This window comes from Rathayibacter sp. VKM Ac-2928 (assembly GCF_022815545.1).
In the GTDB taxonomy this organism is placed as follows: domain Bacteria; phylum Actinomycetota; class Actinomycetes; order Actinomycetales; family Microbacteriaceae; genus Rathayibacter; species Rathayibacter festucae.
The window spans coordinates 453724-569066 of sequence record NZ_JALGRU010000003.1; the positions used below are offsets into that span (position 1 = coordinate 453724).

The window sequence follows — 115343 nt, forward strand, 5'->3', positions numbered from 1 at the left end:
GCCGTGGCAGAGCATCGAGTTCGCGCTCCTCGAGCACGTGAACCGCGTCCTGAGGAGCCGCCTCCGCAGCGAGCGCGCCGGTGGGAGCGACCCCGGCGAGCTCCTCGGCCCCGCGATGGACCTCGGCGTCGAGCACGGCGTCCCGCTCCTCCTCGACGGGCGGTGGGTCCCCGGCATCCGGATCGACACCGACCCGCACGTCCTCGGCGTCGGCGCCCACCTCGGCGACCGCTTCCTGACGGCCGTCGTCGAGCGCGACCGCCTCCCCCTCCTCGACTTCACCTTCGTCACCCGCCACGCCCGCGCCTGAGCCCCTTTGCTGGTCGACCAGCCCGCTCCGCGGACCCCCCCTCATGCTGGTCGAGCACCCCGCTCCGCGGACCCCCCCTCATGCTGGTCGAGTAGCCCGCGCAGCGGGCGTATCGAGACCCGCCATCGCCGGACCTCCGCTCGCCGGCCCCCGCCCGCCGCCGCTTCGCGCCGGGTCACCGCCCGCCGTTGCGCCCGCCGCGCCGCCGCGGCACCCTCGGAGGATGTTCGCCGACGAGAGCGCCCGCCTCGAGGACGTCCCGGTCCCTCCGACCCTCGACGAGGTGGCGCGCACCTTCCCGGGCCCGCTGTACGGCTTCGTTCCTCAGCCGTCGCTCGAGCCGTGGACGTCCGGCACGTCGTCGAGCTCCTCCGGCGGACGCGTCGAGATCGAGTCCGTGGCGATCGGCTACACGCTCTGGCTGAACCCGGACGACCACGACGACCCCGCCGACCTCGCGGAGCTCGACGACGAGCAGCGCGCCTCGCTCGACGCCCCGCCGGTGCGCCCGCTGCCCGACTGGATGACCGCGATCAAGGCCCGGATGCGCTACCCGTGGCTGTGGGAGGCGGTGCGGACGACCGTCGCGCACGAGCCCGCCCCGCCGTGGCACTCGGCCGAGAGTGTGCTCGTCGAGCACGTGAACCACATCCTGAGGAACCGGTTCCACGCCGAGCGCGTCCGCGGCCGGCTCCCCGGCGAGCTGCTCGGCCCCGCGACCGAGAAGTGCGTCGAGCACGACGTCCCGCTCCTCCTCGACGGCCGCCCGGTCCCCGGACTCCGGATCGACACCGACGCGCACGTCCTCGGCGTCGGCGCCGACCTCGGCGACCGCGTCCTGACGGCCGTCGTCGAGCGCGACCGCCTCCCCTTCCTCGACCTCGCCTTCGCCACCCACCGCGCGCCCGCCTGAGCGCCCCTCTTCTGCTGGTCGAGCGACCCGCTTCGCGCCGGTCGAGCAGCCCGCTCCGCGGGTGCATCGAGCGGGGAAACCGCTTCGCGTCTCGGTGGTGAGCGAAAGGACGCGGCTGCGCCCCGTCATGGTGGTCGAGTAGCCCCGAAGGGGCGTATCGAGACCCGCCGTCATCAGCAGGGCGGATCTGCAGACTCGTCCTTCTGGCCCTGGTGGATCTCGATGCGCCCGCTCCGCGGGCTACTCGATCAGCACGGCTTCCCCTCACCAGGAGCCGTCTCCGCGGAACGCACGTGCCTGCGAGTTCGGGTCTCGATGCGCCCCCGCGGGCCCGCTCAGCCACCGGGCAAGCGCATACCCGCCCCCTCCCCGCGCTCGGCGGCCGGAACCGCCCCCGCGCGGGAGTACCGTGACGCCATGACAGCGCAGGACGACATCGGTGCGGAGCAGGCGCCCGCCAAGGACTTCTCGCACGAGCAGGAGGGCTACCAGCACGGTCTGAAGCCCCGCCAGCTCCAGATGATCGCGATCGGCGGAGCGATCGGAACCGGGCTCTTCCTCGGCGCCGGCGGCCGCCTCAACTCCGCCGGCCCGGCCCTCGCGATCGCCTACCTCGTCGCCGGCGTCTTCGCCTTCTTCATCCTCCGCGCCCTCGGCGAGCTGGTCCTGCACCGCCCGTCGTCGGGGTCGTTCATCTCCTACGCCCGCGAGTTCTACGGCGAGAAGTTCGCCTACGCGGCCGGCTGGATGTACTTCCTCAACTGGGCGATGACCTCGATCGTCGACACCACCGCCGTCGCCGTCTACCTCAAGTACTGGTCGGCCTTCACCGCGGCGCCGCAGTGGCTCCTCGCCCTCATCGCGCTGCTCGTCGTCCTCGCCGCGAACATGGTCGCGGTCAAGGTCTTCGGCGAGCTCGAGTTCTGGTTCGCGCTGATCAAGGTGACGGCGCTGGTCGCCTTCCTCGTCGTCGCGCTGATCTGGCTCGTCTTCGCCTTCCCGGTGCAGGCCGGCGGCGAGACCGTGCAGACCGGCGTCTCGATCCTCTCGGACAACGGCGGCATCCTCCCCAACGGCCTGCTCCCCGCGGTCCTGGTGATGCAGGGCGTCGTCTTCGCCTACGCCGCGATCGAGCTGGTCGGCACCGCCTCCGGCGAGACGCAGGACACCGAGAAGGTCATCCCGCGCGCGATCAACTCGGTGATCTTCCGGATCGCGATCTTCTACGTCGGCTCGATCGTCCTGCTCTCGCTGCTGCTCCCCTACACCGCCTACAAGGAGGGCGAGAGCCCCTTCGTCACCTTCTTCTCCTCGATCGGCGGGCCCGAGGTCGGCACCATCGCGGGCTCGATCATGAACTTCGTGGTGCTCACCGCGGCCCTCTCCTCCCTCAACGCCGGCCTCTACTCCACCGGTCGCGCGCTGCACTCGATGGGCATGAACGGCTCCGCCCCGAAGTGGACGACGCGGATGTCGAAGGGCGGCGTCCCCTACGCGGGCATCCTGCTCACCGCGACCTTCACGGTGGCGGGCGTGGTGCTCAACTACTTCGTGCCGAGCCAGGCGTTCGAGATCGCGTTGAACATCGCGAGCCTGGGCATCATCACGGCGTGGGGCACGATCATCCTCTGCCAGATGCGGCTGCGGCAGTGGGCGAAGAAGGGCCTCGCGAAGGAGCCGTCCTTCAAGCTCCCCGGCGCTCCGGTCACCTCCTGGCTGACCCTCGTCTTCCTGGCCGTGGTGCTGGTGCTGATGGCGATCGACTTCCCGGTCGGCACGCTCACCATCGCCTCGCTGGTGATCATCGTCCCGCTGCTGGTGGCGGGCTGGTTCCTGCAGCGCGGCCGCATCCTGCGGATCGCGGAGCTGCGCGACGGAGTGACGGGGCCGTTCCCGGTGACCGGTCGCGACCCGTCCGCCCAGGTGCGGCGCGACCGCGACGGCGAGAGCTGAGGCCCGCCGGACCGGCGCCCCGCCCGCGCGCCCACCGTTACTCTCGATCGCGCGGGCGCCCACGCGCCGGCGGAACGGGAGCGGCATGGCCACGGTGGACTCCGCGGAGCGGCGCGCGCGCCTGATCGAGCTGCTCGAGCGCGACGGCGCGATCCGCCTCGACGACGCGGCGGCCGAGCTCGACGTGTCGACGATGACCGTGCGCCGCGATCTGGCCGACCTCGAGGCGGAGGGCCGGCTCAGCCGGGTCCGCGGCGGCGCGGTCGCCGCGCTCCGCCCCCGCCCCTTCGCCGAGCGCCTGGCCGCGGGCGCCGCCGCCAAGCGCGAGATCGCGCGCAAAGCCGTCGCGCTGCTGCCCGACTCCGGCGCGATCGCGGTCGACGCCTCCTCGACGGCCGGAACCCTGCTCGCCGCCGCCCCGGAGTCGCCGCGGCTGCTGATCGCGACCAACTCACTGGAGAACCACGCCTCGGCCCGCGCCACCCGCGCCCGGGTCGTCCTGATCGGCGGCGAGCTCCAGGCCGAGACCGACAGCTTCGTCGGCCCGCTCGCCTGCGCCGGCGCGGCCGAGCTGCACTACGACCGCTTCTTCACCTCCGCCTCGGCCGTCACCCGCGCGGGCACGAGCGAGGTGACGCTCGAGGAGGCGCAGGTGAAGCGCGTGCTCGTCGCCGCCTCGGCCGAGACGGTGCTGCTGGTCGACTCGTCCAAGCTCGAGCGCACGGCCCTCGCCCGCGCGCTCGACTGGGACGCGATCGCGGTGCTCGTGACCGAGCTCGACCCCGCGGACGAGCGACTCGACCCGTTCCGCGGCCTCGCCGACGTGCGCTGACGAGCATTGACCGGAACGAGTCGGCCTGTTAGCTTCTGTGATAGTTAACACACTCGTTCAATCAGACGGAGAAGTCATGGCAGCCTCGACCGCCGCAGAGCTCATCGCCCGCTCGAACCGCCTCGGGGCCGACCCGCGCAACACGAACTACGCGGGCGGCAACACCTCCGCGAAGGGCGTCGAGACCGATCCGGTCACCGGCGAGCCCGTCGAGCTGCTCTGGGTCAAGGGCTCCGGCGGCGATCTCGGCACGCTGAAGGAGTCGGGCCTCGCGGTCCTCCGCATGGACCGCCTCCGCGCGCTCGTGAACGTCTACCCCGGCGTCGACCGCGAGGACGAGATGGTCGCCGCGTTCGACTACACGCTGCACGGCAAGGGCGGCGCCGCCCCCTCGATCGACACCGCGATGCACGGCCTCGTCGACGCCGCGCACGTCGACCACCTGCACCCCGACTCCGGCATCGCCTTCGCGACCGCCGCCGACGGCGAGCGCCTCACCGCGGAGGCCTTCGGCGGCACCGTCGCCTGGGTCCCGTGGCGCCGCCCCGGCTTCCAGCTCGGCCTCGACATCGCCGCGATCAAGGAGGCGAACCCCGAGGTCATCGGCGCGATCCTCGGCGGCCACGGCATCACCGCCTGGGGCGACACCAGCGAGGAGGCGGAGGCGAACTCGCTCCGCATCATCGAGACCGCGAGCGCCTACATCGCCGAGCACGGCCGCCCCGAGCCCTTCGGCCCCGCCCTCGACGGCTACGCCGCCCTCCCCGAGGAGGAGCGCCGCGCCAAGGCCGCCGCCCTCGCCGCCCACCTGCGCTCGATCGCCTCGCACGACCGCCCCCAGGTCGGCCACTTCACCGACTCCGCCGAGGTCCTCGACTTCCTCGCGAGCACCGAGCACCCGCGCCTGGCCGCGCTCGGCACCTCCTGCCCCGACCACTTCCTCCGCACCAAGGTGAAGCCGCTGCTCGTCGACCTGCCGGCCACGGCCACCGTCGAGGAGATCGTCGAGCGCCTCCCCGCGCTGCACGAGGCCTACCGCGCCGACTACCAGGCCTACTACGACGCACACGCCACGCCCGAGAGCCCCGCGATCCGCGGCGCCGACCCGCTGATCGTGCTCGTGCCCGGCGTGGGCATGTTCTCCTACGGCGCGAACAAGCAGACCGCCCGCGTCGCCGGCGAGTTCTACGTCAACGCGATCAACGTGATGCGCGGCGCCGAGGCGATCTCCACCTACGCGCCGATCGACGAGGCCGAGAAGTTCCGCATCGAGTACTGGGCGCTCGAGGAGGCGAAGCTGCAGCGCATGCCGAAGCCCAAGCCCCTCGCCTCCCGCATCGCGCTGGTGACCGGCGCCGCCTCCGGCATCGGCAAGGCCATCGCCACCCGCCTCGCCGCCGAGGGCGCCTGCGTCGTCGTCGCCGACCTCGACCTCGCCAAGGCGCAGGCCGGGGCCGCCGAGCTCGGCTCGACCGACGTCGCGGTGGGAGTGGCGGCGAACGTCTCCGACGCCGCCGCCGTGAAGGCCGCGATCGACGCCACCGTGCTCGCCTTCGGCGGTCTCGACCTGGTGGTCAACAACGCCGGCCTCTCGCTCTCCAAATCGCTCTTCGACACCACCGAGGCCGACTGGGACCTCCAGCACGACGTGATGGCGAAGGGCTCGTTCCTCGTCTCGCAGGCCGCGGCCCGCGTGCTCGTCGACCAGAAGCTCGGCGGCGACATCGTCTACATCTCCTCGAAGAACTCGGTCTTCGCCGGCCCGAACAACATCGCCTACTCCGCGACCAAGGCCGACCAGGCCCACCAGGTGCGCCTGCTGGCCGCCGAGCTCGGCGAGCACGGCATCAAGGTCAACGGCATCAACCCCGACGGCGTCGTCCGCGGCTCCGGCATCTTCGCCTCCGGCTGGGGCGCGAACCGCGCCAAGACCTACGGCATCGACGAGGAGGACCTGGGCGCGTTCTACGCCAAGCGCACCATCCTCAAGCGCGAGGTCGTCCCCGAGAACGTCGCCAACGCGGTGTTCGCGCTCTGCACTTCCGACTTCTCGCACACGACCGGACTCCACGTGCCGGTTGACGCGGGCGTGGCTGCGGCCTTCCTGCGATGACATCGTCATCGCGGGAACGCCGCAGCATCGCCCGAAAGGCGGCAGCCCTCGGCCCGGAAGACCGTGGAACGCGACGGCGACCCTCAATGGGTCGCATCCCGCCGAAGGCGTCCATCGAAGGAGTCCTCCGATGAAGGCCGTCGCGGCGGTCGACCTCGGCGCCACCAGCGGGCGCGTCATCCTCGGCTACGTCGGCCACGACGAGCTGCGGATGCGGCACGTCGCGCGCTTCCCGAACCAGCCCGTCCGCGTGCAGGAGGGCGGCGAGTCCGCGCTGCACTGGAACATCCTCGAGCTGCACCGCTCGCTGACCACCGGGCTGACCAACGCGCTCCGCGACGAGCCCGAGGTCGTCTCGATCGGCGTCGACTCCTGGGCCGTCGACTACGCCCTGCTGCGCCGGGGCCGGATGCTCGGCGCGCCGTACCACTACCGCGACGAGCGGACCGCGCGCGGCGTCGCCGACGTGCACGCACGGATCGGCGCCGAGGAGCTCTACGCGCGCAACGGACTGCAGCACCTGCCGTTCAACACGCTGTTCCAGCTCGCCGCCGAGCGCGACGTGCTCGCCCTCGCCGACCAGGCGCTGCTCGTCCCCGACCTGATCGGCTACTGGCTGACCGGTGTCGCCGCGACCGAGATCACCAACGCCTCCACCACGGGTCTGCTCGACCCGCACACCCGCGCGTGGGACCACGAGCTCCTCACGCGCCTCGATCTGCCGCTCGGGATCCTCGCGCCCCTGATCGAGCCGGGCTCCCGGCTCGGCTCGCTCCTGCCCGCCGTCGCCGCGGAGCTCGGCGCCCCGGTCGGGCTCGGCGTCGTCGCCGTCGGCTCGCACGACACGGCCTCGGCCGTCGTCGCCGTGCCGGCCGCTGGCGAGGACTTCGCGTACATCTCCAGTGGCACCTGGTCGCTCGTCGGCGTCGAACTCGAGGAGCCGGTGGTCTCGCTGGAGGGTCGGGCCGCCAACTTCACCAACGAGGGCGGCGTCGACGGGCGAGTCCGATTCCTGAAGAACGTCTCCGGGCTCTGGCTGCTCTCCGAGTCGATCCGCACCTGGGAGCGCAGCACCGGCGAGCAGATCGACCTCGCCGAGCTGCTGCGCCAGGCCGCGGCGATCCGCGGACCGATCACCACCTTCGACCCGGCCGACGAGCGCTTCCTCGCGCCGGGCAACATGCCCGGCCGGATCGTCGAGTGGTGCGTCGAGCGCGGTCTCGCGCAGCCGCGCACCCGCCCCGAGTTCGTCCGCTCGATCCTGGAGTCGCTCGCCGAGGCCTACGCGAGCACCCTCGCCGATGCCGTCCGGCTGAGCGGCAAGCACGTCCGCACGATCCACGTCGTCGGCGGCGGCTCGCAGAACGAGCTGCTCTGCCAGCTGACCGCCGACCGCACCGGGCTCCCGGTCGAGGCCGGTCCCAGCGAGGCCACGGCGATCGGGAACATCATCGTCCAGGCCCGCGCGCAGGGTCTCGTCTCCGGCTCGCTCGAGTCGCTGCGCGCCCTCGTGCGCCGGGCGTTCCCGCCGACGCGCTACGAACCCCGTCCCTCCTCCCCCGAGAAAGGCTGACCAGCATGGTCCAGCGCCAATTCCCGAAGCCCGTCGAGCTGCTCGAGTACCTCAGCTTCAAGAAGCCCGAGCTCGACGGCCGCAAGCGCCGCCTCGACGCCGCTCTCACCATCGAGGACCTCCGCTCGATCGCGAAGCGCCGCACCCCGAAGGCCGCGTTCGACTACACCGACGGCTCCGCGGAGGGCGAGATCTCGATCGCCCGCGCCCGCCAGGCCTTCGAGGACGTCGAGTTCCACCCGCAGGTGCTCCGCGACGTCGCCGCCGTCGACACCACCGCGACCGTTCTCGGCGCACCCTCCGCCATGCCGTTCGGCATCGCCCCGACCGGCTTCACCCGCCTGATGCAGACCGAGGGCGAGACCGCCGGAGCCGGAGCGGCTGCCGCCGCAGGCATCCCGTTCACCCTCTCCACCCTCGGCACCACTTCGATCGAGAACGTGAAGAAGGCCAACCCGCACGGCCGGAACTGGTTCCAGCTGTACGTGATGCGCGACCGCGAGATCTCCTACGGCCTCGTCGAGCGCGCCGCCGCCGCCGGCTACGAGACCCTGTTCTTCACCGTGGACACCCCCGTCGCCGGCGCGCGCCTGCGCGACAAGCGCAACGGCTTCTCCATCCCGCCGCAGCTCACCGTCGGCACCGTCCTCGACGCCCTGCCCCGCCCGTGGTGGTGGTTCGACTTCCTCACCACCCAGAAGCTCGAGTTCGCCTCGCTCAGCGCGACCGGCGGCACCGTCGGCGACCTGCTCGACCTCGCCATGGACCCCACCATCAGCTACGAAGACCTCAAGGTCATCCGCGAGATGTGGCCCGGCAAGCTCGTGATCAAGGGCGTCCAGAGCGTCGAAGACGCCCACAAGTTCGCCGACTTCGGCGTCGACGGCATCGTCCTCTCCAACCACGGCGGCCGCCAGCTCGACCGCGCCCCCATCCCCTTCCACCTCCTCCCCGAGGTCGTCCGCGAGGTCGGCACCGACACCGAGGTCATGGTCGACACCGGCATCATGAACGGCGCCGACATCGTCTCCTCCATCGCCCTGGGAGCGAAGTTCACTCTCATCGGCCGCGCCTACCTCTACGGCCTCATGGCCGGCGGCCGCCAGGGCGTCGACCGCACCATCGCGATCCTCTCCGACCAGATCGTCCGCACCATGAAGCTCCTCGGCGCCCACTCCCTCGAGGAGCTCACCCCGGCCCACGTCACCCAGCTCGAGCGCCTGCAGCCCCGCCCCCGCGCCTGACCCGGGAAGCATGCTGGTCGAGTAGCCACGGAACGCGGCGTATCGAGATCCGCCGTCGCCAGCAGAGCGGGTCTGCGGACCTGTCTTCTGACGGTGGTGGATCTCGATACGGCCGCAGTGCGGCCTACTCGATCAGCATGCAAGGACTGACACCTTCGGCGCTGCATGCCCTCTCTTGCTGGTCGAGTAGCCGCCGCAGGCGGCGTATCGAGACCCACGCGGTCAGCACGGAGGATCTCGATACGCCCGCTCCGCGGCCTACTCGATCAGCAGAAGGGGCCGACCCGCACTCAGCCTCTTGCCAGGTACACCCGCAGCCCGCTACGGTCGACGAACGCCACCACGAAAGGAGCCGACCATGACGAACGCGCCGCACTTCACCACCGCCGGCTTCTTCGGCGCCCTCTCCGACTGACCGGTCGAGCCTCCCGCTCGTCATCGCTCAGACGGTGACGGCGCAGAAGAAGCTCCCGGTCCCGCGGCACCGCCGCACGGACCGTCGTCCCGTCCCCGACCCGATCCCGGGTCCTGCGCGCCGCCCCTCCGGCGGCCGCTCCGCGCGCTCCGAGCGCGCTCCTCGCCGCGCCCACCAGGCGCTCTCCGGCGCGCCCGCGCGCCAGCCGCCCGGCACCGACCGGGCCCCGCACGAAGGACACCATCGTGAACACCGCAGCGACACTCGTCGCCCGCCTCCCCCGACCCCGACTCGCCCGCCTCCTCGACCGCCTCGCGCTCCGCGCGGGCATCGCCCTCGTGGCGTGGAGCACCCGGGAGCGCCGCCTCCCGCCCACCCACGCGGAGGTCGCCGCCCTCCGCCACGAGCGCGCCGCCCTCGAGGACCGCGAGCGCCGCACCGCACTCCTGCGCACCCCGCGCTGACCCCGCCACAACGCTGAATTCGCGGTGGTCGAACGCGACCACCGCGACTTCAGCGTCATGAGCCGGGTGGCCTAGAGCTGCTGGTCGAACACCTTCGCCTTCCGAAGCGCGTCGTCGAAGCCGAAGCCCAGCACGCCCTCGTACTCCCAGACCTCCAGCCGATCGCCGGGATCCACACCATCGATGAAGAAGGTCGTCTCCGCGTCCTCGGTCGACTTCGAGACACCGGCGACGCCGCGGGCATCGTTCTCCCGGATCTCGGCGACGGGCTTCCCGCCGACCACGACCACGAAGCGCCGATCCGACTCGACGATCGCGTCCGGCAGGGTGACCAGAGCACGACCGTCCGAGATCGACGCCTTCACGAACGTCGGCTCCACCGGGGCGGGCGCGGGAGGCGCAGGCGGCGTGGCCGTCAGAACCTGGTCGAGCAGCTTCTCCTTGCGGTGGGCCGGATCGCGCGAGTCGTACCACGTGCCCTCGTACTCCCAGACCTCCAGGTGCTGACCGGGCGACACCGTGCTGAACTCGAACAGCTTGGCGTCACCCTCGCGCCACACCTTCACGGGCCCGTACGCCGCGTCGCCCTGGATCTCACCGAGGTCCCTTCCGCCGGTGGAGACCACCAGCCGCTTGTTCGTCCGGAGGACCTCATCGGGCACGGACAGCACGGCGTTCCCGTTCACCAGGGACACCGCCATGCCCGGCTTCTCGCCCACCTGCTGGTCGAACAGCTTCGCGATCCGCTTGACGTCCTCCACCCCGAAGTCGAACCCGGCTCCCTCGTACTCCGAGACCTCCACCCGGCTGCCGGGCTTCACACCGAGGAGCTGGATCCTCGTCCGGTCGCCGTCGATCCGCTTGCTGCCGAGGAACGCGGTCCGCCCGTCCTGGCCGCCGCCGATGAACGTCTTCCCGCCGTAGCTCTGACCGACCTCCACCCCGTCGGCCCGGAACACGAGCCTCCTCTCCGCCGCGATGACGGCGGTGGGCACGCTCACCACCGCGAAGCCGTCCACGAACGACGCCGTCAGTCCCGACTCGACCGGAGCGTCCGACGCTCGGAAGTCGGCCAGCTTCTTGATCCAGTGGGCGTCGTCGACGTCATCGCCCAGCGATCCCTCGAGCTGGAAGACCTCCAGCCGCTCACCCGCCTGCGCGGCACCGAACTCGATCTTCATCCGGCCGTCCAACGCGTAGTACGACGTCCCGCCGAGGACGACGCCGTTCTGGATCTGACCGAGGACCCTCTCCCCGGCGCGGACCATGAGCCACGTGTCCGACGAGGAGATCTCGCCGGGGAGGCTCACGATCACGTGACCGTTCACGAGGGACGCCGTCACAGCCGAGCTCGGCGCAGGAGCGGGCACGGCCGGCGCGGCCGCGGACCGGGAGGCCCCGACCCCGGCCGGGTCGGCCGGTGCCGCCGTCGCGGGCGTCGCCGACAGCAGCCCGACCAGTGCGGTCGCGGCGACGCAGGCCGCCAGGGTGCGCGTGCTTCTCATGGAATTCCTCTCTCACTGCGACCGGCGACGACGAAGCGGCGCCTTCTGGAGCGGCCCCGGCCGGTCACGAGGAGCCATTGTGTTCGAGGCGCACCGCACCCCTTCTCCCCCTGTCGCGCAGTGCGGGATGCCTGTCCCGACCCGCGAGCGCCGCGCCGCGCTCCGCTCCAGCGCGGCCCGCGCCGATCCCGCCCCCATCACCACGCAGAAGTTGCGGTAGTCGCACTCGACTACCGCAACTTCTGCGTACAGAACCACTTCTCGAGAGAGAGCAGCGCCGGCTACAGCGTCCCCTCGAACAGGACACGCTCCGGAGCGTCTTCATCGACACCGGACCCGTTGCCACCCTCCAGAGTGACCTTCACCTGGTCACCCGGATGCGCATCAGCCGCGAAGTACAGCCGGTGCCCCGAGTAGTAGGCGCCCGAGAGACCGGTGAGCTCGTCGTTCCAGACCGATCCGATCTTCACGCCGTTCACCGAGATCAACACCCGCGCCGTACTGGTAGCGACGTCCTCCGCCAAGGAGAAGACCGCTCGGCGGTCCTCGTACGACACCGTCACCACCGGAGCATCCTTCGCAGTACCGGGCCCCGCGACAGGACCGGGAGTCGGTGCCGCGGTCGAGACCGGAGCCGGCTGCCCGCCCGTCGGAGCCGCATCGCCGAGCTGCGCCGTGTACAGCCTCGTCCGGCGGAGGGTGTCATCGAACCCGTCGTCCAGCGACCCCGCGTACTCCGTGACCGCCATGCGATCGCCCGGCTTCACCCCGGGGATGTAGAGGACCGTCCGACCATCGACGACATCGGGGACCACCCTCACCACACCGCGAGTCCGCTTGCTCTGGATCTGAGCGACGGGCTTCCCCTCGACGATCACCACGAACCGCTTGTCCGTGCGGTAGAGGTCATCGGACACCGACACCAGCACCCCCTCGTCCGAGAGCGTCGCGATCACGAACGGCTGCTGCGCGATCGGCACCGCTCCGGGAGCGGCCTCGGTCGACGCGGGAGCGGCATCGCTGAGCTGCCCCGCGAAGAGCCTCGTCCGGCGGAGCGTGTCGTCGAACCCGTCGTCCAGCGACCCCACGTACTCCGTGACCGCCATGCGATCGCCGGGCTTCACCCCGGGGATGTGCAGGACCGTCCGACCATCGACGACATCAGGGACCACCCTCGTCACACCGCGCGTCTGCTTGCTCTGGATCTGAGCGACGGGCTTCCCCTCGACGATCACCACGATCCGCTTCTCCGACCGGTACAGGTCGTCGGACAGCGACACCAGCACCCCCTCGTCCGAGAGCGTCGCGATCACCGGCGTCGGCTGCGCGGACGGCGCCGCTCCCGGAGCGGGCTCGGCCGTCGGCGTGGGCGCGATGGTCGTCGGAGTCGGGGCCGGCTGACGCGGAACGGCCGTCGGCGTGGGCGCGATGGTCGTCGGAGTCGGGGTCGGCTCGGCCTGCGCCGGCGTCGCCGCCAGCAGGCCGAACAGGGTGGTCGCGGCGAGACAGGCCGCGGCAGCGCGCGTGTTCCTCATGGGTATCCCTTCGATGAAGGCGACCAGAGACGAAGGAGCGGAGCGCTTCGGGACGCCCGCGGCTGGTCGCGACGAGACATCCTCATCCGGCGGGACTCGCGGTCGCTCGGCCGTGGCGCGAGACACCTGTGCGGTCGACCGCGCCTGCTGCGGGCGTCAGGAGCGACCGGGATGCACGCCTCATCCGGCAGTCGCTCACAGTCGCCGCACATATCGCTGAGTATCGTTCGGAGCGACACGGTCGTTCGGAACGGCACACTCGGAAGACACTCGGAGGTCATCATGAAATACCAGTCCTCGACCGGCGCGTTCGGCGCCGGCAACCCCATCGACGGCATCTGGCAGGCGATGGAGCAGGCCCGCGCCGGCTTCGAGAAGCGGACAGGCAGCCGGGTCGGCCGCGGCGACGTCCGCGCCGCCGTCCTCGCGCTCCTCGCCGAGCAGCCGATGCACGGCTACCAGATCATCCACGAGATCGAGGAGCGCAGCGGCGGCAGCTGGAAGCCGAGCCCCGGCTCCGTCTACCCGACCCTCCAGCTGCTCGCCGACGAGGGCCTGATCGCCGCTGACGAGTCGAACGGCCGCAAGACCTACAGCCTCACCGACTCCGGCCGCGCGCAGGTCGCCGCGTCCGGCACCGATGCCCCGTGGTCCGAGTCCGACCAGGTCGACTTCGGCGCGCTGCCGAAGGCCGGCGTCGCACTCGCTCAGGCCGCCGCGCAGGTCGGCCGCTCGGGCACCCCGGCGCAGATCCGGCAGGCCGTCACCGAACTCGAGGACGTGCGCCGGCGCCTGTACGCGATCCTCGCGCAGGACTGACCCGGGTGGCGCCGGTCCGCCCGGGTCCCACGGACCCGGGCCGCCGAGCCCGCAGCGACCAGCGTCGCTACCGCCGCATCCTGCGGTTCGCCTCCTGGCACCTCGCGGTGACCTGGTTCTTCGATCTGCTGCTGCCCCGCATCGGGCTGACGGCGATCGCGTTGCGCACCCGCCCGCAGCGGATGCGGCGCTTCGCGCGCAGCTTCCACGTCCTGGCCGTCGATCTCGGCGGTCTGATGATCAAGGTGGGCCAGTTCATGTCGTCGCGCCTGGACGTCCTCCCGCCCGAGATCACCCGGGAGCTGGAGGGCCTCCAGGACGAGGTGCCGCCAGTCCCCTTCCCGCGGATCCGGGCCCTCGCCGAGGCCGAGCTGGGCATGACGCTCGCGCGCGCCTACGCGGACGTCGACGAGACACCGGTGGCCGCGGCCTCGCTCGGGCAGGCGCACCGCGCGCGGCTGTCGCCGGTGGACGCCGCCGACTCCGGGCACGAGAACGCCATCGTCAAGGTCCAGCGCCCCGGCATCGACGAGATCGTCGAGGTCGACCTCGCGGCGCTCCGGCGCATCGGCGGCTGGCTGACCCACGTGCGGCTCGTCTCCGACCGCGTCGACGCGCCCGCGCTCGTCGAGGAGTTCGCCGTCACGAGCCTCGAGGAGATCGACTACCTGCGCGAGGCGGCCAACTCGGTGCGCTTCGCCGCCGACTTCGCCGGCGACCCCCGCGTCGGCGTCCCGGACGTGATCTGGGAGCGCTCGACCCGCAAGGTGCTGACGCTGCAGGACGTCACCGCGATCAAGATCACCGACGCGGAGGGCCTGGCCGCCGCCGGGATCGACCCGCGCGACGTCGCCCCGGTGTTCGCCGCGGTCATGTTCGATCAGCTCTTCACCAACGGCTGGTTCCACGCCGACCCGCACCCGGGCAACGTCTTCGTCACACCCACCCCCGGCGGCGAGCTGCCCTGGCGGCTCACCTTCATCGACTTCGGGATGATGGGCGAGGTGCCGCCGACGACGCGGGCCGGGCTGCGCGCGATGCTGATCGCCGCCGCCTCGCGCGACGGCAAGGGGCTCGTCGACGCCGCGCGCAACGTCGGCGTGCTGCTCCCCTCCGCCGACTCCCGCGAGCTCGAGCGCGCGATGACCCAGCTCTTCGCGCGCTTCGGCGGCATGGGCTTCGCGGAGCTGCGCGAGGTCGATCCGCGCGAGTTCCGCGACTTCGCGATCCAGTTCGGCGACGTGGTCCGCTCGCTGCCCTTCCAGCTGCCCGAGAACTTCCTGCTCATCATCCGGGCCATGTCGCTGACCTCCGGCGTCTGCAGCGCGCTCGACCCGGCGTTCAACCTCTGGGACTCCGTCGAGCCCTACGCGCAGCAGCTGATCCGGGAGGAGCGCGGCAACGTCGCGCAGGACGTGGGCCGGCAGGCGCTCGACACGCTCGGGCTGCTCGTCCGGCTGCCGCGACGCCTGGACGAGCTGGCGACCACCCTCGAGGACGGGACCCTCGCGGTCACCGTTCCCACGGTCGAGCGCCGGCTCAACCGGCTCGAGGGAACCGTCCGGCGGATCGTCTCGGCGGTGCTCTTCGCCGGGCTGCTCATCGCGGGCGCGGTCGTCCGGGCGGACGACACCGTGTTCGGCACGGTCCTGATGGCGGTGTCGGCACTGCCGCTGCTGCACGCTCTGCTCTCGCGCTCCCGCTTGCTCTGACCCGGTCGGCGACCGACCGATTCCCGCCAGGTCATCGGTCTCCGCCGATCAGTGGAGAGTCGGGCGATCGAGGTCCACGGTGGAACCACGGTCACCCACCACCGGGCGCCCGATCAGGTCCGAGGAAGGGAGCCGTCATGATCTTCGCGTTGATCGCCTATCTCATCTCGATCTTCGACTAGTCCCGCCGCATCGGCCGCGGCCACCCGCACACTCAGGGGTGACCGCGACCACGACGGGGCACGTGGATCTCACCACCGTGGATCCCGCCACCGCGGACCGGAGCACCACGGACTGGAGCACCACGGGCCGAGTCCCGGGATCGTCGACCGTCAGCGCTCCGACCCGGGCGTGCTCAGCCGCTCCTCCAGCAGGCTGTACTGGCCGAAGCGGGAGCCGATCGGCTCGCCCGGACGGCCTCCGATCACCGCGACCCGCACCTCGTCGCCGGGCTTCGCGGGCCCCATCCTCATGAAGACCCGATCGCCCGCGGACCAGCGGTGCGCGTAATAGGCGGTGCCGCAGTAGGTCTCGCCGATGTACTCGTCGTTCACCAGGACGACGATCCGGGTGCGCGTCCGGAAGAGCCCGGCCGACACGTCGATCACGACGTCGGTACCGTCCAGGTGGGCCTTGACGGTGGTATCCGCCTTGTAGACGGAGTGGTTCGTGGTGCAGAGGGTCGAGTCCGTCGCCGTCCCGCCCGTGTCGTCCGCTGCTGTCGCCGGGGGCGCGGACGCGAGGCCGAGGAGTACTGCGGCGATCACGCCGATGGTCGTGGTGCGGATGAGCTTCATCGTGTTCCTTTCGCTCGGACTCTCGACCGACCGAGGAGGACGGCGGTCTCCCCTCGGCCGTGACGAGGGAGGGTCGTCCGATCCTCGTGGAGTGAGCGGTGAAGGACGTCATCGCTGTCGCGGACTGAGGCGGATGGCACGGAGCCTGCCGTCGGCGGCCTCTCGACAAGGAGCGATTCCGCCACCCAGGACGACGAGCGCCATCGAGTTGAACCCGCGCCCGAGCATCGGTGACAGTGGGCGCCGGTCCCCGTGACCGATCCGTCCGTCCGACACCACGACAGGAGACAGCCGTGTTGCTCAACGCCCTCGTCGCCATCGTCATCGCCTTCTTCGGCTCGCTCTAGCGAGTCGACGGCGGGGACGAGCCGCCCCCGCGCGAGCGGGCCGCTCCTCGCCACCGAGAGGCAGGTCCCCGCCGTCCCGGCGACCCGTCCCGTCCGACCCGATGAGAGGAGCCGACGTGGCCTTCTTCCTGCTGATGTTCAGCTGACTGTTCCCCAGCTGACGTGGCGCTCCCCTGACCGCAGGGTTCAGGGACGACGACCACGACACGACGGGCAGGGGGAGGCGGTTCTCCATTCCCGCCTCCTCCTGCCTCCTTCCGGCCCTCGACTGCGCTTCGGCTCGTCGGGCGCGGACTCACGCGAGGACGATCACCTTGCCGGTGATGCGACCCCCGGCCGACTCGGCGTGGATCGCCGGCAGCTCGGCCAGCGGTACCCGGCGGGTGACCTCCACGGTCAGCTCCCCCGCATCGACGAGGGCGACGAGCTGCGCGAGGCGCTCGCGGTCCGGGAGCACGAACACCGTCGCCGCTCGGACGCCGCGGCTGTCGTCGCCGGGCGTGGTCAGGAACGCCGTCGTGCTGACGACGGCCCCGCCGTCGCGCACCGCGGCGACCGAGGCGGCGAACCGCTCCCGCTCGAGCGGAGCCAGGTTGAGCAGCACGTCCACCTGCTCGCCGAGAGCCGCGAGGACGTCGGTCGCCGTGTGATCGATGATCTCGTCGGCGCCCGCCGACCGGACGGCGTCGATGCTGCGCGGACTCGCCGTCGCGATCACGTGCACGCCGACGCGCTTCGCGAGCTGCACGGCGTACTTCCCGACCACTCCGCCCGCGCCGATGATGAGGACCCGCTGACCGGCGACGAGCCGGCCGTCGTCGAACAGCGCCTGCCAGGCGGTGAGCGCCACCGAGGGCAGCGCAGCCGCGTCGGCGAGCGGGAGGCTCGTCGGAGCGGCGACCACGGCCTCGGCCGGCGCCAGCACGAACTCGGCGGCGCCGCCGTCGCGCTCCATCGGCAGGAACGCGAGGACCGCATCGCCGACCGCGACTCCCTCGACCCCGTCGCCGACCGCGTCGACGGTGCCCGACACGTCGTACCCGGGGACGTGCGGGAGCTCGACCGGGATCGGCAGGAAGCCGGCCCGCATGCCGGCGTCGGCCGCGTTGAAGGCCGACGCCGCCACGCGGAGCCGCACCTGCCCGGTGCCGGGAGTCGGGACCGGGATCTCCTCCTGGACGAGGACCTCGGGTCCGCCCACCTCGTGGAATCGCACTGCCTGCATGATCGTCTCCCTCACCTCATTGCTTCCAATTCGAAGCACTGGGGAGACGGTAACACTGCTTTGAATTCGAAGCAATAGTAGGATCGAGAACATGACGGACGCCCTCACCCCGACCCAGCTCTCGGCCTACCTGGCCTTCACCGAGGTCGGCAGCCTGCTGCGGCCGGCGGTCGAGCAGCAGCTGCGCGAGGCGGGCGATCTGAGCTACCTCCAGTTCCAGCTGCTGGCGCGCTTGGGCGACGCTCCGGACGGCCGGCAGCGGATGACCGACCTCGCCGACGGCGTCGTGCACAGCCGCAGCGGCCTCACCTACCAGGCGCAGTTGCTCGAGCAGCGGGGGCTCGTCACCCGCTCGCCGTCGCCGGACGACGAGCGCAGCACCGTCGTCGCGCTGACCGCCGCGGGGCGGGAGGTCCTCCGGGCCGTGTTCCCCGGGCATATCGAGACCGTGCACGGGCTGCTGTTCGCCCCCCTCACCGACGCCGACGCCGGCGAGCTCGCGCGCATCCTCGGGCGGGTCGGCGAGCACCTGCGGGCGGCGCCGCCGAGGTCGGCGCGACGACGACGGACGAAGCCCGCCGACGGCTCCGCACCGACCGGACCCCGAGAGGCCTAGAGCAGGCCGGTGAGCACGCCGCCGTCCGCACGCAGGGCTGCGCCGTTGGTGGCGGAGGCGCGCGGGCTGGCCAGGTAGGTCACGAGCGAGGCGATCTCGTCCGGCTCGAGGAAGCGCTCGACGAGCGAGGTCGTGTTGCCGCCGATGATCGCGGCCCGGAGGGCGTCCACCGGCACGCCCTGGGCGGCGGCGATGCCCTCGACGCCGCTCGCGACGCCGTCGGACCAGGTCGGGCCGCCGAGGACCGAGTTGACCGTGACTCCGGTGCCGCGGGTCAGCTTGGCCAGGCCGTTGCCGAGCGCGAGCATCCCCGCCTTGGTCACTCCGTAGTGCGTCATGTCGCCCGGCACGTTCACGCCGGACTCGCTGCTGACGAAGACGATGCGGCCCCAGCCCGCCTCGAGCATCGGGTCGAGGACGTGCCGGGACAGGCGGACGCCGCTCATCACGTTGACCGTGAAGTAGCGCAGCCACTGCTCGTCGGTGATCGCCGCGAAGGGCGCGACCTCGAAGAGCCCGACGTTGTTGACCAGGACGTCCACCCGGCCGAGGCGCTTCAGAAGGCGGTCCACGGACTCCGCATCGGCGAAGTCGGCGGCGAGGCCGGAGACGACGGCGCCGGGGACCTGCGCGTCGAGACCCTCGACCGCCGCTCGGACACCGGCGTCGGTGCGGCCGTTCACGACGACCTCGACGCCCTCCCGCAGCAGTGCGAGAGCGATGGCGCGGCCGATGCCCTGCGTCGAACCGCTCACGAACGCGCGCTTCCCTGTCAGTTCCAGATCCATCCCGGTCGTCTCCCTCGTCTGCCGCAGGCGATTGCTTGCCTGGGAAACTGTAGCCGGTTCACTTTCCTGGTCAAGTGAATCGGCGGTAGGCTCGAGAGGTGACCGGCCCTGATCCCGCCCCGCTGAGCGGCGACGACCTCGCCGCCTGGAGCGCGCTCGCGACCGTGCTCGAGTGGCTCCCGGCGACGCTCGACGCGCAGCTGCTGCAGGACTCCGGCCTGAGTCACTTCGAGTACGGCGTCCTCTACGCCCTCGCGACCGCGCCGGAGCGGACCCTGCGGATGAGCGCGCTGGCGGGCTTCGCGAACAGCTCGCTGTCGCGGCTGTCGCGCGCGGTCTCGCGGCTGGAGGCGCGCGGCTGGGTGGAGCGGCGACCCGATCCCGGGGACGGGCGCACGACCCTCGCGACACTCACCGCTACCGGTGCCGCCCAGCAGGACCAGGCGGCGCCCGGCCACGAGGCCCTGGTCCGCGCCGTCGTCCTCGATCCGCTCAGTGCACGGCAGCGCCGGGAGCTGCAGGCGATCGCGGCGACCATCGCGGGGGCCATCCGCCCGGACGACTCCTGGGCGGCGCCGCCGGAGGACCGCGCCGCGCGGTGACCCGGCGCGGCGCGGCCCTCCTCAGGCGCTACCGGACCACGCGAAGGTGTAGCCGGGGAGGCGGAAGTAGCTCGACCGCTCCCAGTAGACGTGAGGATCCCCTGCGGGTATCTCACCGGGGTAGCTCCTCTCGGCGACGATCGCGCCGGACGCGTCGTGCACCTGGAAGTCGACGTCCCGCGCATCACCCGGAATCACGGCCCTCCAGGACGGGCCTCCGGGCTGCACGAGAGGAGAGACCTCTTCGACGAACTCGCCCGAGCCCGCCTGGTAGCGGATCTCGAGGGAGGCGGCGAGCGGTGCGCCGTCGTTGTTCGAGAAGGTGAGGTCCCGCGCGGGGGCGGGAGTCTCGGATCCCTCGACGATTCGGTAGGAGACCGTCCTGTCCTCGGTCTGGACGAGCTCGTAGCCGGGCACGGAGAGGGGCTGCGCCGTCCGCGCTCCGGGGGAGGAGATCTCCTGTGCGATCGAGGCAGCGGCGGCGACGGCCGTCGCGTCGGCGTTCCCGGACGCGAGAGACGCCGCGGCGGCGACGGCCGCGGCGTCAGCGTTCCCGACCGGCGCCGCCATCGCCGGCGACACCGCCGCCACACCCACGAGCACCGCCGCAGCCGCACCGATCGTCATCGTCTTCCAGAGTTCCATCATGATCCCTTCCGTCGCCGCGAGCAGTGGCGGAAGGGCCCGGGTCGCCGGGTCACCGCTCGCGGACCGTGAAGAGGTCATTGTTCCCGTCCAGGCGCGAAATCCGGGGCTTCCCGTCAGAGAACGATCGCGCTGGCACGGGACGTGCAGAACGGCGTCGATCAGGGACGACGGAGGGGGCCCGGCCGGGGCCGCTCCGAGCGCCGGATCAGCTCACGACGATGCGGGTGAAGACGGTCGCCTCGCCGTCGGAGGCGTTCGCGTAGGCGTAGTGCCGGGCGGTCGAGAAGGCGATGTGCTGGCCGAGGGCGAGCCGGACGTCCGGCTCGCCCTCGCGCTCGAGCAGGAGCGCGCCCGCGGTGACGAGGAGGATCTCGTGCCAGCCGTCGGGGTCGGGTTGCGCCCGGTAGCGGTCGCCGGGGCCGAGGGTCCAGGTCCAGAGCTGCGCCTCGGCGCGGGCGGGGACGGAGGCGAGCAGGACGGCGACGCTCGCCGCATCCTCGCCGCGCCAGGCCACCTCGTCGATCGCGGTGGGGACGGAGCCCGGTGCGGCGACGAGGGCGGTGAAGCTGGAGCCGAGCGCGACGGCGAGGCGGTCGACGCCGGTGAGGCTGATGTTCGCCTCGCCCGCCTCGACGTTGACGATCGTGCGCCGGCTGATGCCGGAGAGCTCGGCGAGCGCCGCCTGACTCAGCCCGGCCTCCAGCCGCGCCCGGCGGAGGTTGCTGCCGACGTGAGCGAGGACGGCGGAGGGCTCTGGCGTGCGCATCGTTCTGCACTCTATAGTGTGCAGAATGCTGCGCACCTCCCCTCTCTCAGCCGTCCGGTTCTCGCGACCCGAGTGGGCGCTGATCGGCATCACGGCGCTCTGGGGCGGCACCTTCCTGGCGGTGCACGTGGCGATGCAGCACAGCGGTCCGCTCTTCTTCGTCGGGGTGCGGTTCCTGGCGGCGGGAGTGATCAGCGCGGTGGTCTTCCACCGGTCGCTGCGCGGGATGCGGCGGATCGACCTCGGGGCGGGGGCGGCGATCGGGGTGATGATCGTCCTCGGCTACGGGCTGCAGACGTACGGACTGCAGACGATCCCGAGCAGCACCTCGGCCTTCCTCACCGCGCTGTACGTGCCGCTGGTGCCGCTGCTGCAGTGGGTCGTGCTGCGGAAGCGGCCCGGCGTCTTCACCCTGGTCGGCGTCGGTCTGGCGTTCGCCGGACTGCTGCTGATCGCGGGGCCGCAGACGGGAGTGGGGCTGGGCCCGGGCGAGCTGGCGACACTGATCAGCACCCTTCCGATCGCCGCCGAGATCATCCTGATCAGCGCGTTCGCCGGCCGGGTCGACCTGGGGCGGGTGACGGTCGTGCAGCTCCTGGTCGCCGGGCTGCTCTCCTTCGCCGGCATGCCCTTCGCGGGAGAGGCGATCCCCGCGTTCTCCTGGGTCTGGCTGATCGCCGCGCTCGCCCTGGGCGCCAGCAGCTGCCTCATCCAGCTGACGATGAACTGGGCCCAGCGCTCCGTCTCGCCGACCCGCGCGACGATCATCTACTCCGCCGAGCCGGTCTGGGGCGGGGTGATCGGGCGGCTCGCGGGCGACCGACTGCCGGCGCTCGCGCTGGTGGGGGCCGCGCTGATCGTGGCGGGGACGCTGGTGAGCGAGCTGCGGCCGCGGCGGGCGAGCGGGGACGCGGCGGAGGTGGAGGCGCGAGGACCGGAGGAGGCTCTCGAGGCGACCACCCCCTCGTCGGAGCCGCTCGACCGCACCGCCGGCTCGTGAGCGCTCGCCCGGGACTGGCCCACGGCCAGGAAGTTAGGTTAGGTTAACCTTCGCAACCCCGTCACCCCCTCCGAAGGATCGCCGTGCCCGTCTCCCGCACCCCCCTCCGCCGCACGCCTCTGCGCGTCTCCGCCGTCGCCGCGCTCGGCCTCTCCGCCCTGCTGCTGACCGGCTGCTCCGCGGGGGCCGACGCCGCCGGCACCGACGGCGGCACCGATGCCGCCGCGACCGGCGCGGGCTTCCCCGTCACCGTCGAGCACGCCTTCGGCGAGACGACCGTCGAGTCGGCGGACCGCGTGGTCGCGACCAGCTGGACCAACCAGGACGTGGCGCTCGCCCTCGGCGTGACCCCGGTCGGCTTCGCGAAGGCCTCCTACGGCGACGAGGACGGCGACGGCCTGCTCGCCTGGACCAAGGAGGCGCTCGACGCGAGCGGCGCCGAGACGCCGACCCTCTTCGACGAGACCGACGGCGTGCCGTTCGAGGCGATCTCGGAACTCACCCCCGACGTGATCCTCTCCGCCTACTCCGGCATCACGCAGCAGGACTACGACACCCTCAGCCAGATCGCCCCGACCGTCGCCTACCCGGGACTGCCCTGGGCGACCACCTGGCAGGACTCCGCGAAGCTCGACGGCGAGGCGCTCGGACTGGGCGACGAGGCCGAGGCGAAGGTCGCCGAGGTCGAGGACGAGATCGACGCCGCCGTCGCCGCGAAGCCCTCGCTGGCCGGCAAGACCTTCACCTACGGCTGGTACGACCCGACCGACGCCAGCACCTTCACCTACTACACCGGCAACGACGCGCGGGTGAAGTTCGTCGAGGACCTCGGCCTCGAGCTCGCCCCGAGCGTCGTCTCGCTCACCGGCGACTCCGAGCTGTTCAGCGGCACCGTCAGCTCCGAGAACGCCGACCAGCTCGACGCCGACGTCCTCATCGTCTACGGCGACGACACCACCCTCGCGGCGCTGCAGGCGGACCCGCTGCTCTCCAAGATCCCCGCGGTCGCCCGCGGCTCGGTCTACGTCCTCACCGACGACTCCTCCGAGGCGATGGCGACCTCGTCGCCGAACCTGCTGAGCATCCCGTGGGTGCTCGACGAGTACACGACCGGCCTCGCGACCGCCGCCGACAAGGTGTCGTGACCGCCGAGGCCACGGCACCCCACCGGCGCCCCGGACGCGACGACACTCGCCTCCGGGGCGCCGGTGCGCGCTGGCGCGTCCCGGCGCTGATCGCCGTGCTCGCCGCGCTGGTCGTCGCGTCGGTGCTCTCGCTGGTCTACGGCTCGCGCGAGATCCCGCTCGGCGAGATCTGGCCGGCGCTCACCGCGCCCGACCCGGACTCGATCGTCGACGCGGCGGTGCAGGGGCGCGTCCCGCGCACGGTCCTGGCGCTGCTCGTCGGTGCCGCGCTCGGGCTCGCCGGCGCGGTGATGCAGGGGATGACCCGCAACCCGCTCGCGGATCCGGGGATCCTGGGGCTGAACGCGGGCGCGTCCCTCGCGGTCGTGCTCGGGATCTCGACGGTCGGAGCGACGACGCTCCCCCAGTTCATCTGGCTCGCCTTCCTCGGCGCGGCGGCGGCCGGGGCCTTCGTCTACGCGGTCGCCTCGCTCGGACGGGAGGGCGCGACACCGCTCAAGCTCGCGCTCGCCGGCGCCGCGACCGCCGCGGCCCTCGCCTCGCTGATCAGCGCGGTGCTGCTCACCCAGGACGCGACGCTCAACCGCTTCCGGTTCTGGCAGGTCGGCGGGGTCGGCGGCGCCGAGTTCACGAGCATCGTCCAGGTCCTGCCGTTCCTCGCGGTCGGCGGCGCGCTCGCGATCGGCAGCGCCCGCGGGCTCGACGCCCTCGCGCTCGGCGACGATCTCGCCAAGGGACTCGGCCGCCGCGTCGGCCGGACGCGCCTCGTGGCCGGGCTCGCCGCGGTGCTGCTCTGCGGGGCGGCGACCGCCATCGCGGGGCCGATCGGCTTCATCGGGCTCACCGTGCCGCATCTCGCGCGGCGGTTCACCGGTCCGTCGCACTCCTGGCTGCTCCCCTCCTCCGCACTGCTCGGCGCGCTGCTGCTGCTGGTCGCCGACGTGATCGGGCGGGTCGTCGCACGGCCGAGCGACGTGGAGGTCGGCATCGTCACCGCCCTGATCGGGGCGCCGGTGCTGATCGCGATCGTGCGCCGCTCGAAGGTGCGGGCCCTGTGAGCGCCGCCCCGTCACTCCGTTCTCCTGCGGGTGCTCCGCCGCTCGGCGTCGCCGCGGGTCGTCGCCGCCGCGCCCGCCGCACCGCGCTGGGCTGCGGGGTGCTCGCGCTGGTCGCCCTCGCGCTCGTCGTCGTGTCACTCACCGTCGGCAGCACCGTCTACTCGCCGCTCGAGGTGCTGCGGGTGATGCTGGGCGAGACGGTGCCCGGCGCCTCCTTCACCGTCGGCACGCTGCGGCTGCCGCGCACGCTCACCGCCGTGCTGGTCGGCCTCGGCTTCGGGATGGGCGGCGTCATCTTCCAGACGATGCTGCGGAACGCGCTCGCCAGCCCCGACATCATCGGCATCACCTCGGGTGCGAGCGCGGCGGCCGTCGTCGCGATCGCGTTCTTCGGACTCTCGGGGGGCGCGGTCTCGGTGATCGCGGTCGCGGCCGCCCTCGTCACGGCGCTGCTGATCGCCTGGCTCGCCGACGGCAGCGGAGTGATCGGCGCCCGGCTGATCCTGATCGGCATCGGGATCGCGGCGATGCTGCAGAGCGTGATCGCCTACGTGCAGACGCGCGCGCAGTTCGAGGACGTGCAGGAGTCGCTGCGCTGGCTGACCGGGAGCCTCAACTCCGCGTCCTGGGCGGGGGTGCCGGCGCTTGCGCTGTCGATGCTGGTGCTCGTGCCGCTCGCGCTGCTGCTGGCCGGGCGGCTCTCGATGCTGCAGCTCGGCGACGAGTCGGCGACCGCGCTGGGCGTCGACGTGCGGCGCAGCCGCCTGGGGCTGCTCGCGGTGGCGGTGTGCCTCGTCGCGGTCGCGACCGCGGCCACCGGTCCGATCGCGTTCGTCGCCTTCGTCTCCGGGCCGATCGCGCGGCGGCTCGTGCCGGACGCGCGCGTCCCGCTGATCCCGTCCGCGCTGGTCGGGATCGTCGTCGTGCTCGCAGCGGACCTGGTCGCGCAGCACGTCGCCGGGCTCGCCTTCTCGGGCGCCCGCTTCCCCGTCGGAGTGGTGACCGGTGCGCTCGGCGCGCCGTTCCTGCTCTGGCTCCTCGCCCGCCGCAACCGCACCGGAGGATCCCTGTGACCGCCCCGACCTCCCCCGTGGCCGCCGGTCACTCCACGCTGTCGGTCGAGGGAGTGACGCTCGCCTACGACGAGCGCATGGTCGTCGACGGGTTGTCGCTGACGGTGCCGACGGGCGCGATCAGCGTCATCGTCGGGGCGAACGCCTGCGGCAAGTCGACGCTGCTGCGCGCGATGGCGCGGCTGATCACGCCGAGCGCGGGGGCCGTGCTGCTGGACGGCGAGGCGATCCACCGGCTCCCGACGCGGCAGGTCGCGCAGCGGGTGGGGCTGCTGCCGCAGACGCCGATCGCGCCCGAGGGGATCGCCGTGGCGGATCTGGTGGCGCGCGGGCGGTACCCGCACCGCGGCTGGTTCGGGCGGGGCGCGTCCGCGGACGACGACGCGATCGTCGAGGACGCCCTGCGCGCGACCGGGACGCTGGAGATCGCGGACCGGCCGGTGGACGAGCTGTCCGGCGGGCAGCGGCAGCGGGTGTGGATCGCGCTGGCGCTCGCCCAGCGGACGGACGTGCTGCTGCTCGACGAGCCGACGACCTACCTCGACGTGTCGCACCAGATCGAGGTGCTCGACCTGCTGACCGACCTCAACCGCGAGCGCGGCACGACGATCGTGATCGTGCTGCACGACCTCAACCTCGCGGCGCGCTACGCGGACCACCTCTTCGCAGTGCGGGCCGGCGCGCTCTACGCCTCGGGCACACCGGCCGAGGTGGTGACCGCGGAGACGGTGCGCGCGGTCTTCGGCATGGAGTCGCGCGTGATCGCGGACCCGGTGTCGGGGACGCCGCTGGTGCTGCCGATCGGGCGGCACCACTCGGGGTGACGGGTCTCGAGACGCCCCCGCGGGGCCACTCGACCAGCATGAGGGCGGCGAGACGTCCTCGGACTGTCGAGGCGTCCCGGTGCTGCTGGACGCCTCGACCGTTGCAGGACGTCTCGGCGGGTGCGCTTCGTGCTGATCGAGTAGGCCGCGCAGCGAGCGTATCGAGATCCACCAGTGCCGAACGGGCGGTCTGCAGACGCCCCTCCGAGGCCGCTCGACCAGCATGCGGGGGCGGTGGGAGCGGTTTCCTGGGGCCGGTGTCGGAGGCGTGTGGCACCCTCCTCCGAGGAGTCCGCAGGCGGCGGACGGAGCGGAGCGGCATGATCGAGCTGGACCTGAGCGGACGGACGGCCCTGGTGACGGGGTCAGGCCAGGGCATCGGACTCGCGATCGCTATCGGGCTGGCACACGCCGGCGCCGAGGTTGTCGTCAACGCGCGATCGGAGCGGTCGGTGCGCCGAGCGATCAAGGACGTGCGCGGGGCCGTGCCCGACGCCTCCGTCCGCGGTGTGGCGGCCGACGTCTCGAGCGAGGCCGGGACGGCGAAGCTGCTCGAGTCGGTCCCGCGGGTCGACGTGCTGGTGAACAACCTCGGCATCTTCGGCAGCACCGAGCCGCTCGACATCACCGACGACGAGTGGCGCCGCTACTTCGAGGTCAACGTGCTCACCGGCGTGCGCCTCACCCGCGCGTACCTGCCCGCGATGACGGAGGCGGGCTGGGGCCGCGTCCTCTACATCGGCAGCGACTCCGCCGTCGTCACGCCGGCCGAGATGATCCACTACGGCGTCTCGAAGACCGCGCTGCTCGGCGTCTCCCGCGGCTTCGCGAAGGCCGCCGCCGGCACCGGCGTCACCGTCAACAGCGTGCTCGCCGGGCCGACCCACACCGGCGGCGTCGAGGACTTCGTCTACGAGCTCGTCGACCACTCCCTCCCCTGGGAGGAGGCGCAGCGCGAGTTCATGCGGCTGCACCGCCCGCAGTCGCTGCTCCAGCGCCTGATCGAGCCGGAGGAGATCGCCAACATGGTCGTCTACCTGGCGTCGCCGCTCGCCTCGGCGACCACGGGCGCCGCGGTGCGGGTGGACGGCGGGTACATCGACGCGATCGTGCCGTGAGCGGTCGCGGTGCAGGAGGCGCGGGCCGGGGCAGTCCATGGGTCCTGCCGGTACGCGACGGCGGGGCGGGGCCGTCGACGCGGGCGGCGCTCTGCCATCTCCACGGTGCTTGAATGAGTCGATGACCTCCCGCGCCGACCACCTCGCCGACTTCGCCGAGTTCCTCACCGCCTCGCCCTCCTCCTTCCACGCCGCGGCGGAGACCGCGCGGCGACTGGCGGCGGCGGGGTTCGAGTCCGTCGATGAGACCGCCGCGTGGCCGTCGGAGCCCGGGCGCTACTTCGTCCTCCGCGACGGGGCGGTCATCGCCTGGCACGTCCCGGCCGGGGCCACCGCGGTGACGCCGTTCCGCATCCTCGGCGCGCACACCGACTCCCCCGGCTTCAAGCTGAAGCCGCGGCCGACGGTCGGGTCGAAGGGCTGGCTGCAGGCCGGCGTCGAGGTCTACGGCGGACCGCTGCTCAACTCCTGGCTCGACCGAGAGCTCGAGCTGGCCGGCCGCATCGTCACCCGCGACGGCGCCGAGGTGCTCGTGCGCACCGGCCCGTTCCTGCGCATCCCGCAGCTCGCGATCCACCTCGACCGCGAGGCGAACGACGGCCTGAAGCTCGACCGGCAGAAGCACACCGTCCCCGTCTACGGCCTGGGCGACGCGGACGGGAACGACCTGCTCGAGATCCTCGCCGCGAAGGCCGGGCTCGACACCGCCGCCGACATCGCCGGCTACGACCTCATCACCGCGGACACCCAGCCGCCCGCGCGCTTCGGCCTCGACGACGCGCTCTTCGCGGCCGGGCGGATGGACGACCTCAGCTCGGTGCACGCGGGACTCGTGGCGCTGCTCGCGGCGAGCGCCGGGGACACGGACGCGGAGCCGCGGCACATCAGCATGCTCGCCGCCTTCGACCACGAGGAGCTCGGCTCGGCCAGCCGCTCCGGAGCGAGCGGCCCCTTCCTCGAGGACGTGCTCACCCGCATCGGCGCCGCACTCGGCGCGGGCGTCGACGAGCGCGCCCGCGCGATGGCGCGGTCCTGGTGCCTCTCCGCCGACGCCGGCCACTCCGTGCACCCGAACTACCCGGAGAAGCACGACCCGGTGAACCAGCCGGTCGCCGGCCAGGGCCCGCTGCTCAAGATCAACGCCTCGCAGCGCTACGCGACCGACGCGCGCGGCGCGGCGCTCTGGGCCGGAGTGTGCGCGCGGGCCGGAGTGGAGTTCCAGGAGTTCGTCTCGAACAACACGGTCCCCTGCGGCTCCACGATCGGGCCGCTCACCGCCACCCGGCTCGGGATCTCGACGGTCGACGTCGGGGTGCCGCTGCTGTCGATGCACTCCGCGCGCGAACTCGCCCACGTCGACGACCTCGTCGCCCTGACCCGCGCGATCGAGGCGTTCTTCACCGCCGCCGACTGACGCCGGCGGGCCTGCAGGCCGCCGTCTCGACGGGGGCGGATCTCGATACGCGCGCTGCGCGCGCTACTCGATCAGCATGAAAGGGGCGCGCTGCGCGCTCTGCTCGCTCAGCACGGAGGGGCGCTGCTCGACCTGCATGGCGGGGCACTGCGCGCACTGCCCGATCAGCACGGCGGGGCGCTGCGCGCACTGCCCGATCACAAGGTGCCTCTGCAGCACCATGCTGGTCGAGCAGCCCCGCAGGGGCGTCTCGAGACCCACCCTCTCCGGCAGTGCCGGTCCGGAGACGCGGTCCTCCGACGTGGGCGGAACGGCCCCTCCCGGATCGCAACCCCCTTGCCGCGCCACCCGAGCACGCGGTGCCCTGGGGCATGCGCGAAGTGAAGCTCGTCCGTCTCGTCAGCCGTCTCGAGAACGTGGCCGCCCTCGATCCGCTCGTCGACCGGGTCAAGAAGGTGGTCGACGCGGTCATCCGGCCGCAGCCCGTGCGGGACGTGCTGCACGGCGTCCCGATCGGGCACCCGGTGCATCCGCTGCTCGTGCTCGTGCCGACCGGCGCGTGGGTGTCGGCGGCGGTCCTCGATCTGCTGCCCGGCAACGAGCGCGCGGCGCGCACCCTCATCGGCCTGGGGATCGTCAGCGTGCTGCCCACCGCCGCCGCCGGCTACACCGACTGGTCCGAGCTGCACGAGCAGCAGAAGCGCGTCGGGCTCGTCCACGCGGCCGCCAACGTCGCCGGGACCGTCCTCTACACCGCGTCCTTCGTCCAGCGCGTGCGCGGGCGGCGCGCCAGCGGGAAGGTGCTCAGCGCGCTCGGCCTCGCCGTCGTCTCCGGCGGCGGCTACCTCGGCGGCCACCTCAGCTACCGCCAGGCGGCCGGTGCGAACCACACCGAGGACGTGCCGCACCGCTTCCCGACCGGCTGGCACCCCCTCGGCCCGCTCGCCGAGCTGCCGCAGAACTCCCCCGTGAAGAAGACCGTCGCCGAGACCCCGCTGCTCGCCGTCCGCCGCGGCGACCGCGTCGACGTCCTCTCGAACGTCTGCAGCCACCTCTCCGGCCCCCTCGACGAGGGCGAGCTCCGCGGCACCGGCGCCGACGCCTGCATCACCTGCCCCTGGCACGCGAGCGCCTTCTCGCTCGAGACCGGCGAGGTCGTCCGCGGCCCCGCCACCTCACCCCAGCCGCGTTTCGAGACGCGCGTCACCGACGGCCTGGTGGAGGTTCTGCTGCCGCACGCGGGGTGAGCGGGACCCCTGCGGCGCGCCTCAGTCCACTCGCGGCCAGTCGCTCGTCAGCGACGCCTCGATCGCCCGGTGCCGGAACCCGTACAGCTTCCCTCGGTCGATGATCCCGCGGACGGTGTCGAGACGCTGCGCCGTCGTCCCCACCTCCGACGGCTTCGACAGACCGAGCGCGCGGGCGATCCGGGTCAGCGACCGATCGCGGGCCGGCAGAACCGCCATCGCTTCGAGGAAGGCGCGCTCTCGCGCGGGCAGCCGGCCGAGGATCCGCTCGACATGCGCGGCCGCCTCCCGCTGCACGCCTCGCCAGCCCGCAAGCACCTGCCGGCGCGTGATCGTGGCGTCGGTGCCCGCGTACCAAGCGCTCTCCCCGGCCAGCTGGAACAGGAACGGCTCACCCCGGCAGAGGTCGACGATCGCCGCGACGGCGTCGGCCTCCATCCGGATGCGGCCCGTCCCACCCGCGCCGTCCGCGACCTCCCAGCCGGGCAGCACGAAATCCTGCAGCGCCGCGACGATGTCGTCGTCGTCGATGGCCGTCAGCACGGTCGTCTTGAAGCGGCGAGCGAAGGTGGCGCCCTTCTGGCCGCCGGCGCGGTCCTCGAAGTCGGGCAAGCCGGTGAGGTAGACCGCGATGGGCAGGAAGCGGGTCACCTGTACGCCGCCCGGCAGCGCGACCGTCTCCTCGTGGGTGATGGCATCGCCGAGCGCGATCAGCAGCTGCGAGAGGCCGCTCTCGTCGGCGATGTTCTGCACCTCGTCGAGGTGCACGAGCACGACGACGTCCTGCGCGATCGCGGCCCGGCCCACCTCGACGAGCAGCTCGGTCAGCGCGGTGTGCGCCTCCGGGCCGTCCTGTCCGCGGAGGGTGAGCGACAGCCCGGATGCAGCGACCGCCTGCACGCGCTCGAGGAGGGCCGCGATCCGCTTCTCCCGGGCCGTCGGCAGACCAGCGGCCTCGGCGAGAGCGAGCAGGGCGGCGGCCACGAGCTTCAGCGGGTCGGCGCCCGACGGGATGCGCAGCTGCGGAGTCACCCAGTCGCCGTCCGCTGCGGCGTCGCGGGCGATCCGCCGCACCAGGGCGGACTTGCCGAGTCCGGGCTCGCCGAGGATCGTGCGGCCGCGCTCAGGGAGGCCTCGCGCGAGGCGGGGACGGAGCACGTCACGCCAATCGCTCAGCTGCGTCGTCCGCCCCGCCCAGATCTCGGGCACCGCGTCGGAGCCGGGACTGAACGGGTTGTCGAGAGAGTTGCGCATGTTGATAATGTTACCAACTCGACCATCGGCGATAATGTTATCGCCGCGGTGATCGCCTGCTCACCCGCTCCGCCGCTCCTCCGCCAGTGCCGCGAGCTGCTCGCGGCAGCGCGCCAGCAGCGCGTCCTTCTGCTGCTGCGGCTCCGGCGGGAACAGCTCGCCGAGGCGGGACCAGTCGGCCGTGGCCGGGATCGCGGCCTCCTCGTCGATCCACTCCGAGAAGGCCGTCGTCAGGCGGTCGGCCTCGGCGCGGCGCCCGAGCGCCAGGAGCGCGCGGATCGCGGAGACCGTCTGCTCGTCGTAGTGCGGCGCTGTCACCGCGTCGCCGGTCAGCCCGGCCGCCGCCTCCCAGTCGTCGGCGGCGCCCGCGTCGTCGCCGAGGCGCGCCCGCGCGGTACCGCGGCGCAGCAGCAGCCCGGCGGGGACGGCCGACGGCGGGCGCTCCTCGCCGAGGCAGGCGGGCGGCGCGAGGGCGGCGCAGAGGAAGGTCAGCGCATCGGTGGGCGACGACGCGTCGGCGAGCGCGATCATCGTCGCGTCCCAGACCTCGAGCACGCGCCCCTCGGGCACCCGGCTCCCCGGGCCCTCCCCCTGCCCGAGCACCCGGCCCAGCAGCAGGCCCTGAGCGCGACCCGCTCGGCCGTCCGCGATCAGCAGCGCCGCGTACTCGAGGGTCAGATCGTCGCGCTCGAGGACGAGCGCCTCGTTCTCCTCGAGGAGGGCGAGCCGCTCCTCGTGCCCGAGGAGCACCCGGAGCTGGTCGTACTCGACGAGGAGCCCTGCGTCGCCGGGGGCGAGGTGCCGAGCGCGCTCGAGGTAGGCGAGCCCCGCCTCGGCGTCGCCGTAGGCGGTGCAGGAGGCCGCCCCCAGCGCGCGCAGCGCGGCCACCCGCACCCACGCCCTCGGGTCGTGCGCGGCGGCGGACCACGTAGCAGCGAAGGCGTCCTCGACGCGGCCCACCGCGGAGTACCAGCCGCCGAGGAGGAAGCGGGCGGTGGTGTCCTCGGCGTCGGCCGCCTCCAGCGCCTCGACGTCCTCGAGGCGGACCGGGCGGCAGCCCTCGAGCGGCGCCTGCTGCGCGATCCGCCGGGCGGACCGTGCCTGGTCGGGCCGACCCTGCCGCTCGTGCAGCAGTGCGGCGTGATAGTGCACCAGCGGCACCACCCCGGTCCGCTCGCCGGGGGTGCGCCGCGCGGCATCGGCCGCGAGCGCGAGGGCGAGCAGTCGCAGTGCGTCGTCCGGCAGCCCCGCGTCGCGGTACTCCAGCGCGACGTCGAGCAGCGCGTCGGCGTCGGCGTCGAGCGGCCGGCCGGCGAGGTCGCGCGCCCAGTGGTCGAGCGGATCGCGCGCGAGCACGCTCTCGAGCAGCGCCCTCGACTGCTGCGCCCGCCGGCCGCGCCGGAGCACGACGGCGAGCAGGACCGCCGCCCGCGCGTGCTGCCCGTCGACCACGCGCACCTCGCGCAGCACCGCCTCGGCCTCCTCGAGGCGGTCCGTCGCCAGGAGGAGCCGCCCGAGCGCGACACCGGACGGGACGCGCCAGGCCGGTGTCCTCCGCGCCGTGCTCAGAGCCTCGAGCGCCTCCTCCGGCCGTCCCTGCCGGGCGAGGAGCTCGCCCAGCCGGTGGTGCGCCTCGCCGTCGGCCGGCACCACGCCCCGTGAGGTCAGCCGCTCGATCGCGGAGCGGAGGTGGCCCTCCGCCTCGTCGAAGCGGCCCGCGGCGGCGAGCGACCGCGCCAGCGCGACGCGGCAGCGGGCGTCGCCGGGGTCCCGCCAGACCGCCTCCTCCCAGTAGTGCTCGGGCGCGCCTCCGGAGTGCGGGCGCTCCTCGAGGTGCAGACCGAGGAGGAACAGCTCGTCGTTGGACGCGACGTCCTCCGGAGCGGGCGGAGGGGGCGGCGGCGCAGCGCTTCCCCTGGACGTTCCACTGGTACTGTCGGCGGAAATGGCAGCGTTGTCATCGAGCACGCCGCCCAGTCAAGATCAGATCCGGTGCCGAGATGGAGGACGGAACCCGTGGAACTTCTGGACGGAACGCTGATGAGGTGCGCACGGACGCCCACGATCCTCGGGGCGGGCTTCCCGGGCGAGACGATGCACGTCCTGCCGCGTCCCCGCGTCCGGGAGGCGCTGACGCAGCCGGGGACGTCGCACCTCCTGGTCACCGACTGCGGCCACTTCCCCGAGGCGCGCGGGCACGGACGAGTGCGCACCAGCCCGATCGCGGACGCCGTCGTCCTGGTCTGCACCCGGGGTTCCGGCTGGTGCACGACGGCGGCGGGCACCTTCGCCGTGACCGCGGGGCAGATCGTCCTGCTGCCGCCCGGCGAGCCGCACGGCTACGGGGCCGACGCCGCCGACCCGTGGACGCTGTGGTGGCTGCACCTCGCCGGCAGCGACCTGCCCGAGTTCCTGCAGGCCGCGCGCGCCACGGTCGACGCTCCGGTGCGCACCCTGTCAGACGTCTACGCCGCGGTCGCGCTGATCTCGGCGGCGATCACGCACCTGGGCTGCGACTCGACGATGAACAGCCTGCTCGCCGCATCGGGCGCCGCCTGGCACCTGCTGGCGATCCTCGCCTCGGACCGCCCGCCCGGCGACGCGCGCAGCACCGCCCTCGACCGGGCCGCGCAGTTCCTCCACGACCACCCCGCCGAGCGGATCGAGGTGGCGGAGCTCGCCTCGATGGCGTGCCTGAGCCCGTCGCACTTCGCGGCCCTCTTCCGGCGCCGCTTCGGGATGCCGGTGCTGCAGTACCGGACCGAGCTGCGGATGGCGCGGGCCCGCGAGCTGCTCGACATGACGGAGCGGCCGATCGCCGAGGTGGCCGCCGCGGCCGGCTACGAGGACTCCTTCTACTTCGCCCGGCAGTTCAAGCGGATCCACGGCCTGACTCCGCACGCGTACCGGACGCGGAACTGAGCGGAGCGGAACCGAGCGGCACGGAACCGAGCGGCGCGGAGGACAGCGGCGCGGGCCCGGTCTCCCCGGTCTTCCCGGACGCCAGGACGAGGCCGTTCAGCCGCCGCTGCAGCTCGACGTTCGACCAGCCCGGGTGCTGCGGTGCGGAGTTGGAGCCGACGAGCGTTCCCCAGTAGCCGAGGTCGATGCAGCGCTGGACGGCGTAGCCGGCGAGGACCCGGCCGGCCGGCCCGTCCTCGAACTCCGCCTCCAGCGGCGTGTAGCCGATCCAGCCCTCGCCGACCACGGCGGGGATTCCGCGGCGGCGGGCCCAGGTCGCCACCGCGCGCAGCCGGACGTCGATCGCCTCCCTCATCGCGACCTCGTAGCGGCCGTAGTGCGAGTACAGCCAGGCGTCCCAGGCGACCGGATCGACCTGGTCGTAGGCGTAGAACATGCTCGGGCTGATGCCGGTCGCCGCGAGCCGCCACGGTTCGACGGTGTGCGCCAGGGCGTCGAACTCGGGCGCCCCCTCGCGCAGGAGCGATCTCAGCTCGGCGCTCGGGAACACCGGCGGCTCGGCCCGCACTCCCGCCCACTCCTCCAGCGCCGCGAGGACCCCGTAGACGTAGAAGTGCACGTGCGCGACCTGCGCGTTCTCCGGCACGGAGTCGAGGTCGAGGTACGGCGGGATCCCGTAGCAGACGGTCGACAGGACATCCGGATGATCCGCCTGCAGGATCTCCAGCGCGGCGGTCAGGTACGGCTTCTGCGCCCAGAAGGTGTCGAGCCCCTCCGCCGGCACCTCGCCGAGGCGGGAGAGGTCGACCTCGTTGTGCACCTCGACGTAGGCGATCCGGTCGGCCAGCCCCTCGACCTCGAGGAAGGCGATCAGCCGCGATTCGGCGCGGGCGAGAGCCTCGTGGCGCTCAGTCGGCGGGATCGCCGTCAGCAGGTCATGCCAGGACGCGTCGCTGAGGAACGCGGGGCTCTGCTGGTACTCCCAGGAGGAGACGATGACGAACACGTCGTGCGCGGCGGCCTGGCGGAACAGCTCGACCAGGCGCGCCCGCAGGTCGAGCACGGCGCCGCCGACGGCGTCGTACCAGCGCGTGCCCCGGCCGACGTCACCGCCCATGTTCGAGAAGCGCAGCTGCGAGGTGTCGATCGAGTGGTCGCCGAACAGCAGGAGCGGAGCCGCGCAGATCCGGACCGTGTTGCAGCCGCGCTCCACCGCCTCGTCGAACGCGCGCCCGAGGTCGTGGAAGGGCTCGCCCGGCATCGTCCGCGTGTACCAGGAGAAGTCCCAGAGCGAGAGGGTCAGCCGCGGCGGCAGGTGAGCGGGCGGGCGGGGTGAGCGGGTCGCGCGGGTCATGCCGGGTGCTCCTTCAGGCCGGAACGGTGCTCCCACGCTAGGCCTCGTGCCGCCCGATCCGCACGGGCGATCCTCCGGAGAAGACTGGAGGATTCGCTGATCACCCAGGAACTGCCACAGATGCCCTGTCTGCACCACCTGGACGATGGGACGGTCGACCGACCGGTGCGGTGCGAACGCGCCGAGGGTCAGCCGCGCGGTGCCGCGACGGACCCGCCCGGGCGCCACGGCCCGCCGATGCGCTCCTGCAGCAGCGGCGCGGCCGGGTCGGCGAGGCGGGCGAGCAGCGCCTCCACCCCGCGGCGGCCGAGGGCGTGGCCCGGCGCGACGAGCAGATCGAGCGCGGGGTCGGCGAGGTCCGCGACGTCGGGGTCGGAGGCGAGCAGCACGATCGAGAGGTCCTCGGGCACCCGCACGCCGCGGTGGCGCAGCTCGTGCGCGAAGCCGACCGCCGCGCCGCCGTTGATCACCAGCACCGCCGTGGCCGTCTCCGGGTCGAGCGAGCGGGCCAGCGCGCGCCCGCCGGCGGGCGTCTCCTCGCAGTGCAGGAGCGCGTCGGTCAGGCCGCGGGCCGCGGCCGCCCGCTCGAACGCCTCCCGGGTCCGCGCGTAGGGGCCGAAGCCGGCGCCACCCTCCGGCCCGAGCACGAGCGCGACCCGGCGGTGCCCCAGGGCGGTCAAGCGCTCGAGCGCCTCCTCGACCATGCCCTCGAAGTCGATGTCCACCCAGTCGAGCGCCGAGGGGTCGCGGGTGCGGCCGAGCAGGGCGAACGGGGTACCGGAGTCGCGCAGGACCGCCACCCGCTCGTCGTCCGACGTCACCTGCATCAGCACGACGCCGTCGAGCAGGCCGTCGGCGCGCAGATCGGCGAGCTTCTCCGCGCCGCCGACCGTGGGCCAGAGCACGATCGAGTAGCCGCTCTCGGCGGCCGCCTCGGCGGCGCCGGCGAGGAACGTCGTCGCGGTGTTCAGCGGACGCGAGGGGACCAGCGGGTAGACGATCGCGATCATCATCGAGCGCCGGCGGGCCAGCGCGCGGGCCAGGGCGTGCGGGCGGTAGCCGAGCTCGCGCATCGCCTCCCGGACCCGCTCGGCCGTCTCCGGCGAGACCGGCTTGCTGGCGTTGACGACGAAGGAGACGGTCGCGATCGACACGCCCGCGCGGCGCGCGACGTCCTGCATGGTCGCCATCGCGCCTCCCTCCGCTCGACGCGCCCCGCCGCGGTTGACGCGGGGGCGCGGTGTCCCGCAGTCTAGGAGCACTCGCCGGTAAAGCGCTTAACCGCTGCACCGGCGCACTCGACACCTCCGACGAAGAAGGACCCTCCGTGACCACACCCGCCGCTCCCCTCCGCGTCCTCGTCTGGGGCGAGAACCGCCACGAGCAGATCGAGGAGAAGGTCCGCGCGATCTACCCCGACGGCATGCACACGACGATCGCCGCCGGCATCACCGAGAACCTCGGCGAGCGCGCGACCGTCTCGACCACCACGCTCGACGAGCCCGAGCACGGCCTCACCGAGGAGGTCCTCGCCGGCACCGACGTGCTGGTCTGGTGGGGCCACATGGCGCACGACGCCGTCGCCGACGAGATCGTCGAGCGCGTGCAGCGCCACGTCCTCTCCGGCATGGGGCTCGTCGTCCTGCACTCCGGCCACTGGTCGAAGATCTTCGGGAAGCTGATGGGCACCACCTGCACGCTGCGCTGGCGCTCGGCCGAGGACCGCGAGATCGTCTGGACCGTCGACCCGACCCACCCCATCGCGCAGGGCGTGCCGCACCCCTTCACGATCCCGCAGCAGGAGATGTACGGCGAGTTCTTCGACGTCCCCGCGCCCGACGAGCTGGTCTTCCTCTCCACCTTCTCCGGCGGCGAGGTGTTCCGCTCCGGGATGACCTGGAAGCGCGGCCACGGGAGGATCTTCTTCTTCTCGCCCGGCGACCAGGACTTCCCCGTCTACCACCACGCCGACGTCCGCCGCGTGATCGCGAACGGCGTCGAGTGGGCGCACTCCGACCGCCCCGAGCGCCGCCTGCCCGTGCTGCAGCGCTACGAGTCCGGCGAGTTCTTCGCCGGCGAGGACTACCAGGGGGCGCTCGTCCGATGACCGTCCGTCTCGTCCAGGTCGGAGCGGGCGCCATGGGGCGCGCGTGGATCCGCACCATCCGCGACCACCCCGACGCCGAGCTGGTCGGCCTCGTCGACCTCGACGTCGCGCTCGCCGAGCGGGCCGCCGAGGAGGAGGGGGTCGGGCCGATCGCGGTCGGCAGCTCCGTCGCCGAGGTCGCCGCGCGCTCCGGCGCCGATGCGGTCGTCAACGTCACCGTGCCGCGCGCGCACCTGCCGGTCAGCAGCGAGGCGCTCTTCGCCGGGCTGCCGGTGCTGTCGGAGAAGCCGATCGCGCCGACGATCGCCGAGTCGCTGATCCTCGCCGCGACGAGCGAGGTCGCCGGGCAGCTGCTGATGACCAGCCAGTCGCGGCGGTACTACCCCGCGATCGCCGCGTTCCGCGAGCAGGTCGCCGGGCTCGGGGAGCTCGGAACGGCGTCGGTCCTCTTCGCGAAGGCGCCGCACTTCGGCGGCTTCCGCGAGGAGATGCCGCACGTGCTGCTGGTCGACATGGCGATCCACGCCTTCGACGCGGCGCGCTACGTCCTGGACCGCGACCCGGTCGCCGTCTACTGCGAGGAGTACAACCCAGGCTGGAGCTGGTACGCCGACGGTGCCGCGGCGAGCGCCGTCTTCGAGTTCGCTGGCGGCGTCCGCTTCAGCTACACCGGCAGCTGGTGCGCCGACGGGCTCGAGACGTCCTGGAACGGCGACTGGCGCGTCACCGGCGCGGGCGGCACCGCGCACTGGGACGGCGACGGCGCGCCCTCCTGGCAGGCACGGGAGTCGGAGGCGGTGCGGACCGCGACGCTCGAGCCCGGCCCGCAGGAGATCGCGGGCTCGCTCGCCGAGTTCGTGCGCGTGCTGGGCTCCGGCGCCGTGCCCTCCGGCGAGGTGCACGCGAACGTGCGGAGCCTCGCGATGGTCGAGGCGGCGGTGCGCTCCTCCGAGACGGGCGCGCGCGTCCGCATCGACGACGTCCTCGAGGAGGGCTACGCGGAGGCCCTCGGCCTCGCGCGCGACGAGCGCGTGCGCGCCGTCCTGGCCGGCTGGGGCTCGGCGGCGGCGGGCCTCGCGGCCCGCTGAGCCGACGGAATCTCTGCATGCTGGTCGAGTAACCCCGCAGGGGCGTATCGAGACCTACCGTCCTCAGCAGGGCAGGCCGGCAGACCCCTCTTCTGACGCAGGTGGATCTCGATACGGCCGCTCCGCGGCCTCCTCGATCAGCATGCATCCGCCAACGGACCCGCGACGGGGCCAGAGCTCCGAGCAGGCCCCCGTACGCGTCCACTCGCAAGCGCCGACCCACGCGAGTGGACGCACATCGGGCCCTGCCCTCCGGCCGAACCCCGTTCCGAGTCCACCCGCTCGCTCTCGCCCATGCTGGTCGAGTACCCGCGGCACGCGGCCCCTTTCATGCTGGTCGAGTAGCCGCGGCACGCGGCGTATCGAGACCCACCGGCCCCAGCAGGGCGGGTCTGCAGACCACTCTCCTGACGCAGGTGGATCTCGATACGGCCGCTCCGCGGCCTCCTCGATCAGCATGGGGGCGCCCGCGTCGGCAAGATCGGCACGCCCCCGCTTTCATGCTGGTCGAGTAGCCGCGGCACGCGGCGTATCGAGACCCCCGGCCCCAGCAGGGCGGTTCGCAGACTTCTCCTCCCGACCCCGCCCCCGGGCGTTCGCCCGCCGGACACCTGGGCGCGCCGTCGCGTTCACCCGGGAAGGCCAGCGTGGGCGGGTTCCTTCGAAACCGCTCAGGAGACCCGTGCCCCGTCACTTCGCCCCCCGCCGCACCGCCGGCGCCGCGCTCACCCTCGTCCTCGCGAGCTGCACCGTCGGCGCCGCGCTGCCCGCCACCGCCGCCGGCGACTCCTTCTTCACGCGCATCGCCACGGTGCCCGCGTACCTCAACGCCGCCGACCCGGCGGTCGACTCCGCCGTCGCCGAGATCTCCAGCGCCTCGCCCGACGGCCGCCTCGTCTACTCCACCGACTCCGCCGGCCAGCGGATCAACGTCCTCGACATCAGCGACCCCGACGCGCCGAAGCCCCTCGGCGGCGTCGGCGTCGGCGGCGAGCCCACCTCGGTCTACGCGACCGGCGAGTACGTGCTCGCGGTCGTCGACACCTCCGACGGCGACTTCGCGAGCCCCTCCGGCCACGTCAGCGTGCTGCACGCGAGCGACCTCGCCCCGGTCGCGACGATCGAGCTCGGCGGCCAGCCCGACTCCATCGACGTCACCACCGCCGGCGACCTCGCCGTCATCGCGATCGAGAACCAGCGCGACGAGGAGTTCACGCCCGAGGGCGCCGAGGAGGGCGACCTCCCGCAGGCGCCCGCGGGCGAGCTCGTCGTGATGGACCTCACCGCCGACCCGTCCGCCTGGGTCGCCGAGCACATCGCGCTCACCGGCCTCGCGGGCCTGAACACCCCGAGCGACCCGGAGCCCGAGTACGTCTCGATCAACCCCGCCGACACCGCCGTCGCCGTGACCCTGCAGGAGAACAACGCCGTCGCGATCCTCGACCTGGCCACCCGCACCGTCACCGCGTCCTACTCGGCCGGCACCGCCTCCGTCTCCGGGATCGACACCCTCGACGACGACCGCATCGCGCTGACCGACTCGATCACCGACGTCCCGCGCGAGCCCGACGCGATCGGCTGGGTCGGCGACGACCACGTCGCGATTGCGAACGAGGGCGACTGGAAGGGCGGCACCCGCGGCTGGTCGATCCTCGACGCGGCCTCCGGCGCCGTGGTCTGGGACGCCGGCAACTCCTTCGACCACCTCGCCGTCAGCCTCGGCCTCTACCCCGACCAGCGCTCCGACGCGAAGGGCTCCGAGCCGGAGGGCCTGCTCTCGGCGACCTTCGACGGCGTGCCGTACGTCTTCGTCGGCGCCGAGCGCGCCAACTTCGTCGCGGTCTACGACGTCTCCGACCCGGCCGCGCCGCGTCTCGTGCAGGCGCTGCCGTCCACGCCCGGGCCGGAGGGGCTGCTCGCCCTGCCCGAGCGCGACCTGCTGGTCGTCTCGAGCGAGACCGACGACGCCGAGGCGGCGGTGCGCGCGAGCGTGCAGCTCTACGCGCTCGGCGCCTCCGCCCCGGCCTTCCCGACCATCGCGTCGGCCGACGTCGACGACTCACCGCTGCCGTGGGGCGCGCTCTCGGGCCTCTCGGGCGACCCGGCCTCCGCGGATCGTCTCTACGCCGTGAGCGACAGCGCGTACGCGCCGAGCACGATCCACTCGGTCGACACGTCGGTCGTCCCGGCGCTGATCGACTCGACGCTCACCGTGACGGAGGCGGGTGAGCCGGCCGCCCTCGACCTCGAGGGCATCGCCGCGCGCGAGGACGGCGGCTTCTGGGCGGTGACCGAGGGCGCGACCGGACCGGAGAACGCGCTGCTGCGCCTGGACGCCTCCGCCGCCGTGCTCGAGCGGATCGCGCTCCCCGCCGAGCTGGGCGACGCGCTCGGCTCGCAGGGCTTCGAGGGCGTCACGATCGAGGCGGGTGCGGACGGCGAGATCGTCTGGACCGCACTGCAGCGCGAGGCGTCAACCGACGCCGACGGGATGGTGCGAATCGGGCGCTACGACGTCGCGGCCGGCAGCTGGAGCTTCTTCGGCTACCCGCTGGAGACCCCGTCCGGTGCCGAGGGCGACTGGAACGGCCTCTCCGAGATCACGCTGACGCCCGCCGGGACCCTCGCGGTCATCGAGCGCGACAAGCGCAACGGACCGGACGCGGCGCTCAAGGCCGTGTACACCGTGCCGCTGCCGACGGGGCCGGGCGCCATGATCGGCGAGGAGCTCCCCGTGCTGGAGAAGACGCTCGCCGTCGACGTCCTGCCCGCGCTCGAGGCCGGCAACGGCTGGACCCAGGAGAAGCTCGAGGGCCTGGGCATCACCGGCGCCGGCGAGGTCTTCGCGGTCACTGACAACGACGGCGTCGACGACGCGAACGGCGAGACGGTGCTCGCGTCGCTCGGCTCCGCGGCCGACGTGTTCGGAGCGGCGGTGACGCCGACCCCGGTGCCGACGACCGAGCCGACCGCTGTGCCGACCGCCGCGCCGACTGCCGTGCCCACGGCCGAGCCGACCGCTGCGCCCACTGCGCAGCCCACGGCCGGACCCACGGCCGAGCCCACCATTGCGCCGACCGCGCAGCCTACGGTCGCGCCGACGCACCCCGCCGGTGCCGTGCCGCCGCGGACGGGCTCCGGCTCCGGCTCGCTCGCCTCGACCGGTGTCGAGACCGGCTGGCTCTCGGCCGCCGCGCTGTCCCTCCTCGCCGGCGGAGCCCTCGTGCTCGGCCTCGCCCGGAGGCGCCGCACGGCGCGCTGACGCCGCGAGATCTCGAGACGTCCGCTGCACATGCTGGTCGAGTAGCCGCGGCACGCGGCCCCGCATGCTGGTCGAGTAGCCGCGGCACGCGGCGCATCGAGACCCGCCGTCACCAGCAGGGCAGGTCTGCAGACTCCACTCCTGGCGGGGGTGGATCTCGATACGCCCGCTGCGCGGGCTACTCGATCAGCATGGAGGACCCGCTCCGCGGGCTGCTCACTCAGCAGAGAAGTGCGCACCAACGCGGCCCCATGCTGGTCGAGTAGCCGCGGCACGCGGCCCCGCATGCTGGTCGAGTAGCCGCGGCACGCGGCGTATCGAGACCCGCCGTCGTCAGCAGGGCTGGCCTGCAGACCCCACTTCTGGCGCCGGTGGATCTCGATACGCCCGCTCCGCAAGAGGGGGCGCCTTCGTCGATGTGTCCGGACCTCCGGCACGCGGAAACACCTCCGGCTCGTCGAATCCGTGGATTCCGACGAGCCGGAGGTCGTTCCGCGTGCCGGAGGTGCAGCCCGGGGGTCAGCTGCCGGAGGGGGCGTCCGACTCCTCGGGGGTGGCGGTGTCGCTCGGGGCGGAGGGGGTCGCACCGGCGTCGGGAGCGTCACCGGCGGCGGGGCCGGTGCCGGGGCGCGCGGGACCGGCGGGCGCCTCACCGGCGGCCGGGGGCGCGGGCGGGGTCGGAGCGGAGCCGTCCGCCGGGGGCGTCGGGAGCTCGCAGTCGCCCGAGGGCGCGGCCGGCGGGGTCGGCGGGGTCACGGCGTCGCCGTCCGCGGGCGCGGCGGGCGGGGTCGGGAGCACTCCGTCGGCGGGCGGGGTCGCCGTCGCGCCGTCGGTGGGCGCGGCGGGAGGCGTGGGCGCCTCGCCGTCAGCGGGAGCCGCCGGCGGGGTCGGCATCGAGCCGTCGGCGGGAGCGGCCGGCGGCGTGAGCGCCTCGCCGTCGGCAGGGGCCGCGGGAGGCGTCGGGGTCTCGCCGTCAGCGGGGGCAGCGGGAGGCGTCGGCGCCTCGCCATCAGCGGGAGCCGCCGGCGGGGTCGGCATCGAGCCGTCCACGGGGGGCGTGGGCGCCTCGCCGTCAGCGGGAGCCGCGGGCGGGGTCGGCGCCTCGCCGTCGGCGGGCGCGGCCGGCGGGGTCGGCATCGACCCGTCCGCACCGGGCGCCGGGGGCTTCGGCAGTCCGGCGCCCGCGGGTCCGCAGGCGGCCGGGCCGGTCGAGGCCGGGCCGGTGAGGGTCGGCGCGTCGCTGGAGTCCGGGGTCGGCGTCGCACTGGCCGTCGCGCTCGGCGTCGTCTCGATCGTGCTCGAGCTCGTCGAGCCGGAGGTGGGCGCGGAATCGGCGAAGGCGGCGGTCGATCCGATCGCGGCGAAGCCGAGGGCGCCGGCGGCGATGCAGAGGGCGATCGCACGGGTCCGGGGGCGGCGCGGGCCGAAGCCCTGGCCCTCAGTACCCGAGCCCTGGGTTCCGGGGGTGCGGCTGTCGGGGGTCTTGCTCATGGGAGTCTCCTCGGTCCGGCCCGGTGCCGTTCCCGTTCGGGAGCGGTTGCGGCCGGTTCCATTTCAGATTCCGAGCCGAATCTGAAGCGGTCCTTAAGAACAGAGGCTCCCCAGCCGAGTGGCGGTCGACGCCGATCCGCGCCCCCTACGGTCGGAGCATGCTCCCCTCCGCCCGCGTGCTCCTCGTCGAGGACGACGACGCCATCCGCTCCTCCGTCGAGGCCGCCCTCCGCGGCGAGCGCTACACCGTGCGCGCCCTGCCGACCGGCGAGGACCTCGCCCGCGAGCTCGCCGACTTCGCGCCCGACCTGGTCGTGCTCGACTGGATGCTGCCTGGCCCGAGCGGCATCGTGCTCGCCGAGCGGATCCGGCGCACCAGCGACGCGGCCGTGATCATGCTGACCGCGCGCGACGCCGTCGACGACCGGCTCCGCGGCTTCGACGAGGGCGTCGACGACTACGTGGTGAAGCCGTTCGTCCTCGCCGAGCTGGTCGCCCGAGTCACCGCGGTGCTCCGCCGGCGCGGTCGCGTCCCCTCGATCATCGAGATCGGCGACCTGGTCGTCGACCCCGACGCCGGACGCGCCCGCCGCGGCGGCGAGCCCCTCGACCTCACCGCCACCGAGTTCCGGCTGCTCGCGTTCCTCGCGGGAAGCCGCGGCCGCACGCTGACCAAGACGCAGATCCTCACCCAGGTCTGGGGCTACGACCACGTCGACCCCAACCTCGTCGAGGTGCACCTCAGCTCGCTCCGCAAGAAGATGGAGGCGCACGGCGACCGCCTCATCCACACCGTCCGCGGGCTCGGCTACCGGGTGGAGGCATGAGCACCCCCGCAAGCATCCCCGCCGCGCGCTCCGCCTCCGCCCCGCTGCGCACCGGATCCCTGCGCCTGCGCACCGTGCTCGCCGTGCTCGCCCTGCTGGCGGTGCTGCTGCTGGCGCTGTCCGCGACGGTGCAGGTCGTGCTCGGCGAACGCCTCCGCGACCAGATCGAGGAGCGGCTGGCCGATCGCGCCTCCGCCGCCGCCGCCCTGGTCGGCACGATCGCCGACGACGAGCTCGCCTCGCGGCTCTCGGCGCAGGGTGTCGCGGTGCGGATCCAGAGCCCCGACGGCGAGGAGGTGGTCGCCGGCCCGAGCCCCGAGCAGCTGCGCCAGGGACCGGGAGCGGCGGACCAGCTGGGCGAGCCGCCGAGCCCGCCCGGGAGCACCAGTGCCGCCGTGCCCACGCCCCGCGACGCCACCGTCACCGTCGCCTCGAGCAGCGTCTCCGGCGACGACGGCCTGATCACCCTGCAGTCCGTCCTCAGCGACGGCACGGTGCTGACCCTCAGTAGCGAGGCGGGCTCGGTCGGCTCGACCCTCGCGTCGCTGAACGGGATCCTGCTCGGCGCCTCGGCCGTGTTCCTCCTGCTCGCCGCCGGCGCCCTCGTCCTGGTGGTCCGCGCGACCCTGCGCCCGCTCGAGCGGATGACGACCGTCGCCCGCTCGATCGCTCACGGCGATCGCGGCCGGCGCCTGCGCCCCTCGCGGCCCGGCACCGAGCTCGGCCGCACGGCCACGGCGTTCGACGAGATGCTCGACGACCTCGAGCAGGCCGAGCAGTCGGCACTGGCCGCCGAGCGCCGGATGCGCGCCTTCGTCTCGGACGCCGCGCACGAGCTGCGCACCCCGGTCGCCGGCATCCAGGCCGCGGCCGACGCGCTGGTCCGCGCCGACGGCACCGAGGAGGAGCGCGAGCGGCTGTCGGTGCACGTGGTCCGCGAATCGCTGCGGGCCGGGCGGCTCATCCAGGACATGCTGCTGATGGCGCGGCTCGACGAGGGGCTCGCCCTCGACGCCCGGCCGCTGGACGCCAGCGCGGTGGCGGCCGCCGCGATCGAGCGGCAGCTGCTGCGCGACTCCGGCCCCGAGATCGTCCTGCACCGCGACCCCGCGGCGCCGCCCGTGCACGCCGACGCCGACCGGCTCGGCCAGATCGTCGGCAACCTGCTCGAGAACGCCGCCCGCTTCGCCCGCTCCCGGATCGACGTCACGCTCGCGCACGCCGACGGCCGCGTCACGGTGACGGTCGACGACGACGGCCCCGGCGTCCCCGAGGCCGACCGCGACCGCGTCTTCGACCGGCTCGTCCGCCTCGACGACGCCCGCAATCGCGCGGACGGCGGCTCGGGCCTCGGTCTGCCCATCGCCCGCGGCCTCGCGCGCGCCCTCGGCGGCGACCTCGTCTGCCTGCCCGGCGCCGCCGGAGCGCGCTTCCGCGTGATCCTGCCCGCCGGCTGAGAAGATCCCCCTGCGGCGTGGGACCCCCCTGCTGATCGAGTAGCCCGCGCAGCGGGCGTATCGAGATCCACCACCGCCAAAAGTCGAGTCTGCAGACCCGCCCTGCTGGCCACCGAGGGTCTCGATACGCCCCTGCGGGGCTACTCGACCAGCATGAAGCGCCCGCGCGTGAGAACTCGCACAGCACATCCGGCGAATGCGCAAGTACGTGTTCAGGGGACGCCTCCCGCGCGACGATGGGCGGGATGGACACGATCGACGAGCGCAGCGCCTGGGCGCGGACCGTCGTCGAGCGCGACTTCGGCGTCCGCCTGGTCGACTTCCTGCCGATCATCGGCGGCCTCGACCACGGCGCTCAGGTCTGGTTCGCAACCGACGACGCCGGCGCCCCGTGGAGCGTCAAGGCCTCCCGCCGCGACGGCCGCTTCGGCCTCGCCCTCGCCTCCGCCCTCGGCGACGCGCGGGCGCCCGGCATCGCCGCGCCCACCCGCGCCCGCGACGGCCGCCCCTGGACCGAGGACTCCGGCCTCCTCGTCTCGCTCGCCCCCTGGATCGTCGGCGACGACGCGGTCGACTCCGGCGAGGACGCGCTGCCCTGGGAGGAGTTCGGCGCGGTGCTGCGCGGCGTGCACGACTCCGCCCCGCCCGCCGGCACCGTCCCGCCGCGCCGCGGGATCCGCCGCGCCCAGCGTCCGCCGGCCGCGCTGCTCGCCGAGGTCGACGAGCACCTGACCCCCGAGCTCCGCGGCCGCCTGCACGCCCTCGCCCGCGCCGAGCGGCGCCTCAAGCGCTCGCGCACGCCGGCCGCCCGCGTCCCCGTGCACGGCGACCCGCACCCCGGCAACGTCGTGATCGACGCGCACGGCAGCCCCTGGCTGATCGACTTCGACGAGGCCACCGTCGCCCCGCGCGAGGTCGACCTGCTCCTGGTCGAGCTGGGCGTGATCTTCGCCCGTCCGATCACCGACGTCCAGCGGCGCGCCTTCCGCGCCGGCTACGGCGAGACCCTGATCGACGACGAGCGGATCGCCCGCTTCGGCTGCGTCCGCGCGGTCGAGGACGTCGCGACCACTGTCCTCCTCTCGCTCGCTCCGGCCCGGACGCCGGCCGAGGAGGAGGAGCGGCGAGCGCTCCTCGAGGGCCAGCTCGGCCCGCACGGCCTGGTCTCGCTCGTCGAGACCGCCCTCGACCGGCTCGGGCAACCGGCCGCCTAGACCCACCCCGCAGCACCGCACCCCGCAGCACCGCACACCTCCCTCCGCACTCCTCCCACCGCACCCACGCAGCACGCACAGAAGAAGGAACCGCCCCTCATGCGCAGACGACTCCTCCCCCTCGCCGCCCTCGCGGTCTCCACCCTCGCCCTCACCGCCTGCAGCGGCTTCGGCGGCGGCGGCGGCTCCTCGGCCGACGGCGACTCCATCACCTTCACCACCTGGGCCAGCGAGTCGGAGCAGGCGGCCTTCGAGTCGCTGATCACCGACTTCGAGGCCGCGAACGACGGCGCGAGCGTCGAGCTCAACGTCGTCCCCTACGACCAGATGTTCAGCAACATCGACGCGCAGCTCAGCTCGGGCGAGGCGCCCGACGTCTTCCGCGTCGACTACGGGAACCTCGGCGTCTACTCCAGCCAGGGCCAGCTGCTCGACCTGACCGACCGCATCGACGAGTTCGACTCCTTCACCCCCGCCTTCCAGGAGGCCGTGTCGTTCGAGGGCACCCCCTACGGCGTCCCGCACCAGACCGACGTCTCGGCCCTGCTCGTCAACACCGAGCTGCTCGCGGCCGCCGGCGTCACCGACATCCCGACCACGGCCGCCGACGCCTGGACCTGGGAGGAGTTCGCCGACGTCTCGACCAAGCTGCGCGCCTCGCTCCCCGCCGAGCAGTACCCGTTCGCCGCCAACTGGCAGCTCGGCGGCACCCCGCGCTGGCTGAGCTGGCTCTTCGAGGCCGACGGCGCCCTGCTCGAGGAGGACGGCACCACGCCCGCCATCGACTCCGAGGCCGGGGCCAAGGCCCTCGACTTCACCAAGAGCTTCTTCGAGAACGACTGGGTCCCGCCGACCAGCTCGGTCAAGTCCGCCACCTACGCCGACTCCTTCTTCACCGAGCAGAGCGTCGCGATGTCCTTCGTCGGCTCCTTCCTCGTGCCGGACGTCGACAACCTCGCCGACTTCGAGTGGACCGCCACCCCGATGCCCGTCGACGCCCGCGGCGCGACCGACCTCGGCGGCAACGCCCTCGTCGCCACCGCCGAGACCGACAACCCCGACATCGCGGCCGAGTTCCTCTCCTTCATGACCGAGGCCGAGAACATGGCCGAGTTCTGCGCCGCCACCAACGAGCTGCCGACCCGCACCGACATCGACCCCGCCTCGATCGACTTCGCGGTGCGCGCCGACGTGATGCCCGTCTTCGTCGAGCAGGCCGCCACGATCACCCCGCGCGACGTCCAGCAGCTCACCTCCCCCTTCCTCGCCCAGATCTCGGTCGCGATGCAGGACCAGCTCGAGGAGGCGTTCGTCGGCGGACGCAGCACCGAGGAGACGCTGACCGGCCTGAGCGACGCGATCGCGCAGGCCACGAGCTGATGACGGCCGTCCCCCTCCGCGGGTCGCCGCCGCGTCGGCGCCGCACCGCCCGCACCCGCGAGGCGCTCGCGGGCTTCGGCTTCGTGGGCCCGAACCTGCTGCTGATGGCGCTGTTCCTGTTCGTGCCGATCCTCTGGGCGATCCAGCTGTCGTTCCAGGAGTCGCGCGGCTTCGGCACCCCGGAGTGGGTCGGCCTCGCCAACTACGCCCGGATGGGCGCGGACCCGGTGTTCTGGCAGAGCCTCGGCAACACGCTGATCTTCACCGCGGTGACGGTCCCGCTGGAGCTGCTCGGCGGACTCGGGCTGGCGGTGCTGCTCAACTCGGTGCTGCCGGCCCGCGGGATCTTCCGCACGATCATCGTGCTGCCGCTGGTCATCTCCGGAGTCGCCTCCGGCATGATCGCGGTCACGATCTTCAGCGAGTCCTCCGGCATCGTCAACAAGGTGCTCTCCTCGCTCGGGGCGTCGCCGGTCTCCTGGCAGTCCGACGGCACCGCGGCGATGATCTCGGTGATGCTCACCGCGGTCTGGCTGCGGATCGGCTTCAACATGGTGATCTACATCGCCGGCCTGCAGGGCGTCTCGCCCGAGCTCTACGAGGCGGCGCGGATCGACGGCGCCACCCGCTGGCAGCAGTTCCGCTCGCTGACGGTACCGCTGGTCGGCCCGTCGACGTTCTTCCTGCTGATCATGAACGTGATCGCCTCGTTCCAGGTCTTCGACATCGTCTTCGTGATGACCGGCGGCGGGCCCGGCTTCTCCACCTCCGTGCTCGGCACCTACGCCTACCGCAACGGCTTCCAGGTGCGCGAGCAGGGCTACGGCGCCGCGCTCGGCGTCGTCATCCTGCTCGTCTCCCTCGCCTTCACCTACCTGCAGTGGCGCACGAGCCGCACCCGCGACCTCGTCGAATAGGAGCCTCCTGTGACGTCCTCCACCCTCACCACACCCGCCGCCGTCGCGGCCGCGACCGTCCGCGACGCGCCCAGGCGCCGCCGCTCCACCCGCGACGGCTCGCGCACCGGACTCGTCGTCCGCATCGTCGTCGCGGTGATCGCCTCGGCGATCGTCTTCTTCCCGCTCTACTGGATGCTCGTCATCGCGTTCTCCCCGCGCGGCGAGGTCTTCTCGCCGGGCCCGCCGCAGTTCTGGCCGAGCGAGATCTCGCTGGAGAACTTCGCGACCGTCTTCGCCCGCTTCCCGGTCGGCGAGTGGTTCGTGAACTCCGTCGTGATCGGCGCGTTCGTCACCGCCTTCACCGTGGTGCTCAACCTGCTGGCCGGCTGGGGCTTCGCGCGGCTGCGCTTCCCGGGCCGCAACCTGCTGTTCCTGCTGGCGCTCGCGACGATGATGATCCCGGTGCAGGCGATCATGGTCGCCCAGTTCAAGCTCGTCACCGGGCTGCAGATCTACGGCACCTACTGGTCGGTGATCCTGCCGGGAGCGGCGGCCGCCTTCGGGATCTTCCTCGCCCGGCAGTTCTTCCTCTCCATCCCGGAGGAGCTGATCGAGGCCGCGCGGATCGACGGGGCCGGCCACCTGCGGGTGTTCCTGCAGATCGTCCTGCCGCTGAGCAAGCCGCTCGTCGCGGTGCTGATCCTGCTCACGCTGCTGGGCAGCTGGAACGACTTCGCCTGGCCGCTGATCGCGCTGAAGGACAACGAGCTGTTCACCCTGCCGATCGGCCTGCTCTACCTCAAGGGCCAGTCGACGCCGGACTACTCGGCGAGCATGGCGCTCGCGCTGGTGTCGGTCCTGCCGATGGTGCTGCTGTTCCTCGCCTTCCAGCGCTACTTCGTCCAGGGCTTCGCCCGCAGCGGCATCCGCTGAGCCGGGTCTCGATACGCCCCTCCGGGGCTACTCGACCACCAGAGTGGTCGCCCACCCCATGCTGATCCACAAGGTGGTCGCCCACCCATGCTGATCCAGCAAAGGAGTCGCCCACCCATGCTGATCGAGTAGCCCGCGCAGCGGGCGTATCGAGATCCCCCACCCCCAGAAGTCGAGGCCGCAGACCTGCCCGGCGGCACCGGCGGATCGTCGCCGGGCTCTCGGCCCGCCGCCTAGTCTGAGAGCGTCCGCCGCACGAACGAGGAGACCTGGGTGAACGTCCGCGAGCTGCTCGGCCACCCGGAGCTGCAGCTCACCCTCGTCGGCGGCGACGACGTGCAGCTGGCCCGCGCGATCTCGGGCACCTACACGATCGATCTGCCGGATCCCGGCCGCTTCCTCTCCCCCGGCGACGTGGTGCTGACCAGCGCGCTCTGGACCTCCGGCCGGGAGAGCGTCGAGCGCTTCGTCGGCGGCGTCGCCGATCGCGGTGTCGTAGCGATCGTCGTCGGCCTGATCGCGGTCGGCTCGCTGCCGGCCGGTATGCTCGAGGTCTGCCGTCGGCACGGCGTCGCCCTGCTGACGGTCGCGCCGGACGTGTCGTTCAAGACCATCGCGCAGACGGTCGCCGGAGTGATCGCGCAGGCCGACCTGCCCACGCTCGGCCGCGAGGCCCGGTTCGCGCGCCGCCTGCTCGCCGATCCCGCCTCGGGCGAGGGCGTCCAGGTCGCGCTGCGGGCCTTCTTCGAGGAGTTCGCGCACGGCAGCTGGGCCGTCGACCGGGCCGGCACCCTGGTCGCCTCCGCCGGCGGACTGCCCACGGCCGCCGACTACGGCGCCGCCTGGGAGGCCTCGCTGTCCTCCCCCGACAGCCGCTGGGAAGTCACCGAGCACGGCCGCTCGCTCTCCCGCCGCGCCCTCTTCTCCGCCGCCGGCGAGCGGCTCGGGGTGCTGGTCGTCACCGGCGATCAGCGCGGCTGGTCGGAGGAGACCGCGGACGGCGTCGAGCTCCTCGCGGGCGCGGTCGCCGGCCGGCTCGACCTGGCTCGCCAGCGCGAGCGCGCGTCGGCCGCGCCGCTGCTCGACCTGCTCCGGGCGCTCCTGCACGACGAGCTGCCCGAGTCCGAGACCGCGGTCCGGCTGCGGCTGCTCGGCTCCCGCCTGGGCGCGCCGCTCCGGGTGGTCGTCGCGCGAACCGACGATCCGTCGCTGCCCCCGGAGGCGCTGCTGGAGCCGCTGCGCGCGGCCGCCGAGCGCGAGCACATGCTGGCACTGGGCGCGGTACTCGACGGGGCCGCGGTCCTGCTGCTCGGCGATCCCGCGGACGGCACGGCCTCGCCCGGCCCCGCGCTGCGCTCCGCCGTGGAGGCGGCGCCGTGGCTGCTGCACGAGCGCCGGATCGCGATCGGCGTGGGCGACGCCTCCCGTGAGGTTGCGCAGCTGGGGGTCTCGCTGCTCGCCGCCCGCGAGCGCGCGCGCGGCGCCTCGTCGGACGAGCCCGTCTCGATCGTCGAGCACACCGTCCCCGTCTCGAGTGACGCCCTGCTCGAGCTGGTCGCGCCGCGCACCCGTGCAGCCTTCGCGCTCGCTGTCCTCGGGCCGCTCGTCCGCTACGACGACGAGCACCGCAGCGACATGGTCGAGACCCTGCGCGTCTTCCTCGAGAGCGGCGGCTCCTGGCGCCAGGCCGCCGACCGCCTGCACCTGCACGCGAGCACCCTCCGCTACCGGATGCAGCGGATCGAGGCGCTGACCGGCCGCGACCTCTCCGCGATGGCCGACCGCGTCGACCTGCACCTGGCGCTCCGCTTCCTCTGACGCGCCGAGCGCCGCCGGACGACAGGACCCGCGCCAATCGACCGTCCCGCGTCAGCGTGCGCCGTGGGCGCCAGACCGCCTTTCGCGTGCCAGATGTTCGACGGTCGATGGAGCTGGATGCGAGCATTCGTCGTCCCCGCCGTCCATCCATCCCAGAGGAGCCCCCGTGCATCGTCGTCCCGACTCCCTCCGCCCGCGCCGCTGCGCCGGCACCCCGTTCACCGTCGCCGCCTCCCTCGCCCTGACCGTCGGCCTCCTCGGCTCCGCCACGGCCGCCCACGCCGCCGAGGCGCCTCCGGCCTCCCCGACCCCCACCGCCAGCGCGACCGTCAACGCCGCCGCCTTGACGGCCACCGCCCGCGGCGAGCTCGTCCTCAAGCCCGGCGAGAAGCCGGCCTCCGGCACCCCGCTCAGGTGGACCATCACGGTCACCAACACCGGCGCCGTCCCCCTCGACGATGTCACCACCGACCTCAGCGAAGGAGTGATCACCCTCAAGCCCGGCGAGAAGCACGACTTCATCGAGCAGGACCTCCTCACCAGGAGCATACTCAGCGACGGCTACGCCCTCATGACCACCCACGCCACCGCACTCACCCCCACCGGCACCGAGATCACCACTCTCGTCACGGCCCGCTTCGACCTCCCCACACCCACACCCGCGCCGACTCCGACCACGCCGGCACCCACTCCGACGACGCCGGCACCCACTCCGACCACGCCGGCACCGGCCCCGACACCCGCGCGGGGCGCCTCCCTGAGCGCGACCGCGCGCGGCGAGCTCGTTCTCAAGCCCGGCGAGACGCCGACGGTCGGCACCCCGGTGAGGTGGACCGTCACCCTCACCAACACCGGCGACGTCCCCCTCGACGAAGTCGGCGATAATCTCGTCCAACCCGGCCTCCATCTGGAACCCGGCCAGGCCCGCGAGGTGACCTGGTCGACCACCCTTGATGAGTGGGAACTCTCGGACGGCTTCGCCCACATCGCGAAGTTCGTCGCCGGACTAGCACCTGACGGCACCGTGGCCCGCACACGCGTCGACGGCCGAATCGCCCTCCCTAGCCCGATACCGACCCCCGCACCGACTCCGCCCACTCCGTCACCGACCCCGACGACGCCGGCTCCCACCCCGACCACGCCGGCTCCTTCGCCGGCGCCGACCCCGGCCGAGGACCCGTCGCTGAGGGCGACGGCGGACGGTGAAGTCGTCCTCAAGCGGGGCGAGACCCCGAAGGTCGGCACCCCGGTGCGGTGGACCATCACGGTCACCAACACCAGTGACGTCCGCGTCCAGGACATCACCGCCGACGACACCGGCGACCTCATCGACCTCGACCCCGGCCAGACCGGAGACCTGAAACTGACGACCACGCTCAGCCAGGAGGACCTCACGAACGGCTACACCCTCCTCGACGCCCTCATCACCGGCAAGACACCCGCCGGCACCGAAGCCGTCACCCTCCTCGAGAGCAAGCTCACCTTCGCCGCCCCGATGCCGCCGACACCGACCCCTACGCCTCCCACTCCTACGCCCACGCCTCCGGCGCCCACCCCGACCCCTCCGGCCCCCACCCCCACTCCGCCCGCGCCGGCACCCGTCCCGGTCATCCCGACACCCGGCCCCTCTTCCAGCACGCCGGCCGCCGTCGTGCCCGTCACCCCGGGCTCTACCGGCTCGACCGGCTCGACCGGCTCGACCGCGAAGGTCTCGTCCGTGGCGGACACGGCCCAGCGCCGCCTCGCCTCGACCGGGTACGACGCGACGAACGCTCTGCCCGCCGCCGGGATCCTCACCGCCCTCGGCGCGCTCGGCGTGCTCCTCGGCCGCCACCGCCGACGCCACCGCACGGCCGACTGACCGATCGCCGGCGGAGTCGACGCCCCTCGACACCGCCGGCGGTCCACGACGGCCCGAGCCCGCCCTCCCGGCGAGCTCGGGCCGTTTCCTCGTTTCTGAGTGATCGCTCCCTCCGCCGTGCCCGACTGCATCGACCTGCACCTGGCGCTGCGCTTCCTGATGCCGGACGCCCCGCCGATGAACACGACCTGCGCCAGACGGTCGCCCCGCGTCAGCCTGCGCTCCGGACGCCAGATGTTCTCTCGTCTGCCAGATGTTCGACGACCGATGCGGCGCGATGCGAGCATTCGTCGTCCCGCCTTCCACCCCACCTCTGAGGAGCCTCCGTGCAACGACGTCCCGACTCCCTCCGCCCGCGCCGCTGCGCCGGCACCCCGCTCACCGTCGCCGCCTCCCTCGCCCTGACCGTCGGACTCCTCGGCACCGCCTCGGCCGCCCACGCCGCCGTGGTGCCGACAGCCTCCCCGACGCCCACCGCGAGCGTGACCGCGAAGGGCGCCGCTTTCAGCGCGACCGCGCGCGGCGAGCTCGTCCTCAAGCCCGGCGAGAAGCCGGCGGTCGGCACCCAGGTGAAGTGGACCATCACGGTCACCAACACCGGTGACGTCCCCCTCGACGACGTCGCCCGAACGATCGTCGGACCCGGCCGCCATCTGGAACCCGGCGAGGCCCTCGAGCTGACCTCGTCGACCACCCTCAACCAGAAGCAACTCGCTGAAGGCTCCGCCGTCTTCGACGAGTTCACCGGCGCGAGGACACCTGACGGCGTCTCGGTCTACGCGCGCGTCCGCGGCCGACTCGCTCTCCCCAGCCCGACTCCGACTCCGACTCCGACTCCGACCATCCCTGCACCCACTCCGGCTCCGATCACGCCGGTACCGACTCCGACCACGCCGGCACCCACTCCGACCCCACCGGCACCCACCCCGACGACACCGGCACCCACTCCGACACCGGAGCAGCACCCCTCACTGAAAGCGACCGCCCGCGGCGAGCTCGTCTTCGAGCCCGGCGAGAAGCCCGCCATAGGCACCGAGGTGAAGTGGACCATCACGGTCACCGACACCGGCGACGTCGCCCTCTACGACGTCTCCGTCGGGGAGACGAGCGACGAGGTCGATCTCGCGCCCGGCCAGACCAGGGAACTGACGCTGAGCACGACCCTCGGGCAGAAGGACCTCGACGACCGCGCCGCCGTGCTCACGACGTCCGCGGGCGGCGACACCGAGTACGGCGAGTTCATCAGCGTCGACGTGACCGGCAGACTCGCCCTGCCGACCCCGACCCCACCGGCACCGACTCCCACTCCGACGCCCACTCCCACCCCGCCGGGGCCCATCCCGACTCCGATCCCGACCCCTCCGACGCCCACCCCAGCCCCACCGGCACCGACCCCCACTCCCACCCCGACGCCCACTGCGGCGCCGCCGGCGCCCACGCTCACCCCGCCGGCGCCCACCCCGGCACCGGAGCACTCGCCGGACATCCCGACCCCCGTCGCGCCCGCAGCCTCCGGGACGACGGGCTCCACCACGACGAGCTCGAAGGCCGCAGGGGCGTCGAAGAACCGCCTCGCGGAGACCGGGTCCGACGCGGCCGGCGCGCTCTCCGCCGCTGGGATCCTCACCGCCCTCGGCGCGCTCGGCGTGCTCGTCGGGCGTCGTCGCCGGAGCAGCCGCTCGACCCACTGACCGCTCGCCGGCGGAGTCGACGCCCTTCGACTCCGCCGACGAGCCACGACGGCCCGAATCCGCCCACCTGGTCGGGTTCGGGTCGTTCTCACTCGCCGGGTCATCGCTCCCTGCGGAACACCGAACAATCGATCCCGCGACCGGCCCACTCTCGTCGCCGACCTGCCCGTTCGACACAACGCCCGCCACGACTGCGCGTCAGTGCCATCACTCTCATCGGGCGCCTGATTGCCTACTTCACGCCATAAAGGTGGCAACCCCTCATCGCCGATGTGACTGTTTCCGAGCTTAACTCGATATTCGAATCACCAATGCCTAGGAGTTCCCATGACCCCCCGCCGCCCCGACGCCCAGGGACCCCGCCGGTCCCTCGGAGCACCGCTCAGCATCGCCGCCTCGCTCACCCTGAGCGCCTGCCTGCTCGGCTCCACCGCTCTCGTCGCCCACGCCGACGAGGCCGCCCTGCCCGTCGTCTCCGAGACCACCGCTCAGGCCGTCGTCGTCGACCCCACCGCGCAGGCCGTCGCCTCGGCGCCCACCGCACTCGAGGCCGCGCCCGCTCCGGCCGCGCAGACGTCCGCCCCGACGGTCACCCCGGCGCCCGTCTCCCCGGAACCCGTCTCACCGGCAGCCTCAGCGGCACCCGCTGCGACCGCGTCCGGCGAAGCGACGGTGCATGCCGCAGCCGCTCCCGCCACCCCGGCGCCGACCGCGCCCGCGGCCGAGGCCGAGGCGCCGATCGTGCCGGCCCCTGCGCTCCAGGATGCGCCGGCCGACGCGCCCGCGGCGGCGACCGAGACGCCGGTCTCGGCGCCTCAGCAGCAGCCCACTCCGGCCGCATCGGCATCGATGTCGGACGGCGTGACCGCGACGGTGAAGGGCGTCCTCGACCTCAAGCCCGGCGAGAAGCCGACGGTCGGCACCCCCGTCAAGTGGACCATCACCCTCCACAACACCACCGCCCACCCCGTCGACGTCCTCAAAGCGCTCCTGCACCTCGAGCCCGGCGAGAGCGGCGACGTCGAGGACAACCTCGCACCGACCACCCTCACCCAGGCCGACCTCGACGCCGGCCGCGTCACCTACGCCAGCCGCTACGACATCGTCTCCAGCAACGGCCCCCAGATCATCCGCGCACGGGGCGCACTCGAGCTGCCGAAGACCGCACCGACCCCGGCTCCGGCCACGGGCCCGACCACGACTCCTGCGCCGACCACGCCCGCCCCCACCCCGACGAGCACCGCGTCCGACCAGGTGACCGCCTCCGTCCGCGGTGCCCTCGACCTCAAGCCCGGCGAGAAGCCGACGGTCGGCACCCCCGTCAAGTGGACCATCACCCTCCACAACACCACCGCCCACCCCGTCGACGTCCTCAAAGCGCTCCTGCACCTCGAGCCCGGCGAGAGCGGCGACGTCGAGGACAACCTCGCACCGACCACCCTCACCCAGGCCGACCTCGACGCCGGCCGCGTCACCTACGCCAGCCGCTACGACATCGTCTCCAGCAACGGCCCCCAGATCATCCGCGCACGGGGCGCACTCGAGCTGGCCAGCACGACCACCCCGGCCACGCCGACCGCCCCCACCACGCCGACCGCCCCCACCACGCCGACCGCCACGGCCTCGCAGGCACCCGACGCGCCCGCGCACGCAGCGCAGTCGTCCTCGATCCGAGGCGAGCTGCTCCTCACGCCCGGCGAGAAGGTGACCGCGGACACCCGCGTGAAGTGGACGGTCACGATCACCAACACCGGCGAAGTCCCCCTCTACAACGTCGACAACGGCCACACCGGAGAACGCGTCGACCTCGCCGTCGGCCAGTCCAAAGACCTCACCGTCACCCTTCCCCTCGGACAGAGCGCACTCGCCAGCGGCACCGCCACCCTCAACGCCCGCACCTCCGGCACCAGCGACACGGGCGTCCTCGTCCACAGCCGAGCCACCGGCACCCTCACCCTCCCCACCACCAGCACGACCACCCCGACCACCCCGGCCACGCCGACCGTCACGACCACGCCGACCGCCACGACAACAACCAACCCGGCCACCGCCCCGACCACCGGCACCGAGACGGGCACGACGACCACCGCCCCGACCACCGGCACCGAGACGGGCACGACGACCACCGCCCCGACCACCGGCACCGAGACGGGCACGACGACCGGCGGCACGGAGACGACCGCGGGAACCACCATGACTCCCGCCGCCGGTGCTCCCGCCGGTGCCGTCGCCGGCAGCGAGAACGTCGCCGACGGCGCGGGCTCGCTGAAGCGGGCCGTCGACGCCGCCGCCCAGAGCGGCGCTGGAGCCGGATCGGCCTCCGCCTCGGCACCGACCATCGCTGACAAAGCCTCCGGCAGCACGAGCGCGAAGAGCTCGGCCACGAAGAGCGCCTCCGCCGCCCACCTCGCTCAGACCGGCGTGGACACGGCGGCCGCACTGCCCGCCGCCGGGATCCTCGGCCTGCTCGGCATGGTCGGCCTGCTCCTCGGCGCCCGTCGCCGTCGCAACCGCACCGCCGACTGACACAGCACCGTCCCCTTGAAGCGCCGGTGGCGTCGACCCGACTCGACGCCACCGGCGCTTCGCCGTGTCATCCCCTGCCACGGATGCGCACGCGCGACGTCGATCCACGCTCCGCGCACCCTCGTCCTCGAGCGCTTCACTGCCCCCGAGGGACAGCGGCCTCGACTCGAGTCGGAGCCACCGACCCTCGGTCGTCGCGCCCTGCCACCGACGTCAGTGACTGCCGCGAGCCCGCTTCCGCGCCAGGAATGCGCCGCTCCGGAAACACCCGTGTGATCATTCCCGAACCGTCTCGACCCCTTGCCGATCCCTGCCCAGGAGCCCCATGACCCCCTCACGTCCCGACCTACGACGACCGCGCCGATCGCCCGCCACTCCCCTCAGCATCGCCGCGTCCGTCGCGTTGAGCGCGTGCCTGCTCGGATCCAGCTCCCTCGTCGCGCACGCCGAAGGACACCCCGACGTCGCGACCGCGACGCCGGAGCAGGACGCCGCTGCAGCGGTCGCCCTGTCGACGCCCACGCCCTCTCCCGCACCGGACGATGCCGCGCCGCCGGCCGGCCCCGCCGCCCCGGACGCCGCCCCGGCGACCGCACCCGCCGCGCCGAGCAGCGCACCCGCCGCGCAGGACGCCGCCCCCTCCCCCGCTCCCCCGGCGCCGACCCCCGCGACCGCCCCGCCTATGGCCGATCCCGCCCCGGCACCGGCCACGACCGACGTCACGGCGACGCCGACCGACGCGGCCGCACCGGAGACGCCGGTCCCCTCTCTCGCACCGGCCGCACCCGACGCGATGCCGACACCGGCGGCCGAGGCGCCGGCCGCCGCGTCGGAGACGCCGGTCGCCGCCGCCCAGCAGCAGCCCGCTCCACCGCCGACCGTGCCCATGACCGGGGACTCCCTCGTGAGCGCGACGGTGAGGGGGACGTTCGAGGTGAAGCCGGGCGAGAAGCCGGTGGTCGGCACGAAGGTGAAGTGGACCGTCACCTTCCGCAACAACGGAACGACCGCCGCCGCCGTCTACGGGACCGAGTTCTCCGTCCCGGCGGGGCAGAGCCGCGACGGTCGGGACGACGCGAAAGAGCAGACGGTCACTCAGGCCGACCTCGATGCCGGGGTGATGAGGTACGCGAACAGCTGGGGCGTCGTCACGCCCGCGGGCGTGCACTGGATCCCCGTGCGAGGCGAGCTGCCCATCCCGGCGGAGAACCCCGCCCTCGAGGTCGTCTACACCCCGAGGTTCGAGCTGGCACCCGGCCAGCCGGTCGTCGTCGGCACCGTGGTGGACCCGACCGTCACGGTGACCAACCGCGGGGAGGTGACCCTGCACGACATCACCTTCACCGGCACCCCGCCGTTCAGCCTCGCACCGGGTCAGCGCGCCGTCCTCTCCTCAAAGGGCACGGTCGACGAGCTGGACGTGTTCGCGGGCGAGTACCACCGCGACGGCGGCTACGTCTACGCGCGCACCCCGAGGGGCGCCGTCTACAAGACCATCGCCTCCGTGCGGCTCCCGTTCCCGAAGCCGGACGCCCCCGCCGCGACGAGCACCGCCACACCGGCCCCTGCGCCGAGTGCCGGGACGGGAGGGTCCCCAGCGGGCGGCACGACCGACGAGTCCTGGAGGTTCCGCGGCGAGTTCGTGCTGCAGCCCGGCGAGCAGGTGAAGGCCGGCACGAAGGTCCGCTGGACCTCGACGTTGACCAACACCGGCCCCGACGACCTCCGCGACCTCGTCGCCGTGCGGGTGGGGGCCGCCCCCGGCAGCCCCGGCAGCACCAGCGAGAAGCTGGCCGTCCTCGCCAAGGGCCGGACCGCGCAGCTGCACCTCGAGTCCACCGTCACGGAGGACGACCTGGTGAGCGGCATCACCCACATCGTCGTCGACGCGACCGCCGTGACGGGCGGACGGACGAACACGGTGCGCAGCGGTGCGACGCTCGCGATTCCCGTCGAGCACCCGCTCCTCGACGTGACCACCACGACGAGGCCGAGGCTCGGGCCGGGAGCACCCCTCGTCGCCGGCACCGTCCTCGACACCACCTTCACGATCGTCAACCGCGGGGACGTCACGCTCACCGACGTCCGGTTGAACAGCTTGGCCCCGTTCACCCTCGCACCGGGCGAGAGCGCTGACCGGGTCCTCTCGGGCCCGCTCACAGCGCGGGACGTGGAAGCCGGCGAATACCGTCTCACGGCCAAGGTGACCGTTCGCACCCCCCGCGGTGTCCAGTACAAATCCAACGACATAGTCGTCGCGCTGCCGATCCCCACGAGCAGCTCCCCCGGCGCCGCGCCGGCTCCCGCACCCACCGGCGCCCCGTCGACCCCCGCACCCACCGGGACCGCACCCACCGGCACGCCCTCGGCCCCCGCGCCCACCGGCACGCCGTCGGCCCCCGGGACCGCGCCCATCGGCACACCGTCCACTCCGGCACCGACCGCCACGCCGCCGATCCCCGCACCCACCGGCACCCCGTCGACCCACACACCCGGCACGCCGTCGGCACCCGCGCCGACCGGCACGCCCGCCCCCGGTCCCAGCACCACCCCGCAGATCCCCGCTCCGGCACCCGCCGGCGTGACCGGGACCGTGAGCGGATCGCTCGATCTCAAGCCGGGTGAGAAGCCGGTCGTCGGCACCCGGATCAACTGGGTCGTCACGTTCCGGAATCAGAGCTCCGCCCCGGTCTCCTTCTACAACACCCCCGTCGTCCTCGGCCCCGGCGAGAGCCGCGACGCCCGGGACACCACGAAGACGTGGGCAGTGACCCAGGCCGATCTCGACGCCGGCCGAGTGTCGTACGCGACCTCCTGGGGAGTGAAGACCGCGAGCGGTGACGGCTTCGTCACCGTGCGAGGCGAGCTTCCCCTGCCCAAGGACGCCCCGATCGCCGCGGAGCATCCTCTCCTGGAGGTGACGCACGCTTCCGCCCTCGACATCGCACCGGGCACACCCGTCACCGCCGGCACCGTCGTCCGGGCGACCATCACGGTGACCAATCGCGGCGATGTCGCCCTCCGCGACATCCGCCTCGGCAGCACTCCGCCGTTCACCCTCGCACCCGGCGAGCAGCACACGGAGCCCTTCACGGACTCGATCACCGAGCAGGATCTGCTCAACGGCCGGTACCTCCGCGAGGACGGCGTCCTCGTCGCGCTCACACCCAGCGGCGCCCAGTACCGTCTGGACTTCACCCCCGCCACCTTCCCGATCCCGAAGGCCGCCACCACCGGCACGACGCCCGCCCCCTCGCCCGCGCCGACCGTCGCGCCGGCACCGACCGCGACGCCCACACCGACCGCGACGCCTGCGGCCACCGGGACGCCCGCCACGGGGACCGCGACTCCCTCGCCCACCGGCACCGGCACCGGCACTGGCACCGGCACTGGCACTGGCACTGGCACTGGCAGTACCCCCGCCCCGGGCACGGACACACCGACCACGGGCACGCCCTCGACCGGCGCCGGCGGGTCGGGTACCACTGGCTCCGGCACCTCAGACCCGAGCAAGCCCGGGACCGGAACCACCGGGTCCGGTACCACCGGATCCGGCACGGGCACCACTGGCTCCGGCGCCACAGGCTCCGAAACCGGCCCGACCGGCACCGGCACCACCGGTTCAGGCACCGCAGGCACGGGTACCGCAGGCACGGGCACCGCAGGCACGGGCACCGCAGGCACGGGCACCGCGGGCACGGGTACCCCCGGCATCACCGGCACGACCACCACCGACCCGGGCACCGACGGCGCCGGTACCGGCACGACGGTCACCGGGACCCGCCCGACGATCACCGCCTCCACCGAGACGGGCAGCGGGGGTACCACCGGCTCGTACGCTAACGGCGTCGGCACGACGGTGGCGGGCACCGGCCCGACCGGCGCACGCAGCACAGCGACGGGTACGACCGCCTCGGGCACGACCGGCACGACCACGGGCGGCACGACCGGCTCCGGAGTCACGGGCACGCGGGCGGCGAGGGACGCGTCCGCTCCCCGCCTCGCCGAGACAGGCGTCGATCCGGCGCCCGCGCTGGCCGCCGGGGGTGTCCTCGCGCTGCTCGGCGCGCTCGGCACCCTTCTCGGCGCCCGACGCCGACGGCGCAACCGCACGGCCGACTGACCGGCCCGCCGACCGCGGGAACGACGGAGGGCGCGGGGCATCACGCCCCGCGCCCTCCGTCGTCCGTCCGTCAGCTCGCGGCGACCGCGATCTCGTTCGGCGTGACCTCCAGCTCGGCGCTGGACAGCACCTTCCCGGTGGTCAGATCGAGCGCGTGGACGCTCTTCGCGGCCGGGTCGGTGACGTAGGCGATGTCACCGGCGACCGTGATGGCAGGGTGCGGGTCCTGCCACTCGACGGGGCTCTCCCAGGCGTCGACGACGGGGTACGAGTCGGTGATCTCCCCGGTCTCCGGCTCGATCACCTGGACCGCTCCGTCCGAGCCGATCAGGTAGGCGAGGTCGCCCGGGCCGCGCGCGACGCCGCGGAAGGTGTACTCGACACCCTCGGGCAGGTCGACGACGTCGAGGGTCTTCGCCTCGGTGTCGATCAGCGCGAGGCGGTGCAGGAGGTAGCCCTCGGCGTCCTGGTCGTCCTTGTAGTCGCCGACGACGATCGGGCTGGTCTCGCTGACCCAGGCGTTGCCCATCCGGCCGTAGGGCTGGTCGGGCGCCTCGAGCTTGGTGATCTCGCCGCCGTCGTAGACGAGGGCGCCGTTCTCGCAGCCGAAGACCACGACCTCGTTCTCGGCCGTGCCCTCGCCGTGCACACCCGGGCACTGGTCGTTCGTGGCGACCACCGCGCCGGCGGCGTCGCGCACCTCGATGCCGGTGCGGCCGTCGGCGTTCCCGACGGTGGTGAGGAAGGTGCCGTCCTCGAGGACGATCGACACCCCGTGGTGCGCCTCGACGCCCGGGATGGTCTCGACCTCGGGCACGCCCTCGGCGTCGGCCAGGTCCGCGGTCTCGACGACCGTCGTGTCGCTGGTGCCGTCGGCGTAGAGGATCGTCTTCCCGCCGTGGCGGACGACGTGCCCGGGGGTGTCCGCGGGGAAGACGATGTCGGTGAGCTCGGGCTCGCCGTCGGTGCCGGCGGCGGTGTCGAGGAGCTGGAAGCCCACGCTCATCGTGACCATGACGTGCCGGCCGTCGCCCGCCGGGTTCAGGCGGGTGAACTCCTCGGAGTCCAGGTCGGCCACGGTCTCGAGGGTCTCGCCGTCCAGGACGAGGATGCCGCCCTCGTAGGCGACGGCGAGCCGGGTGCCGGCTGCGGCCGGGGTGGCGGCGGCGGACGGATCGGCCGCGGGGGCGCCGCTCGAGGAGCAGGCCGCGAGGGTCGCGATCGTGCCGAGGGCGAGGAGGCCGAGGCCCGCTCGGCGGAGAGGTGCTCGCCGGAGCGGCGCTCGGCGGAAGGGGCTGGTGCGCATGGGGATGTGGTTCTCCTGGTGCTGGTCGTGGGCGCTCACGGTGAGAGCCCGGTGGCGATGCGCTGCGTGTTCACGCGCATCATGCTGAGGTAGTCGGGGGCGCCGCCCTCGGGCCCCGTGAGGGACTCCGTGAACAGCTCGACCACCTCGACGCGGATGTCGGCCTCGCTCGCGAACGCCTGGACCAGGCGGTCGGGAGACGAGGACTCCGCGAAGATCGTGGGGACGCCGGTCTCCTCGACCGCCTCGACGAGGTCGGCGAGGTCGGAGGCGGACGGCGCCGCGAGGGTCGTGCCGCCGGGGATCACCGCGCCGACGACGTCGAAGTCGAAGCGGTCGGCGAGGTAGCCGAAGACGTGGTGATTGGTGACGAGGGCGCGGCGCTCCTCCGGGATCGCGGCGAAGGCGGCCGTCATCTCGGCGTCGAGCGCCTCGAGCTCGGCGCGGTACTCGGCGGCGCTCCGCTCCAGGGCCGCGGGGTCCGCGCCGTCGAGGTCCGCCAGCACCGGCGCGAGCGCGTCGACGACGGCGATCATGCGGGCCGGGTCGGTCCAGAAGTGCGAGTCGGGGCTGCCCTCGGCGTCGCCCTCGCGGTAGTCGAGCACCTCGATCGCGTCGCCGGCGACGAAGGCCGGCACGTCCTCGGCGGCGGCCGCGTCGAGGTGCTGCTGCAGCCCCTCCTCGAGGCCCAGGCCGTTGGAGACGACCAGGTCGGCCGAGCGGAGTCGCGCGGCCTCCTGCGCGGAGATCTCGAAGGAGTGCGGGTCGGCGTTCGGCTTCATCAGCGTCACGACCTCGACCTCGTCGCCGACCAGCCGCTCGACGACGTCGCCGAGGATGTTGGTCGAGACGATCACCAGCGGGCGGTCGTCCGCGGCGGCGGAGCAGCCGGTGAGCGCGAGCAGCGCGACGGCAGCCGCCGCGAGAGGCGCGCGGCGTCGGAGGTGGCGGGGGCGTCCCATGCTCAGCGCCCCGTCTCAGCGGTGAACGCCGGCTCGGTCGCCGTCTCGAAGCTGCGCGCGAGGCGGGCGTCGTCGGCGTAGTCGATCTCGTGCACCCGCCGCTCGGCAGGTGCGCTGAGGTAGGCGCGCTGCTGGTCGGCGACGAGGGTCGGGGCGAGGCCGGCGGCGAGCGACTCGGCCGCGAGCGGCTCGGTCTGGGCGAGCAGCGCGCCGTCCGCGCCGTCGAGCACGAGCACCCGGCCGTCCTGCGCGAGCGCGAGCAGGTGGTCGTCCTCGTCGTCGACGGCGGTCACCTGCGCGAGGGGCGCGGGAGTGGGGAGCAGCGACCAGGAGCGGGCGCGGGTGTCGAGCAGCCAGATCCCGGTGCCGCCGGCGAGCCCGGCGACGGTCGGCCGGCCCTCGCGGTTCGCGAAGCTCGTCGCGGCGGGCGCGGTGGCGTCGGCCGGGTAGGTGATCCGCTCGACGGTCAGCTCCTCGCCGTCGACGGTCGCGAGCAGCGCGCCGTCCGCGCAGCCGATCACCGCACCGACGCGGGTGGTGATCGTCCCCGCAGGCTGCGGGCACTCCTCGACCAGGCCCGTTCGCTCGCCGTCGGCCGTGTAGCCGGCGACCGAGGCCGACTCCCCCGCGCCCTCGGTGACGAGCGCGAACGAGCCGACCGGGACGACCATCCCGGGCCCCGGCTCGCCGTCGAGGCGGAACGACTCGGTGATCTCGCCCTTCGACAGCGCCTCGGTGTCGAGGAGCACGGCCTCGCCCGAGTCGGGGAAGTACAGCCCGGTGCCGCCGGACGTCGACAGGTTCGTGGTGGCGACGACCGCCTCCCCCTCGCCCGCGACGGTGCCGAGCAGCCTCGGCTCGGCGCGGTAGTAGTGGAAGTGGTCGACGTGGTCCCAGGTCCAGGCGCCGCTGTCGACGATCTCGACGCCGGCGGCGGTCTGCGCGAAGAGGTAGCGGCCGTCGGTCGTCAGCGCCGAGGGCGCGCCGATCGTGCCGAGCTCGACGACGCTCTCGTCGAGGAGGTCGAGGTGCGAGACGGCGCCGGCCGGGTCGATCCAGGTGACTCCGAGGGCGGGCTCGGCGAGCTCCGCGGCTCCGGAGATCGCGCCGTGGCCCTCGCCGGTCGCGTCGTCGGCGGCGGGTGCGACGGGGTCGGCGGAGCAGGCCGCGAGGCCGAGAGCGAGGGCGCCCAGGAGGAGCGCCGGGGCGGTGCGGAGGGAGCGGGTGGAGCGGGAGAGCACGGGATCCTTTCGAAGGGGGACGGTCAGGCGGGGACGGCGGCGAAGACCCGGCGCGGACGACGTGACGCGGTGGCCGCCCGCAGCGCCCAGGACAATCCGGAGACGGCGAGGGCTGTGGCGGCGACGGAGGCACCCGCGGCGGTCGCCGCGTACCAGGAGACGAGCAGCCCGACGAGCACGGAGAGCACGCCGAGCACGGCGGCGAGCGCCATCCGAGTCGGGATCCGCGTCGTCCAGTGGCCCGCGGCGACGGCGGGCGCGAGGAGCAGCCCGACGACCAGGAGCGAGCCGACGGCCTGGTACGAGGCGACGACCGCGAGGGTCACCAGCCCGACCAGCGCGGCCTGCGCCGAGCGCGGCCCGAGCCCGAGCACCGCGGCGATCCGGTGGTCGAGCGCGAGCGCCACCAGCGACCGGTGGAACACTACCGCCACCGCGAGCCCGACTCCGGCAGCGACGGCCAGCAGCACGAGATCGACCGGGGCGATGGCGAGGATGTCGCCGAACAGGATCGAGGTCGCGTCGGTCGCGAAGCTGCCGGAGTGGCTGATGATGATCACGCCGAGCGCGAGCATCGAGACGAAGAGCATGCCGATGCTCGTGTCGTAGGACAGGCGGCCCCGACGCTGCAGCGCGGCGATGCCGAGGCTCATCGCGACGGCGCTCGCCGCCCCGCCGACCAGCACGGGCGCGCCGAGCACGGTCGCCAGCGCGACGCCGGGGAGCATCCCGTGGGCGAGCGCCTCGCCGAGGAACGCCATGCCGCGGATCACGACCCAGGTCCCGACGACTCCGCACAGGACGGCGACGAGTGCGCCGCCGACGAGGGCGCGCTGGAGGAAGTCGAGCGCGAACGGCTCGAGGATCCCGGAGAGGAGGGCAGGCATGGTGCCCGACCGTAACGGATAATGAGAACGATTATCAAACTGCTACGCTCGGGGCCGTGTCCAGCAGCCAGCAGCCCTCCGCCCGCGTCGGCCTCCGCGGGGTCGGCGTCGACTTCGGCGAGCGGACCGCGCTGGACGGCGTCGATCTCGACGTGCCGGAGGGCACGCTGACCGTCGTCGCGGGGCCGAACGGCGCGGGCAAGTCGACGCTGCTCGAGGTGATCGCCGGCACCCGGCGGCCCTCCCGGGGAGTGCGCACGGTCTCGTCCGCGATCGCCTTCGTCCCGCAGCGCACCGCCGTCTCGGACCGCCTCCCCGTCACCGTCCGCGACGTCGTGACGGTCGGCGTCTGGGGGCGCACCGGCCGCTGGCGCCGGGTCGGACCGGACCTGCGCGCGGTGGTCGCCGCCGCGATGGACCGCCTCGAGATCTCCGCGCTCGCGGCCGAGCCGTTCGCCGTGCTGTCCGGCGGGCAGCGGCAGCGGACACTGCTCGCGCAGGGACTGGCGCGCGGCGCCGACCTGCTCCTCCTGGACGAACCCACGACCGGACTCGATGCGGCGAGCGCCGAGCGCATCCGGGAGATCCTGCGCGCCGAGGCGGAGCGCGGCGTCGCGGTCGTCTGCGTCTCGCACGACCCGGCGGTGATAGCGCTCGCCGACCGCGTCGTGCAACTGGCCGACGGTCGCCTGCGGGGCGAGGCCTTCCTCGCCCGCTGAGGCGGCTTCGGGGACGGCGGGTCTCGATACGCCCCTCCGGGGCTACTCGACCACCATGGAGGACGCCCCACCGGGGCTGCTCGACCACCATGGAGGACGCCGCACCGGGGCTGCTCGGCCGGCAGGCCGCGCGATGCATGCACGTCTGCTTGGATGAGCAGATGACCTGGAGGTGCCGATGACCGAGGATCTCGAGCCCGCGGCCGAGCTCTTCAAGGTGCTCTCCTCCTCCTCACGGCTGCGCCTGCTCCGCGCCCTGGCGAGCGAGCGGTCGACCGTCGGGCACCTCGCGGAGACCACCGGGCTCTCGCAGCCACTCGTCTCGCAGCACCTGCGCACCCTCCGCGCGGCCGGCCTGGTCGCCGTCGAGCGGATCGGGCGCGAGGCGCACTACTCCGTCGCCGACACCCACGTCAGCCACATCGTCGACGACGCGGTCCGGCACGCCCTCGAGGGCTGACCGCGGTCGGCACACCCGAGGGCAGCCAGTGCCTCAGCCCTGGCGCGCCTTGAACCGCGGGTTGAGCTTGTTGATGACGAAGACCCGGCCGCGGCGGCGCACCACCTGCGACCCCGGCATCGACTTCATGGACTTCAGCGAGTTGCGGACCTTCACGACTGCTCCTTCTAGTTGATAACGATTATCGTTTAGAGTAGCTCGTCATGGAGACTCCGAGCCCACTCCCCCGACCACCCGTCCTCGCCGTCACGCTGGTGAGCGCGACCGACGCGGACGAGAGCGCCCGGATCGCGCGGCAGCTCTCCGGCGGCATCACGGCCATCGAGAGCTTCGCCGTCGACCTCCCGGACTCGGACAGCGCGGAGTTCGCGGCGGAGCTGGCCGCCGAGCTGGCCCGCCAGGCGGACGACGGCGAGAGCGGCATCACCGTGATCTCGCTCGATCCGGTCGCCGACCCGATGGAGGTCGCCCTCGTCCTCGAGCACCTCTGCGTCCGGCGGCACCCCGGCGACACCCGGATCGGCGTCCTCGACGTCGTCGCCGTCACCTCGGTCGACGAGGTGACCCGGGTGCTGCTCGGCGAGGCCGCGGAGCAGGGGTGGGAGCAGGAGCCGCCGCAATGGGACCGCGCCGAGCGGCTCGCGGCGCGCCTCGAGTTCGCCGGCCTGATCGTCCTGACCGACGGCGACGGCGCGGGAGCCTCGCCCGCCGTCGACCTGCTGCGGGTGCTCTCGCCCGGGGCGGAGATCCTCACCGAGCGCGACCTCGAGCGCTACCGGCAGCGCCGCGCCGTCCTCGTCCCGCAGCGCGCGCACCGCCTCGCCTCGGACCTCGGCTGGCAGCGGGCCCTCCGCGGAATCCCGACCGGCGCGGGATCGGTGACCACGTTCGTCTTCCGGGATCCCCTGCCGTTCCACCCCGGCCGCCTGAATGCAGCGGTCGCCGCGGACTTCGTCGCGCACCGCGTCGGCCGGATCCTCCGCTCGCGCGGCCTGGTCCGCCTCGCCAGCCGCGCCGATCGGGTCGCGAGCTGGTCCATTGCCGGCGACGTCCTGAGCCTCGACCCCACGGCGATCCGCAGCTGGAGCACCGACGCACCCGTCGGCCAGGAGCTCGTCTTCCTCGGCCGCGACCTCGACGTCGACGAGCTCACCCGCGTCCTGCACGGCTGCCTGCTCACGCCCCGCGAGCTCCTCGCCGGCCCGGACCTCTGGCGCACCCTCGCCGACCCGTTCCCCCACTGGGAGGACGAGCACCAGCACTGAGCGGACGGAGCACGCGCCAGGCGCGAATGGACGCGCAACGGGCTCCGCTACCGCCGCAGACCCCGGTCCGCGTCCACTCGAAGAGCTGCGAGCGCGCGACCGGACCCGAACGAGGCGCTGCGACCGGGTCAGGCCCCGGCCCGGGCCCACTCGCACGGCTCCGCCCGCGGGTCAGCCCGCGTACGCGTCGACCCGGGCGAGCAGCTCCGCCTTCACAGCCTCGGACGCCCAGGACCCCTGTACCGAGTTGCGCGCCAGCTGCACCAGCTCGTCGCGGGTGAAGCCCGCGTCGGCGAGCGCCGCGTAGTTGTCGGCGATGTAGCCGCCGAAGTAGGCCGGGTCGTCGGAGTTGACCGTCACCCACACGCCGCGCTCGAGCAGCGCGCGCATCTCGGGCGCCTTCGAGTCGCTCGAGACGAAGGAGTTCGAGAGCGGGCAGCAGGTCAGCGCGAGGCCGCGCTCGACCAGGACGTCGATCAGCTCGGGCGCCTCGACGATGTTCGTGCCGTGGTCGATCCGGTCCACGCCGATCTCCTCGAGCACCTGGCGCAGGTGCTCGACGCCGTTCGGCTGGTCGACGTCGCAGTGCATCGTCAGCTTCAGCCCGGCCTCGCGGGCCCGCGCGAACACCTCGCGGAACTTCGCCGGCGGGTTGCCGCGCTCGTCCGAGTCCAGGCCCACGCCGATCAGCCGGTCGGCGAACGGCAGCGCGCGCTCGAGCGTCTCCGCCGCGCTCTCGGCCGACAGGTCGCGGAGGAAGCAGAGGATCAGCGCGGCGTCCACGCCCAGCTGCGCGGCGTCCTGCGCGGCGCGGTGGTAGCCGCCGATCACCGCCTCGAACGGCACTCCGCGCGAGGTGTGCGCCTGCGGATCGAAGAACGCCTCGACGCGGACCACCCCGTCCGCCGCGGCCCGGCGGAAGTACGCCGTCGCGAGGTCGTAGAAGTCCTGCTCCTCGCGCAGCACGTCCATCGCCGGGTAGTAGACGGCGAGGAACGAGGCGAGCGAGTCGAAGTCGTAGGCGAGCGCCTCGGGCACGGGGAGGCCGTTGCGCTCGGCCAGCTGCGCGCGCAGCTCGGGCTCGAGCGTCCCCTCCAGGTGCACGTGCAGCTCGACCTTGGGCAGACCGAGGAGGAAGGAGTCGGAGGTCACGGGAGCCTTTCGTCGGTGCCGGCGGTGGTGCGGGCGGTGGGGAGCGGAGAGCAGGATCAGCGACGCGCCGCGATGAAGTCCAGCGCCACGAGCGGTCCCGGCAGCACCGCGCCGATCACGGTGCGGGCCGGCGGATCGACGGCGAACCGCGCTCCGTAGACCTCGGACGCGGCGGCGAAGTCGCGCTCGAAGTCGCTGAGGATCATCGTGACGCGCACCACGTCGCCGAGGCCCAGGCCGAACTCCGTGGCGAGCAGCCGCTCGATGTTGTCGAGGGCCGCGGCGGTCTGCGCGGTGATCCCCTCCGGGACCGTGCCCTCCGGCACCGAGCCGTCGCCGGGCGCGAACGGCCCGATCGCCGAGCCGTAGACGACGCCGTGCGCCTCGACGGCGTGGCTGTACGCGCCGCGGGGAGCGCCGAGCGCCTCCGCGGTCACGAAGCGGCGGGTCGCGGTGGCGGTCATCGCGGCAGCTCCCCCGAGACGACGCGGCCGCGCGAGACGACGGCGACGATGTTCTCGGCGCGCAGGTCGTCGATGCTCTCCCACGGGCGGCCGCGCAGCACGACGAAGTCCGCACCGAAACCGGGCGCGAGACGGCCGACCTTCGCGCCGAGTCCGACGACGGCCGCGGCGTCCGAGGTCGCGGAGATCAGGGCGCGCTCGGAGCTCCAGCCGAACGACTCGCGCATCCGCCGCACCTCGTCGAGCTGCTCGCCCCAGTCCACGTAGACGCCGTTCGCGTCGGTGCCGAGCACGAAGCGGACGCCCGCCTGGCCAGCGGCGAGGAAGCCCGCGTCGCGCACGGCGACCACGTCCTGGGCCTTGAGCGACGCCTCGGGAGACGACGGCGCCCGGCCGGCCGCGATCACGTCGTTGATGAAGAGGGTCGGCGCGACGGGCAGGTTCCGCTCGACGAGCGTGGCCCAGTGCTGCGGGCCGATCGCGGTGCCGTGCTCGATCGAGTCGACGCCGAGCGCGAGCGCCCGGTCCAGGCCGACCTCCGAGTGGGTGTGCGCCGCGACGGGCATCCCGAGCGCGTGCGCCTCGTCGATGGTGGCGGCGATCTCCTCGTCGGTCTGGTTCCGCCAGCCGACCTTGTCGCCCATCGAGAGCACGCCGCCGCTGGTGTAGATCTTGATGCCGTCGGCGCCGGCCCGCGCCCAGGTGCGCACCAGGCGGCGGCACTCGTCGGGGCTGTCGGCGACGCGGTCGCGGTGCGGGTAGTGCGGCGGCACGAAGAGGTCGCCGTGGCCGGCGGTCATGCCGACCGCGCCGTGCGTGACGATCCGCGGTCCCTCCGCGATGCCCTGCTCGAACATCCGCGCCACGGTCATCTGCAGCTCGTCGGCGCCGAGGTCGCGCAGCGTGGTGACGCCCGCCCGCGCGGCCTTCCGCGCGTTGTTCGCGATGTGGAAGACGCGCTCCTCGCGCGGGGTGACCAGCGGCCAGGAGGCGAAGTCGGCCGTGCCCGCGCCGGAGTAGGCGCCGAGGTGCACGTGGGTGTCGACGAGGCCGGGGATGATCGAGAGCTCCCCCGAACCGCGCTCGCCGATCGGGCCGTCGGCCGTCTCGACGGAGGCGATCGCGTCGCCGCTCCAGGCCAGGGTCGCCGTGCCGAGGGCGCGGGTGCCGTCCCAGACGGCGCCGGTGATGCTCGTGGTGGTGCTCATGTCCGTCCTCAGTTCTGTCCGCCGAAGCGGACGGCTGCCAGTCTCTCGCCGATCGCGACGACCGCGTAGGCGACGACTCCCAGTGCCGTGATCACCGCGAGCGACGCCCACAGCTCGTCGTAGCGGAACCCGGCGGAGGCGCGCTGCACCGCACCGCCGAGCCCCTGCCCCGTCGCCAGCCACTCGGCCAGCATCGCGCCGCTCAGCGCGGAGGGCACCGCGACCTTGGCGGCCGCGAAGATCGCCGGCACCGCGGTCGGCAGCGCCACCTTGAGCAGCACGTCCAGCGGCGAGCCGCCGTAGACCGAGACCAGCTCGAAGGACTCGCGCGAGAGCGAGCGGAGGCCGAAGCCGACCGTGACCAGCGCGGGGAAGAACACCGCGATCGCGCCGACGGTGGCGACGGCGCCGATCCCGTTGCCGATCGCCAGGGTCACCAGCGGCGTCACCACGATCAGCGGCATCGACTTCAGCAGCATCGCGATCGGCATCACCGTCGCCTCGAGCGAGCGGATCAGCACGAACAGCACCGCGATCGCGAGGGCGACCAGCAGGCCCGCGACGTAGCCGACGAACGCGTCGACGGCCGTCACGCCGAGGTTGCCGAAGACGATCGCGCGGTTCTCCGCGGCGTCGGCCTCGACGAAGAGGTACTCGGCCACGTCGGTCGGCGTCTTGCCCAGCAGCGGCGAGATGTCGGTGATCGCGAGGAAGGCGTACCAGAACGCGAGCGCGAGGACCGCGGCGACGGCGAGCGGCACGAGCTCGCCGCGGACGATGCGCAGCACCATCCGGCCGGTGAGGTCGCTCGGCCGGCGGGCGGCGCGCGACGAGGAGGACGGGGTGCGGGTGGCGGTGCTCATACGACGCCTCCCGTGCTGCGGGCGACCTCGACGCGGGCGCGGCGGCGGTTCGCGCGCGGGCGACCGACGACCAGCGGCATCAGCCAGCGGCCGAGCGCGGCGATCAGCGCGTAGCCGATGATCGTGACGAGTCCGCTGGTGACGGCGAAGGCCCAGGCCCGCTCGACGTCCATCTGGCGCTGCGCGACCGCGAGGGCGACGCCGAGGCCGGTGGTCACTCCGCCGAGGTACTCCCCGAGCACGGCGCCGAGGATGGCCGCCGGCACGCCGACCTGCAGCGCGGTGATCGTCGCGGGCACGGCCGCGATGGCCTGCACCTTGACGATCTTCGCCCAGCGTCCGCCGCGGTAGGCGGAGACGAGGTCGAGCGCGGTGCGCGGGGCCGAGCGGACGCCGAGCAGCGCGCCGATCAGCGTGGTGAAGAAGACGAGCAGCGCCGCGAGGAAGATCGAGGTGGTGCGGCCGCCGAAGATCACCAGGATGACCGGGCCGACCGCGGTCAGCGGCAGGCAGTGGCTGATCACGCCGATCTGCTCGATCACGCGGTGGGTCCACGGGAGCAGCAGCGCGACGGCGGCCAGCGCCAGGGCCGCGAGATTGCCCCAGAGGTAGCCCTGGCCGGCGGCGAGCACGGTGTCGCCGACGTTGCGGAGGTAGAAGAGCGGCCCGTCGCGGACGAACGCTGCGATGATCGCGCCGGGGCTCGGCACGGCGCGGCTCTCGCGGTAGACGGTGTCGGCGAGGATCCACCAGACCGCCACGAAGACGGCGAGCCCGGCGAAGACGCGCCAGTTGGTGCGGATCCAGGGCGTCACGCCTCGTCCTCCATTGCGACGCCGTGCTGCGAGAAGAGGATGTCGGTGATGCGGTCCTCGATCGCGTGGAACTCGGGGCTGCGCAGCATCTCGACCGTGCGCGGGCGCGGCAGGTCGATGTCGATCACCTCGACGATCCGGCCGGGCCGCGGCGACATCACGGCGACCGTGTCCGAGAGCAGGATCGCCTCGGCGATGCCGTGGGTGACCATCAGCGTGGTCGCGGGGCGCGCGGTCCAGATCCGCTGCAGCTCCAGGTTGAGCCGCTGCCGGGTCATGTCGTCCAGGGCGCCGAACGGCTCGTCGAGCAGCAGCAGATCGGGCTGGACGACCAGCGCGCGGGCGATCGAGGCGCGCTGCCGCATGCCGCCGGAGAGCTGCGAGGGGTAGGCGTCCTCGAACCCGGTCAGCCCGACGAGGTCGAGCAGGTCCGGGATGCTGTCGCGCTTCGCCGCCTGCCGGGTCAGCTCCAGCGGCAGCCGGACGTTCGAGCGCACCGAGCGCCAGGGCAGCAGCGCCGAGTCCTGGAAGGCGATGCCGAGCTCGGCCGAGCGCTTGGTGCCGAGCACGGGCGTGCCGTGGATCGAGACGGAGCCGGTGGTCGGCTTCTCCAGCCCGGCCAGCATCCGCAGGATCGTCGACTTGCCGCAGCCGGAGGGGCCGAGCAGCGAGAGGAAAGAGCCGCGCGGAGTGACGAGGTCGACCTCGGCGAGGGCCTGCACCGAGCGGCTGCCCAGGTCGAAGCGCTTGCTCAGGCCCGACAGGCGGATGCCCTCGTCCTGGATGGTCGTCGCTTGCTCGGTCAACTGCTCGTCCTCTCCGCGCGGTCCGTGGTGGTCGTGGCCGGGTCCTCCGCAGGGCCCGGCCGGGTCGAGGGTCAGCCCTCGAGCAGCTCCGGGTGCTCCTCGTAGACCTCGTCGATCAGCGTGGTGTCGAAGAGCTCGTCGGCGTCGAGCTCGATGCCGGTGAGGGCGAGCGAGGCGACCGACTCGTCCTGCAGCTGCGGCGTGATGGTGAGCAGGCCGTTCGCGTCGGTGTCGGGGGTGCTGATCAGCTCGGTCTGGGTGACCATGACCTGCGCCTGCTCCTCGACCTTGTAGTTCTGGTCGGCGGCGTAGTCGGCGACGACGGTCGCGGCGGTCGCGTCCGGGTCGGCGACGGCGTCCTGCCAGCCGCGGGCGACCGCGTAGAGCAGCGCCTTGACCTTCTCGCGGTCGTCGTCGATGCTCTCCTGCGCCACGACGATGGTCTCGCCGACCATCGGCAGGCCGGTGTCCGCGAGCAGGAACTGCTGCGCCGAGAAGCCGCGCTGGTTGAGCGTGTTCGCACCGGCGGTCGCGTAGCCGATGTAGCCGTCGACCTGGCCGGTGGTGAGCAGCGTGGAGTCGGTGAGCGGCACGCGGGTGACGTCGTCCTCGTCGATCTCGTTCGCGGCGAGGAAGGCGCGCCAGACGAGGTCGTTGCTGTCGCTGACGCCGATGGTCTTGCCGACCATGTCCTCGGGGGTCTCGATCGGGGCGTCGGTCAGCGAGACGATCGCGAAGGGGTTCTTCTGGTAGGTCGCGCCGACGATCTTCATCTCGGCGCCCTCGGAGATCGCGGGGCCGGTGATCAGCGGCGAGGAGACGCCGGCGAAGGCGGAGCCGCTCGCGATGGCGGTCTCGGCGCCGGTCGCGCCGGTGCCGCCGGGGGTGAGGGTGACGGAGTCGAAGCCCGCGTCGGCGAAGTAGCCGTTCGCGTCGGCGAGGTACTCGCCCGCGAACTCGACGTGGGGGACCCAGGAGAGCTGCATCGTGGCCTCGCCGAACGAGCCGGCGTCGCCGGACTCGGCGGCGTCGGAGCCGTTGGAGCAGGCGGCGAGCGTGGTGCCGGCCACCACGGCGACGGCGAGGACGCCGAGCACGGAGCGGAGGCGGGACCGGGACGGGGCGGTGCGGGGCATGCGGGCTCCAAGGGGCGTCGAGGGCTGGGGGGGGGCGGACCCGATGGGGCGGACCCGGGGGAAGGCACGCGCCGAGGGGGCGGCGCTGACCCAGTCGACCGCAGCCGGGCACTCCACCGCGTCGTCGCACGGAGGATTTCCGCGCCGCGACGGCCCCGACTCCCCGATGCACGGACAAACCGTGTTGCAGTCAGGTTTCCAGCCTCGCATCCCGGCCGCCCTCTCCACGCATCATGGAGTATTCGACGCCGTTCACCGGCTAATCCTCCACTTCCCGCGGAGGACCCTTGAGAGGAGAGCCGCCCTCTCTCTCTCATGCTGATCGAGTAGCCCGCGAAGCGGGCGTATCGAGATCCCCCAGCTCCAGACGAGCAGCCTGCAGACCACCCCGCTGACGACGCCGGGTCTCGATACGCCCCTCCGGGGCTCCTCGACCAGCAGGGGGTGCGCACAACATCAGCTGACAGCAGGGTCCCTCCCCTGACAGCGGAGGCCACCCCTTCTCAGCTGATGTTCTGCAGCGCCCGAGCGCTCCCCACCGTTCGAGCGCCTCTCTGCTGACCGAGTAGCCCGCACAGGGCGTATCACCCTCGCTGAGACCAGCGTCCGCCGACCAGCCCTGCTGGCCACGGCGGGTCTCGATACGCCCCTGCGGGGCTACTCGACCAGCATGCAAGGGCAGCCCGGCCATGCTGATCGAGCAGCCTGCACGACGGGCAGCCCCTTCATCCTGATCGAGTAGCCCGCGGAGCGGGCGTATCGAGATCCGCCGGCGCCGGAGGTGGCTTCGTCAGCCGGCGGCGACGCGGCGCAGCGCCGCCAGCACGGTGCGGACCGCGGTGCGCGCCAGCGCGTCCGGGCGAGCCAGGACGTCGACGTGGCGGACGAGTCCGGCGCCCTCGAGCGGGCGGAGGACCATGCCGTCGACGGCGAGCGGCGCCGCGGTGATCCGGGGCAGGATCGCGATCGCGGCGCCGGAGCGGACGACCTGCGCGGCGACGGAGAACTCATTGATCCGGTGCGCGACCCGCGGCGCGCGGCCGATCAGCGCGCCGAGGTGCTCGAGCACGCCCGTGAGGGGGAAGCCCTCGTGCGTCGAGACCCACTGCTCGTCGGCGAGCTGCTCGGGCCGGATGCTCGACTGCGCGGCGAGCGGATGCGCGGCCGGCAGCGCGATGTCGAGCGGCTCGACGAGGAGCGGGGTGACGACCAGCCGGGCCCGCGGCCACTCCGGATCCTGCGGCAGCCGGTGCGCGACGACGAGGTCGTGGTCGGCGGTGAGCCCGGCGAAGCGGCTCTGCGCGACGTCCGCATCGGCGAGCGCCACCCGCGGGCCGTCGGCGAGCGCCGCGAGCAGCGGGCCGAAGAAGGCGAGCCCCGCGCTGTGGAACGCCGACAGCCGCACCGCACGATCGTCGTGCCGGAGGAACGAGCCGATCGTGTCCTCCGCCTCGGCGAGCGCCGCCTCCACCCGCGTCCCCGCGACCGCGAGCGCCTCGCCGGCCTCGGTGAGCACGAGCCGCCGCCCCTCCTTCACCGTCAGCGGCACCGGGACGCCCGCCTGCAGCGCGGCGAGCTGCTGCGAGACCGCGGAGGGGCTCACCCCGAGCGCGGCGGCGACGGCGGCCACGCTCCCCCGATCGCCGAGTTCGCGCAACAGGCGGAGGCGGGCGGGATCCATGGGCGCGAGCCTAACCGGGAAGTCACCACTTCATCGTCGGTGAAGGAGCAGCCGCTCGCTCTTCCGACTCCGCCCTGCGACGCTGTCCCCGTGCCCCTCCGCTCCCGCCCCGACCTCGCCGTCGACCTGCTGCTGCTCGCCGTCGCCGCCGTCTGGGGCGCGAGCTTCGTCGCCGCGAAGGACGTCGCCGCCGACATCGGCGTCCCGTCGACCGTCGCGCTGCGCTTCCTCACCGCCGCCGCCGCGCTCGCCCTGCTCTGCCTCGCCCGCCGGGAGCACCTCCCCCGCGGTCGCGGTCTCGCCGTCGCCGCCCTCCTCGGCGCCTCGCAGGCCGCGATCATCGGGCTCGAGACCTGGGGCGTCCACCTCACCTCGGCCACGAACGCGGGCCTGCTGATCAGCCTCGCCCTGGTACTGACCCCCGCGCTGGAGGGCCTCGCCTCGCGCTCCTGGCTGCCGCGCTCCTTCTTCGTCACCGCCGTCGCGGCCGTGGTCGGAGTCGCCCTGCTCGTCTCGGACGGCGGTCTGCGCACCCCGACCTGGGGCGACGCGCTCGTGCTCGCGGCGGCCGTGGTGCGCGCCGTGCACGTCACGGCCAGCGCCCGGCTCGTCCGCGGGCGCACGGAGGGCTCGCTCGGCGTGGTCCTCGTGCAGCTGGTCGTCTGCGCCACCGTCTTCTCGCTCCTCGCCGGGCCGGACCTGCCCGCCGCCGCCCGCGCGCTCGACGCCGGCGGCTGGGCCGGCGTCCTCTTCCTCGGGGTGCTCTGCTCGGTCTTCGCCTTCGTCGTCCAGCTCTGGGCGGTCCGGCGCACCTCGGCGGCGCGCGCCAGCATCCTGATGGGCACCGAGCCGGTCTGGGCGCTGCTCGTCGGCGTCGTCGTCGCGGGCGAGGCGATCGGCCCGCTCGGGGCGGTCGGCGCCGCGCTGATCGTCGCCGCGGGCTACGCGGGCCAGGCGATCGAGCGCCGGCACCGGCTCGGCGCCAGCACCCCTGCAGACCGGTCGGCCGGGCCGGTCAGTGCGCCACGAGCTCCTGCAGCCCCGTGACCCGGAGCAGATCGAGCCGCGTCTGATCGGTCGAGCCGGGCGTCGCCGTGTAGATCACGATCCGCAGATCGCCGCCCGGCACCGCGAGCACATCGCAGTCGATGGTGATCGGCCCGACCGGCGTCGAGGTGACGGTCTTCCGGCTGGAGCGGTGCTCGGCGACCCGGGCCACGGCCCAGCGCCGCTCGAAGTCGGGCGAGGTCGCCCGCAGCCGCGCCACCAGGTGCGCGAGCGCCGCGTCGTCGGGGTAGCGGCCCACCGCCGCGCGCAGATCCGCCGCCAGATCGTTGGCGAAGTCCTCGGCGTGCTGGTCGTCGAACTCGGTGCCCTCGTGCCCCTGGGTGAAGTAGCGCCAGACCAGGTTGCGGTCCAGGCCCGTGCGCCGCGAGGGGTCGCCGTTCAGCGCCGCCCAGAGCGGGTTCCAGAGCAGGATGTCGTGCGCCGCACTGAAGACGGCCAGCGGCACGTCGCCGCAGCGGTCGACGATCCGCTGCACGCCCGGGGTGATGTGCTGCGGCACCTGCGTCGCGGTCGGCGGCGCGACCCCCGCGACCCGGTAGAGATGGTCGCGCTCCGCCTCCGTCACCCGCAGCGCGCAGGCCAGCGCGCCGAGCAGCTGCGCCGACGGGTGCACGGCCCGGCCCTGCTCCAGCCGCACGATGTAGTCGACGCTCACACCCGCCAGCGCGGCGAGCTCCTCGCGGCGCAGGCCCGCCGTCCGGCGGCTCGGTCCGGCGGGCAGGCCCACCTCGGCGGGCGTCACGCGCTCGCGCCAGGAGCGGAGGACGTCCGCGAATTCGCTCATGCCCACCATGATCCCCCGCGGGGGCGAGGCGGTCCTGGTACTGCTGGTCCTCCCGTCAACCGGGGCCTGGGCGGAGGAGGCGCCGGGGCGGAGCATGGAGCCATGACAACGACACTGATCACCGGGGCCAACAAGAGCCTCGGCCTCGAGACCGCCCGCCGCCTGATCGAGGCCGGCCACACCGTGTACGCCGGCATGCGCGACCCCGCCAACGGCGACGCCGCCCGGGCGCTCGGCGCCCAGGTCGTCCAGCTCGACGTGACCGACCAGGCGAGCGTCGACGCGGCCCTCGCCTCGCTCCCCGCCCTCGACGTCCTCATCAACAACGCCGGGATCCTCGGCACCTCCTTCGGCGTCGACGACCTCTCGGCGGAGGCGATGGCGAGCGTCCTCGAGACGAACGTCGTCGGCATCGTCCGCGTCACCCAGGCCGCGCTGCCGCTGCTGCGCCGCTCGGCCGCGCCCGTCGTCGTCAACGTCTCCTCCGGAGTCGGCTGGCCGCGCGCCCTCGTCACGCCCGGCCGCGACGAGTTCGGCGTGCCCGCGATCCCCTACGCCGCCTCGAAGGCCGCGGTGATCACCCTGACCGTGCAGTACGCGAAGAACCTGCCCGAGTTCCGGATCAACGCGAGCGACCCCGGCTACACCGCGACCGACTTCAACGGCCACGGCGGGCACCAGACCGTCACCGAGGGCACCGACGCGACCGTCGCGCTCGCCCTGCTCGGCCCGGACGGCCCGACCGGCGAGTTCCACGACCGCCACGGACGCGTCGAGTACTGAGCGCCACTGCACGCTCGCTGGACGCTCGCCGCCGAGGGCTCGCCGTTAATTCGTTGCACCTGGCAACAAACCGGCGGCGGGCCCGACAGAATGGGGACATGACGCAACGGAGCAACTGGGCGGGCACCTACGAGTACCGCGCCGCCGACATCCTCGAGCCGGAGTCGATCGACGAGGTGCAGAACCTCGTCCGCGGGAACGAGCGGGTCCGCGCGCTCGGCACCCGCCACTCCTTCAACGCCCTCCCCGACACCCCGGGGGCACTGCTGCACCTCGGCCGCATCGCCCCCGACCCGGTGATCGACGCCGACGCGAGCACCGTCACCGTCGGCGGCGCCACCCGCTACGGCATCGTCGCCTCGCACCTGCACAGCAACGGCTACGCCCTGCACAACATGGGCTCGCTCCCGCACATCTCGGTGGCCGGCGCCATCTCGACCGGCACCCACGGCTCGGGCGACCGCAACGCCAACCTCTCCTCCGCCGTCTCGGCGCTCGAGCTGGTCACGGCCGACGGCTCGCTGCGCACGATCCGCCGCGGCGAGCCCGGCTTCGAGGGCGTCGTCGTCGGCCTCGGCGCCTTCGGCGTCGTCACCCGGGTGACCCTCGACATCCAGCCGACCTTCGACGTCCGCCAGGACGCGTTCGTCGACCTGCCCTGGGACCGCGTGCTCGACGACTTCGATGCGATCACTTCCTCCGCCTACAGCGTGAGCCTGATGACGCACTGGTCGAGCCCCACCGTCGAGCAGCTCTGGCTGAAGACCAAGGTCGAGCAGGGCTCGGTCGCCGACGTCGACGCGACGCACCTCGGTGCGGTCGCCGCCTCCGCCTCGCTGTTCGCCGTCTCGGAGGGCGTCGACTCGAACCTCAACCCGTTCGGCGGCTCCGTCGGCCCGTGGTCGGAGCGCCTGCCGCACTTCCGCCTCGACCGCGAGCCCAGCGCCGGCGACGAGATCCAGAGCGAGTACATGGTGCCGCGCGAGAACATCCGCGAGGCGCTCGTCGCCCTGCGCGCGATCGGCGAGCGGATCGACGAGGTCCTGCTGATCACCGAGCTGCGCACCATGGCCGGCGACGACCAGTGGCTCTCCCCCGCCTCCGGTCGCGACAGCGTCGGCATCCACTTCACCTTCAAGAAGGACCGCGCCGGCGTCGACGCCGTGCTGCCCGCCGTCGAGGCCGCGCTGCTCCCGCTCGGCGCTCGCCCGCACTGGGGCAAGCACTTCCTCGCGACCGCCGCCGACATCGCCCCGCTCTACCCGCACCTCGACGAGTGGCGCACCCTCCGCTCCGCCTGGGACCCCACTGACCGCTTCGCCAGCGCCTTCGTCCAGGACCGCCTCCTCGGCTGACCCCCTTGCTTCCTCCCGCGAGATGCCACTTGTGTACGCGACACGCCGTGAAAGGCGTGCACAAGTGGCATCTCGCGGAGGGGGACGGCGGGGGTAGCGTCGAAGGGACGAGAGGGAGGCAGCATGCCCGCCAAGGAGGAGATCCCGTCGACGATCGAGCGGTCGGACGAGCACGCGCAGAAGCTGTGGTCGGCCGCGCACGACTCGGCCGTCGACAGCTACGGCGAGGGTGAGCGCGCGCACCGCACCGCGTTCGCCGCGCTGAAGCACGAGTACGAGAAGGTCGGCGACCACTGGGAGCGCAAGGCCGAGAGCGGCCCCTCCGACGACCGCGCCGCCCAGCGCGGCCCCGACGGCGACGGCGACACGGCCGGCGGAGTCGACGCGAACGCCACCAAGGCGCACCTGCTCGACCTCGCGAAGCGCCTCGACGTCTCCGGCCGCTCGCGCATGACGAAGGCCGAGCTCGTCGACGCCCTCCAGCGCGCGAACGCGAAGCAGACCCGCCGCGCGCGCGACTGACCCGCGCGCGCACCGGCCGACGCCCCGCCACTCTCCGAAAGTTGTCGTACTCGGCGCTCGAGTACGACAATTTCTGAGGAATCGGAGGACGTCGTCGTCCTCGGCGCCCGGTGCGACGACGTTCGAGGACCAGGCCGGCCGCTAGGAGATGCCGAGCTCGTGGCTCAGCACGAGCGCCGCGGCGCCCTGCAGGACGAGCTCGCCGGGGTCCGTGCGGGACTCCATCCGCAGCTCGCGGGTGACGGCGGGCAGGGTGCGTCGGGCGATGGTCGCGCGCGCCTCCTCGAGCAGGACCCCCTCGACGAAGCGCTCCGGACCGGCGAGGACGACCGCGTCGATCCCGAGCACGGCGACGATCGGCGCCAGCGCGATCCCGAGCGACCGGCCGGCCCGGCGCAGCAGCCGCTCCTGCTCCGGAGCCGAGGCCGCCGCGAGCCGCGGGCCGAGGTGCGCGACGGACACCGCGGACTCGAGGCAGCCCCGCCGCCCGCACGAGCACTGCTCACCGTCCTCGTCGATGACGACGTGGCCGATCTCGCCGCCGGTGAACTGATCGCCCTCGACGAGGGAACCGCCGATGATCAGTCCGGCCCCGACGCCGTCGCCGAGCAGCACGAGCAGCAGGTTCGCTCCCCCGCCGCGGTGGAAGGTGTGCACGGCCAGGGCGGCCGTGTTGGCGTCGTTCGCGACGTGCACGGGCAGACCGAACCGCTCGGCGAAGACGCGCCGCAGATCGAGGCCCCGCCAGCCGAGATTGGGGGCCTCGCGCACGACTCCGCCGTGGTCGACGACCCCCGGTGAGCCGATCCCGATCCCGAGGACCGGCGCCTGGGACGAGGCGATCAGCTCGGCCGCGAGGCCGAGGGCGAGCTCGACCGCGTCCGCCCCGGACGCGCCGTCGCGGGCGAGCCGGCGGTGCTCCCGGATCTCGCCGCGCAGGCTGACCAGGGCGCCGGTGCACTCGGCCTCCGCCGAGAGGTCGAGGCCGACGATGCTCCGCGCCCCGTGGTCGAAGGCGATCACCAGCGCGGGCTTGCCCACCCGGGCGTCGACGCGGGGACCGAGGTCGAGCAGCAGCCCCTCCGAGTGCAGCTCGCCGACCAGATCGGAGATCGTGACCGCGGTGAGACCGCTGATCCGGGCGAGATCCGCCCTGCTCATCTCACCGTCGTGGAAGAGGCGCTGGAGGACGAGCGAGCGGTTGTGCCGGCGGTTGTGCGACGGCAGTGCCTTCTCGGTGACGCGCAGCTGGCCCATGGTCCTTCATCTCAGCCCGTGACCGGCTCAGCCCTTGACGGCGCCGGCCGACATCCCGGACACGAGATTACGCTGGATGATCAGGAAGAACACGACCACCGGGAGCGAGAAGAGCACGGCCCCGGCCATCTGCCCGCCGTAGTCCGTCCCCACCTGCCCGCCCGATGCGGTGCTGAAGGACGCGAGCCAGACGGGGAGCGTGTACCGGGCCTGATCCTTCAGGAACGTGTAGGCGACGATGTAGTCGTTCCAGCCGGCGATGAAGGCGAAGACGCTGCTCGAGACGATGCCGGGCATCACCAGCGGGAAGAGGACGCGGGTGAGCAGCTGCCAGGTCGAGGCGCCGTCCAGGCGCGCCGCCTCGTCGAGCTCGACGGGGAGCGCGAGGAAGAATCCGCGCATCACCCAGATCGAGAACGGCAGCACGCCCGCCACGTAGGCGAGGGCGAGACCCGCGGAGGTCCCGATCAGGTCGACCGCGTTCAGGAGCAGGAACTGCGGCAGGAGCAGCGCCGTCGCCGGGAGCATCTGCACGACGAGGAGCAGGACCAGGATCGCCCGCCGGCCCCGGAAGCGGAACCGCGCCAGCGCCGCCGCCGCGAACAGCCCGAGCACCATCGCGAAGGCGACCGCGGCGCCCACCACCACGACCGAGTTCTGCAGGTGGCGCAGGAAGTCGCCCTGGGTGAGCGCCCGGACGAAGTTGTCCAGGGTCGGCGACTCGGGGAGGAAGTGCGGGGTGGAGCTGAGCATCTCGGACTGCGGCTTGAAGGCCGTGTTGACCATCCAGTAGACGGGGAAGAGCCAGAGCAGGCAGAACAGCACCGCGATCGCCGAGCTGATCCAGGGGTAGCGCCGCAGCCGGCGCCGGGTCGAGGTCGAGGTCGAGGTCGCGGTCGAGGTCGAGGTCGCGGTCACGGTCAGAGCTCCTCTCCGGAGCGGACGAGGGTCCGGATGTAGACCGCGCTCAGGGCGAGCAGGATCAGCGTCGACGCCACGGCGATGGCGGAGCCGGTGCCGATCCGAGCGCCGCCCGAGAACGCCGTCGTGAAGGTGAAGACGCCGAGCGTGGACGTGGCGCCATCGGGCCCGCCGGCGGAGACGAGCCAGATCTGGTTGAAGACGTTGAAGTCCCAGATCACCGAGAGCATCGTCACGAGCAGCAGGGTCGGCCGGAGTGCGGGGAGCACGACGACCCGGTAGACCGCGAGCTCGGAGGCGCCGTCCAGCCGCGCGGCCTCCTTGCGCTCGATCGGCACCTGCGTCTCGGCGGCGTGCAGGGTGAGGGCGAGGAAGGGCACGGCCTGCCAGACGACGAGGAGCCAGATGCAGACCCAGGCGAGCCGCGGGTCGGCGGCCCAGTTCGTGCTGGTCAGATCGCCGACCAGCCCCGTCCGGGTGAGCAGCCAGTTGACGACGCCGTACTGCGGCTGGAACAGCCAGCGCCAGATCAGCGAGGAGGCGACGTTCGGCATCGCCCAGGCGAGGATCAGCACCACGGTCGTGAGCAGGCGCAGGGCCGCCGGCAGCCGGGTCAGCAAGTGCGACATCCCCGCGCCGATCAGCACGCTGCCCGCGACGAGAGCGCTCGTGAAGACGAGGGTGCGCACCAGCGCGAGCCAGAACTCCGGGTCGCCGAGGATGTCGGCGTACTGCGCGAGCCCGACCACGTCGTAGGCACCGGTGAACAGGCTGCGCTGGTCGTAGTCGGTGAAGGAGGTGAGGACGAGGAAGACGATCGGGGCGATCGTCACGCCCGCGAGCACCAGCCCGGCCGGGGAGAGCAGCAGCAGCGGGGCGAGCGAGGAGCGGCGCCGGGCGCGGCGGGCCGCCGTCCCCGGGCGGGGTGGGGCGGTGGCGGGGGCGGCGGCCGGGGCGGTGGACATCGCGCGATCGCCCGGCCGGCCTAGTGGCCGTTGAGCGTGTCGTCGGCGGCGGCGTCGAACTCCTCCGACGCCTCCTGCACGCTCTTCGCGCCCGAGGCGATCGAGGAGAACAGCGACTCGATCTCCCGGTTGCTCTCGATCGCGGCCCACTTCGGGTTGGCCGGCACGGACTCCGAGGTCAGCGCGGCGGTGAAGAACGCGCGCTCGATCTCGCTCAGGTCGGACTGCGCCGCCTCGATCCCCTCCCGGCTGTTCGGGATCCAGCCGTCCACGCCGTGGACGAAGTCGCGCTGCACCTCGGGGCTCGTGGCGACGGCGATCCACTGCCGGGCGAGGTCGGCGTTCCGCGACTTGGCGGCGACCGCCCAGTTCGAGCCGCCGAGCACCACCGGCTGCGTGCCGCCGTCGACGCCCGGCATCGGGAAGGTCCCGAGCTCGTCCTCCGACAGCTCCGGGTTCGCCTTCAGGACGCCGGCGACGCCGGTGGTCAGGATCGCGGAGGTCTTGCCGTCGGCGAAGATCTGGTTCTGGTCGGGGTCGAGGGTGTTCAGCGTCGCCGAGGAGGCGCTGGAGTAGGCGTTCTGGAACTCCTTGAACGCCTCGAGACCGGACCGCGAGGCCCTCGAGCTGAGCGCGGACCACCAGGTGTCGCCGTCCTGCATCGCGATCCGGCCGCCCGCGTCCCAGACGAACTGCAGCCCCGCGTACCAGTACTGCCCCGGGAGGTAGAAGGCCGAGAAGTCGGGGGTGCCGGTGTGCGCGGCCTTCACCTTGTCGAGCGCGGCGGTGAGCTCCTGGTAGCTGGTGGGGAGGGTCATCACGCCCGCCTCGGCCCAGAGCTTCTTGCTGTAGACGACGGCCCGCGCGCCCGCGAAGCCGGGGACGGCGAAGAGGTGCCCGTCGAACGTCGCCGGGTCGACGAGGCCGTCGAGCCAGGTCTGCCCCTGCGCGAGCTCGTCCCGGTGCTCCGTCAGGTCGAGGAGCCCGCCGTTCGCGGCGTAGCCGGCGACCTGGGTGTTGCCGATGTCGAGGACGTCCGGCGGGGAGTCGGTCGCGAGCGCCGTCGAGACCTTGGTGGCGATCCCCTCCCAGGTCTGCACCTGCACGTCGACCTCCGCGCCGGTGGCCTTCGTGAAGCGCTCCTCGACGGCGGCGAGGGTCTCGGGCGAGTAGTCGCCGTCCATGCTCCAGACGGTGAGTGTCCGGCCCTCCTCGCGCGCCCCGTCCGGCCCGCCGTCGCTGGTCGTGCAGGAGGTGAGCAGGAGCACGCCCGCGACGCTCAGGGCGCCGAGGGCGACCGCCCGGCGCCGCACCGATGCGTACTTCCCGACCACGTTCTTCCAGGCCACAGCTCTCTCCTCCGTATGGGTGCCGCGGCGCGATCCGGGATCCTGCGCCAGTTGCGACGGAGTTAGTAAAGAACCCTTGCGAACCCCTGTCAACGAGGCTTCACTGACAGGCGCGAAGAGTCGCATCCCCCGCGCAGAACGGAGACCGCCGTGCCGCCCCTCCTCCCCCGACCCCGCTCGCTGCGCCCGGAGACCGGCGAGTTCGTGCTCTCCACGAGCACGCGGATCGCCTGCCCGGAGGCCCTCGCCGGAGCCGCGCGGCTGCTCCGCGCCACGGTCGGCCGGGCGACCGGACTCGCGCTCGAGTGCGGCGACCAGGCGACGGCCGGCATCCGGCTCGCGCTCGATCCGGCGCTCCCGCCCGAGGGCTACCGCCTCCGCGTCGACGACCGCTCGGTCGTCCTCAGCGCGGCGGGCACGGCGGGCGCACTGCACGGCGTGCAGACGCTGCTCCAGCTGCTGCCGCCGGCGGTCCACCGGTCCGCTCCCCTGCCCGGGGTCCGCTGGGCGGTGCCGGCCGTGACGATCGAGGACGAGCCGCGCTTCGCCTGGCGCGGGATGCTGCTCGATGTCGCCCGGCACTTCCTGCCCGTCCGCGAGGTGCTGCGCGTCATCGACCTGCTGGCCCTGCACCGCCTGACCGTGCTGCACCTGCACCTCACCGACGACCAGGGCTGGCGCCTGGAGATTCCGCGCTACCCGCGGCTCACCGAGGCGGGTGCCTGGCGGCGGCGGTCCCAGGTGGGCGCAGGCCCGACCGCGGGGCAGGACGACCGGCCGCACGGCGGCTACTACCGCCGGGACGACATCCGCGAGATCGTCGCCTACGCCGCGGCGCGTGGCGTCACCGTCGTCCCCGAGATCGAGCTGCCCGGCCACGCGCAGGCCGCCCTCGCCGCCTACCCGGAGCTGGGGGTGCGGGGCACGCCGCTCGAGACCTGGACGGAGTGGGGCGTCAGCACGAACGTCTTCAACGTCGAGGAGAGCACGATCGAGTTCCTCGAGCACGTGCTCGACGAGGTGATCGAGCTGTTCCCCTCCCCGTACGTCCACATCGGCGGCGACGAGTGCCCGAAGGACCAGTGGGCGGCCGACGCCCGCACGCAGGAGCGGATGCGCGAGCTGGGGATCCCGGACGAGAACGCGCTGCAGAGCTGGTTCGTCGGGCGCATCGGCGCGCACCTCGCCCGGCGCGGGCGCCGCCTGCTCGGCTGGGACGAGATCCTCGAGGGCGGTCTCGCACCCGGCGCGACGGTGCTGTCCTGGCGGGGACGGGTGGGGGCGGTGGCGGCGGCCCGGGCCGGCCACGACGTGATCGCCTGCCCGGAGGACACCGTCTACCTCGACCACCGGCAGTCCGAGGCGGCGTCGGAGCCGATCCCGGTGTCCACCGTCACGACGGTCGCCGACGTCCTCGCCTTCGACCCGGTCCCGCCGGAGCTGACCGCCGAGCAGGCCCGGCACGTCCTCGGCGGGCAGGGGAACCTCTGGACCGAGCACGCCGACTCCCCGCGCGTCCTCGACTACCTCGCCTTCCCCCGGCTCTGCGCGCTCGCGGAGGCGCTCTGGTCGGGCGCGCACCGCGACACGGAGGACTTCGGGATCCGTCTGGCGCACCACCTGACCCGGCTCGACGCCTTCGGGGTCGAGTACCGCCGCGCCGACGGTCCGCTGCCGTGGCAGACGCGGCCCGGCGTCCCGGGCCGCCCGATGACGCACGAGGAGGCCGCCGAGCAGGTGGCGCTGCTCACCGCGGACATCGCCGGCGTCGCGAGCGGATCCCACCTCAGCACTGGACCGCCACCCGCTTCCTGAGAAATCAACGAGCAGACGCAGATCCACCGCGCATCTAGCGTCGAGGGCGACCCTCCCCGACCCGACCCCGGAGCGCCATGACCCCCCTCGCCCCCACCGCCCCCACCGCCCTCGCCGGCGGCACCGCCCCCGCACCCGCCCGCGCCACCACGGAGGCGTCCGCATGAGGGTCACCGACACCAGCGACCTGTGGTGGCGCGCCGCCGTCTACTACAACCTCGACGTCAAGACCTTCATGGACTGGGACGACGACGGCGTCGGCGACCTCGAGGGCCTCGCGCACCGGATCGACTACCTCGCCGAGCTCGGCGTCGGCTGCCTCTGGCTCGCGCCGTTCTACTCCTCGCCCGGCAAGGACAACGGCTACGACATCAGCGACTTCTACGGCGTCGACGAGCGCTACGGCCACCACGGCGACGTCGTCGAGGTGATCCGCACCGCGCACGACCGCGGGATGCGCGTCATCGTCGACCTCGTCGTCAACCACACCAGCGACCAGCACCCGTGGTTCCAGGCGGCGCGCTCCTCCCCCGACAGCCCCTACCGCGACTACTACGTCTGGCGCGACGAGCCGCCGGCCGACCAGCCGGCCAACGTCTTCCCGGACGTCGAGGACGGCGTCTGGTTCTTCGACGAGCAGGCCGGGCAGTACTACCTGCACAACTTCTACCGGCACCAGCCGGACCTCAACACCGACAACCCGGCGGTGCGCGACGAGATCGCGAAGCTGGTCGGCTTCTGGCTGCAGCTCGGGGTCGACGGCTTCCGCGTCGACGCGGTGCCCTACCTGATCGAGCCGGGTGCCCGCGACGAGCACGAGTGGCTGCGCCTGCTGCGCCGCTTCATCAGCCGCCGCTCGGGCGAGGCGATGCTCCTCGGTGAGGTCAACACCACCCGCGACGAGCAGCTCGCCTTCTTCGGCGGCGAGGACGCCGACGAGCTGTCGATGCAGTTCGACTTCATCGGCAATCAGCGCCTCTACCTGGCGCTCGCACGGGAGGACGCGACGCCGCTCGTCGAGGCGATCGCGAGCCGCCCGCCGATCTCGGTCGGCAGCCAGTGGGCGAACTTCGTCCGCAACCACGACGAGCTGACCCTCTCGCAGCTCACCGACGACGAGCGCGACGAGGTCTTCGCCGCGTTCGCGCCGGAGGAGTCGCAGCGGATCCACGGCCGCGGCATCGTGCGCCGCCTCCCGCCGATGCTCGACGGCGACCCGCGCCGCATCCGGATGGTCTACAGCCTCCTGTTCTCGCTGCCGGGCTCGCCCGTCCTCTACTACGGCGAGGAGATCGGGATGGGCGAGAACGCCGACATCCCCGGCCGCAGCGGCGTCCGCACGCCGATGCAGTGGACCTCCGCCGCGAACGGCGGCTTCTCGCGCGCCGAGCCCGGCGACCTGATCGCGGCCCCGCCCGTCGGCGGCTTCGGCCCGGAGCACGTCAACGCCGCCGCGCAGCTCCGCGACCCCGGATCGCTGCTCGCGCACATCAAGGGCCTCGCCTGGCTCTACCGCCGCTCCCCCGAGATCGGCTGGGGCGAGTACACCCACCTCCCGGCCGACCAGTCCTGCGTCTTCGCGCACCGGATGTCCGCGTCGACCGGGACGACCGTCGCCGTGCACAGCTTCGCCTCGAGCCCGCGCACCGTGACGATCACGCTCCCCGACTCGGAGCCGGGGTCGCGCCTGGTCGACTCCCTCGGCGGCGAGTCGCAGCCGATCGGCGACGACGGCACGGTCACCGTCGGCATCGACGGCTACGGCGCCCGCTGGTTCCGCGTGGTGACGGCGGAGTCGCGCCGCCTGGTCTGATCCGGAAGCGCGACTGGTCCGATCCGGGAGCGCCGACAGGTCCGATCCGGGAGCAGCGGCAGGAGAGGTCAAGCCCCTTCTGAGCGCCGAAGTGCCCTGCCTACCGTCGAAGGGCGGGCGACGAGGTCCGCACCGACTGCTCCCGGAAAGGTACGACCGCATGTTCTTCCACCGTCAAGAGCTCCAGTTCAAGTCCTCCCCCTCCAAGCCCGACGCCGTCTTCGCCCGCCGGTTCCAGGAGGTGCTCGGCGGACAGTACGGCGAGATCACCGTCGCCATGCAGTACGGCTTCCAGGCCTGGAACGCCCACGAGCCCGGCAAGTACCGCGACCTGCTCTACGGCATCGGCGCGGAGGAGTTCGGCCACGTCGAGATGATCGCGATCATGATCGCCCAGCTGCTCGAGAAGGCGCCCGTCGAGCAGTCCGAGGACGCCATCAAGAAGGACCCGGTTCTCGGCGCGGTCATCGGCGGCACCGACATCCAGGCCGCGATCGTCGCCGGCGCGGGCGTCCGCCCCGTCGACAGCAACGGCAACCCCTGGCAGGGCTCGTACATCACGGCGAGCGGCAACCTGCTGGCCGACTTCACCGCCAACGCGAACGCCGAGATGCAGGGCCGCCTGCAGGTCGCGCGGCTGTACCACATGACCGACGACCACGGCGTGCGGGACCTGCTCTCGTTCCTCCTGGCCCGCGACACGATGCACCAGAACCAGTGGATCGCCGCCGCCGCCGAGCTGCGCGCGGAGGGCGCGGAGGACCTGCCGGTGCCCTCGAACTTCCCGCTCTCGAAGGAGGAGCGCTCGGTGTCGTACGAGTACATCAACTTCTCGGACGGCGCCGCGGCCGCCGAGGGCAGCTGGGCGTCCGGACCCACGCCCGACGGCAAGGGCGAGTTCAGCTACCGCACGGCGAGCCCCGACGACGGCGTGCCGATGCCGCCGCCCACCCAGCCGGACGAGCGCTTCTACGGCACCTCGCCGAAGCCGAACATCGTCGAGAAGGCGGTCGGCGCCGTCAAGGACGCGGTGACCGGCAAGTAGCGCGCGCGGCCGCCGACGCCGGGAGGCGAAACGATTCGCGTCGTTTCGCCTCCCGGCGCTGTCGCAATGACCGGGGATGCACCTAGGCTGGCTGCGAATCGTTTCGCCTCACGACCCCGAGGAGTGGCATGGACGCCGCCGACACCGCCGCCAGCATCACCGCTGCCCCGCCGGCGCACCGCATCCTCGCGAGCGGCCGCCGCATCCCCGCGATCGGCGCCGGCACCTTCGGCTCCGACCGCTACGACGCCGAGACGGTCGGCCTCGCCGTCGAGCACTCGCTCCGCGCCGGCTTCCGCCTGCTCGACTGCGCCACCGTGTACGGCAACGAGCCGCGCGTCGGCCGGGCGATCGCCGACTCCGGAGTGCCCCGCGACGATCTCTTCGTGATGTCGAAGATCTGGAACGACGCGCACGAGCCCGAGGCCGCCGTCGCCTCGGTCGAGCGCTCGCTCGAGGACCTCGGCCTGGACGTGCTCGACGCCGTCTTCGTGCACTGGCCCTTCCCCAACCACCACCCGCCGCACGCCGAGACCGACGCCCGCGACCCGGAGGCGCGCCCCTACGAGCACGCCGCGTTCCTGCGCACCTGGGCGGCGCTCGAGTCGCTCGTCGACCGCGGTCTGGTCCGGCACCTCGGTACCTCGAACGTCACGATCGCGAAGCTCGAGCGGATCCTCGCCGACGTCCGCATCGCGCCCGCGCTGAACGAGATGGAGCTGCACCCCTGCTTCCAGCAGCCGGAGCTGTTCCGCTACTGCCTCGATCACGGCATCCAGCCGATCGGCTACTCGCCGCTGGGCTCGCCGTCCCGCCCCGAGCGCGACCGCGTCGACGGCGACCTCGTCGACATCGAGCACCCCGCCGTGCAGGCCATCGCCCGCGAGCGCGGCGTGCACCCGGTCGTCGTCTGCCTCGCCTGGGCCGTCAACCGCGGCCAGATCCCGATCCCGTTCGCGGTGAAGCCCGAGCAGATCGAGGCCAATCTCGCCGCCGCGTCGCTCGCCCTCACCGCCGCCGAGCAGGAGTCGCTGCGCGGCGCCGAGCGCAACAACCGGCTGATCAAGGGTCAGGTCTTCCTCTGGCCTGGCAGCGCGGACTGGCTCGACCTCTGGGACGCCGACGGCACGATCCCCGGCTGGGACGGCTACGGCTCCCCTGCGCTCTGAGATGGCGACGTACAAGGACCTGCAGCGGCTGACCGGGCTGTCGCTCTCGACGATCTCGAAGCACTACAACGGCCTGCCGGTGCGCCCCGAGAACGCCGCCGCGATCGAGGCGGCGGCCGAGCGGCTCGACTTCCGCGTCAACGGCTTCGCGCGCGGCCTGCGCTCGCGGCGCTCCCGCACGGTGGGCGTGCTGCTGCCGGCGCTCGACAACGAGTTCCACCTGTCGATCATCGCCGGACTCGAGCGGGCCCTGCGCGGCGACGGCATCGGCGTGCTGATCGGCGTCAGCCTGCCCGAGCCGGGCGCCGCCGTCGGGCTGCTGCTCGAGAAGATGGTGGACGGGATCGTCGCCGTCCCGACCCGGGGAGACGTCGACGCGCTTCGCAGCGCCTCCGAGCAGGGCACTCCCGTGGTGACGGTGGACTGGGTCGACGACGAGCTCGAGACCGATCGCGTGGTTCTCGACAACCGCGCGGCCGGCGCCTCCGCCGCCCGGCACCTCGCCGACCACGGCCACCGCGCGATCGCGGTGCTCGGCGGCGATCCGGACGTGTCGACCACCCGGGAGCGCACCGCGGGCGTCCTCGACGAGCTCGCCTCCCGCGGCCTCGGGCCGGCCGAGGTCGAGCTCGGCCCGCTGAGCGTCGAGAGCGGCATCGCCTCGATGGAGCGGATCCTCGCCCGCCGCGACCGGCCGACCGCCGTCTTCGCGAGCAACCGCGAGCTGACCGTCGGCGCGCTGACCGCGCTCGGCGACTCCGGCCTGCGCCTGCCCGCCGACCTCTCGATCGTCGGCTTCGACACCGTCGAGCTCGCGAGGGTCGTGCGACCGCGGCTGACCATCGTCGAGCAGCCGACCGACGCCATCGCCGCCGAGGCCGCCGCGCTGATCGAGCGCCGGCTCGACGGCAGCCCCGAGCCGTTCGAGACGCGCACCCTTCCGGGCCGGCTGATCGCCGGCGCCTCCGTCGCCCACGTCCACCACTGACATCCACCCCCTCACCGAGGAGCACCATGCTGACCACGACCCTCCTGCACCCCGAGATCCTGCACGCGCTCGCCCGCGCCGGCCACGGCTCCCGGATCCTGATCGCCGACGGCAACTACCCGGTCGGCACCACGCTCGGGAAGAACTCCGCGCTCGTGCACCTCAACCTGCGCCCGGACACGCTCACCGTCGACGAGATCCTCGAGGCGCTGCTGACCGCGATCGTCGTCGAGGAGGCGACCGTGATGACTCCCGCGCCCGGCCTCGACGTGCCCGCGCAGGACGCCTTCCGCGCCACCCTCGACGGCGTCCCCTTCGCCTCGGTCGAGCGCCACGCCTTCTACGCCGAGGCCCGCACCGACGACGTCGCCCTCACCATCGCCAGCGGCGACCGCCGCATCTACGCGAACCTCATCCTGACGATCGGCGTCCGCCCGGCCGACGCCTGACCGCGCCGCCTTCCGCCACCCACCCTCCAGAAGGTGCGGTAGTCGGGCGCGACTACCGCAACTTCTGAGGAGTGACGGCGGGTGCGGACGCGGCCCGCCGCCTGAGAGGGCGCGAGGCGTTCTCCGAGCGGACGTCCGTACTCTGAGCACCGTGGATCTGGACACCCTCCTCAACATCGGCCTCGTCGTGCTGTTCGTGCTCATCGGCGGGGTGTTCGCGGGCACCGAGATGGCGATCGTCAGCCTCCGCGAGAGCCAGGTGCGCGCGATCGAGGCGGGCAGCGAGCGCGGCCGGCGCATCGCCGAGCTGGTGCGGAACCCGAACACCTTCCTCTCGGCCGTGCAGATCGGCGTGACGCTCGCCGGCTTCTTCTCCTCCGCGTACGGCGCCTCGACGATCGCGCCGGACCTCGTGCCGCCGCTCGAGTCGCTCGGGCTGTCGAACGGCGCAGCCTCGACCGTCGCGCTGATCCTGATGACCCTCGTCATCGCCTACCTCTCGCTCGTGCTCGGCGAGCTGGTGCCCAAGCGCCTCGCCATGCAGAAGTCGGTCGCCTTCACCAAGGTGCTCGCCCCGCCGCTCAACACCCTCGCCCGCCTGATGCGCCCGATCATCTGGCTGCTGTCGGTCTCCACCGATGCGGTGGTCCGCCTCCTCGGCGCCGACCCGCGCGAGAAGGGCGAGAGCGTCTCGGCGGACGAGGTGCGCGACATGATCTCGAGCAACACCGAGATCGCCGAGGACAGCCGACAGCTGCTCGCCGACGTCTTCCGCGCCGACGACCGGCGGGTCGCCGAGGTGATGCGCCCGCGGCCGGACGTCGACTTCCTCCGCGGCGATCTGCCCGTCGCCGAGGGCTACGCGGAGGTGCTCGGCCGGCCGCACTCGCGCTACCCGGTGGTCGGCGAGAACCGCGACGACGTCCTGGGCTTCGTGCACGTGCGCGACCTGATGGCCGCGTTCCCGGAGGCGGGCCGCGACGGCACCGCGAGCAGCGTCGCCGACATCACCCGCCCGATCCTGGCGGTCCCCGGCACGACGAAGGTGCTCGCGGCCCTGCGCACCATGCGGCAGGACGGCCACCAGATCGCGGTCGTCATCGACGAGTACGGCGGGACCGACGGCATCATCACCCTCGAGGACCTGCTGGAGGAGCTCGTCGGCGAGATCTACGACGAGTACGACGGCGCGCGCCAGGACGTCGACGCGAAGGCCGCCGAGCAGCTGCAGGACCTCGACGGCGGCATGATCCTCGAGGACCTGGAGGAGCTGCTCGGCATCGAACTGCCCGAGGGGCCCTACGAGACGGTCGGCGGCTACGTGCTCGACCGCATCGGCCGAGTCGCCGTCGTGGGCGACACCCTCGTCGTCGGCGACCACGTGCTCCGGGTCGCCGAGACCGACCGCTACCGGATCTCGCGGGTCACCCTGACGCCGCAGCCCGCGTCGGAGCCGACCGCGCCGGTCGACGCCGACTGACCACGGGTCCGAAGGTCCGGCCCCGATCCGTCGCCGCCCCGCCCCGCCCCGAAGCGACCCCAGGCCCCGTCAGGGCAGCGGGGCCTCGACCCAGCGCGGCGCCGGCAGCCCGGTCGCGCCCGGCCGCGCGAGCCACAGCCCGCCCGCGAGCGGGTACCGCGCCCGCTCGTCCGCCGACAGGTCTCGCGAGGCCGACGACACGACGGCGACGTCGAGCGCCTCCCCCGCGAAGGCGATGCTGGAGGAGTGCGGCGCGTCGATCGCGATGCCCTCGCCCTCCAGACGGCGACCCTCGGAGTCGTAGACGCGCACGCCGCTCCCGCCCCAGACCGAGCACCACAGCCGGCCCTCGGAGTCGACGGTCATGCCGTCGAGGAAGACGCCCTCCTCCGGCTCGAGGAAGGTCTCGCGCGGGCCGTTCACCCCGTCGAGGTACGGCCGCCGGTAGACGACGCCGGACTCAGTGTCGACCGAGTACATCACCGAGCCGTCGGGCGACCAGCCGAGACCGTTCGAGAGCCGCAGGTCGTGGTCGAGGACGGTGACCGCTCCGTCGTGCTCGAGTCGCAGCAGCACGTCGTCGCCGACCGACTCGCCCAGCGTCAGCGAGCCGACGACCAGCCGGCCCTGCGGGTCGATGGAGCCGTCGTTGAAGCGGTGCCCCTCGGGCAGCAGCTCGGAGCCGCGGGTCAGCGAGCCGTCGACCTCCAGGATCGCCAGGCGGCGGGTGAGTGCGACGAGCACCCGGCCGTCGCCGAGGGGCAGCGCGCAGCCGACCTGCTCGCCGACGTCCGTGCGGGTGATCGCCCCGAGCCCGTCCGCGGTGAGCGGCGCCGACAGCACCGCGCCCGCCTCGATGTCCACCCAGGTCAGCCGGCCGGTCTCCCCGTCCCAGACGGGCCCCTCGCTCAGGACGTAGGCGGGCGTTCCGGCGGGTGTCGCATCGATCATCCCCCCACGCTACCCACCCCCTCGGCGCCCCGCCCGTCCCCCTCCGCGAGATGCCACTTGTGCACGCGACACGCCGTGAAAGGCGTGCACAAGTGGCATCTCGCGGAGGGGAGGCAGGCATGCACCCCGGGGATACACCCGGCAGGCGCGCCGTGGCAAGGGGTGCATAGCCCGGCGATGCTCGGGTCTATCGTCGTCTCGCCGCGTCCGGGACCGCGCGCATCAGCAGCGCAGCCGGGGCGACAGGAAGGCGCGAGCCATGTCCACCGACACCGAAGAGCGCGGCCCCGTCCGGAGCCTCGTCCCCGCCCGCATCGACCGGCTGCCGTGGACGCGGTTCCACTGGTCGATCGTCGTCGGCCTCGGCTTCTCCTGGGTGCTGGACGGCCTCGAGATCCAGATCGTCGCGAGCGCCGGCTTCGCGAAGGAGTTCGACCTCTCGGCCGCGCAGGTCGGCGTGCTCGGCACGGTCTACCTGGTCGGCCAGATCGTCGGCGCGCTGATCTTCGGGCGGCTGAGCGACCGGCTCGGCCGGCGCAAGCTCTTCATCCTGACGCTGGTGATCTACCTGGTCGCGAGCGGCCTCGCGGGCCTCGCGCCCAACTACCTCTTCCTCGCCGTCTTCCGCTTCTTCGCGGGGATGGGCATCGGCGGTGAGTACGCGGCGATCAACTCCGCCATCGACGAGCTGATCCCCTCGAAGTACCGCGGCCGCGTCGACATCGCGATCAACGGCACCTACTGGGGCGGCGCGGCGCTCGGCTCCGCGGCGAACCTCTTCTTCCTCAACGACGAGGTCTTCGCCGAGAACGTCGGCTGGCGCCTCGGCTTCTTCCTCGGGCCGATCCTCGGACTCGCGATCATCTACCTCCGCCGGCACATCCCCGAGAGCCCGCGCTGGCTGATGACCCACGGCCGCGAGGAGGAGGCGGAGCGCACCGTCGACGAGATCGAGCGCCGCGTCGAATCGGAGGGCGGAAAGCTCGAGCCGGTCGACGACTCGCAGGCGATCACCGTGAAGGCGACCGAGAGCATCCCGTTCCGCACCATCGCGCGGGTGCTGATCAAGCAGTACCCGAAGCGGACCCTGGTCGGCGCGACCATGATGATCACCCAGTCGTTCCTCTACAACGCGATCTTCTTCACCTACGCGCTCGTGCTGGAGAACTTCTACGGCGTGGAGCAGAACGCCGTCTCGTACTTCTTCTTCCCGTTCGCGATCGGCAACCTCGTCGGTCCGCTGGTGCTCGGCCACCTCTTCGACGTCTGGGGCCGGCGGAAGATGATCTTCCTCACCTACGGCGTCTCCGGGGCGGTGCTCGCGCTCTCGGCGCTGCTGTTCAGCATGGACGTGCTGACCGCGACGACCCAGACGATCCTCTGGTGCGTCTCGTTCTTCTTCGCCTCCGCCGGCGCCTCGAGCGCCTACCTCACGGTCAGCGAGATCTTCCCGCTGGAGCTGCGCAGCCAGGCGATCTCGTACTTCTTCACCCTCGGCCAGATCGCCGGCGCCGTCGCGCCCACCCTCTACGGCGTGCTGATCGGCGACGGCAGCGACCGCGGCCCGCTCACCGTCGGCTACTTCGTCGGCGCAGCGGTGATGATCGTCGGCGGCGTCGTCGCCCTGATCTTCGGCGTCGACGCCGAGCGCCGCAGCCTCGAGAGCATCACCGAGCCCCTCTCCACGGTCCGCGACTGACCCGCCCCTCCCGCGAGATGCCACTTGTGCACGCTTCTCACGGCGTGTCGCGTGCACAACTGGCATCTCGCTGCGGGGAGGGACGGGCGCGGGTCAGCCGACGTGGACGCCCGGGCGGCGCTCGCGGCGGGGCTCGGCGCGGCGGAGGACCTCGCGGGTGACGGGGGCGACCTCGCCGGTGCCGGTGATCAGGAAGCGGAACATGTTGGAGAGCGGGCCGCCCTCGGTCCACTCGAAGTAGACGTCCGGGACGACGCCGGTCAGGGCGCGGATCTCGAGCAGCACCGTCGCGATGGTGTTCGGGATGTTGCCGCTGGTCACCGTGAGCACGCGGAAGCCGTGGCAGACGCGCCCCTGCACCACGAGGTCCTCCTCGAAGTCGGACGAGTCGGTGGTGTGCACCTCGAGGAAGAGGACCGGGCCGCGCATCGGCAGGTTGCTGTCGCGCTGCTCCTCGGCCAGCTTGTCGCGGTACTCGCGCTCGGAGCCGTCGTCGGGCTCGTTCGCGAGGACGCGGATCACGCCGTAGTCGTCGGCGTCGGTGCTGAGGAAGTCGAGAGCCTGCGCGTCGAAGGTCACCGAGGTCGCCCGCAGCTGGAACGAGCGCTGCACCCGCGAGATCAGCGACACCACGAGGATCCCGAGGATGAACAGGCTCGCGATCCGCACGCCGTCCGGCCGCTCGACCACGTTCACGACCGTCGTGTAGACGAAGACGAGCGCGATCACCGCGAAGCCGACAGCGCGCTTGCGCTGCTTCTTGCGCTTGGCCGAGAGGAACACGGCGACGGAGGCGGAGGTGATCAGCACCAGCACGCCGGTCGCGTAGGCGCCGCCCTGGGCGTCGACGTCGGCCCGGAAGAGGATCGTGATCAGGAACGCGACGGCCGTGAAGACCAGCACCAGCGGGCGCACCGCCGCGGCCCACTGCGGCGCCATCCCGTAGCGCGGCAGGTAGCGCGGCACGATGTTGAGCAGCCCGGCCATCGCCGAGGCGCCGGCGAACCAGAGGATGCAGATCGTGCTGACGTCGTAGGCGGTGCCGAAGGCGTCACCGAGGTACTCGTGCGCGAGGTAGGCGAGGGCGCGGCCGTTGGCCTGCCCGCCCGGCTGGAACTCGGCCTGCGGGATCAGCAGCGTCGTCACGAAGCTCGAGGTGATCAGGAACGCCGACATCGTCACCGCGGCGGTGATCAGCAGCCGCTTCGCCCCGCGGATCCGGCCGACCGGGGCCGCGTCGGTGTCGCTCGCGTCGCCGCGGATCTGCGGCATCACGGCCACGCCGGTCTCGAAGCCGGACAGCCCGAGCGCCAGCTTCGGGAACACGATCAGCGCGATGCCGACCATGATCAGCGGATTCCCGTGCTGCGTCGTCAGCGCCGACCACCAGTTCCCGATCACCACCGGGTTCTCGGCGACGTGCGCGATCGCGACGACGATGACGACCGCGTTCAGCGCGAGGAACACCGCGACCAGCACGACCGCGATCGAGATCGCCTCCTTGAAGCCGCGGAGGAAGACGATCCCGAGCAGCGCGACCAGCCCCAGCGTCAGCGGCACCTCCGCGCCGTGGAACCAGGCCGGCGCGAACGGGTTCTCGACCGCGTGCGCGGTGGCGTCGGCCGCCGACAGGGTGATCGTGATCATGAAGTCCGTCGCCGCGAAGCCGAGCAGCACCAGCACGAAGAGCTTGCCGCCCCACCAGGGCAGCAGCCGCTCCAGCATCGCGATCGAGCCCTCGCCGCGGAAGCTCTCGCGGGCGACGCGGCGGTAGACCGGCAGCGCGCCGAACAGGGTGAGCAGCACCAGGACGATGGTCGCCAGCGGCGAGACCAGGCCGGCCGCGAGCGCGGCGATCGCGGGCTGGTAGCCGAGCGTGGAGAAGTAGTCGACGCCGGTCAGGCACATCACGCGCCACCAGGAGTGCGTCTTCTCGGTGGTGGAGTGCGGCCCGGGGTGCGCGCCGGAGTCGCTCCGCAGCCCCTCGAGCAGCCACGCCTTCACTCCGCCGCGGCGCCCTGAAGAGGTCGCTGAGGAGAGGGGCGAGGGTTCGAGGGCGTCGGCGTCGCCGCGGACGAGAGAGGAGGTCACTGGACGTGTCTACTCGGCGGAGGCGGCTCCGGAGCCGAGAACGCCCGGATCCATACGGTTCCCTAACGGGCAGTTCGCGGGCGGGCGGCCCGACGGAAGCGGGTCACCGCCGCGACGTGTGCACGAATAAGGCTGGATGGCCGGATCGGCCCGAGAACGAGGCGATCGCGGCCATCCAGCCTGAGTTGTGCACGGGGGCGGAGGCTTACTCCTCGACGACGATCGTCGTGATGACCGGGTTGCGGCGGTGACGGCGGGTCAGCCAGCGGCCGAGGGTGCGGGTGATCAGCTTCTCGATCGCGTCGCGGTCGGTCGGCTGGCCGGCGGCCTGGAGCACCGCGTCGTCGATCGCCTTGCTGGCGTTCTCCTTCCAGCTCGGCTCCTCGACAAAGCCGCGGGTGAAGAACTCGACCGGCTCACCCAGCGTGCCGCGGTCCAGGTCGACGATGGCGAGCACCGTGATGGTGCCCTCCTCGGCGAGGACGCGGCGGTCGATCATCGCGTCCTCGGTCGCGACGCCGATCGTGGTGCCGTCGACGAAGACGAGGTCGGCCGGGATGCGGCCGCTCATCCGCGAGCGCCCCTTGACGAGGTCGATCGAGACGCCGTCCTCGACGACGAAGACGTTCTTCTCGTCGATGCCGGTGCGCGTCGCGATCGCGGCGTTCGCCGTGAGGTGGCGCCACTCGCCGTGCACGGGCAGGACCGCGGTCGGGCGGAGGATGTTGTAGCAGTAGGCGAGCTCGCCGGCGCTGGCGTGGCCCGAGACGTGCACCTTGGCGTTGCCCTTGTGCACGACCGTCGCGCCCCAGCGGGTGAAGGCGTTGATGATCCGGTAGATCGCGTTCTCGTTGCCGGGGATCAGCGAGCTGGCGAGCAGCACGGTGTCGCCGGGGCCGATGTCGATGATGTGGTCCTTGTTGGCCATGCGCGAGAGCGCCGCCATCGGCTCGCCCTGCGAGCCGGTGCAGATCATCACGATCTGGGTCGCGGGCAGCTTCTCGAGCACCTTCATGTCGACGACGAGGCCGGCCGGGATCTTGAGGTAGCCGAGCTCGGCGGCGATGCCCATGTTGCGGACCATCGAGCGGCCGACGAAGGCGACCTTGCGGCCGTGCTTCTGCGCGGCGTCGAGAACCTGCTGGATGCGGTGCACGTGGCTGGCGAAGCTCGAGACGACGATGCGGCGCGGGGCGGTGCGGAAGACCTGGTCGATCGCGGGGGCGAGGTCGCCCTCGGAGATCGCGAAGCCGGGGACGTCGGCGTTGGTGGAGTCGACCAGGAAGAGGTCGACGCCCTCGTCGCCGAGGCGCGCGAAGCCGGGGAGGTCGGTGGTGCGCCCGTCGAGCGGGAACTGGTCCATCTTGAAGTCGCCCGTGTGCAGCACGAGGCCGGCCTCGGTGCGGATGGCGACCGCGAGGCCGTCGGGGATGGAGTGGTTGACCGCGAGGAACTCGAGGTCGAAGACGCCGGCGTCGATCCGGTCGCCCTCCTTCACCGGGCGGGTGCGCGGGGTGATGCGGTGCTCGGTGAGCTTCGCGGTGATCAGCGCGAGGGTGAAGGTCGACGCGATGATCGGGATGTCGCCGCGCTCCTTGAGGAGGTACGGCACGCCGCCGATGTGGTCCTCGTGGCCGTGGGTGAGCACGATCGCCTCGATGTCCTTCAGGCGCGAGCGGATCGCGGCGAAGTCGGGCAGGATCACGTCGATGCCGGGCTGGTTCTCCTCGGGGAAGAGCACGCCGCAGTCGACGATGAGCAGCTTCCCCTTGTGCTCGAAGACGGTCATGTTGCGACCGATCTCGCCCAGGCCGCCGAGCGGGGTGATGCGCATGCCGCCCTTCTCCAGCGGCTTGGGGGCGGGGAGCTCGAGGTGGTGGCGCGCGGGCTTGGCGGTTCTGGCGTTTCGCATGGGTGCTTTCCGGTGGGGGACGTGGCGTCGTGCTGGTGCGCGCGGCCCCCGCTTCGTGCGGAGCGCCTCGGCGCAGGTGGTCTGTGTGGTCGCAGCCGCCGGGTGGTTCCGGTGCTCTGCACGGCCTCGTCCGCGGTCACCCGGGTCGTGCTCCGCGCCGCATCGTGCGGCACCGGGAGCGGTGCGGGTGGGGGCGCGGGTCGCGGTGAGGAGGTGGATCCGGAGTGTGCGGATCGCTGCAGAGACCGCGGCGGCCGCGTCCAGCATGACAGCATCCGCCGCGAGTTGCCCGCACTGCGCCGATTCCGCCCCGCACCCGCGCACGGCGGAGCCCCCTCGCCGTCGCCGGTCGAAGGGGCTGGCCGCCTCCGCGAGATGCCACTTGTGCGCGCGACACGCCGTGGAAGGCGTGCACAAGTGGCATCTCGCGGAGGGGGAGACGGGGGGTCAGCGCAGGGAGTCGAGCACGGCCTCCAGCTCGTCGACGGCGGAGTCGATCTCGGCGGCGGTGACGACGAGGGGCGGGGCGAGGCGGATCGTCGAGCCGTGGGTGTCCTTGGCGAGGACGCCGCGGGCCATCAGGGCCTCGCAGACGGCGCGGCCGGAGGCGAGGGCGGGGTCGATGTCGATGCCGGCCCAGAGTCCGGCGCCGCGGACGGCGACCACGCCGCGCCCGATCAGCGCGGTGAGGCGAGCGTGCAGCTGGGCGCCGCGCTCGCGGGCCAGCGCCTGGTACTCGCCGGTGGCGAGCAGCTCGACGACCGCGAGGCCGACGGCGGCGGCGAGCGGGTTGCCGCCGAAGGTCGAGCCGTGCTGGCCGGGCTGGAGCACGCCGAGCACGTCGGCGTTCGCGACGACGGCCGACACCGGCACGATGCCGCCGCCGAGCGCCTTGCCCAGCAGGTAGACGTCCGGGACGACGTCGACGAGGTCGCAGGCGAAGGTCGCGCCGGTGCGGCCGAGGCCGGACTGGATCTCGTCGGCGATGAAGAGGACGTTGTGCCGCGCGGTGATCTCGCGGACGGCGGGGAGGTAGTCGGCCGGCGGGACGACGATGCCCGCCTCGCCCTGGATCGGCTCGATCAGCACGGCGACGGTGTCCTCGTCGATCGCGGCCTCGAGGGCCGCCGCGTCGCCGAACGGCACCGTCCGGAAGCCGGGCGTGAACGGGGCGAAGCCGTCGCGCGCCTCCGCGTCGTCGCTGAACGAGATGATCGTCGTGGTGCGGCCGTGGAAGTTGCCGGCCGCGACGATGATGTTCGCGCGGCCGGGCGCGACGCCCTTCACCCGGTAGCCCCAGGCGCGGGCGACCTTGATGCCGGACTCGACGGCCTCCGCGCCCGTGTTCATCGGGAGGACCATGTCCTTGCCGGCGAGCGCGGCGAGCGCCGTCACGAACGGGCCGAGCTTGTCGTTGTGGAAGGCGCGGCTCGTGAGGGTGACCCGGGAGAGCTGCGCGCGCGCGGCGTCCAGCAGCACCGGGTGCGAGTGGCCGAAGTTGACGGCGGAGTACGCGGCGAGGCAGTCGAGGTAGCGGCGCCCCTCCACGTCGGTGATCCACGCGCCCTCGCCGGTCGCGGCGACGACGGGCAGCGGGTGGTAGTTGTGCGCGGCGTGCGCCTCCTCCGCGGCGATCAGCTCGGCGGAACGGTCGGTCTCGGTGATGCTCATGTCGTGCCTCCTGAGGACGATCGACTCCTCAGAAGTTGTCGTACTCGAGTGCCGAGTACGACGACTTCTGCGGAGTGGGTGAGGGAGAAGGGGAGCGGCTCAGCGCCGCAGCTCGAGGGTGCAGCACTTCACGCCGCCGCCGCCGAGCAGCAGCTCGGACAGGTCGACGCCGATCGGGTTGTAGCCGCGCTCGCGCAGCTGGCGCTCGAAGCCGGCCGCGCGCGAGGCGATGACGACGTTGAGGCCGTCGGAGAAGGAGTTGAGCCCGAGCACGGACGCGTCCTCCTCCGAGACGAGGATCGCGTCGGGGTAGAGCTCGCGCAGGACGCGGTTGCCCTCCTCGCTGAACGCGCTCGGCAGGTAGGCGATGTTCGTGTCGTCGAGCACGGCGATCGCGGTGTCGAGGTGGTAGAACGACGGGTTCACCAGCTCGAGGGTGACGACCTCGCGGCCGAAGATCCGGGCGACCTCGGCGTGCGAGTCGGAGGCGGAGCGGAAGCCGGTGCCGGCGAGGATCCGCTCGCCGACGAGGAGGAAGTCGCCCTCGCCCTCGTTGACCTCCTCGGGCACGCGCACGTCGAAGCCGGCGCCGCGGAACCAGTCCATGTAGGCGGGACCCTCGGGCTGGCGCTCGGGGTAGGTGAAGGAGGCGCCGTAGGCGATGCCATCGATCACGAACCCGCCGTTCGCGGCGTAGACCATGTCGGGCAGGCCGGCCTCGGGCTCGATCAGCTGCACATCGAAGCCGAGCTCGACGTAGGTGTCGTACAGCGTCTGCCACTGGCGCACGGCGAGGGCGGTGTCGGTGGGGACCTGCGGGTCCATCCACGGGTTGATCCGGTAGACGACGGTGAAGTGCTCGGGGCGGCACATCAGGATCGCCTTGGCGACGGGGGTGCGGGTCGGGGCGGTGGCGAGCACGGCGGTATCGGTCATTCGAGTCCTCCTGCGAAAGGATGCGGATGAGCGGACCGGGTCCAGTGGCTCCGTCCCCGCGGGGCGGGTGGAGCACGCTCGCAGCCAGTCTCGCACGCGCGGATCCTGCGATTTCCGCCAGGAGACGCACGGAATCGCTCACTATCGCGGTCTCGCGCGCAGGATCGCAGCGACGGGGGTCGGGACGCTCCGGAGGGGTGGATCGACGATCCGTGGCAGCGGAGGCGGCACCGCGGTAGAACGGGAGTCCCGACGAGAGGCGCTTCCGTGATCGATCGCGACGGCCTGGCGACGTTCCTCCGACTCCGCCGCGAGGCGCTGCAGCCCGAGGACGTGGGCCTCACCCGCGGCCCGCGCCGCCGCACCGCGGGCCTGCGGCGGGAGGAGGCCGCCGCCCTCTGCCACATGTCGACCGACTACTACGCCCGGCTCGAGCGCGGCACCGGTCCGCAGCCGTCGGAGCAGATGATCGCCGCGATCGCGCAGGGACTGCACCTCTCGCTCGGCGAGCGCGACCACGTGTTCCGGCTCGCCGGCCACCGCCCGCCGGCGCGGGGCAGTGCCGGCGAGCACATCGGGCCGGGTCTGCTGCGCATCCTGGACCGGCTGCAGGACACCCCCGCCGAGATCATCACCGAGCTCGGCGAGACGCTCCGGCAGACCCCGCTCGGCGCAGCACTGCTGGGCGACGCGTCGCTCCGCACCGGGCTCGAGCGCAGCCTCGGCTACCGCTGGTTCACCGACCCCGCGGCACGCGAGGCGTATCCTGAGGAGGACCGGGCGCAGCTCTCGCGCGTGTTCGTCGCGGGGCTGCGCGAGGTCGCGACCCTGCGCGGGCCCGGCTCGAGGGCGGCCGAGCTCGTCGACGTCGTCGCGGAGCGGAGCGAGGAGTTCCGGGCACTGTGGGCCGAGCACCAGGTCGGGCTGCGACCGCCGGCGACCAAGCGCTTCCTGCATCCGTCGGTCGGGCTGCTCGAGCTGGAGTGCCAGACGCTGCTGGATCCGGAGCAGTCGCACCGGCTCCTCGTCTACACGGCGGTACCGGGGAGCGAGAGCGCGGGGAAGCTGGAGCTGCTCGCGGTGGTGGGCGCGCCGGTCTGAGCGGCGGGCGGCGGGCCGGTGGCGGCGGGCGGCGGGCCGGTGGCGGCGGGCGTGGGACCGCAGCCGTGCGTCGCAGCCGTGGACCGCGCATCGGTGGATCGGCGGGCCCTGCCTCCGCTCGCCGGATCGGCCGAGCATGGGATCACACCCACCAGCGACCGCCCACCGGCACCGAGGAGCCCCCATGACCCGCAGCATCCCGATCCCCGATCTGTCCGGACGGCTCGCCGTCGTCACCGGCGCGAGCGACGGCATCGGCCGCGTGATCGCCACCCGGCTCGCCGCGGCCGGCGCCGAGCTGGTCCTGCCCGTGCGCTCGGCCGCCAAGGGCGAGGCCGCCGCGGAGGGGATCCGCCGGGCGATCCCCGGCGCCGCGGTGAGCACGCACCCGCTCGACCTCTCCTCCCTCCGCTCGGTCTCCGCGCTCGCCGAGGGACTGCTGGCCGAGGGCCGGCCGATCGACCTGCTCGTGAACAACGCCGGAGTGATGCAGCCGCCCCAGCGGCAGCTCACCGAGGACGGCTTCGAGCTGCAGTTCGGCACGAACCACCTCGGGCACTTCGCGCTGACGCTCGGCCTTCTGCCGCTGCTCGCGCACGCCCGCGTCGTGCACCAGACCAGCATCGCGGCGCGCAGCGGATCGATCGCCTGGGACGACCTCGACGGCGCCCGCGACGACGACGCGATGCGGGCCTACGTGCAGTCGAAGATCGCGGTCGGCCTCTTCGCCCTCGAGCTCGACAGGCGGAGTGCCGCGGCCGACCGGGGGCCGACGAGCACTCTCGCGCACCCCGGGATCTCGCCGACGAACCTCCTGGCGGCGCAGCCCGGCCTCGGTCGCGCGCAGCAGGTGCGGGGCCGCGGCCTGATCGTGCTGCTCGCGCGGCTGGGCATCGCCGGGACCGTCGAGAGCGCGGCGCAGCCCGCCCTGCTCGCGGCGACCGCGCCCGACGGCGGCGGCTTCTACGGCCCGACCCGCCTGATCGGCGGACCCGCCGCCCGCCGCGAGCCTTGGGCGCCGCTGCGCAGCGCCGACGACGCCCGCCGCCTCTGGGACGTCTCGGAGCAGCTGACGGGCGTCCGCTCCCCGGCGTGAGCGCGCGTGGATCTCCTCAGAAGAGACCCCCCAGACATGCTGGTCGAGTAGCCCCGCAGGGGCGTATCGAGACCCACCGTCCTCAGCAGGGCGGGTCTGCAGACCCGGCTTCTGACGGTGGTGGCTCTCGATACGCCCGCTGCGCGAGCTACCTCGATCAGCAAAGAGGCGGCCCACCGCGACGACGGGGTCGCTCACCGCCACGGGGCCGCCGATCCGCGACGGGCCCCCGGATGGGGGTCTGCGGGGCGGCGCCGCGAGAGTTCTCGAGGCACCCTGGCAGCTAGCATTCAGGCACGTGTCCGCCCGCGGTCCGCCGCGGATCCTCTCGAAAGATCTGCCGTGACTCCTCGCCGCACTCGGCCCCTCGCCCCGCTCACCGCACTCGGAGTCTCCGCCGTGCTGCTCACCGGCCTCGCCGCCGGTCCGGCGCAGGCGCAGGAGGACGCCCCGCTCGGCACCGTCACGCAGACCGCGGACGCGGTCGTCGAGCGCGCGCTGTCGAACGCGAAGACCCAGCGCGAGGACGTCGCCGCCGACCCGGCCGCCGAGATCGTCCTCTCCGGCACCATCGCGCTGAAGGACATCGACGAGGCGCACCCCGCCCCGGCCGGAGCCGCCTACCGCCTCCGCGTCGAGAACGGCGCGGGCACCGAGATCCGCACGATCGCCACCGAGGCCGCCTTCTCGCTCACCCTCCCCGGCGGCCAGGCCTACTACCTCCTCGCCTCGGTCGACGGCGACGACAGCTGGTACCCGACCTGGTTCGGCGACACCCCGATCGCCGTCGAGGCGGACGGCATCGGCGAGTCGCGGACCGACGTCGCGATCAGCCTCCCCCGGGCGACCACGGTCTCCGGCTCCGTCACCGCGGCCGCCGTCGCCGGCGTCTCCGCGACGTCCTTCGTCGTGCAGCCGTACTGGTACGAGCGCGAGGACAACGCGTACTACCCGTTCACCGAGGTCGCCACCTCCGGCAACCCGGGCCGACCCGACGCCTGGACCACCGCGCCGAACGCGCTGCCCGCCGGCGAGTGGATCTTCCGCCTCGCGGAGCCCGGCTACCCGGTCTACGACGACGAGTACTACCGGGAGCTCCCGCGCCTCGACGAGCGCGCGATCACCACCGTCCCCGCCGCGGGCCGCACCGGCGTCGACTTCACGCCGACCGCCTACGCGTCGAACACCGGCACCCGGATCGAGGGCACCGACCGCTACGGGACCGCCGTCGCGGTGACCAGGAAGTACTTCGGCGACGACATCCCCGTCCTCTACATCGCGAGCGGCGCGAACTGGCCGGACGCGCTCAGCGCCGGGCCGGCGGCCTCCGTGCAGGACGGCGCCCTGCTCCTCACCGACCCGGACCAGCTGTTCCCGGTCGTCTCGGCCGAGATCCAGCGGCTCTCTCCGCAGCGGATCGTCGTCGTCGGCAGCTCGCTCTCCGTGAGCGACGCGGTCTACGAGCAGATCGCCGCGCTCGGCTCGCCCACCGAGCGGATCTCGGGCTCGGACCGGTACGAGACCTCGCGGAAGATCGTCGCCGACGCCTTCCCCGCGGGCTCCTACGACACCGTGTTCCTGCCGACGGGAGGCGCCTTCCCCGACGCGCTCTCGGTCGCGCCGATCGCCGGCCGCCTCGACCAGCCGGTGCTGCTCGTCGACGGCGCGAAGCCCGCACTCGACGCGCCGACCCGGGAGGCCCTCGCTCGTCTCGACGCGGCCGACGGCCTGCTGCTCGGCGGCACGGACCGGATCTCGACCGGTGTCGAGGCCGACCTCCGCGGCTCCGGACTCACGGGCGGCGTGAACCGCCTCGCGGGGATCGACCGGCACGACACCAGCCGCAAGCTGAACGCCGCCTACGCACCGTCCCCGCTTGTCGACACGGCGTTCCTCGCCTCCGCCATCGGCTTCGCCGACGCTCTCGCGGTCGGCCCTGCCGCCGCGTCGATCGGCGCACCGCTCTACCTGAGCCAGCCCGACTGCGTGTACACCGCGACGCGCAGGAGCCTGCAGGATCAGGACCTCGACCAGATCACGCTCCTCGGCGGCACCGGCACGCTCTCCGCGGACGTCGCTCGCCTCACCGCCTGCTGACCCCGCCCCGCGCGTCACCGCTAGATTCGAACCATCGTGTCCGCCGCGGCCCGCCGCGCTCACCGGAAAGCCTCACCGTGACTCCTCGACACCGCCGTCCGTCCGCGCTCGCCCTCTCCTCCCTCGCGATCGGCGCCCTCGCCGTGACGGGCCTCGTCGCGGGGCCGGCCTCTCCGGCACTCGCGGCCGACGGTGCGATCAGCGGCACGATCACGACGCCCGCGGTCGCGGGCACGCACCGCTACGTGGTGCAGGCCTGGGACCTCGACGACGATCCGCAGGACGCCGAGCTCGCCGCCTCGACGGCGATCGAGCTCGGCGCCGGCGCGAAGGGCGGCTACACGCTCTCCGGCCTCGACGACGGCTCCTACGTCGTCCGCGTGGTCGAGAAGCCGGCGGACGGCGGCGTCCCGGCCGTCGCCGACCGGTTCTGGCTGGACACCGACTGGGTCGGCGACTCGACGCAGGTCACCGTCGCGGGCGGCACCGTCGACGCGGTCGACCTCGCTCCCACCGCCTGGTCCTTCTCCTCCGCTCGCCTCTCGGGCAGCGACCGCTACGGCACCTCCGTCGCCAGCACCCAGTCCGTCGATCCGGGCGTGCCCGTGCTCTACATCGCGAGCGGAGCAGGCTGGGCCGACGCGCTCAGCGCCGCACCCGCCGCCGCGGTCCAGGGCGGCGCGCTGCTCCTGACCGACCCGGACCAGCTCTTCCCGGTCACGAGCGCCGAGATCACGCGGCTCGCCCCGAAGAAGGTCGTCGTCGTCGGCAGCGAGCTGACCGTCTCGGCCGCCGTCTACTCGCAGATCGACGCCGTCGCCGGCACCGTCGTGCGGATCGGCGGCACCGACCGCTACGACACCTCGCGGAGGATCGTCGCCGACGCCTTCCCGGCCGGCTCGGCCGAGGACGTCTTCCTCGCCACCGGGGGCAACTTCCCCGACGCCCTCTCCGTCGGGCCGGTCGCCGGCCGCCTGGGCGAGCCCGTGCTCCTCGTCGACGGCGCGAATGCCGCCCTCGACGCCGCCACCCGCGCGGCGGTCTCGCGCCTGGACCCGACGACCGCGGTCGTGCTCGGCCAGGAGCCGTCGATCTCCGCGGGCATCCAGACCGAGCTCACCTCGGCCGGACTCGTCGACCGGACCACGCGGATCGGCGGCGAGAGCCGCTACGCGACCAGCCGCCTGATCAACGAGGCGTACGCGCCCGCCGAGCTCACCGACACCACCTACCTCGCCTCGGGCGAGGGCTTCGCCGACGCGCTCTCCGGAGCCGCGATCGCCGCCGCGGCCGGCTCGCCGATCTCGCTGAGCCGGCCCGAGTGCGTTCCGGCCGCCACGGTCGACTCGCTGAAGCGCCTGCACCTCGACTACGCGGTCGTCCTCGGCAGCGAGCTCACGCTCTCGGCCGCGGTCGGACGCGTCGCAGCCTGCTGACCCGGTGACCACCGGAACCCGCGCCCTCCTCCTCGGCATCGAGACCGGCGGCACCAAGGTCGTCGCCGCGGTCGCCGCGCAGGAGGACCCCGAGCGGATCCTCGCGAAGACGACCCTGCCGACCCGCGGCCCCGCGGAGACCCTCGGCGACCTGGCCGCGTTCACCCGCGACCACGGAGTCGAGGGCTCCGTCGCGGCGATCGGCGTCGCCTCGTTCGGCCCGCTCGACATCGACCCCGTCTCCCCCGGCTACGGCCGGCTCACCTCCACACCCAAGCTCGGCTGGGAGGGCACCGACGTGCTGTCCCCGCTCGAGGCCGCGGCGCCCGGCGCCCGCACCGCGCTCGTGACCGACGTCAACGGCGCCGCCCTCGGCGAGGCGCGCTGGGGCGCGGGGCAGGGCGAGCCGGACTTCGTCTACCTCACCGTCGGCACGGGAGTCGGTGGCGGCATCATCGCCGGCGGCCGCCTGCTCGCCGGCAGCGGCTGGCCCGAGGTGGCGCACGTGCTGCCGCGCCGGCACCCGGAGGACCGCTTCGAGGGCACCTGCCCGTTCCACGGCGACTGCCTCGAGGGGCTCGTCGCCGGTCCGGCGATCTCGGCGCGCTGGGGCGTGGACGGCTCGAGCCTCGGACCGGAGGACGCGGCCGCGAACCTGCGCTTCAGCTCCTACTACCTCGCCCAGCTCGTGACGACGCTCGCGTACGTCGCGGGCGTCCGCCTCGCGATCGTCGGGGGCGGCGTCGCCAAGACGCCCGGCCTGCTCGCCGCCACCGAGGCGGAGGTGGAGCGCCTGATGGGCGCCCCCGGTGCGAACGGCACCGGCGCCGCCCACCTCCGCCTGGTCCCCCCGGCCCTCGGCGACGAGGCCGGCGTCCGCGGCGCCCTCTCCCTGGCGCAGTCCCTGCTCTGACGCGCGCCCTCTGCCTCCTTCGCGAGATGCCACTTATGAGCGCGACACGCCGACGCGGGCGCTCACAAGTGGCATCTCACGGGAAGTGAGGAGGGGCTACAGGGCGTCGAGGTCGCGGAGGGCCGCCAGGGCGCGGTCGAGGCGGTCGGGCTCGGGTTCGTCCCACCACTTGGGGCCGCGCTCGCCGAGGCCGTGCTTGGCCAGGCCGGTCCGCGTGCGGGCGGCGGCGACTGCGTCCTCGTCTCCGGCCTTCTTCGCCGTGCGCACGCCGGAGCGGCCGCGGCCGAGGTGCGACTTCAGCGCCGCGACGACGTCCTCGGGGAGGCTCGGGTCGGTCCGGCGCCAGCGGCGGCCGTTGACGACCAGCCAGCGTCCGTCAGCGGTGGGGCCGTCGGCGAGAGGCTCTTCAGCGGTGGGTCCGTCGGCGACGGGCTCATCGGCGGTGGGCTCTTCGGTGCTCACGACGCGGCGTGCGCCAGAGCCGAGTAGGCCCGCTCGGGGCCGGTCGTCCCGGTGAGCGCCGCGGACAGCTCGTCCAGCCGCTCCCGCGCCGCGCCGTCCAGCGCGAGCATCCGCCGCGCGGCGTCCGCCAGCTCATCGACGGTCGCACCGTTCGGATCGAGCACCTCCGCGACCCCCGCGTCCTCCAGCGCCGCGGCCCCCGCGAACTGGTCCGTCGAGAACGGCAGCACGACCAGCGGCACCCCGGCCGTCATCGACTCCGTCACGCTGTTGTTGCCGCCGTGCGTGACCGCCAGCGCGGCCCGGCCGAGCAGCGTCACCTGCGGCAGGAAGCCGCGCACCAGCCAGCCCGAGGGCACGTCGCCCAGGGCCGACGCCTCGGTCGCGCCCGAGGCCAGCGCGACGCGCACCGGCCGCCCGTCGACGGAGACGCCGGCCAGCGCCGCCACCACCCGCGCGAGCACGTCGTCGCGCACCGAGAGGAAGCTGCCGAAGCTCACGTAGACGACCGGGTCGTCCGAGGCGGCCAGCCACTCCTCCACCTCCGAGTCGCGCGGCTCGCCGCGGACGGCCGAGCCGAGGAAGGCGTGCGGTGGGAGCTGCGCCGTGCGCGCCGCGTCGTGCAGCTCGCCGGGGTAGTTCAGCAGCAGCACGTCGCCGCTCTCGGCGAAGGCGTCGAGGCTGAGCGGCGCGGCCGGGTCGAGCGCGGTCAGCGCGGCGTTCCACTCCGCCGTGAAGGAGTCGCGGACCCGCTCGCAGAGCGCCCGCAGCCGCGCCAGATCCTCGGTCGGCGGCTCGAAGGCGTCGGGCCAGACCGGCGGGAAGCCGTAGACCTCGCCCGGCACCGTCAGTGCGCTCGGGTGCCCGAGCACCACGTCGCCGTAGGGCACGCCGAGTGCCCGCAGCGCGACCCGCGCGGTGAAGGCGAGGTGGTCGACGACGATCGCGTCGGGCCGGACCTCGTCGAGGATCTCGCGCAGCCGCGCGGCGACTCCCGCCGGGTCCCAGAGCAGGTCGGTCAGCCGCTCGCCGGCCTGGTACTCCAGCGTCGGCACCATCCCGCGGCGGGTCGCGTCGAAGAAGCCGCGGAGCGAGTCGCCCTCGTCGGGCGCCTGCTCCTCCGCCCGGATGGTGCCCGGGTTGGAGCCGCGGCCGAGCCGGAGCGGGACGTGCTCGAAGCCGAAGCCGTCGACGATCGAGCGCGTCGCATCGCCGGTCGCGACCACGACGCGCTCGCCGGCCGCGCGCCAGGCAGTGCCGAGGGTCGCCAGCGGCAGCAGGTGCGAGGCGTAGTCGGGGCTGACGATCAGCAGAGTCACGAGGCGCCCAGCACGAGGTCCGAGCCGAGCGGGCGCTCCTGCTCCGCGGTCGCCCGCGCGTAGACGGCGGAGAGCGCGTGCGCCATCGCCTCGATCGTGTAGCGCTCGCGCACCATCGCGCGGCCGCGCTCGGCGGAGTACTCGGCGAGCGGACCGGCGGCGAGGTCGAGCGCGAAGCAGGCGGCGGCGGCGACCGCCTCCTGATCGGAGGTGTCGACGAGGAAGCCGGTCACGCCCTCCTCCACGTAGGTCGCCGGGCCGCCCGTGGCCGGAGCGACCACCGGCAGCCCCGCGGCGAGCGCCTCGAGCAGCGCGATGCCGAACTCCTCCTTGACGCTCGCGCAGACGTAGGCGCCGCCGGCCGCGGCGAGCCCGGGGCGGCCGTGACGCACGGCGCCCAGCCAGCGCGCGACGGTGCCGTTGGGGCGGTGCCCGGCGAGCAGCAGACCGTCCGCTGAGCCGGGCCGGGCGGTGACGGCGCGGATCCGGTCGAGCTGCTCCGTCTCGTCGGGGGTCGGCGCGTCGAGGTCGCCGCCGACCAGGAGGAGGTTCGTGCGGTCGCGCAGCGGCGAGCCGGCCCAGGCCTCGGCCAGCGTCGCCATCCCCTTCACCCGGTGCAGCCGCCCGACGCTGAGCAGCAGCGGCAGCCCGCGGCGCTCGGCCGGCAGCTCGGCGAGGAGCGCGTCGAGGGAGGAGAGGTCGTCGCCGGCGTCGAGGGCGACCGGCTCGCCGGCGGCGGCATCGCGCGCCGCCTCCTCGCCGCGCTCGACCAGCCGGACGTCGATCCCCTCGGGGACGATCGTGTGCCGCTCGGGGTGAGCGGTGATGTCGATGCCGAGCATGTCGCGCATCGTCTCGGCGAGCTCGGCGCGCGGGAAGAGGACGGTGTGCGCGGCGTCGGCGGCGAGCCGCTGCACCAGGCGCACGCGGAACCAGAAGTGCTCGACAGCGTCGCGGTCGCCGAAGTCGGCGCGCGAGAGGGTGCCCGCCTCGTCGAGCCCGGCGATCAGGGCGTGCGGGTCGGGTGCGACGGTGAAGACGACGGGGATCTCCAGCTCGCGCGCGACGGCGGCCGCGGCGAGCGAGCCGACGTCGGCCATCCGCAGGTGCACGACGTCGACGCGGCCGGCCGCGCGGAGGTAGCGGCGGATCCCGCGCTCGGCGGCGATGCGCCGCGGCCAGGCGAGCGGCATCGGCACGGCGGCGCCCACGAACGGCACCGGAGCGAAGCCGTGGCCCGCGGCGGGCAGCTCGGCCAGCGCGCGCTCCGCCTCGGCCCAGGTGCCGCGGGAGAGGGTGAGGACGCGCTCGATGCAGTCCTCCTCCGTCAGCGCGTCGCCGAGGCGGACGAGGAGGGTGGCGATGCCGCCGTTGTCGCCCGCGCCGACGCGGGTGAGCGTCCCGTCGATGTCGGCGTGCACGAAGAGCTGCGCGACGGTGGGGCCGGCGTCGGCGACGGGAGCGATCGCGCGGTCGGCGAGGGCGACGCGCGCGACGGGACCGAGCGGCTCCGGCATCTCGCCGAGGCGGGCGAGCATCAGCGCGGCGTCGTCCGAGGGCCGCTCGCCGAGCGCGTCGGCGGCCGCGGCGCGCGCCTCGAACACCTCGCCCTCGTCGGCGGCGGTGTGCAGGAGGGTCCGCTCGGCGATCGCGCCGGGGACCAGGCCGATCGTCTCGACGTAGCGCGCGCGGACGTCGCGGTCGCGCTCGCCGATCAGCGCACCCTCGAGAGCGAGCGCGACGAGGTCGGGGGTGGAGGACGCCCAGAGCAGCAGGGTGCGCTGCGCGAGCATGCCGGCGAAGCCGCCGTCGCGGACCATGCGCAGCAGCGGGCCGACCGCGGCCGGCCGGGGCAGGCGTCCGCCGAACGCCCAGGCGGCGTGCTCGCGGATGAAGGCGCGCTCGTCGGCGAGCAGCCGCAGCAGCGCGAGGTCGGCCTCCTCGTCGAAGACCTGCGCGAGCGAGTGCACCGCGGCGATGGCGGTGAGCTGGTCGGCGGGGTCGAGGGCCGCGCGGGTGAGCAGGCGGACCGCGCGTCCGCCCCCGTCGCTCACGGCGGCGATCGTCAGGGCGTCGGCCGCCCGGATCGCCTCGAGGAGGGTGGGCGCTGCGCGCACGGCGTCGAGAACGGTCTGCGTGGCCACGGGATCACCTGGTCTGGTCGGAGCGGAGGAGGGCGCGCCTCGGAGACGGCCCCCACGAGCATGCCGCTCCCGACGCTGGGAAATCACTACTTGCGCCGGAACTCCCCCCGCGCTAGCCCCTCCTGTCAAGGGGGTACCACCCGCGACTTCGCTTTCCGCGAGATGCCACTTGTGTACGCGACACGCCGTGAAAAGCGTGCACAAGTGGCATCTCGCGGCGGGGGATCAGGGCGCGAGCCAGTCCAGGAGTCGCGGGAGGGGCCAGGTGGTCACGATGCGGTCGGGCGGGACGCCGAGGCGCTCGGCGCGCTCGGCGCCGTAGTCGAGGAGGCCGAGCTGGCCGGGGGCGTGCGCGTCGCTGTCGATCGAGAAGAGGCAGCCGGCCTCGAGTGCCAGGGCGATCAGCTCGTCCGGCGGGTCCTCCCGCTCGGGGCGGGAGTTGATCTCGACCGCGGTCCCGTGCTCGGCGCAGGCCCGGAAAACGGCGCCGGCGTCGAACGTCGACGGCGGGCGGGTACCGCGCT

Annotated in this window: 94 protein-coding genes and 2 pseudogenes (2 of these 96 only partly in view); 55 read left to right on the forward strand and 41 right to left on the reverse strand. The window is 73.3% G+C overall.

Annotated elements, in window-relative coordinates:
• The 8 genes from MT350_RS13580 to MT350_RS13615 form a co-directional block, all read left to right on the forward strand.
• Positions 1-310 carry the end of a hypothetical protein gene (locus tag MT350_RS13580; protein ID WP_243616122.1) on the forward strand. The gene continues 377 nt to the left of window position 1, outside the view, so only the last 310 of its 687 coding nucleotides appear in the window; its start codon lies off the left edge, out of view; it ends in the stop codon at positions 308-310.
• Between the two features lie 223 nt (positions 311-533).
• On the forward strand, positions 534-1223 hold the full coding sequence (locus tag MT350_RS13585) for a hypothetical protein (RefSeq protein WP_243616123.1): 690 nt from the start codon (positions 534-536) through the stop codon (positions 1221-1223).
• Positions 1224-1640: 417 nt separating this feature from the next.
• A complete protein-coding gene (locus MT350_RS13590) occupies positions 1641-3176 on the forward strand; it encodes an amino acid permease (protein ID WP_243616124.1) in 1536 nt (511 codons plus the stop codon).
• Between the two features lie 85 nt (positions 3177-3261).
• A complete protein-coding gene (locus tag MT350_RS13595) occupies positions 3262-4008 on the forward strand; it encodes a DeoR/GlpR family DNA-binding transcription regulator (protein WP_243598067.1) in 747 nt (248 codons plus the stop codon).
• A gap of 76 nt (positions 4009-4084) precedes the next feature.
• Positions 4085-6121, forward strand: coding sequence for a bifunctional aldolase/short-chain dehydrogenase (locus MT350_RS13600; protein ID WP_243616125.1), 2037 nt, complete (start codon positions 4085-4087; stop codon positions 6119-6121).
• A gap of 130 nt (positions 6122-6251) precedes the next feature.
• Complete coding sequence (locus MT350_RS13605; protein ID WP_243598065.1) at positions 6252-7694, forward strand: rhamnulokinase family protein; 1443 nt, start codon at positions 6252-6254, stop codon at positions 7692-7694.
• A 5-nt stretch (positions 7695-7699) separates the two neighbouring features.
• Positions 7700-8938, forward strand: a complete 1239-nt coding sequence (locus tag MT350_RS13610; protein WP_243616126.1) for an alpha-hydroxy acid oxidase — start codon at positions 7700-7702, stop codon at positions 8936-8938.
• Positions 8939-9598: 660 nt separating this feature from the next.
• Positions 9599-9817 carry a hypothetical protein gene (locus MT350_RS13615; RefSeq protein ID WP_243600615.1) on the forward strand — a complete coding sequence of 73 codons (219 nt, stop codon included), beginning with the start codon at positions 9599-9601 and terminating at the stop codon, positions 9815-9817.
• 71 nt (positions 9818-9888) lie between these two features.
• Here MT350_RS13615 and MT350_RS13620 read toward each other — a convergent pair whose 3' ends face one another.
• Positions 9889-11322: a hypothetical protein gene (locus MT350_RS13620; RefSeq protein ID WP_243600616.1), complete on the reverse strand. Its 1434-nt coding sequence runs from the start codon at positions 11320-11322 to the stop codon at positions 9889-9891.
• A gap of 281 nt (positions 11323-11603) precedes the next feature.
• Positions 11604-12560, reverse strand: a complete 957-nt coding sequence (locus tag MT350_RS13625) for a hypothetical protein (protein WP_243616127.1) — start codon at positions 12558-12560, stop codon at positions 11604-11606.
• A 579-nt stretch (positions 12561-13139) separates the two neighbouring features.
• On the opposite strand from MT350_RS13625, the gene MT350_RS13630 reads away from it, so the two are divergent.
• On the forward strand, positions 13140-13676 hold the full coding sequence (locus MT350_RS13630) for a PadR family transcriptional regulator (protein ID WP_243600618.1): 537 nt from the start codon (positions 13140-13142) through the stop codon (positions 13674-13676).
• Positions 13677-13681: 5 nt separating this feature from the next.
• Positions 13682-15388, forward strand: coding sequence for an AarF/ABC1/UbiB kinase family protein (locus tag MT350_RS13635; RefSeq protein ID WP_243616128.1), 1707 nt, complete (start codon positions 13682-13684; stop codon positions 15386-15388).
• A 332-nt stretch (positions 15389-15720) separates the two neighbouring features.
• Here MT350_RS13635 and MT350_RS13640 read toward each other — a convergent pair whose 3' ends face one another.
• The gene (locus MT350_RS13640; RefSeq protein WP_243616129.1) at positions 15721-16185 is read right to left on the reverse strand and encodes a hypothetical protein; all 465 of its coding nucleotides are present in this window, start codon (positions 16183-16185) and stop codon (positions 15721-15723) included.
• A 642-nt stretch (positions 16186-16827) separates the two neighbouring features.
• The gene (locus tag MT350_RS13645) at positions 16828-17757 is read right to left on the reverse strand and encodes an NADP-dependent oxidoreductase (RefSeq protein WP_243616130.1); all 930 of its coding nucleotides are present in this window, start codon (positions 17755-17757) and stop codon (positions 16828-16830) included.
• A 91-nt stretch (positions 17758-17848) separates the two neighbouring features.
• Here MT350_RS13645 and MT350_RS13650 point away from each other — a divergent pair, with 91 nt between their 5' ends.
• Positions 17849-18373 carry a MarR family winged helix-turn-helix transcriptional regulator gene (locus tag MT350_RS13650; protein ID WP_243616131.1) on the forward strand — a complete coding sequence of 175 codons (525 nt, stop codon included), beginning with the start codon at positions 17849-17851 and terminating at the stop codon, positions 18371-18373.
• On the opposite strand, the gene MT350_RS13655 is transcribed toward MT350_RS13650, so the two are convergent.
• A complete protein-coding gene (locus tag MT350_RS13655; protein ID WP_243616132.1) occupies positions 18370-19161 on the reverse strand; it encodes an SDR family NAD(P)-dependent oxidoreductase in 792 nt (263 codons plus the stop codon). The genes MT350_RS13650 and MT350_RS13655 overlap by 4 nt on opposite strands.
• Positions 19162-19259: 98 nt before the next feature.
• On the opposite strand from MT350_RS13655, the gene MT350_RS13660 reads away from it, so the two are divergent.
• Positions 19260-19763 (forward strand): MarR family winged helix-turn-helix transcriptional regulator, encoded by a 504-nt coding sequence (locus MT350_RS13660; RefSeq protein WP_243616133.1) that lies wholly within the window; start codon positions 19260-19262, stop codon positions 19761-19763.
• 21 nt (positions 19764-19784) lie between these two features.
• Here the strand turns inward: MT350_RS13660 and MT350_RS13665 are convergent, their stop codons facing one another.
• Entirely contained in the window at positions 19785-20411 is a 627-nt protein-coding gene (locus tag MT350_RS13665; RefSeq protein ID WP_243616134.1) for a hypothetical protein, read from the reverse strand.
• A gap of 205 nt (positions 20412-20616) precedes the next feature.
• A complete protein-coding gene (locus MT350_RS13670; protein ID WP_243616135.1) occupies positions 20617-21177 on the reverse strand; it encodes an XRE family transcriptional regulator in 561 nt (186 codons plus the stop codon).
• Positions 21178-21202: 25 nt separating this feature from the next.
• On the opposite strand from MT350_RS13670, the gene MT350_RS13675 reads away from it, so the two are divergent.
• From MT350_RS13675 to MT350_RS13705, 7 genes are all read left to right on the forward strand, one after another.
• On the forward strand, positions 21203-22177 hold the full coding sequence (locus MT350_RS13675; RefSeq protein WP_243616136.1) for a DMT family transporter: 975 nt from the start codon (positions 21203-21205) through the stop codon (positions 22175-22177).
• An 83-nt stretch (positions 22178-22260) separates the two neighbouring features.
• On the forward strand, positions 22261-23322 hold the full coding sequence (locus MT350_RS13680) for an iron-siderophore ABC transporter substrate-binding protein (RefSeq protein ID WP_243616137.1): 1062 nt from the start codon (positions 22261-22263) through the stop codon (positions 23320-23322).
• Positions 23319-24380, forward strand: coding sequence for an iron ABC transporter permease (locus tag MT350_RS13685; protein ID WP_133962793.1), 1062 nt, complete (start codon positions 23319-23321; stop codon positions 24378-24380). Before MT350_RS13680 ends, MT350_RS13685 begins: the two co-directional genes overlap by 4 nt.
• Positions 24377-25453, forward strand: coding sequence for an iron chelate uptake ABC transporter family permease subunit (locus MT350_RS13690; protein WP_127887653.1), 1077 nt, complete (start codon positions 24377-24379; stop codon positions 25451-25453). Before MT350_RS13685 ends, MT350_RS13690 begins: the two co-directional genes overlap by 4 nt.
• Positions 25454-25530: 77 nt before the next feature.
• A complete protein-coding gene (locus MT350_RS13695) occupies positions 25531-26277 on the forward strand; it encodes an ABC transporter ATP-binding protein (protein ID WP_243616218.1) in 747 nt (248 codons plus the stop codon).
• Positions 26278-26600: 323 nt separating this feature from the next.
• On the forward strand, positions 26601-27395 hold the full coding sequence (locus MT350_RS13700) for an SDR family NAD(P)-dependent oxidoreductase (RefSeq protein ID WP_243600766.1): 795 nt from the start codon (positions 26601-26603) through the stop codon (positions 27393-27395).
• 121 nt (positions 27396-27516) lie between these two features.
• The gene (locus MT350_RS13705; RefSeq protein ID WP_243600631.1) at positions 27517-28809 is read left to right on the forward strand and encodes a M18 family aminopeptidase; all 1293 of its coding nucleotides are present in this window, start codon (positions 27517-27519) and stop codon (positions 28807-28809) included.
• A 63-nt stretch (positions 28810-28872) separates the two neighbouring features.
• On the opposite strand, the gene MT350_RS13710 is transcribed toward MT350_RS13705, so the two are convergent.
• Positions 28873-29010, reverse strand: coding sequence for a hypothetical protein (locus MT350_RS13710; protein ID WP_243616138.1), 138 nt, complete (start codon positions 29008-29010; stop codon positions 28873-28875).
• A gap of 170 nt (positions 29011-29180) precedes the next feature.
• On the opposite strand from MT350_RS13710, the gene MT350_RS13715 reads away from it, so the two are divergent.
• The gene (locus MT350_RS13715) at positions 29181-30056 is read left to right on the forward strand and encodes a Rieske 2Fe-2S domain-containing protein (protein WP_243600633.1); all 876 of its coding nucleotides are present in this window, start codon (positions 29181-29183) and stop codon (positions 30054-30056) included.
• 21 nt (positions 30057-30077) lie between these two features.
• Here the strand turns inward: MT350_RS13715 and MT350_RS13720 are convergent, their stop codons facing one another.
• Together MT350_RS13720 and MT350_RS13725 are read right to left on the reverse strand one after the other, a co-directional pair.
• Positions 30078-31310: an ATP-binding protein gene (locus MT350_RS13720; protein ID WP_243600634.1), complete on the reverse strand. Its 1233-nt coding sequence runs from the start codon at positions 31308-31310 to the stop codon at positions 30078-30080.
• 60 nt (positions 31311-31370) lie between these two features.
• On the reverse strand, positions 31371-33278 hold the full coding sequence (locus MT350_RS13725; protein WP_243600635.1) for a tetratricopeptide repeat protein: 1908 nt from the start codon (positions 33276-33278) through the stop codon (positions 31371-31373).
• 72 nt (positions 33279-33350) lie between these two features.
• Between MT350_RS13725 and MT350_RS13730 the strand changes: the two genes are divergently transcribed.
• Complete coding sequence (locus MT350_RS13730) at positions 33351-34232, forward strand: AraC family transcriptional regulator (RefSeq protein ID WP_243600636.1); 882 nt, start codon at positions 33351-33353, stop codon at positions 34230-34232.
• Here the strand turns inward: MT350_RS13730 and MT350_RS13735 are convergent.
• Positions 34183-35586 carry a cellulase-like family protein gene (locus MT350_RS13735; protein ID WP_243616139.1) on the reverse strand — a complete coding sequence of 468 codons (1404 nt, stop codon included), beginning with the start codon at positions 35584-35586 and terminating at the stop codon, positions 34183-34185. The genes MT350_RS13730 and MT350_RS13735 overlap by 50 nt on opposite strands.
• Positions 35587-35774: 188 nt before the next feature.
• Positions 35775-36776 carry a LacI family DNA-binding transcriptional regulator gene (locus MT350_RS13740; RefSeq protein ID WP_243616140.1) on the reverse strand — a complete coding sequence of 334 codons (1002 nt, stop codon included), beginning with the start codon at positions 36774-36776 and terminating at the stop codon, positions 35775-35777.
• 137 nt (positions 36777-36913) lie between these two features.
• Here MT350_RS13740 and MT350_RS13745 point away from each other — a divergent pair, with 137 nt between their 5' ends.
• The 3 genes and pseudogenes from MT350_RS13745 to MT350_RS20595 all read left to right on the forward strand — a co-directional run.
• Positions 36914-37693, forward strand: coding sequence for a ThuA domain-containing protein (locus MT350_RS13745; RefSeq protein WP_243600639.1), 780 nt, complete (start codon positions 36914-36916; stop codon positions 37691-37693).
• Positions 37690-38781 (forward strand): Gfo/Idh/MocA family protein, encoded by a 1092-nt coding sequence (locus MT350_RS13750; RefSeq protein WP_243616141.1) that lies wholly within the window; start codon positions 37690-37692, stop codon positions 38779-38781. The genes MT350_RS13745 and MT350_RS13750 overlap by 4 nt, the downstream gene beginning before the upstream one ends.
• A gap of 1273 nt (positions 38782-40054) precedes the next feature.
• A pseudogene (locus MT350_RS20595) lies at positions 40055-41632 on the forward strand (esterase-like activity of phytase family protein); the annotation flags it as partial.
• Between the two features lie 188 nt (positions 41633-41820).
• Here the strand turns inward: MT350_RS20595 and MT350_RS20600 are convergent.
• Positions 41821-42330, reverse strand: a pseudogene (locus MT350_RS20600) (hypothetical protein); the annotation flags it as partial.
• Between the two features lie 232 nt (positions 42331-42562).
• Positions 42563-43534, reverse strand: a complete 972-nt coding sequence (locus MT350_RS13760) for a hypothetical protein (protein WP_243600642.1) — start codon at positions 43532-43534, stop codon at positions 42563-42565.
• A gap of 158 nt (positions 43535-43692) precedes the next feature.
• On the opposite strand from MT350_RS13760, the gene MT350_RS13765 reads away from it, so the two are divergent.
• From MT350_RS13765 to MT350_RS13815, 11 genes are all read left to right on the forward strand, one after another.
• Positions 43693-44361 carry a response regulator transcription factor gene (locus MT350_RS13765; protein WP_123446969.1) on the forward strand — a complete coding sequence of 223 codons (669 nt, stop codon included), beginning with the start codon at positions 43693-43695 and terminating at the stop codon, positions 44359-44361.
• Complete coding sequence (locus MT350_RS13770; protein WP_243616143.1) at positions 44358-45818, forward strand: HAMP domain-containing sensor histidine kinase; 1461 nt, start codon at positions 44358-44360, stop codon at positions 45816-45818. Before MT350_RS13765 ends, MT350_RS13770 begins: the two co-directional genes overlap by 4 nt.
• 245 nt (positions 45819-46063) lie before the next feature.
• Positions 46064-47032: a phosphotransferase enzyme family protein gene (locus tag MT350_RS13775; RefSeq protein ID WP_243600644.1), complete on the forward strand. Its 969-nt coding sequence runs from the start codon at positions 46064-46066 to the stop codon at positions 47030-47032.
• Between the two features lie 99 nt (positions 47033-47131).
• Positions 47132-48412 carry a sugar ABC transporter substrate-binding protein gene (locus MT350_RS13780; RefSeq protein ID WP_243600645.1) on the forward strand — a complete coding sequence of 427 codons (1281 nt, stop codon included), beginning with the start codon at positions 47132-47134 and terminating at the stop codon, positions 48410-48412.
• Entirely contained in the window at positions 48412-49329 is a 918-nt protein-coding gene (locus MT350_RS13785) for a carbohydrate ABC transporter permease (RefSeq protein ID WP_123446973.1), read from the forward strand. The genes MT350_RS13780 and MT350_RS13785 overlap by 1 nt, the downstream gene beginning before the upstream one ends.
• A gap of 9 nt (positions 49330-49338) precedes the next feature.
• Positions 49339-50244: a carbohydrate ABC transporter permease gene (locus MT350_RS13790; protein WP_243616144.1), complete on the forward strand. Its 906-nt coding sequence runs from the start codon at positions 49339-49341 to the stop codon at positions 50242-50244.
• A 273-nt stretch (positions 50245-50517) separates the two neighbouring features.
• A complete protein-coding gene (locus tag MT350_RS13795; RefSeq protein WP_243616145.1) occupies positions 50518-52062 on the forward strand; it encodes a PucR family transcriptional regulator in 1545 nt (514 codons plus the stop codon).
• A gap of 166 nt (positions 52063-52228) precedes the next feature.
• Positions 52229-53923, forward strand: a complete 1695-nt coding sequence (locus tag MT350_RS13800) for an LPXTG cell wall anchor domain-containing protein (RefSeq protein WP_243616146.1) — start codon at positions 52229-52231, stop codon at positions 53921-53923.
• A 326-nt stretch (positions 53924-54249) separates the two neighbouring features.
• Positions 54250-55614, forward strand: a complete 1365-nt coding sequence (locus MT350_RS20495) for an LPXTG cell wall anchor domain-containing protein (RefSeq protein ID WP_243616147.1) — start codon at positions 54250-54252, stop codon at positions 55612-55614.
• Between the two features lie 327 nt (positions 55615-55941).
• The gene (locus MT350_RS13810) at positions 55942-58140 is read left to right on the forward strand and encodes an LPXTG cell wall anchor domain-containing protein (RefSeq protein ID WP_243616148.1); all 2199 of its coding nucleotides are present in this window, start codon (positions 55942-55944) and stop codon (positions 58138-58140) included.
• Positions 58141-58465: 325 nt separating this feature from the next.
• Positions 58466-62263, forward strand: a complete 3798-nt coding sequence (locus MT350_RS13815) for a hypothetical protein (protein WP_243600651.1) — start codon at positions 58466-58468, stop codon at positions 62261-62263.
• Between the two features lie 70 nt (positions 62264-62333).
• On the opposite strand, the gene aztD is transcribed toward MT350_RS13815, so the two are convergent.
• From aztD to aztB, 4 genes are read right to left on the reverse strand one after another with little or no spacing between them, the layout of a single operon-like run.
• Positions 62334-63569, reverse strand: a complete 1236-nt coding sequence (aztD, locus tag MT350_RS13820; protein WP_279396464.1) for a zinc metallochaperone AztD — start codon at positions 63567-63569, stop codon at positions 62334-62336.
• A gap of 35 nt (positions 63570-63604) precedes the next feature.
• Complete coding sequence (gene aztC / locus MT350_RS13825; RefSeq protein WP_243600653.1) at positions 63605-64531, reverse strand: zinc ABC transporter substrate-binding protein AztC; 927 nt, start codon at positions 64529-64531, stop codon at positions 63605-63607.
• 2 nt (positions 64532-64533) lie between these two features.
• The gene (locus tag MT350_RS13830) at positions 64534-65772 is read right to left on the reverse strand and encodes an ABC transporter (RefSeq protein ID WP_308197439.1); all 1239 of its coding nucleotides are present in this window, start codon (positions 65770-65772) and stop codon (positions 64534-64536) included.
• Positions 65773-65795: 23 nt separating this feature from the next.
• Positions 65796-66659: a zinc ABC transporter permease AztB gene (gene aztB, locus MT350_RS13840; protein WP_243616150.1), complete on the reverse strand. Its 864-nt coding sequence runs from the start codon at positions 66657-66659 to the stop codon at positions 65796-65798.
• 56 nt (positions 66660-66715) lie between these two features.
• Here aztB and aztA point away from each other — a divergent pair, with 56 nt between their 5' ends.
• A complete protein-coding gene (gene aztA / locus MT350_RS13845) occupies positions 66716-67378 on the forward strand; it encodes a zinc ABC transporter ATP-binding protein AztA (RefSeq protein ID WP_243616151.1) in 663 nt (220 codons plus the stop codon).
• A 178-nt stretch (positions 67379-67556) separates the two neighbouring features.
• On the forward strand, positions 67557-67838 hold the full coding sequence (locus MT350_RS13850; RefSeq protein WP_123446984.1) for a helix-turn-helix transcriptional regulator: 282 nt from the start codon (positions 67557-67559) through the stop codon (positions 67836-67838).
• A gap of 33 nt (positions 67839-67871) precedes the next feature.
• Here MT350_RS13850 and ykgO read toward each other — a convergent pair whose 3' ends face one another.
• Positions 67872-67994 (reverse strand): type B 50S ribosomal protein L36, encoded by a 123-nt coding sequence (ykgO, locus tag MT350_RS13855; RefSeq protein WP_123446985.1) that lies wholly within the window; start codon positions 67992-67994, stop codon positions 67872-67874.
• Positions 67995-68041: 47 nt separating this feature from the next.
• Here ykgO and MT350_RS13860 point away from each other — a divergent pair, with 47 nt between their 5' ends.
• Positions 68042-69103 (forward strand): GTP-binding protein, encoded by a 1062-nt coding sequence (locus tag MT350_RS13860; RefSeq protein ID WP_243616152.1) that lies wholly within the window; start codon positions 68042-68044, stop codon positions 69101-69103.
• A gap of 171 nt (positions 69104-69274) precedes the next feature.
• Here MT350_RS13860 and add read toward each other — a convergent pair whose 3' ends face one another.
• The 8 genes from add to MT350_RS13900 form a co-directional block, all read right to left on the reverse strand.
• On the reverse strand, positions 69275-70255 hold the full coding sequence (gene add, locus MT350_RS13865; protein WP_243616153.1) for an adenosine deaminase: 981 nt from the start codon (positions 70253-70255) through the stop codon (positions 69275-69277).
• Positions 70256-70311: 56 nt separating this feature from the next.
• On the reverse strand, positions 70312-70719 hold the full coding sequence (locus MT350_RS13870; RefSeq protein ID WP_243600658.1) for a RidA family protein: 408 nt from the start codon (positions 70717-70719) through the stop codon (positions 70312-70314).
• Positions 70716-71927 carry an amidohydrolase family protein gene (locus tag MT350_RS13875; RefSeq protein ID WP_243600659.1) on the reverse strand — a complete coding sequence of 404 codons (1212 nt, stop codon included), beginning with the start codon at positions 71925-71927 and terminating at the stop codon, positions 70716-70718. The genes MT350_RS13870 and MT350_RS13875 overlap by 4 nt, the downstream gene beginning before the upstream one ends.
• 8 nt (positions 71928-71935) lie before the next feature.
• Complete coding sequence (locus MT350_RS13880; RefSeq protein WP_243600660.1) at positions 71936-72790, reverse strand: ABC transporter permease; 855 nt, start codon at positions 72788-72790, stop codon at positions 71936-71938.
• Positions 72787-73605, reverse strand: coding sequence for an ABC transporter permease (locus tag MT350_RS13885; RefSeq protein WP_243600661.1), 819 nt, complete (start codon positions 73603-73605; stop codon positions 72787-72789). The genes MT350_RS13880 and MT350_RS13885 overlap by 4 nt, the downstream gene beginning before the upstream one ends.
• Positions 73602-74411 (reverse strand): ABC transporter ATP-binding protein, encoded by an 810-nt coding sequence (locus MT350_RS13890; protein WP_123446992.1) that lies wholly within the window; start codon positions 74409-74411, stop codon positions 73602-73604. Before MT350_RS13890 ends, MT350_RS13885 begins: the two co-directional genes overlap by 4 nt.
• A 71-nt stretch (positions 74412-74482) precedes the next feature.
• Positions 74483-75547, reverse strand: a complete 1065-nt coding sequence (locus tag MT350_RS13895) for an ABC transporter substrate-binding protein (protein WP_132436735.1) — start codon at positions 75545-75547, stop codon at positions 74483-74485.
• Positions 75548-76337: 790 nt separating this feature from the next.
• Positions 76338-77228, reverse strand: a complete 891-nt coding sequence (locus MT350_RS13900; RefSeq protein ID WP_243600663.1) for a LysR family transcriptional regulator — start codon at positions 77226-77228, stop codon at positions 76338-76340.
• Positions 77229-77318: 90 nt separating this feature from the next.
• Here MT350_RS13900 and MT350_RS13905 point away from each other — a divergent pair, with 90 nt between their 5' ends.
• A complete protein-coding gene (locus MT350_RS13905) occupies positions 77319-78275 on the forward strand; it encodes a DMT family transporter (protein WP_243616154.1) in 957 nt (318 codons plus the stop codon).
• Here MT350_RS13905 and MT350_RS13910 read toward each other — a convergent pair.
• Positions 78244-79080, reverse strand: a complete 837-nt coding sequence (locus MT350_RS13910; RefSeq protein ID WP_243616155.1) for a helix-turn-helix transcriptional regulator — start codon at positions 79078-79080, stop codon at positions 78244-78246. The two genes, MT350_RS13905 and MT350_RS13910, sit on opposite strands and share 32 nt — an antisense overlap.
• A gap of 102 nt (positions 79081-79182) precedes the next feature.
• On the opposite strand from MT350_RS13910, the gene MT350_RS13915 reads away from it, so the two are divergent.
• From MT350_RS13915 to MT350_RS13925, 3 genes are all read left to right on the forward strand, one after another.
• A complete protein-coding gene (locus MT350_RS13915) occupies positions 79183-79863 on the forward strand; it encodes an SDR family NAD(P)-dependent oxidoreductase (protein WP_243616156.1) in 681 nt (226 codons plus the stop codon).
• Positions 79864-79961: 98 nt separating this feature from the next.
• A complete protein-coding gene (locus MT350_RS13920; protein WP_243616157.1) occupies positions 79962-81218 on the forward strand; it encodes a D-arabinono-1,4-lactone oxidase in 1257 nt (418 codons plus the stop codon).
• Positions 81219-81341: 123 nt separating this feature from the next.
• Positions 81342-81740 (forward strand): ChaB family protein, encoded by a 399-nt coding sequence (locus tag MT350_RS13925; RefSeq protein ID WP_123706382.1) that lies wholly within the window; start codon positions 81342-81344, stop codon positions 81738-81740.
• Positions 81741-81881: 141 nt separating this feature from the next.
• Here MT350_RS13925 and MT350_RS13930 read toward each other — a convergent pair whose 3' ends face one another.
• From MT350_RS13930 to MT350_RS13945, 4 genes are read right to left on the reverse strand one after another with little or no spacing between them, the layout of a single operon-like run.
• Entirely contained in the window at positions 81882-82997 is a 1116-nt protein-coding gene (locus MT350_RS13930; RefSeq protein WP_123736429.1) for an ROK family transcriptional regulator, read from the reverse strand.
• A 27-nt stretch (positions 82998-83024) separates the two neighbouring features.
• Positions 83025-83915 carry a carbohydrate ABC transporter permease gene (locus MT350_RS13935; RefSeq protein WP_243600667.1) on the reverse strand — a complete coding sequence of 297 codons (891 nt, stop codon included), beginning with the start codon at positions 83913-83915 and terminating at the stop codon, positions 83025-83027.
• Positions 83916-83917: 2 nt separating this feature from the next.
• Positions 83918-84883 carry a carbohydrate ABC transporter permease gene (locus tag MT350_RS13940; RefSeq protein ID WP_243587951.1) on the reverse strand — a complete coding sequence of 322 codons (966 nt, stop codon included), beginning with the start codon at positions 84881-84883 and terminating at the stop codon, positions 83918-83920.
• A gap of 20 nt (positions 84884-84903) precedes the next feature.
• Complete coding sequence (locus MT350_RS13945) at positions 84904-86232, reverse strand: extracellular solute-binding protein (protein WP_243600668.1); 1329 nt, start codon at positions 86230-86232, stop codon at positions 84904-84906.
• A 150-nt stretch (positions 86233-86382) separates the two neighbouring features.
• Here MT350_RS13945 and MT350_RS13950 point away from each other — a divergent pair, with 150 nt between their 5' ends.
• The 7 genes from MT350_RS13950 to MT350_RS13980 all read left to right on the forward strand — a co-directional run bounded on the left by MT350_RS13950 (position 86383) and on the right by MT350_RS13980 (position 94991).
• The gene (locus MT350_RS13950; protein ID WP_243600669.1) at positions 86383-88047 is read left to right on the forward strand and encodes a beta-N-acetylhexosaminidase; all 1665 of its coding nucleotides are present in this window, start codon (positions 86383-86385) and stop codon (positions 88045-88047) included.
• Between the two features lie 163 nt (positions 88048-88210).
• Positions 88211-89860 (forward strand): alpha-amylase family protein, encoded by a 1650-nt coding sequence (locus MT350_RS13955; RefSeq protein ID WP_243600670.1) that lies wholly within the window; start codon positions 88211-88213, stop codon positions 89858-89860.
• A 160-nt stretch (positions 89861-90020) separates the two neighbouring features.
• A complete protein-coding gene (locus tag MT350_RS13960; protein WP_173251111.1) occupies positions 90021-90905 on the forward strand; it encodes a manganese catalase family protein in 885 nt (294 codons plus the stop codon).
• A 128-nt stretch (positions 90906-91033) separates the two neighbouring features.
• On the forward strand, positions 91034-92074 hold the full coding sequence (locus MT350_RS13965) for an aldo/keto reductase (protein ID WP_243600671.1): 1041 nt from the start codon (positions 91034-91036) through the stop codon (positions 92072-92074).
• A gap of 1 nt (position 92075) precedes the next feature.
• Positions 92076-93062 (forward strand): LacI family DNA-binding transcriptional regulator, encoded by a 987-nt coding sequence (locus MT350_RS13970; protein WP_123448108.1) that lies wholly within the window; start codon positions 92076-92078, stop codon positions 93060-93062.
• A 26-nt stretch (positions 93063-93088) separates the two neighbouring features.
• Positions 93089-93511: an RbsD/FucU family protein gene (locus tag MT350_RS13975; protein WP_243600672.1), complete on the forward strand. Its 423-nt coding sequence runs from the start codon at positions 93089-93091 to the stop codon at positions 93509-93511.
• A gap of 151 nt (positions 93512-93662) precedes the next feature.
• The gene (locus MT350_RS13980; RefSeq protein WP_243600673.1) at positions 93663-94991 is read left to right on the forward strand and encodes a hemolysin family protein; all 1329 of its coding nucleotides are present in this window, start codon (positions 93663-93665) and stop codon (positions 94989-94991) included.
• Between the two features lie 69 nt (positions 94992-95060).
• Here MT350_RS13980 and MT350_RS13985 read toward each other — a convergent pair whose 3' ends face one another.
• On the reverse strand, positions 95061-95942 hold the full coding sequence (locus MT350_RS13985; protein WP_123448105.1) for an SMP-30/gluconolactonase/LRE family protein: 882 nt from the start codon (positions 95940-95942) through the stop codon (positions 95061-95063).
• 259 nt (positions 95943-96201) lie between these two features.
• On the opposite strand from MT350_RS13985, the gene MT350_RS13990 reads away from it, so the two are divergent.
• Complete coding sequence (locus MT350_RS13990) at positions 96202-97641, forward strand: MFS transporter (protein WP_243616158.1); 1440 nt, start codon at positions 96202-96204, stop codon at positions 97639-97641.
• 93 nt (positions 97642-97734) lie between these two features.
• Here the strand turns inward: MT350_RS13990 and MT350_RS13995 are convergent, their stop codons facing one another.
• From MT350_RS13995 to ddaH, 4 genes are all read right to left on the reverse strand, one after another.
• A complete protein-coding gene (locus MT350_RS13995) occupies positions 97735-99549 on the reverse strand; it encodes an amino acid transporter (RefSeq protein WP_243600768.1) in 1815 nt (604 codons plus the stop codon).
• A 388-nt stretch (positions 99550-99937) separates the two neighbouring features.
• Positions 99938-101566: a ribonuclease J gene (locus tag MT350_RS14000; RefSeq protein WP_207901707.1), complete on the reverse strand. Its 1629-nt coding sequence runs from the start codon at positions 101564-101566 to the stop codon at positions 99938-99940.
• A 525-nt stretch (positions 101567-102091) separates the two neighbouring features.
• Positions 102092-103315, reverse strand: a complete 1224-nt coding sequence (gene rocD / locus MT350_RS14005) for an ornithine--oxo-acid transaminase (protein ID WP_123732521.1) — start codon at positions 103313-103315, stop codon at positions 102092-102094.
• A 99-nt stretch (positions 103316-103414) separates the two neighbouring features.
• A complete protein-coding gene (ddaH, locus tag MT350_RS14010; protein WP_243600675.1) occupies positions 103415-104251 on the reverse strand; it encodes a dimethylargininase in 837 nt (278 codons plus the stop codon).
• A 267-nt stretch (positions 104252-104518) separates the two neighbouring features.
• On the opposite strand from ddaH, the gene MT350_RS14015 reads away from it, so the two are divergent.
• The 5 genes from MT350_RS14015 (at position 104519) to MT350_RS14035 (ending at position 110894) form a co-directional block, all read left to right on the forward strand.
• Entirely contained in the window at positions 104519-105352 is an 834-nt protein-coding gene (locus tag MT350_RS14015; protein ID WP_243616159.1) for a helix-turn-helix transcriptional regulator, read from the forward strand.
• 184 nt (positions 105353-105536) lie between these two features.
• On the forward strand, positions 105537-106448 hold the full coding sequence (locus MT350_RS14020) for an SDR family oxidoreductase (protein WP_243616160.1): 912 nt from the start codon (positions 105537-105539) through the stop codon (positions 106446-106448).
• Between the two features lie 342 nt (positions 106449-106790).
• The gene (locus MT350_RS20500) at positions 106791-108545 is read left to right on the forward strand and encodes a cell wall-binding repeat-containing protein (RefSeq protein WP_243616161.1); all 1755 of its coding nucleotides are present in this window, start codon (positions 106791-106793) and stop codon (positions 108543-108545) included.
• Between the two features lie 77 nt (positions 108546-108622).
• Positions 108623-109981 carry a cell wall-binding repeat-containing protein gene (locus tag MT350_RS14030; RefSeq protein ID WP_243616162.1) on the forward strand — a complete coding sequence of 453 codons (1359 nt, stop codon included), beginning with the start codon at positions 108623-108625 and terminating at the stop codon, positions 109979-109981.
• Between the two features lie 4 nt (positions 109982-109985).
• A complete protein-coding gene (locus MT350_RS14035; protein WP_243600680.1) occupies positions 109986-110894 on the forward strand; it encodes an ROK family protein in 909 nt (302 codons plus the stop codon).
• Positions 110895-110990: 96 nt separating this feature from the next.
• On the opposite strand, the gene MT350_RS14040 is transcribed toward MT350_RS14035, so the two are convergent.
• The 4 genes from MT350_RS14040 to MT350_RS14055 form a co-directional block, all read right to left on the reverse strand.
• A complete protein-coding gene (locus MT350_RS14040) occupies positions 110991-111260 on the reverse strand; it encodes a biopolymer transporter Tol (RefSeq protein WP_243616219.1) in 270 nt (89 codons plus the stop codon).
• 92 nt (positions 111261-111352) lie between these two features.
• Positions 111353-112675 carry a glycosyltransferase gene (locus MT350_RS14045; protein ID WP_243616163.1) on the reverse strand — a complete coding sequence of 441 codons (1323 nt, stop codon included), beginning with the start codon at positions 112673-112675 and terminating at the stop codon, positions 111353-111355.
• The gene (locus tag MT350_RS14050) at positions 112672-114819 is read right to left on the reverse strand and encodes a glycosyltransferase (RefSeq protein ID WP_243600682.1); all 2148 of its coding nucleotides are present in this window, start codon (positions 114817-114819) and stop codon (positions 112672-112674) included. Before MT350_RS14050 ends, MT350_RS14045 begins: the two co-directional genes overlap by 4 nt.
• Positions 114820-115044: 225 nt before the next feature.
• A protein-coding gene (locus tag MT350_RS14055; RefSeq protein ID WP_243616164.1) for a PHP domain-containing protein crosses the window boundary here: on the reverse strand, positions 115045-115343 show its end. It continues 688 nt past the right edge of the window; only the last 299 of its 987 coding nucleotides appear in the window; its start codon lies beyond the right edge, outside the window; the stop codon is at positions 115045-115047.

Bases quoted from the DNA above. Each gene is read 5' to 3' on its own strand.
- MT350_RS13585 (WP_243616123.1), top strand. From the start codon at position 534: ATGTTCGCCGACGAGAGCGCCCGCCTCGAGGACGTCCCGGTCCCTCCG.
- MT350_RS13590 (WP_243616124.1), top strand. From the start codon at position 1,641: ATGACAGCGCAGGACGACATCGGTGCGGAGCAGGCGCCCGCCAAGGAC.
- MT350_RS13595 (WP_243598067.1), top strand. From the start codon at position 3,262: ATGGCCACGGTGGACTCCGCGGAGCGGCGCGCGCGCCTGATCGAGCTG.
- MT350_RS13600 (WP_243616125.1), top strand. From the start codon at position 4,085: ATGGCAGCCTCGACCGCCGCAGAGCTCATCGCCCGCTCGAACCGCCTC.
- MT350_RS13605 (WP_243598065.1), top strand. From the start codon at position 6,252: ATGAAGGCCGTCGCGGCGGTCGACCTCGGCGCCACCAGCGGGCGCGTC.
- MT350_RS13610 (WP_243616126.1), top strand. From the start codon at position 7,700: ATGGTCCAGCGCCAATTCCCGAAGCCCGTCGAGCTGCTCGAGTACCTC.
- MT350_RS13620 (WP_243600616.1), bottom strand. From the start codon at position 11,322: ATGAGAAGCACGCGCACCCTGGCGGCCTGCGTCGCCGCGACCGCACTG.
- MT350_RS13630 (WP_243600618.1), top strand. From the start codon at position 13,140: ATGAAATACCAGTCCTCGACCGGCGCGTTCGGCGCCGGCAACCCCATC.
- MT350_RS13640 (WP_243616129.1), bottom strand. From the start codon at position 16,185: ATGAAGCTCATCCGCACCACGACCATCGGCGTGATCGCCGCAGTACTC.
- MT350_RS13645 (WP_243616130.1), bottom strand. From the start codon at position 17,757: ATGCAGGCAGTGCGATTCCACGAGGTGGGCGGACCCGAGGTCCTCGTC.
- MT350_RS13650 (WP_243616131.1), top strand. From the start codon at position 17,849: ATGACGGACGCCCTCACCCCGACCCAGCTCTCGGCCTACCTGGCCTTC.
- MT350_RS13655 (WP_243616132.1), bottom strand. From the start codon at position 19,161: ATGGATCTGGAACTGACAGGGAAGCGCGCGTTCGTGAGCGGTTCGACG.
- MT350_RS13665 (WP_243616134.1), bottom strand. From the start codon at position 20,411: ATGATGGAACTCTGGAAGACGATGACGATCGGTGCGGCTGCGGCGGTG.
- MT350_RS13670 (WP_243616135.1), bottom strand. From the start codon at position 21,177: ATGCGCACGCCAGAGCCCTCCGCCGTCCTCGCTCACGTCGGCAGCAAC.
- MT350_RS13675 (WP_243616136.1), top strand. From the start codon at position 21,203: ATGCTGCGCACCTCCCCTCTCTCAGCCGTCCGGTTCTCGCGACCCGAG.
- MT350_RS13695 (WP_243616218.1), top strand. From the start codon at position 25,531: ATGGTCGTCGACGGGTTGTCGCTGACGGTGCCGACGGGCGCGATCAGC.
- MT350_RS13705 (WP_243600631.1), top strand. From the start codon at position 27,517: ATGACCTCCCGCGCCGACCACCTCGCCGACTTCGCCGAGTTCCTCACC.
- MT350_RS13715 (WP_243600633.1), top strand. From the start codon at position 29,181: ATGCGCGAAGTGAAGCTCGTCCGTCTCGTCAGCCGTCTCGAGAACGTG.
- MT350_RS13720 (WP_243600634.1), bottom strand. From the start codon at position 31,310: ATGCGCAACTCTCTCGACAACCCGTTCAGTCCCGGCTCCGACGCGGTG.
- MT350_RS13730 (WP_243600636.1), top strand. From the start codon at position 33,351: ATGAGGTGCGCACGGACGCCCACGATCCTCGGGGCGGGCTTCCCGGGC.
- MT350_RS13735 (WP_243616139.1), bottom strand. From the start codon at position 35,586: ATGACCCGCGCGACCCGCTCACCCCGCCCGCCCGCTCACCTGCCGCCG.
- MT350_RS13740 (WP_243616140.1), bottom strand. From the start codon at position 36,776: ATGGCGACCATGCAGGACGTCGCGCGCCGCGCGGGCGTGTCGATCGCG.
- MT350_RS13750 (WP_243616141.1), top strand. From the start codon at position 37,690: ATGACCGTCCGTCTCGTCCAGGTCGGAGCGGGCGCCATGGGGCGCGCG.
- MT350_RS13760 (WP_243600642.1), bottom strand. From the start codon at position 43,534: ATGAGCAAGACCCCCGACAGCCGCACCCCCGGAACCCAGGGCTCGGGT.
- MT350_RS13765 (WP_123446969.1), top strand. From the start codon at position 43,693: ATGCTCCCCTCCGCCCGCGTGCTCCTCGTCGAGGACGACGACGCCATC.
- MT350_RS13770 (WP_243616143.1), top strand. From the start codon at position 44,358: ATGAGCACCCCCGCAAGCATCCCCGCCGCGCGCTCCGCCTCCGCCCCG.
- MT350_RS13775 (WP_243600644.1), top strand. From the start codon at position 46,064: ATGGACACGATCGACGAGCGCAGCGCCTGGGCGCGGACCGTCGTCGAG.
- MT350_RS13780 (WP_243600645.1), top strand. From the start codon at position 47,132: ATGCGCAGACGACTCCTCCCCCTCGCCGCCCTCGCGGTCTCCACCCTC.
- MT350_RS13785 (WP_123446973.1), top strand. From the start codon at position 48,412: ATGACGGCCGTCCCCCTCCGCGGGTCGCCGCCGCGTCGGCGCCGCACC.
- MT350_RS13810 (WP_243616148.1), top strand. From the start codon at position 55,942: ATGACCCCCCGCCGCCCCGACGCCCAGGGACCCCGCCGGTCCCTCGGA.
- MT350_RS13815 (WP_243600651.1), top strand. From the start codon at position 58,466: ATGACCCCCTCACGTCCCGACCTACGACGACCGCGCCGATCGCCCGCC.
- aztD (WP_279396464.1), bottom strand. From the start codon at position 63,569: ATGCGCACCAGCCCCTTCCGCCGAGCGCCGCTCCGGCGAGCACCTCTC.
- aztC (WP_243600653.1), bottom strand. From the start codon at position 64,531: ATGGGACGCCCCCGCCACCTCCGACGCCGCGCGCCTCTCGCGGCGGCT.
- aztB (WP_243616150.1), bottom strand. From the start codon at position 66,659: ATGCCTGCCCTCCTCTCCGGGATCCTCGAGCCGTTCGCGCTCGACTTC.
- MT350_RS13850 (WP_123446984.1), top strand. From the start codon at position 67,557: ATGACCGAGGATCTCGAGCCCGCGGCCGAGCTCTTCAAGGTGCTCTCC.
- MT350_RS13860 (WP_243616152.1), top strand. From the start codon at position 68,042: ATGGAGACTCCGAGCCCACTCCCCCGACCACCCGTCCTCGCCGTCACG.
- MT350_RS13870 (WP_243600658.1), bottom strand. From the start codon at position 70,719: ATGACCGCCACCGCGACCCGCCGCTTCGTGACCGCGGAGGCGCTCGGC.
- MT350_RS13875 (WP_243600659.1), bottom strand. From the start codon at position 71,927: ATGAGCACCACCACGAGCATCACCGGCGCCGTCTGGGACGGCACCCGC.
- MT350_RS13880 (WP_243600660.1), bottom strand. From the start codon at position 72,790: ATGAGCACCGCCACCCGCACCCCGTCCTCCTCGTCGCGCGCCGCCCGC.
- MT350_RS13895 (WP_132436735.1), bottom strand. From the start codon at position 75,547: ATGCCCCGCACCGCCCCGTCCCGGTCCCGCCTCCGCTCCGTGCTCGGC.
- MT350_RS13900 (WP_243600663.1), bottom strand. From the start codon at position 77,228: ATGGATCCCGCCCGCCTCCGCCTGTTGCGCGAACTCGGCGATCGGGGG.
- MT350_RS13910 (WP_243616155.1), bottom strand. From the start codon at position 79,080: ATGAGCGAATTCGCGGACGTCCTCCGCTCCTGGCGCGAGCGCGTGACG.
- MT350_RS13915 (WP_243616156.1), top strand. From the start codon at position 79,183: ATGACAACGACACTGATCACCGGGGCCAACAAGAGCCTCGGCCTCGAG.
- MT350_RS13920 (WP_243616157.1), top strand. From the start codon at position 79,962: ATGACGCAACGGAGCAACTGGGCGGGCACCTACGAGTACCGCGCCGCC.
- MT350_RS13925 (WP_123706382.1), top strand. From the start codon at position 81,342: ATGCCCGCCAAGGAGGAGATCCCGTCGACGATCGAGCGGTCGGACGAG.
- MT350_RS13930 (WP_123736429.1), bottom strand. From the start codon at position 82,997: ATGGGCCAGCTGCGCGTCACCGAGAAGGCACTGCCGTCGCACAACCGC.
- MT350_RS13940 (WP_243587951.1), bottom strand. From the start codon at position 84,883: ATGTCCACCGCCCCGGCCGCCGCCCCCGCCACCGCCCCACCCCGCCCG.
- MT350_RS13955 (WP_243600670.1), top strand. From the start codon at position 88,211: ATGAGGGTCACCGACACCAGCGACCTGTGGTGGCGCGCCGCCGTCTAC.
- MT350_RS13960 (WP_173251111.1), top strand. From the start codon at position 90,021: ATGTTCTTCCACCGTCAAGAGCTCCAGTTCAAGTCCTCCCCCTCCAAG.
- MT350_RS13965 (WP_243600671.1), top strand. From the start codon at position 91,034: ATGGACGCCGCCGACACCGCCGCCAGCATCACCGCTGCCCCGCCGGCG.
- MT350_RS13970 (WP_123448108.1), top strand. From the start codon at position 92,076: ATGGCGACGTACAAGGACCTGCAGCGGCTGACCGGGCTGTCGCTCTCG.
- MT350_RS13975 (WP_243600672.1), top strand. From the start codon at position 93,089: ATGCTGACCACGACCCTCCTGCACCCCGAGATCCTGCACGCGCTCGCC.
- MT350_RS13985 (WP_123448105.1), bottom strand. From the start codon at position 95,942: ATGATCGATGCGACACCCGCCGGAACGCCCGCCTACGTCCTGAGCGAG.
- MT350_RS13990 (WP_243616158.1), top strand. From the start codon at position 96,202: ATGTCCACCGACACCGAAGAGCGCGGCCCCGTCCGGAGCCTCGTCCCC.
- MT350_RS13995 (WP_243600768.1), bottom strand. From the start codon at position 99,549: ATGTGCCTGACCGGCGTCGACTACTTCTCCACGCTCGGCTACCAGCCC.
- MT350_RS14000 (WP_207901707.1), bottom strand. From the start codon at position 101,566: ATGCGCATCACCCCGCTCGGCGGCCTGGGCGAGATCGGTCGCAACATG.
- rocD (WP_123732521.1), bottom strand. From the start codon at position 103,315: ATGAGCATCACCGAGACCGACCGTTCCGCCGAGCTGATCGCCGCGGAG.
- ddaH (WP_243600675.1), bottom strand. From the start codon at position 104,251: ATGACCGATACCGCCGTGCTCGCCACCGCCCCGACCCGCACCCCCGTC.
- MT350_RS14020 (WP_243616160.1), top strand. From the start codon at position 105,537: ATGACCCGCAGCATCCCGATCCCCGATCTGTCCGGACGGCTCGCCGTC.